Origin of the sequence: Marichromatium purpuratum 984 (genome assembly GCF_000224005.2) — a bacterium.
Classification (GTDB): Bacteria; Pseudomonadota; Gammaproteobacteria; order Chromatiales; family Chromatiaceae; genus Marichromatium; species Marichromatium purpuratum.
The window spans coordinates 1,682,988-1,798,330 of the sequence record NZ_CP007031.1 but is presented as its reverse complement, the minus strand read 5'-3'; the positions used below and the strand labels follow the sequence as shown (position 1 = coordinate 1,798,330).

At 66.8% G+C, this 115,343-nt stretch carries 100 protein-coding genes and 1 tRNA gene (2 of these 101 cut by a window edge); 52 read left to right on the top strand and 49 right to left on the bottom strand.

Annotated elements, in window-relative coordinates:
* The 3 genes in view from recB to MARPU_RS08095 are tightly spaced (each overlapping or abutting the next) and all read left to right on the top strand, a layout consistent with a single transcriptional unit that may run on beyond the window.
* Window positions 1-1,964, top strand: partial view of an exodeoxyribonuclease V subunit beta gene (gene recB, locus MARPU_RS08105; protein ID WP_005223904.1) — the 3' portion only. The gene continues 1,753 nt to the left of window position 1, outside the view; only the last 1,964 of its 3,717 coding nucleotides appear in the window; its start codon lies off the left edge, out of view; it ends in the stop codon at window positions 1,962-1,964.
* Entirely contained in the window at window positions 1,961-4,000 is a 2,040-nt protein-coding gene (recD, locus tag MARPU_RS08100) for an exodeoxyribonuclease V subunit alpha (protein ID WP_005223903.1), read from the top strand. Before recB ends, recD begins: the two co-directional genes overlap by 4 nt.
* Window positions 3,997-6,366 carry a Lon protease family protein gene (locus MARPU_RS08095; protein WP_005223902.1) on the top strand — a complete coding sequence of 790 codons (2,370 nt, stop codon included), beginning with the start codon at window positions 3,997-3,999 and terminating at the stop codon, window positions 6,364-6,366. The genes recD and MARPU_RS08095 overlap by 4 nt, the downstream gene beginning before the upstream one ends.
* A gap of 10 nt (window positions 6,367-6,376) precedes the next feature.
* On the opposite strand, the gene MARPU_RS08090 is transcribed toward MARPU_RS08095, so the two are convergent.
* The 4 genes from MARPU_RS08090 to amrS form a co-directional block, all read right to left on the bottom strand.
* On the bottom strand, window positions 6,377-7,564 hold the full coding sequence (locus tag MARPU_RS08090) for a response regulator (protein WP_005223901.1): 1,188 nt from the start codon (window positions 7,562-7,564) through the stop codon (window positions 6,377-6,379).
* A gap of 12 nt (window positions 7,565-7,576) precedes the next feature.
* On the bottom strand, window positions 7,577-8,491 hold the full coding sequence (locus tag MARPU_RS08085) for a response regulator (RefSeq protein WP_005223900.1): 915 nt from the start codon (window positions 8,489-8,491) through the stop codon (window positions 7,577-7,579).
* Window positions 8,492-8,521: 30 nt separating this feature from the next.
* The gene (locus MARPU_RS16630) at window positions 8,522-12,391 is read right to left on the bottom strand and encodes a PAS domain S-box protein (protein WP_005223899.1); all 3,870 of its coding nucleotides are present in this window, start codon (window positions 12,389-12,391) and stop codon (window positions 8,522-8,524) included.
* 98 nt (window positions 12,392-12,489) lie between these two features.
* Window positions 12,490-13,566: an AmmeMemoRadiSam system radical SAM enzyme gene (amrS, locus tag MARPU_RS08075; protein ID WP_005223898.1), complete on the bottom strand. Its 1,077-nt coding sequence runs from the start codon at window positions 13,564-13,566 to the stop codon at window positions 12,490-12,492.
* Window positions 13,567-13,759: 193 nt separating this feature from the next.
* Between amrS and cysZ the strand changes: the two genes are divergently transcribed.
* Complete coding sequence (cysZ, locus tag MARPU_RS08070; RefSeq protein ID WP_005223897.1) at window positions 13,760-14,980, top strand: sulfate transporter CysZ; 1,221 nt, start codon at window positions 13,760-13,762, stop codon at window positions 14,978-14,980.
* 9 nt (window positions 14,981-14,989) lie between these two features.
* On the opposite strand, the gene MARPU_RS08065 is transcribed toward cysZ, so the two are convergent.
* Window positions 14,990-15,712, bottom strand: a complete 723-nt coding sequence (locus tag MARPU_RS08065) for a class I SAM-dependent methyltransferase (RefSeq protein ID WP_005223896.1) — start codon at window positions 15,710-15,712, stop codon at window positions 14,990-14,992.
* A 213-nt stretch (window positions 15,713-15,925) separates the two neighbouring features.
* Between MARPU_RS08065 and MARPU_RS08060 the strand changes: the two genes are divergently transcribed.
* Window positions 15,926-17,032, top strand: coding sequence for an efflux RND transporter periplasmic adaptor subunit (locus MARPU_RS08060; RefSeq protein ID WP_005223895.1), 1,107 nt, complete (start codon window positions 15,926-15,928; stop codon window positions 17,030-17,032).
* The gene (locus MARPU_RS08055) at window positions 17,029-20,115 is read left to right on the top strand and encodes an efflux RND transporter permease subunit (protein WP_005223894.1); all 3,087 of its coding nucleotides are present in this window, start codon (window positions 17,029-17,031) and stop codon (window positions 20,113-20,115) included. The genes MARPU_RS08060 and MARPU_RS08055 overlap by 4 nt, the downstream gene beginning before the upstream one ends.
* A 42-nt stretch (window positions 20,116-20,157) precedes the next feature.
* Here the strand turns inward: MARPU_RS08055 and MARPU_RS16625 are convergent, their stop codons facing one another.
* The gene (locus MARPU_RS16625; protein WP_198015501.1) at window positions 20,158-20,886 is read right to left on the bottom strand and encodes a nuclease-related domain-containing protein; all 729 of its coding nucleotides are present in this window, start codon (window positions 20,884-20,886) and stop codon (window positions 20,158-20,160) included.
* A 284-nt stretch (window positions 20,887-21,170) separates the two neighbouring features.
* Window positions 21,171-21,830 carry a class I SAM-dependent DNA methyltransferase gene (locus MARPU_RS08045; RefSeq protein ID WP_005223892.1) on the bottom strand — a complete coding sequence of 220 codons (660 nt, stop codon included), beginning with the start codon at window positions 21,828-21,830 and terminating at the stop codon, window positions 21,171-21,173.
* Window positions 21,831-22,902: 1,072 nt separating this feature from the next.
* Here MARPU_RS08045 and MARPU_RS08040 point away from each other — a divergent pair.
* The gene (locus MARPU_RS08040; RefSeq protein WP_005223890.1) at window positions 22,903-23,232 is read left to right on the top strand and encodes a hypothetical protein; all 330 of its coding nucleotides are present in this window, start codon (window positions 22,903-22,905) and stop codon (window positions 23,230-23,232) included.
* Here MARPU_RS08040 and MARPU_RS08035 read toward each other — a convergent pair.
* The 4 genes from MARPU_RS08035 to MARPU_RS08020 form a co-directional block, all read right to left on the bottom strand.
* Window positions 23,184-23,843 carry a protein-methionine-sulfoxide reductase heme-binding subunit MsrQ gene (locus MARPU_RS08035; RefSeq protein WP_005223889.1) on the bottom strand — a complete coding sequence of 220 codons (660 nt, stop codon included), beginning with the start codon at window positions 23,841-23,843 and terminating at the stop codon, window positions 23,184-23,186. The two genes, MARPU_RS08040 and MARPU_RS08035, sit on opposite strands and share 49 nt — an antisense overlap.
* A complete protein-coding gene (gene msrP, locus MARPU_RS08030; protein ID WP_005223888.1) occupies window positions 23,843-24,769 on the bottom strand; it encodes a protein-methionine-sulfoxide reductase catalytic subunit MsrP in 927 nt (308 codons plus the stop codon). The genes MARPU_RS08035 and msrP overlap by 1 nt, the downstream gene beginning before the upstream one ends.
* 471 nt (window positions 24,770-25,240) lie before the next feature.
* Window positions 25,241-26,158: a bile acid:sodium symporter family protein gene (locus tag MARPU_RS08025; RefSeq protein ID WP_005223887.1), complete on the bottom strand. Its 918-nt coding sequence runs from the start codon at window positions 26,156-26,158 to the stop codon at window positions 25,241-25,243.
* Between the two features lie 40 nt (window positions 26,159-26,198).
* Window positions 26,199-27,476: an O-acetylhomoserine aminocarboxypropyltransferase/cysteine synthase family protein gene (locus MARPU_RS08020; RefSeq protein ID WP_005223886.1), complete on the bottom strand. Its 1,278-nt coding sequence runs from the start codon at window positions 27,474-27,476 to the stop codon at window positions 26,199-26,201.
* Window positions 27,477-27,654: 178 nt separating this feature from the next.
* Here MARPU_RS08020 and MARPU_RS08015 point away from each other — a divergent pair, with 178 nt between their 5' ends.
* Both MARPU_RS08015 and MARPU_RS08010 read left to right on the top strand, forming a co-directional pair.
* A complete protein-coding gene (locus MARPU_RS08015; RefSeq protein WP_005223885.1) occupies window positions 27,655-28,509 on the top strand; it encodes a pentapeptide repeat-containing protein in 855 nt (284 codons plus the stop codon).
* A gap of 106 nt (window positions 28,510-28,615) precedes the next feature.
* Complete coding sequence (locus MARPU_RS08010; RefSeq protein ID WP_005223884.1) at window positions 28,616-28,837, top strand: hypothetical protein; 222 nt, start codon at window positions 28,616-28,618, stop codon at window positions 28,835-28,837.
* A gap of 36 nt (window positions 28,838-28,873) precedes the next feature.
* Here the strand turns inward: MARPU_RS08010 and MARPU_RS08005 are convergent, their stop codons facing one another.
* Window positions 28,874-29,614 (bottom strand): lytic transglycosylase domain-containing protein, encoded by a 741-nt coding sequence (locus MARPU_RS08005; RefSeq protein ID WP_005223883.1) that lies wholly within the window; start codon window positions 29,612-29,614, stop codon window positions 28,874-28,876.
* Between the two features lie 694 nt (window positions 29,615-30,308).
* Between MARPU_RS08005 and MARPU_RS08000 the strand changes: the two genes are divergently transcribed.
* On the top strand, window positions 30,309-30,836 hold the full coding sequence (locus MARPU_RS08000) for a YcbK family protein (RefSeq protein ID WP_005223882.1): 528 nt from the start codon (window positions 30,309-30,311) through the stop codon (window positions 30,834-30,836).
* Window positions 30,837-30,965: 129 nt separating this feature from the next.
* On the opposite strand, the gene MARPU_RS07995 is transcribed toward MARPU_RS08000, so the two are convergent.
* Entirely contained in the window at window positions 30,966-32,798 is a 1,833-nt protein-coding gene (locus MARPU_RS07995; RefSeq protein ID WP_005223881.1) for an RNB domain-containing ribonuclease, read from the bottom strand.
* A 220-nt stretch (window positions 32,799-33,018) separates the two neighbouring features.
* Here MARPU_RS07995 and ygfZ point away from each other — a divergent pair, with 220 nt between their 5' ends.
* Complete coding sequence (gene ygfZ, locus MARPU_RS07990; RefSeq protein ID WP_005223880.1) at window positions 33,019-34,059, top strand: CAF17-like 4Fe-4S cluster assembly/insertion protein YgfZ; 1,041 nt, start codon at window positions 33,019-33,021, stop codon at window positions 34,057-34,059.
* Between the two features lie 14 nt (window positions 34,060-34,073).
* Here ygfZ and lysS read toward each other — a convergent pair whose 3' ends face one another.
* On the bottom strand, window positions 34,074-35,603 hold the full coding sequence (gene lysS, locus MARPU_RS07985; RefSeq protein ID WP_005223879.1) for a lysine--tRNA ligase: 1,530 nt from the start codon (window positions 35,601-35,603) through the stop codon (window positions 34,074-34,076).
* Between the two features lie 17 nt (window positions 35,604-35,620).
* Window positions 35,621-36,719, bottom strand: a protein-coding gene (gene prfB / locus MARPU_RS07980; protein WP_005223878.1) for a peptide chain release factor 2 whose coding sequence is annotated in 2 segments (ribosomal slippage) — window positions 35,621-36,643 and window positions 36,645-36,719 — 1,098 coding nt in all. Because the reading frame shifts where the segments join, the coding sequence is not laid out codon by codon here.
* Between the two features lie 348 nt (window positions 36,720-37,067).
* Here prfB and MARPU_RS07975 point away from each other — a divergent pair.
* From MARPU_RS07975 to MARPU_RS07955, 5 genes are all read left to right on the top strand, one after another.
* The gene (locus MARPU_RS07975) at window positions 37,068-37,793 is read left to right on the top strand and encodes a transposase (RefSeq protein ID WP_005223877.1); all 726 of its coding nucleotides are present in this window, start codon (window positions 37,068-37,070) and stop codon (window positions 37,791-37,793) included.
* Window positions 37,790-38,173 carry a cupin domain-containing protein gene (locus MARPU_RS07970; RefSeq protein ID WP_005223876.1) on the top strand — a complete coding sequence of 128 codons (384 nt, stop codon included), beginning with the start codon at window positions 37,790-37,792 and terminating at the stop codon, window positions 38,171-38,173. The genes MARPU_RS07975 and MARPU_RS07970 overlap by 4 nt, the downstream gene beginning before the upstream one ends.
* Window positions 38,174-38,187: 14 nt before the next feature.
* Complete coding sequence (locus MARPU_RS07965) at window positions 38,188-38,796, top strand: flavin reductase family protein (RefSeq protein WP_005223875.1); 609 nt, start codon at window positions 38,188-38,190, stop codon at window positions 38,794-38,796.
* The gene (locus MARPU_RS07960; RefSeq protein WP_005223874.1) at window positions 38,793-39,683 is read left to right on the top strand and encodes an alpha/beta fold hydrolase; all 891 of its coding nucleotides are present in this window, start codon (window positions 38,793-38,795) and stop codon (window positions 39,681-39,683) included. Before MARPU_RS07965 ends, MARPU_RS07960 begins: the two co-directional genes overlap by 4 nt.
* A 148-nt stretch (window positions 39,684-39,831) precedes the next feature.
* Window positions 39,832-39,906, top strand: a tRNA-Val gene (locus tag MARPU_RS07955).
* A 166-nt stretch (window positions 39,907-40,072) separates the two neighbouring features.
* Here the strand turns inward: MARPU_RS07955 and MARPU_RS07950 are convergent.
* The 5 genes from MARPU_RS07950 to MARPU_RS07930 all read right to left on the bottom strand — a co-directional run bounded on the left by MARPU_RS07950 (window position 40,073) and on the right by MARPU_RS07930 (window position 47,824).
* Window positions 40,073-41,023 (bottom strand): diguanylate cyclase, encoded by a 951-nt coding sequence (locus tag MARPU_RS07950; RefSeq protein ID WP_005223873.1) that lies wholly within the window; start codon window positions 41,021-41,023, stop codon window positions 40,073-40,075.
* On the bottom strand, window positions 41,020-45,546 hold the full coding sequence (locus tag MARPU_RS07945; RefSeq protein WP_005223872.1) for a PAS domain S-box protein: 4,527 nt from the start codon (window positions 45,544-45,546) through the stop codon (window positions 41,020-41,022). Before MARPU_RS07945 ends, MARPU_RS07950 begins: the two co-directional genes overlap by 4 nt.
* 117 nt (window positions 45,547-45,663) lie before the next feature.
* Window positions 45,664-46,203 carry a hypothetical protein gene (locus MARPU_RS07940; RefSeq protein ID WP_005223871.1) on the bottom strand — a complete coding sequence of 180 codons (540 nt, stop codon included), beginning with the start codon at window positions 46,201-46,203 and terminating at the stop codon, window positions 45,664-45,666.
* A gap of 87 nt (window positions 46,204-46,290) precedes the next feature.
* Window positions 46,291-46,602: a hypothetical protein gene (locus tag MARPU_RS16620; RefSeq protein WP_005223870.1), complete on the bottom strand. Its 312-nt coding sequence runs from the start codon at window positions 46,600-46,602 to the stop codon at window positions 46,291-46,293.
* Between the two features lie 139 nt (window positions 46,603-46,741).
* The gene (locus tag MARPU_RS07930; protein ID WP_005223869.1) at window positions 46,742-47,824 is read right to left on the bottom strand and encodes an adenylate/guanylate cyclase domain-containing protein; all 1,083 of its coding nucleotides are present in this window, start codon (window positions 47,822-47,824) and stop codon (window positions 46,742-46,744) included.
* Window positions 47,825-47,966: 142 nt separating this feature from the next.
* On the opposite strand from MARPU_RS07930, the gene MARPU_RS07925 reads away from it, so the two are divergent.
* Window positions 47,967-48,392 (top strand): hypothetical protein, encoded by a 426-nt coding sequence (locus tag MARPU_RS07925; RefSeq protein WP_005223868.1) that lies wholly within the window; start codon window positions 47,967-47,969, stop codon window positions 48,390-48,392.
* On the opposite strand, the gene MARPU_RS07920 is transcribed toward MARPU_RS07925, so the two are convergent.
* Window positions 48,393-48,800, bottom strand: a complete 408-nt coding sequence (locus tag MARPU_RS07920) for a YidH family protein (RefSeq protein WP_005223867.1) — start codon at window positions 48,798-48,800, stop codon at window positions 48,393-48,395.
* Window positions 48,801-48,955: 155 nt separating this feature from the next.
* Here MARPU_RS07920 and MARPU_RS07915 point away from each other — a divergent pair, with 155 nt between their 5' ends.
* The 3 genes from MARPU_RS07915 to MARPU_RS07905 all read left to right on the top strand — a co-directional run bounded on the left by MARPU_RS07915 (window position 48,956) and on the right by MARPU_RS07905 (window position 50,839).
* Window positions 48,956-49,471, top strand: a complete 516-nt coding sequence (locus tag MARPU_RS07915; protein WP_005223866.1) for a YbaN family protein — start codon at window positions 48,956-48,958, stop codon at window positions 49,469-49,471.
* Window positions 49,472-49,487: 16 nt separating this feature from the next.
* Window positions 49,488-50,324, top strand: coding sequence for a sirohydrochlorin chelatase (locus tag MARPU_RS07910; protein ID WP_005223865.1), 837 nt, complete (start codon window positions 49,488-49,490; stop codon window positions 50,322-50,324).
* Window positions 50,325-50,431: 107 nt separating this feature from the next.
* Window positions 50,432-50,839: a PilZ domain-containing protein gene (locus tag MARPU_RS07905; protein ID WP_005223864.1), complete on the top strand. Its 408-nt coding sequence runs from the start codon at window positions 50,432-50,434 to the stop codon at window positions 50,837-50,839.
* Between the two features lie 47 nt (window positions 50,840-50,886).
* Here the strand turns inward: MARPU_RS07905 and MARPU_RS07900 are convergent, their stop codons facing one another.
* The 15 genes from MARPU_RS07900 to MARPU_RS07830 form a co-directional block, all read right to left on the bottom strand.
* Complete coding sequence (locus MARPU_RS07900) at window positions 50,887-51,849, bottom strand: SphA family protein (protein ID WP_005223863.1); 963 nt, start codon at window positions 51,847-51,849, stop codon at window positions 50,887-50,889.
* A gap of 152 nt (window positions 51,850-52,001) precedes the next feature.
* The gene (locus MARPU_RS07895; protein ID WP_005223862.1) at window positions 52,002-52,751 is read right to left on the bottom strand and encodes a competence/damage-inducible protein A; all 750 of its coding nucleotides are present in this window, start codon (window positions 52,749-52,751) and stop codon (window positions 52,002-52,004) included.
* Window positions 52,752-52,854: 103 nt separating this feature from the next.
* On the bottom strand, window positions 52,855-54,954 hold the full coding sequence (pnp, locus tag MARPU_RS07890; protein ID WP_005223861.1) for a polyribonucleotide nucleotidyltransferase: 2,100 nt from the start codon (window positions 54,952-54,954) through the stop codon (window positions 52,855-52,857).
* A 187-nt stretch (window positions 54,955-55,141) separates the two neighbouring features.
* Window positions 55,142-55,411 (bottom strand): 30S ribosomal protein S15, encoded by a 270-nt coding sequence (gene rpsO / locus MARPU_RS07885; RefSeq protein ID WP_005223860.1) that lies wholly within the window; start codon window positions 55,409-55,411, stop codon window positions 55,142-55,144.
* A gap of 163 nt (window positions 55,412-55,574) precedes the next feature.
* Window positions 55,575-56,498 carry a tRNA pseudouridine(55) synthase TruB gene (gene truB, locus MARPU_RS07880; RefSeq protein ID WP_005223859.1) on the bottom strand — a complete coding sequence of 308 codons (924 nt, stop codon included), beginning with the start codon at window positions 56,496-56,498 and terminating at the stop codon, window positions 55,575-55,577.
* Between the two features lie 2 nt (window positions 56,499-56,500).
* Entirely contained in the window at window positions 56,501-56,893 is a 393-nt protein-coding gene (gene rbfA / locus MARPU_RS07875) for a 30S ribosome-binding factor RbfA (protein ID WP_005223858.1), read from the bottom strand.
* Window positions 56,894-56,915: 22 nt separating this feature from the next.
* Window positions 56,916-59,624 carry a translation initiation factor IF-2 gene (infB, locus tag MARPU_RS07870; RefSeq protein ID WP_005223857.1) on the bottom strand — a complete coding sequence of 903 codons (2,709 nt, stop codon included), beginning with the start codon at window positions 59,622-59,624 and terminating at the stop codon, window positions 56,916-56,918.
* Between the two features lie 18 nt (window positions 59,625-59,642).
* Window positions 59,643-61,139 (bottom strand): transcription termination factor NusA, encoded by a 1,497-nt coding sequence (nusA, locus tag MARPU_RS07865; RefSeq protein WP_005223856.1) that lies wholly within the window; start codon window positions 61,137-61,139, stop codon window positions 59,643-59,645.
* 90 nt (window positions 61,140-61,229) lie between these two features.
* The gene (gene rimP, locus MARPU_RS07860; RefSeq protein ID WP_005223855.1) at window positions 61,230-61,685 is read right to left on the bottom strand and encodes a ribosome maturation factor RimP; all 456 of its coding nucleotides are present in this window, start codon (window positions 61,683-61,685) and stop codon (window positions 61,230-61,232) included.
* Window positions 61,686-61,982: 297 nt separating this feature from the next.
* On the bottom strand, window positions 61,983-62,567 hold the full coding sequence (locus MARPU_RS07855) for a hypothetical protein (protein ID WP_156929246.1): 585 nt from the start codon (window positions 62,565-62,567) through the stop codon (window positions 61,983-61,985).
* A 203-nt stretch (window positions 62,568-62,770) separates the two neighbouring features.
* Window positions 62,771-63,511 carry an S-methyl-5'-thioinosine phosphorylase gene (locus tag MARPU_RS07850; RefSeq protein ID WP_005223853.1) on the bottom strand — a complete coding sequence of 247 codons (741 nt, stop codon included), beginning with the start codon at window positions 63,509-63,511 and terminating at the stop codon, window positions 62,771-62,773.
* 115 nt (window positions 63,512-63,626) lie between these two features.
* Entirely contained in the window at window positions 63,627-64,076 is a 450-nt protein-coding gene (locus MARPU_RS07845; protein ID WP_005223852.1) for a hemerythrin domain-containing protein, read from the bottom strand.
* 154 nt (window positions 64,077-64,230) lie between these two features.
* Window positions 64,231-64,782: a hypoxanthine-guanine phosphoribosyltransferase gene (locus MARPU_RS07840; RefSeq protein WP_005223851.1), complete on the bottom strand. Its 552-nt coding sequence runs from the start codon at window positions 64,780-64,782 to the stop codon at window positions 64,231-64,233.
* Window positions 64,779-65,858 (bottom strand): beta-N-acetylhexosaminidase, encoded by a 1,080-nt coding sequence (nagZ, locus tag MARPU_RS07835; RefSeq protein WP_005223850.1) that lies wholly within the window; start codon window positions 65,856-65,858, stop codon window positions 64,779-64,781. The genes MARPU_RS07840 and nagZ overlap by 4 nt, the downstream gene beginning before the upstream one ends.
* A gap of 461 nt (window positions 65,859-66,319) precedes the next feature.
* Window positions 66,320-67,120 (bottom strand): ABC transporter permease, encoded by an 801-nt coding sequence (locus MARPU_RS07830; RefSeq protein WP_005223849.1) that lies wholly within the window; start codon window positions 67,118-67,120, stop codon window positions 66,320-66,322.
* Window positions 67,121-67,305: 185 nt separating this feature from the next.
* Here MARPU_RS07830 and ftsH point away from each other — a divergent pair, with 185 nt between their 5' ends.
* From ftsH to MARPU_RS07815, 3 genes are all read left to right on the top strand, one after another.
* On the top strand, window positions 67,306-69,231 hold the full coding sequence (gene ftsH / locus MARPU_RS07825; protein ID WP_005223848.1) for an ATP-dependent zinc metalloprotease FtsH: 1,926 nt from the start codon (window positions 67,306-67,308) through the stop codon (window positions 69,229-69,231).
* A 122-nt stretch (window positions 69,232-69,353) separates the two neighbouring features.
* A complete protein-coding gene (locus tag MARPU_RS07820) occupies window positions 69,354-69,962 on the top strand; it encodes a Maf family protein (RefSeq protein WP_005223847.1) in 609 nt (202 codons plus the stop codon).
* A gap of 216 nt (window positions 69,963-70,178) precedes the next feature.
* Window positions 70,179-71,600 (top strand): lytic transglycosylase domain-containing protein, encoded by a 1,422-nt coding sequence (locus tag MARPU_RS07815; RefSeq protein WP_005223846.1) that lies wholly within the window; start codon window positions 70,179-70,181, stop codon window positions 71,598-71,600.
* Between the two features lie 31 nt (window positions 71,601-71,631).
* Here the strand turns inward: MARPU_RS07815 and MARPU_RS07810 are convergent, their stop codons facing one another.
* Together MARPU_RS07810 and MARPU_RS07805 are read right to left on the bottom strand one after the other, a co-directional pair.
* A complete protein-coding gene (locus MARPU_RS07810) occupies window positions 71,632-71,913 on the bottom strand; it encodes a BPTI/Kunitz domain-containing protein (protein WP_005223845.1) in 282 nt (93 codons plus the stop codon).
* A gap of 91 nt (window positions 71,914-72,004) precedes the next feature.
* A complete protein-coding gene (locus MARPU_RS07805) occupies window positions 72,005-72,424 on the bottom strand; it encodes a rubrerythrin family protein (RefSeq protein WP_005223844.1) in 420 nt (139 codons plus the stop codon).
* 341 nt (window positions 72,425-72,765) lie between these two features.
* Here MARPU_RS07805 and MARPU_RS07800 point away from each other — a divergent pair, with 341 nt between their 5' ends.
* Window positions 72,766-73,575: a metallophosphoesterase gene (locus tag MARPU_RS07800; protein WP_005223843.1), complete on the top strand. Its 810-nt coding sequence runs from the start codon at window positions 72,766-72,768 to the stop codon at window positions 73,573-73,575.
* Window positions 73,576-73,577: 2 nt separating this feature from the next.
* Here the strand turns inward: MARPU_RS07800 and MARPU_RS07795 are convergent, their stop codons facing one another.
* Window positions 73,578-73,874 (bottom strand): acylphosphatase, encoded by a 297-nt coding sequence (locus tag MARPU_RS07795; RefSeq protein WP_005223842.1) that lies wholly within the window; start codon window positions 73,872-73,874, stop codon window positions 73,578-73,580.
* A gap of 140 nt (window positions 73,875-74,014) precedes the next feature.
* On the opposite strand from MARPU_RS07795, the gene wrbA reads away from it, so the two are divergent.
* Together wrbA and hda are read left to right on the top strand one after the other, a co-directional pair.
* Window positions 74,015-74,632 (top strand): NAD(P)H:quinone oxidoreductase, encoded by a 618-nt coding sequence (gene wrbA / locus MARPU_RS07790; RefSeq protein ID WP_005223841.1) that lies wholly within the window; start codon window positions 74,015-74,017, stop codon window positions 74,630-74,632.
* Entirely contained in the window at window positions 74,629-75,333 is a 705-nt protein-coding gene (gene hda / locus MARPU_RS07785; RefSeq protein ID WP_005223840.1) for a DnaA regulatory inactivator Hda, read from the top strand. Before wrbA ends, hda begins: the two co-directional genes overlap by 4 nt.
* A 6-nt stretch (window positions 75,334-75,339) precedes the next feature.
* Here the strand turns inward: hda and MARPU_RS07780 are convergent, their stop codons facing one another.
* The gene (locus MARPU_RS07780) at window positions 75,340-75,897 is read right to left on the bottom strand and encodes a CDP-alcohol phosphatidyltransferase family protein (RefSeq protein ID WP_005223839.1); all 558 of its coding nucleotides are present in this window, start codon (window positions 75,895-75,897) and stop codon (window positions 75,340-75,342) included.
* Window positions 75,898-76,134: 237 nt separating this feature from the next.
* On the opposite strand from MARPU_RS07780, the gene purM reads away from it, so the two are divergent.
* Both purM and purN read left to right on the top strand, forming a co-directional pair.
* The gene (purM, locus tag MARPU_RS07775; protein ID WP_005223838.1) at window positions 76,135-77,208 is read left to right on the top strand and encodes a phosphoribosylformylglycinamidine cyclo-ligase; all 1,074 of its coding nucleotides are present in this window, start codon (window positions 76,135-76,137) and stop codon (window positions 77,206-77,208) included.
* On the top strand, window positions 77,201-77,866 hold the full coding sequence (gene purN / locus MARPU_RS07770; protein WP_005223837.1) for a phosphoribosylglycinamide formyltransferase: 666 nt from the start codon (window positions 77,201-77,203) through the stop codon (window positions 77,864-77,866). Before purM ends, purN begins: the two co-directional genes overlap by 8 nt.
* Window positions 77,867-77,910: 44 nt before the next feature.
* Here the strand turns inward: purN and MARPU_RS07765 are convergent, their stop codons facing one another.
* The 3 genes from MARPU_RS07765 to MARPU_RS07755 all read right to left on the bottom strand — a co-directional run bounded on the left by MARPU_RS07765 (window position 77,911) and on the right by MARPU_RS07755 (window position 81,387).
* Window positions 77,911-80,442, bottom strand: coding sequence for an EAL domain-containing protein (locus tag MARPU_RS07765; RefSeq protein WP_005223836.1), 2,532 nt, complete (start codon window positions 80,440-80,442; stop codon window positions 77,911-77,913).
* A gap of 166 nt (window positions 80,443-80,608) precedes the next feature.
* On the bottom strand, window positions 80,609-80,863 hold the full coding sequence (locus MARPU_RS07760; protein WP_005223835.1) for a DUF6489 family protein: 255 nt from the start codon (window positions 80,861-80,863) through the stop codon (window positions 80,609-80,611).
* Between the two features lie 59 nt (window positions 80,864-80,922).
* Window positions 80,923-81,387 carry a hypothetical protein gene (locus MARPU_RS07755; protein ID WP_005223834.1) on the bottom strand — a complete coding sequence of 155 codons (465 nt, stop codon included), beginning with the start codon at window positions 81,385-81,387 and terminating at the stop codon, window positions 80,923-80,925.
* 277 nt (window positions 81,388-81,664) lie between these two features.
* Between MARPU_RS07755 and MARPU_RS07750 the strand changes: the two genes are divergently transcribed.
* The 4 genes from MARPU_RS07750 (at window position 81,665) to MARPU_RS07735 (ending at window position 85,124) form a co-directional block, all read left to right on the top strand.
* Complete coding sequence (locus tag MARPU_RS07750; RefSeq protein ID WP_005223833.1) at window positions 81,665-81,979, top strand: MTH1187 family thiamine-binding protein; 315 nt, start codon at window positions 81,665-81,667, stop codon at window positions 81,977-81,979.
* Between the two features lie 76 nt (window positions 81,980-82,055).
* A complete protein-coding gene (locus tag MARPU_RS07745) occupies window positions 82,056-82,907 on the top strand; it encodes a metallophosphoesterase family protein (RefSeq protein ID WP_005223832.1) in 852 nt (283 codons plus the stop codon).
* An 80-nt stretch (window positions 82,908-82,987) separates the two neighbouring features.
* Entirely contained in the window at window positions 82,988-83,860 is an 873-nt protein-coding gene (gene hslO, locus MARPU_RS07740) for an Hsp33 family molecular chaperone HslO (protein ID WP_005223831.1), read from the top strand.
* Window positions 83,861-83,873: 13 nt separating this feature from the next.
* The gene (locus MARPU_RS07735; RefSeq protein WP_005223830.1) at window positions 83,874-85,124 is read left to right on the top strand and encodes a NupC/NupG family nucleoside CNT transporter; all 1,251 of its coding nucleotides are present in this window, start codon (window positions 83,874-83,876) and stop codon (window positions 85,122-85,124) included.
* A gap of 1,024 nt (window positions 85,125-86,148) precedes the next feature.
* Here the strand turns inward: MARPU_RS07735 and MARPU_RS07730 are convergent.
* The 4 genes from MARPU_RS07730 to clpB form a co-directional block, all read right to left on the bottom strand.
* Window positions 86,149-88,536 (bottom strand): putative bifunctional diguanylate cyclase/phosphodiesterase, encoded by a 2,388-nt coding sequence (locus MARPU_RS07730; protein ID WP_005223676.1) that lies wholly within the window; start codon window positions 88,534-88,536, stop codon window positions 86,149-86,151.
* 7 nt (window positions 88,537-88,543) lie between these two features.
* The gene (locus tag MARPU_RS07725; protein WP_005223677.1) at window positions 88,544-89,704 is read right to left on the bottom strand and encodes a porin; all 1,161 of its coding nucleotides are present in this window, start codon (window positions 89,702-89,704) and stop codon (window positions 88,544-88,546) included.
* Window position 89,705: 1 nt separating this feature from the next.
* Complete coding sequence (locus MARPU_RS07720) at window positions 89,706-90,077, bottom strand: hypothetical protein (protein WP_005223678.1); 372 nt, start codon at window positions 90,075-90,077, stop codon at window positions 89,706-89,708.
* Between the two features lie 353 nt (window positions 90,078-90,430).
* Window positions 90,431-93,031 carry an ATP-dependent chaperone ClpB gene (gene clpB, locus MARPU_RS07715; RefSeq protein ID WP_025275196.1) on the bottom strand — a complete coding sequence of 867 codons (2,601 nt, stop codon included), beginning with the start codon at window positions 93,029-93,031 and terminating at the stop codon, window positions 90,431-90,433.
* A 144-nt stretch (window positions 93,032-93,175) separates the two neighbouring features.
* On the opposite strand from clpB, the gene MARPU_RS07710 reads away from it, so the two are divergent.
* From MARPU_RS07710 to MARPU_RS07635, 17 genes are all read left to right on the top strand, one after another.
* Window positions 93,176-94,102: a LysR substrate-binding domain-containing protein gene (locus MARPU_RS07710; protein WP_005223680.1), complete on the top strand. Its 927-nt coding sequence runs from the start codon at window positions 93,176-93,178 to the stop codon at window positions 94,100-94,102.
* A gap of 239 nt (window positions 94,103-94,341) precedes the next feature.
* A complete protein-coding gene (locus MARPU_RS07705) occupies window positions 94,342-94,536 on the top strand; it encodes a hypothetical protein (protein WP_005223681.1) in 195 nt (64 codons plus the stop codon).
* A gap of 10 nt (window positions 94,537-94,546) precedes the next feature.
* Window positions 94,547-94,957 (top strand): hypothetical protein, encoded by a 411-nt coding sequence (locus MARPU_RS07700; RefSeq protein ID WP_005223682.1) that lies wholly within the window; start codon window positions 94,547-94,549, stop codon window positions 94,955-94,957.
* Between the two features lie 15 nt (window positions 94,958-94,972).
* Window positions 94,973-95,977, top strand: coding sequence for a TIGR00341 family protein (locus MARPU_RS07695; protein WP_005223683.1), 1,005 nt, complete (start codon window positions 94,973-94,975; stop codon window positions 95,975-95,977).
* 312 nt (window positions 95,978-96,289) lie between these two features.
* Window positions 96,290-97,870: a methyl-accepting chemotaxis protein gene (locus MARPU_RS07690; protein ID WP_005223684.1), complete on the top strand. Its 1,581-nt coding sequence runs from the start codon at window positions 96,290-96,292 to the stop codon at window positions 97,868-97,870.
* Window positions 97,871-97,880: 10 nt separating this feature from the next.
* Window positions 97,881-99,512 (top strand): methyl-accepting chemotaxis protein, encoded by a 1,632-nt coding sequence (locus MARPU_RS07685; protein WP_005223685.1) that lies wholly within the window; start codon window positions 97,881-97,883, stop codon window positions 99,510-99,512.
* Between the two features lie 95 nt (window positions 99,513-99,607).
* A complete protein-coding gene (locus MARPU_RS07680; protein WP_005223686.1) occupies window positions 99,608-99,925 on the top strand; it encodes a hypothetical protein in 318 nt (105 codons plus the stop codon).
* A gap of 9 nt (window positions 99,926-99,934) precedes the next feature.
* Window positions 99,935-101,008, top strand: coding sequence for a V0D/AC39 family V-type ATPase subunit (locus tag MARPU_RS07675; protein WP_005223687.1), 1,074 nt, complete (start codon window positions 99,935-99,937; stop codon window positions 101,006-101,008).
* The gene (locus MARPU_RS07670) at window positions 101,008-102,894 is read left to right on the top strand and encodes a V-type ATP synthase subunit I (RefSeq protein WP_005223688.1); all 1,887 of its coding nucleotides are present in this window, start codon (window positions 101,008-101,010) and stop codon (window positions 102,892-102,894) included. The genes MARPU_RS07675 and MARPU_RS07670 overlap by 1 nt, the downstream gene beginning before the upstream one ends.
* Window positions 102,895-102,927: 33 nt before the next feature.
* On the top strand, window positions 102,928-103,377 hold the full coding sequence (locus MARPU_RS07665) for an ATP synthase subunit C (RefSeq protein ID WP_005223689.1): 450 nt from the start codon (window positions 102,928-102,930) through the stop codon (window positions 103,375-103,377).
* A gap of 7 nt (window positions 103,378-103,384) precedes the next feature.
* Window positions 103,385-103,762 (top strand): V-type ATP synthase subunit F, encoded by a 378-nt coding sequence (locus MARPU_RS07660; protein ID WP_005223690.1) that lies wholly within the window; start codon window positions 103,385-103,387, stop codon window positions 103,760-103,762.
* Window positions 103,746-104,387 carry a V-type ATP synthase subunit E gene (locus MARPU_RS07655; protein WP_005223691.1) on the top strand — a complete coding sequence of 214 codons (642 nt, stop codon included), beginning with the start codon at window positions 103,746-103,748 and terminating at the stop codon, window positions 104,385-104,387. Before MARPU_RS07660 ends, MARPU_RS07655 begins: the two co-directional genes overlap by 17 nt.
* A complete protein-coding gene (locus tag MARPU_RS07650; protein WP_005223692.1) occupies window positions 104,380-106,179 on the top strand; it encodes a V-type ATP synthase subunit A in 1,800 nt (599 codons plus the stop codon). The genes MARPU_RS07655 and MARPU_RS07650 overlap by 8 nt, the downstream gene beginning before the upstream one ends.
* A gap of 125 nt (window positions 106,180-106,304) precedes the next feature.
* A complete protein-coding gene (locus tag MARPU_RS17550) occupies window positions 106,305-107,294 on the top strand; it encodes a hypothetical protein (protein ID WP_005223693.1) in 990 nt (329 codons plus the stop codon).
* A 612-nt stretch (window positions 107,295-107,906) separates the two neighbouring features.
* Complete coding sequence (locus tag MARPU_RS07645; RefSeq protein WP_005223694.1) at window positions 107,907-109,286, top strand: V-type ATP synthase subunit B; 1,380 nt, start codon at window positions 107,907-107,909, stop codon at window positions 109,284-109,286.
* Window positions 109,276-109,563: a YkgJ family cysteine cluster protein gene (locus MARPU_RS07640; protein WP_005223695.1), complete on the top strand. Its 288-nt coding sequence runs from the start codon at window positions 109,276-109,278 to the stop codon at window positions 109,561-109,563. The genes MARPU_RS07645 and MARPU_RS07640 overlap by 11 nt, the downstream gene beginning before the upstream one ends.
* Before the next feature lie 18 nt (window positions 109,564-109,581).
* On the top strand, window positions 109,582-110,202 hold the full coding sequence (locus MARPU_RS07635) for a V-type ATP synthase subunit D (RefSeq protein ID WP_005223696.1): 621 nt from the start codon (window positions 109,582-109,584) through the stop codon (window positions 110,200-110,202).
* Window positions 110,203-110,669: 467 nt separating this feature from the next.
* Here MARPU_RS07635 and MARPU_RS07630 read toward each other — a convergent pair whose 3' ends face one another.
* Complete coding sequence (locus MARPU_RS07630; protein ID WP_005223697.1) at window positions 110,670-111,395, bottom strand: type 1 glutamine amidotransferase; 726 nt, start codon at window positions 111,393-111,395, stop codon at window positions 110,670-110,672.
* 7 nt (window positions 111,396-111,402) lie between these two features.
* Complete coding sequence (locus MARPU_RS07625) at window positions 111,403-111,969, bottom strand: NUDIX hydrolase (protein ID WP_005223698.1); 567 nt, start codon at window positions 111,967-111,969, stop codon at window positions 111,403-111,405.
* A 237-nt stretch (window positions 111,970-112,206) separates the two neighbouring features.
* On the opposite strand from MARPU_RS07625, the gene putP reads away from it, so the two are divergent.
* The 3 genes from putP to phoR all read left to right on the top strand — a co-directional run.
* Entirely contained in the window at window positions 112,207-113,709 is a 1,503-nt protein-coding gene (gene putP / locus MARPU_RS07620; protein ID WP_005223699.1) for a sodium/proline symporter PutP, read from the top strand.
* Between the two features lie 275 nt (window positions 113,710-113,984).
* The gene (gene phoB / locus MARPU_RS07615; RefSeq protein WP_005223700.1) at window positions 113,985-114,671 is read left to right on the top strand and encodes a phosphate regulon transcriptional regulator PhoB; all 687 of its coding nucleotides are present in this window, start codon (window positions 113,985-113,987) and stop codon (window positions 114,669-114,671) included.
* Between the two features lie 20 nt (window positions 114,672-114,691).
* Window positions 114,692-115,343, top strand: the beginning of a protein-coding gene (phoR, locus tag MARPU_RS07610; RefSeq protein ID WP_005223701.1) for a phosphate regulon sensor histidine kinase PhoR. 710 nt of this gene lie beyond the right edge of the window; only the first 652 of its 1,362 coding nucleotides appear in the window; its start codon is at window positions 114,692-114,694; the stop codon falls past the right edge of the window.

Genomic DNA, 115,343 nt, shown 5'->3' with positions numbered 1-115,343 from the left:
CGTTGCGCGCCGGCGACATCGCGGTCCTGGTCAATCGCCATCAGGAGGCCGCACAGGTCCGCGCCGAACTGCACCAGCTCGGTGTGGCGAGCGTCTATCTCTCCGAGCGCAACAGCGTCTACCAGAGCCGCCAGGCCCACGACCTGCTCCTGCTGCTGCGCGCCGTCGCCGATCCCTTCGACGAACGGCTGATGCGCCAGGCGCTGGCCTGCGACCTCATCGGCCTGCCGCTCGACCAGCTCGACCGGCTCAACCACGACGAACTCTACTGGGACGACTGCGGCGAACGGCTCAGACGCTATCACCAGCTGTGGCGCACCCAGGGGGTGCTGCCGCTGCTCTATCGCGTCATCGCCGACTTCGCCATCGCACCCCGGCTGCTCGCCCGCGCCGATGGTGAGCGTGCGCTCACCGACCTGCTCCATCTCGGCGAGCTGCTCGCCCGCGCCAGCCAGCAACTCGACGGCGAGCAGGCCCTGGTGCGCGTGCTCGAGGCGCGTATCCAGGGCGAGAGCGGCGAAGACGCCGAGACCCAGCAGCTGCGCCTGGAGAGCGACGCCGACCTGGTGCAGGTGATCACCATCCACAAATCCAAGGGGCTGGAGTATCCGTTGGTGTTCGTCCCCTTCGCCGCCACCACCCGTCAGGTACGTAGCGACGACCTCCCGCTCAAGACCCATGATGCCGAGGGCCGACTGCGGCTCCATCTCCACACCGCGCCGACGCTGGTCGAGCAGGCCGATGGCGAGCGCCTCGGCGAGGACCTGCGCAAGCTCTATGTCGCCCTCACCCGGGCACGCGATGCGCTCTGGCTCGGACTCGGCGCCACCAAGGAACTGCCGGTCACCGCGCTCGGTCATCTGCTCGGGATCGACGAACCGTCCGCGCTCCGAGAGAGACTCGCGCACTGGCCGGCACTCACCACGCTCGACGAGCCGAGAGCGACCACGCCACTCGCGCAGACCGCGGCAGAGGCGCCGCTCGACAGCGCCCGGCCACCACCACACCGGCCACCACGCCCCTGGTGGATCACCAGTTACTCGGCGCTCGCCCGCCACAGCGCCAGCGAGGAGCCTGACGACACGCCGGGCGAGCGCGAGACCGCCGCCCAGGAGACCGCCTTCGAGGAGGCGCTGGCCAAGGCCCCGACGGCGGCAGCGGTCGAGCCGATGCGCCTCACCGGGCTGCACGCCTTCCCGCACGGCAGTCGCTACGGCACCTTCCTCCACGGCCTGCTCGAATGGGCCGCGGCCCTGGAGTGGCGCGACCCCGAGGGCGCGACCCTGCGTGGCTACCGCGCCGCGCTCGCCGCCACCGCGCTGCGCCGCGAGACCATCGCGCGCCGCTGCAACAGACGCGGGCTGAGCGCCTGGATCGACACACTCGATCAGTGGCTCGCCGGCTATCTCACACGCACCTGGTCACTCGCCGCGATCGACGGCGCCGATCTCCGGCTCGCCGCACTCGACCCCGAGCACATCCAGGTCGAACTCGAGTTCTGGATCCAGACCCGTGCGGTCGACACCGCCGCGCTCGATGCCCTGGTGCGCCGCTACATCGCCCCCGGCGCGCCGCGCCCGGCACTCGAGCGCCAGCGCCTCGAGGGCATGCTCAAGGGCTTCATCGACTTGGTCTTCGAGCACCAGGGACGCTTCTACCTGCTCGACTGGAAGTCCAACTGGCTCGGCCCGGACGATGCCGCCTACGCTCAGACGGCGATGCGCGAGGCGGTGCTCGCCGCCCGCTACGATTTGCAGTACGCGCTCTATCTGCTTGCACTCCATCGTCTGCTGCGCGCACGCCTGCCCGACTACACCCCCGAGCATCACCTCGGCGGCGCCATCTACGCCTTCCTGCGCGGCGCCGGTGCCGGCTCCCAGGGGCTCCATCTCGACCGTCCGCCGCTGGCCTTCGTCGAGGCGCTCGACCGGCTCTTCGCCGGCGAGCGGGAGGTGGCGGCATGAATGACATGAACGAGACGGCCCGGACGCTCTTCGACGAGCTGGCCCTGTGGGTCGAGCAGGGTGTACTGCGCGCGCTCGATCTCGCACTCGCCCGCTTCGTCCAACGCGAGGCCGCCGAGCAGGACCCGGCGGTGCTGCTCGCCGTCGCCCTGGTCAGCGAGCGCAATGGTCACGGCCATGTCTGTCTCGACCTCGGCGATGCGCTCGCCCACCCCGAGACCCTGCTCGCCAGCGACACCGAGCGCCCGCCCGAACCCGGCGTCCACGACGCGCTCACCGCCCGACTCGCCGGACTCGACCCCGCCGCCTGGGCGGCACGACTCGGCGCCAGCAGCGCAGTCTGCGATCTCGCCAACAGCGGCGACGACGGCTGCGCGCCACTGGTGCTCGCCGGCACGCCCCGCCGCCCACTGCTCTATCTGCGCCGCTACTGGCGCTACGAGCGGATCATCGAACAGGGCATCGCGCAGCGTCTGGCGCGCCCCCAGCCTCTCGACCCGGCACGGCTGCGCCCGCTGCTCGCCGATCTCTTCCCCGCCGAGCATGGCGATCCCTGGCAGCAGATCGCCTGCGTGCTCGCCGCGCGCAGTCCCTTCGCGGTGATCACCGGCGGTCCCGGCACCGGCAAGACCACCACCGTGGTGCGTCTGCTCGCACTGCTCCAGGGGCTCGCGCTCGCCGCCGACCGGGCGCCGCTGCGCATCCGTCTGGCCGCGCCCACCGGCAAGGCCGCCGCCCGACTCAATGCCTCGATCGCCCCTCGGGTGGCCGATCTGCCGGTGGCCGAATCGCTGCGTGCGACCATCCCCACCGCGGTCTCGACCCTGCACCGGCTGCTCGGCCCGATCCCCGACAGTCGCGCCTTCCGCCACCACGCCCGCAACCCGCTCGATGCCGACCTGGTGGTGGTCGACGAGGCATCGATGGTCGATGTCGAGCTGATGGCCGCGCTGATCGAGGCGCTGCGCCCCGAGACCGCGCTGGTGCTGCTCGGCGACAAGGACCAGCTCGCCTCGGTCGAGGCCGGGGCGGTGCTCGGCGATCTCTGCCGCCGCGCCAGCGCCGGACACTACACCGAGGCGACCGCCACCTGGGTCGGCGCCGCCTGTGGTCAGTCACTCCCGCCCGAGACCCTCGACGATGCCGGCACGCCGCTCGACCAGGCCATCGCCATGCTCAGACACAGCTATCGCTTCCGCGCCGAGGGCGGGATCGGCGCGCTGGCCCAACGCATCAACACCGAGCCCGCGCCCACCCGCGCCGAGGTCCAGGCGCTCTTCGGCGCACCCCAGCAAGAAGCGCTCGGGGTGATCGCCGAGCTGGCGGTCCGGACCCCCGACGATCCCGCGCTGATCAACCTGGTGGTCTCCGGCTACCGCGGCTATCTCCGCCGGATGCGTGAGCAGGCCCCGACCGCGGCTGCCGACAACACCGAGATCGACGACTGGGCACGCGCCGTGCTCGCCGCCCACGGCGAGTTCCAGCTCCTCGCCGCGCTGCGCCACGGTCCCTGGGGCGTGGCCGGACTCAACGCCAGGATCGGCGACTGGCTCACCCGCGCCGGGCTGCTCGACGGCACCGATCACGCCTGGTTCGCCGGGCGACCGGTGCTGATCACTCGCAACGACTACGGGCTGCGACTGATGAACGGCGACATCGGCATCGCTCTGGAGACGCCGCTGCGTGACGCCGATGGCGGACACCGTCGGGTGCTGCGCGTCGCCTTCCCGCACCCCGACGGCGACGACGCCATCCGCTGGGTGTTGCCGAGCCGGTTGCAGGCGGTGGAGACGGTGTTTGCAATGACGGTGCACAAGTCCCAGGGCTCGGAGTTCACCCATACCGCACTCGCCCTGCCCGATCACCCCACCCCGGTGCTCACCCGCGAGCTGATCTATACCGGCATCACCCGTGCCCGCGAGCGCTTCACCCTGATCCATCAGCACCCCCGGGTGCTCGAGGCCGCGCTGCGTCGCCGCGTCAGGCGCGTCAGCGGACTGCGGCTGGGTACCAACGACGAGGAGCAGAGATCATGACCGCCCTGCCTGCCACCGCGCTGCGGCTCTGCTGCGATCCCGAGCGACTGGCGTTCACCACCACCGCCGAACTGCAACCGCTGACAGGTTTCATCGGTCAGGATCGTGCGCTCGAGGCGATCGGCCTGGCCATCGATATCCGTCATCGCGGCTACAACCTCTTTGCCATCGGTCCGGCCGGCAGCGGCAAGTCGGCGCTGGTGCTCGATGCGCTGCGACGGCGCGCTCGACGCGACCCGCTCCCGGACGACTGGTGTTATGTGCACGACTTCAGCCATCCACACCACCCCAGGGCGCTGCGCCTGCCACCGGGTCAGGGCCCCGGACTGGCCCGCGACATGGAGCGGCTGGTGAGGGACCTGCAACGGGCGCTGCGACGCGCCTTCGAGAGCGACGACTACCGCAACCGCGCCCGCGCCATCGAACACGGTCTCGAACAACGTCGGGAGCGGGCCTTCGAGAAGATCGGGCAGCGCGCCCGAGCGCGTGGCGTGGCGCTGCTGCGCACCCAGGAGGGCCTGAGTCTGGCGCCACTGCAAGAAGGCAAGGCGATGGCGCCCGAGGCCTTCGCCGCGCTCGAACCCGAGCAGCGCGCAAGCATCGAGACCGAGATCGAGCAGCTGCGCGAGGCGTTGCACGCGGTGATGGATCAAGTGGCGCGCTGGAAGCGCCATTCCGAGGAGGAGATCGACCGACTCAACAGCGATCAGGCGCGCGGCGCAGTGCGTCATCTCTTCGAGGAGATCGAGCGCCGTCACCACGGCCAACCCGACACCCTGGCCTATCTGCATGCGGTCGAGGACGACGTGATCGCGCACTTCGACCAGTTCCTCGTCACCGACGAGGAGCCGCAAAGCCCCCAGGACGGCACGCCCTGGATGCATCGCTACCGGGTCAATCCGCTGCTCTCGCACCAAGACGATGGCGGCGCGCCGGTGGTGCAGTGCGACCTGCCCAGCCCCCGCGAGCTGGTCGGGCGCATCGAGCACCGCGCCGTACTCGGCGCGCTCGAGACCGACTTCACCATGATCCGCCCCGGCGCGCTGCATCGCGCCAACGGCGGCTATCTGGTGATCGAGGCGCGCAAGCTGCTCGCCCAGCCCCTCGCCTGGGAGACGCTCAAGCGCGCGCTGCACAATGACGAGATCCGCTTCGACTCGCCCGAGGACGGCAACGGCCCGCTGACCACCGTCTCGTTGGAACCCGAACCGATCCCGCTCCGGGTCAAGGTGGTGTTGCTCGGCGAGCACATGCTCTATGCCCTGCTCGCCGAGGCCGACCCGGAGTTCGAGGAGTTGTTCAAGGTCAGCGCCGAGTTCGAGGAGCGGTTGCCGCGCGACCCCGAACACGAACACGCCCTGGCGCGACTGGTCGCCACCTGGGTCCGGGACTCGCGGCTGCGCCACTTCAGCAGTGCCGCGGTCGCCCGGGTGATCGAGCACAGCGCCCGGCTCGCCGGCGATCGCGAACACCTCAGCGGCCAGATGCGCGTGCTCGCCGACCTGGTCCACGAGGCCGATCATCATGCCGGGGTCCGCGGCACCGAGCGGGTCGAGGCCGAGGACGTCGAGCGGGCGCTCGCCGCGCGTCGGCGCCGCTGCGATCGCATCAGCCGCCGCATCCAGGAGGCGATCCTCGAGGACACCCTGCGCATCGCCACCACCGGGCGCCTGCCGGGCCAGGTCAACGGCCTGGCGGTGGTCGAACTCGGCGCCAGCGGCTTCGGCCACCCGGTGCGGATCAGCGCCAGCGCGCGCGCCGGCGAGGGCGAGCTGATCGACATCGAGCGCGAGGTCGCGCTCGGCGGGCCGCTCCACTCCAAGGGCGTGCTGATCCTCTCGGGCTTCCTCGCCGGGCGCTATGCCCGACACCAGCCGCTCTCGCTCGCCGCCAGCCTGGTGTTCGAGCAGTCCCACGGGCCGGTCGACGGCGACAGCGCCTCGGCCGCCGAACTCTGCGCCCTGCTCTCGGCGCTCTCCGGGCTGGCGCTGCGCCAATCGCTGGCGATCACCGGCGCGATCGATCAGCACGGCGCCATCCAGGCCATCGGCGGGGTGAACGAGAAGATCGAGGGCTTCTTCGCGCTGTGTCGGGCGCGAGGGCTCGACGGCGAGCAGGGGGTGTTGATCCCGACGGCCAACGTCAGGACGCTGATGCTCTCGAGCGAGCTGGTCGCGGCGGTCGCCGCCGGCGAGTTCCACGTCCACGCCGTCGCGGACATCGACGCGGCCATCGCCCTGCTCACCGGCACCCCCGCCGGGGAACGCGACGGCGAGGGCCACTACCCCGAGGGCAGCGTCAACCAGCGTGTCGAGCAGACATTGATCGAGCATGCTCGGGCGATCGCAGCCGCCCGACGGGACTGAGATCGAGGCCTCAGTCGCCGAGTTCAGCCGCCTGCGCGCGCAACCGTTGCGGGGTCTGTTCGATGCCGAGCCGCGAGAGCAGCCGGTTGAGTTCATCACCGTCGCGCTCGCCGTGCACCAGACCGACGATTCGCATCAGGATGGTATCGCGATGGACGGTTCCACTCGGTAGCTGATAGACCGCGCCGATCCGCATCTGAAGCGCGGTCGGTATCCCCCACTGCACCTTGAGCTGATGACCGGTCTCGGCGGCACACCCGGCGAGCAGTCGCTCGCACGCGCTCGGATCGAGTCGCCCGCCCAGATCGACCCAGCGTTGCTGGAGCACCAGCAGCGCCAGCTCACCGAGACGCGTGAGCATGGCCGCGGCACGGCACCCGGCGACATCCACGCGCAGCGCGCGCCCGAGGACATTGAGCAGTCGCACCAGCGCCAGCGACTCCTGGCGCAGACGGCGCTCGTGCGCCACCAACACCTCGGCGTCGAGTGCGCTGCCGGCATGGAGCGCGGCGGTCACCGCGATATTGACCAGCACCGTCGAACCGACCCGTTCGAGTGCGCTCGCCGGGGTCTCGATCAGCACCGAGCCGTCATTGTAGGGGCTGCTGTTGGCCAGCCCCAGCAGCGGGCCGACCAACGCCGGCTCGAACTGGCAGCGACGCATCAGCTTGAGGCGGGCCTCGGCGTCGAGATCGGCCATCCCCTCCAACGCCTCGGCCAACGCCGGATCGAGCGGCACCCCCAGCAACTCGTGCTCGAGCATCCGCGACACGAATGCGGGCAAGGCTTCGAGGTCGTCGTTCGCCGCGGTTACCGCAGTCACCGCACCTGAGGCGTCGACGACCTCGCGCAACCGCGCCATCATCTCGGCGGCACGGAACGGCTTGACGATATAGGCATCGGCCTGAAGGCGCCGCGCCTCGATGATGCGATCACGATCGGCATGTCCCGAGACCATCACGCACACCGCCTTGCGGCCAGTGGCGCGAATCGTCTTCAGCAACGCCGTCCCGGTGGTATCCGGCAGGCCCCAGTCGAGCAACACCAGATCGGCCCCGCCGTGACGCCGCCAGGCATCGAGCGCCGAGCGCCCGTCGACACAGTGCTCGACCACGGCCTGGGGCCAAAGGCGGCGTATCAGCTGGACCAGCAAGGGACCGATGGACTGGTCATCCTCGACGATCAATGCCCGACGCATGCAGGCCTCGACTCAGTCATCATTGGACTCCGGCGTCGACTCGTTCAGGCTCACCCACGCCTGCACGACGTTCCCCCGTCCTTGATAGTCGAGCGCACTGAAGGCGAGTTGGCGGGCCATGGCGATCCCACGACCGTGATGATGGAAGGCGCGCTCCGGCGCCAGCTCCAGATAGGGCGCCCAATCGAAACCGGGACCATGATCGCAGACGGTGAAACAGATCCGCTCGGCCTCGCGTCGCAGCCACAGCTCAGCCCACCGCGAGGCCTGTTCGGGCCGGGCCAGGCGGCGCTCGATCTCGTCGTTCAGGGCATCCTGCGCCAGCAACCGTCCCTTCTCCTCATAGCCGATCCCGAGCAGACCGTGCTCGATGGCGTTGATCATCAGCTCGGAGAGTCCCATGGCCACCAGCGAGGCGCGTGGACAGAGATCGGCGAGCTGTACCGCCAGCAGTGAGGCATGGCGCGGCTCGCGGAAACGGAAGCGACCCTCTCGCAGAAGTCCCCAAGTACTGGAGATCTCGCGCTGGAGTTGGCGCAGCGCATGACGGTTGCGCCGATCGAGCAACGCGGCATTGACGATACGCTGCAGCGCCTCGGCCTGATAGGGCTTGGCCAGATAGTACCAGGCCCCGGCCGATAGCCCTTGGGCGACCTCCTCGGGCGAGCTGGCCACCGTCTGCATGATCACCGGCAGATCCTCGAAACGCGGATCCCTGACCACCAGTTCGAGCAGTTCGATACCGTCCATCCGCGGCATCCGTCGATCGAGGATCAGCAGGTCGAAGCGCGAGGGCTCGGCCCGCAGCCTGTCCCAGGCCTCCTGACCATCCTGCGCGAAGGTGAAGATCCGCTCGGGCGCCTGGAGGAAATCGGCGATGATCTCCAGATTCAAGGGTTCGTCGTCGACCACCAGCAACTCGGTCATCTGTTCTTCTCCACGAGAAATCCTCCAGCATCAGCGTGCACGGGCGATCTCTTCGAGCAGGCGGGTGAGCCTGTCGGCCAGCCGACCGGCCAAGGCGCCAGCCTGCGCATCGCACTCATGCGCCGCCCGCTCGACCTCGCGCGCCAGGCGCGCCACCGAGGGGATCTCGAGATTGCCCGCGCTGCCGGCCAAGGTGTGCGCCATGGCAGCGATCCGTTGATGATCCTCACTCTCGGCGGCTGCACGCAGCAGCGCCGGAGTCTCTGTATGAGAATCACACATGGAGGCGAGCAGACGCTGGATAAACGCATCCCGACCACCGAACTTGTCGCGCAACGCCTGCCAGTCGATCAACGCCTCATCCTCGTCCGGTCTCTCCCGGGGCTCGGCATCAGGGCGGGTGAGCGTGGCCAGCGCCCGGCGTACCCCGTCACAGGTCTCGGTCAGCGCCAGCTCGAGCTGCGCGAAGGCCGCTCGGTGATCGACTCCGTCACGCACCGCCAGCTCGAATCCGGCGGCGCACGCCATCACGCGTGTCAGCCCCAGCGCACCGGCGGCCTCTCCAAGCTCGTGGGCATGGCGCACCACCAGCTCGAGATCATCGCCACGCCCGGTGGCGAGCAGCGCGCGCAACCGCGCGGTATCGACGCCATGGGCCTCGACGAAGTGGGTAAACCGCAGCGCCAGGCTCTCGACGCACCCGCCGGCCCTGCTCATCGCCTGGTCGAGATCCACCCCGGCGAGCGCACGCAGTCGCTCCTCGAAGCCGCCGTCATCGCGTGTCATCGCCACCGATGGCCGTTGCAGCCAGTCGGCAATGACCGTGTAGAGTCGATCCGGGTCGATCGGCTTGGCGAGATGCCCGTTCATCCCCGCCGCCAGACAGCGGCGCTCGTCCTCCTCGAAGACGTTGGCGGTCATCGCCAGGATCGGGGTGTCGGCATAACCGGGTAGCCGACGCAGGCGTCGGGTCGCCTCGAGACCATCGAGCACCGGCATCTGGATGTCCATCAGTACCAGGTCGAACACCGACTCACGGGCCAGTGCCAACGCCTCGGCGCCATCCCCAGCGACCTCGACCCGTACCCCGACCCACTCGAGGATCTCGCGCGCCACGTCTTGGTTGACCCGATTGTCCTCCACTAGCAGCACCCGCGCACCGCGCAGACACGCCGGCGATGACGGTTGCGAGGCGTGATCGACGGACGCCGCCTCCAGGTCCTGCTCGGCGATCTCGAAGGGCAGCTCCACCCAGAAGGTACTCCCCACCTTGAGACGACTCTCGACACCGATCTCGCCACCGAGCAGCAGACTCAGTCGACGACTGATCGCCAACCCTAGCCCGACACCGCCGTAGCGTCGGGTGGACGAGCCGTCGACCTGCTCGAACAGCTCGAAGATACGCACCTGCTGGGTGGCATCGAGCCCGATACCGGTGTCGCGCACCGCGATGCGCAACCGCACCCGTCCGGCGTCACGCGCGATCAGCCCGGCCGAGACTACCACCTCGCCCCGCTCGGTGAACTTCACGGCGTTACCGAGGAAGTTGAGCAGGATCTGGCGCAGGCGCAACACGTCGCCGATCAGCACCGCCGGAATGTCCGCTGCGATCTCGCGCCGGACCCTCAACCCCTTCTCCTCGGCGCGGTTCTCCAGCAGGGCGATCGACTGATCGAACAGATCGATCATGGCAAAGGGTTCGCGATTGATCACCAGCTTGCCGGCCTCGATCCGCGACAGATCGAGGATGTCGTCGATCAACCCCATCAGGTGATGGGCCGCCTCGTTGATCCGCTCGACCCGTTCGCGCAGCTCAGGCCCGGCGTGCTCGCGGCGCAGCAGCTCGGTCAGTCCGATAATGGCGTTCATCGGGGTGCGGATCTCGTGGCTCATGTTGGCCAGGAACAGGCTCTTGGCCTCGCTGGCCGATTCGGCAGCACGTTTGGCCGTCTCCAGCTCGACGGTGCGCGTGCGCACCTGCGCCTCGAGATCGCGCCGGCGGCTCTCGAGTTCGGTCTCGATCCGCTTGCGCTCGCTGATGTCCTCAACCAGCACCGCGAACTGTCCGGGCGCGGGTGAATAGGCGATCAGGTTGAACCAACGATCGAAATAGACCGCGTAGGCCTCGAAACGGGTCGGCTCGCCGGTGAGCGCCACGTGTCCGTAACGCCCGATCCAGTCGACCGGGTCATGCTCGATGCCGGGGATCACCTCCTTGACACAACGCCCGATGACCTGTTCCTGCACGAGACCGGTCATTCGGGTATAGGCCGGATTGACGGCAAGGAAGCGATAGTCGACCGCATGGCCCTCGGCATCGGTGATCACCTCGTGCAGCGCGAAACCGACGTGCATGTTCTCGAACAGCGCACGGAAGCGCTCCTCACTCTCGCGCAGCGCCGACTCGGTACGCTTGAGTTCGGTGATGTCGTTGCCGATGGCGAGCACCTCGACCAATTCACCGGAGGCATCGAGCACCGGCTTGTTGGTCCAGTTCATCCACACCTCTCGCCCATCGCGACACTGGTTGCGCTCGATCCAGCTGGCGTGCCCCTCGTCCCCTCCGAACAGCCGCTGCGAGCGGCGCGGCGCGACGGAATCGGCAGGCGCCAGCAGCACCGTGAAGGGCATGCCGATCAACTCGGCGGCGCGATAGCCGAAGAAGCGCTCGGCATAGGGGTTGACGAATTCGATCCGCGCGGTGCGCCCGAGCCGGATGATGGCGCTGTTGGCGTGCTCGATCAGGTCGCGATAGCGCTTCTCGCTCTCCAACCGCGCCCGCTGGGCCTCGTGCGCGACGGTGACGTCACGCCCCACACCGAGCACGCCGACCAGCGCCCCACCGGCATCGAACACCGGGGTATTGATCGTTTGCATCCGAACCCGTTTGCCATCGGCGCAGTCGAACCACAGCTCGTAGCGGATCGCGCCACCGTGTTCGATCGCCTCGCGATCACACCGCCCCATTCGCTCGGCAAGCGGCTCGGAGAAGATCTCGCGATCAGTACGCCCGAGGATGCGTCGCTTATCGCGCCCGATACAGCGGGCCAACGACAGGTTACAGGCGAGGTATTGCCCCTGGAGATCCTTCAACCAGACCTGATCGGGGATGGTCTCGATCAGTGTGCTCAATCGCCGACGCTCGTCCTCGAGCGCGATCTCGGCGTACTTGCGTTCGGTGATGTCGTGCAGATAGCCGTACCAGAGGACGGTGCCGTCGCGCTCACGCCCCGGCACCGACCAGGCCTCCAGCCAGCGCTCACCCAGCACGGGATGGAGATAGCGATACTGATCGTGACGATGGCAGAGTTCGCGTTCGCAATGACGATGGTGCGCTAGCACGCGCGGTAGGTCCTGGGGGTGGATGTTGGCGATGAAGCGATGACTGTCGTTGAACAGCTCCTTCGCACGGATCCCGAGGATCGGCTCGACCATCGAGGTGATGAACTGGAGCAGCGGCACACCCGCGGCGTCGAGCCGATAGGCGTAGATTATGCCAGGCACACTGGCGACGATCCGTTCCAGCCGGATCGAGTCGCCGTCACCGGCCGACGCCGGGCACGAGACGGCCACCTTGGCAAGATGATCGACGAAGGGACCGGGCAACGCCTCCCAGGCGCGATACCCACCCGCGCCACCGTCGTCGAGCGGCGAGAGCAGCAGCACCGGCAACGCGCCGACCCCTGTCAGCACACGCTCCAGGTCGGTGCTCACGGCACGACCATCGCAGAGGACGAGATCCCAGTCATCGACACGATCGGCAATCAGCTCCGCCAGACCGGGCTGGTCGAGACGATGGCGCTCGAGCACATGCGCCCCGCCCTCGCACACGGCATCGAGCGCCAGTGACGCGCTGGAGGCATCCTCCAGCAGGAGGATATGCAAACGGGGCTGCTCCATGGATTTGTCCACCGTGGGGCTCGGGGCCCGCGTTTCGCAAGAGGTGACGATCAAGGATATCGACACCCCAACCATGGGGACAACGTCGACACAAACGACTAGGTCGGCGCGCGAGCGGGATGATTCAAGACGATGTCCCGGGTGGATGTCGTGAAGACCCCCTGACAGCGCGCACCACAAACCAGACAATGCCCCATGTCATCCAGCGCCCAGCCCACCATCAGATAACCGGCGCGCATGATCAACCGTGCCCCACAGGTCGCGCATCGGGTATCACGCCCGATCTCGGCTCCCAGGTTGCCGAGATAGACATGACGCAGCCCGTTGGCGTGTGCGATCTCGCGGGCGCGCACCAGGGTTTCGACCGAGGTGGCGGCGTGGTCGCGCATGCGGTGGGCGGGATGGAAGGCGCTGAGGTGCAGCGGGACCTCGCAGCCGAGATGCCGGGCGATCCAGGCACTCAGCGCGTGCAACCGACGCGGGTCGTCGTTCTCGCCGGGGATCAGCATGGTGGTGATCTCGACCCAGACGGCGGTCTCGTGCACCAGAGACTCCAGGGTCTCGAGCACCGGCGCCAACCGGGCACCACAGAGCCGACGATAGAAGCGGTCGTCGAAAGCCTTGAGGTCGATGTTGGCGGCATCGATCACGGCATAGAACTCGGCGCGCGGCGCGGGCAGCACGTAACCGGCGCTCACCGCCACCGTGTACAGCCCCGCCGCGTGCGCCGCCGCGGCACAATCGAGCGCGTACTCGTGGAACACCACCGGGTCGTTGTAGGTGAAGGCCAGCGAGCGACACCCGCTCGCCCCGGCGGCGGCGACGATCCGCGCCGGATCGGTCGTCGCGCCGCTCCCCGTGACCGCGGCGCGCGCCCGGCTCATCTCCCAGTTCTGGCAGTAGCGGCAGGCGAGGTTGCAGCCGGCAGTACCGAAGGAATAGGTCAGCGACCCCGGCAGGAAGTGGTAGAGCGGCTTCTTCTCGATCGGATCGGGACGACAGCCGAGCGGCCGGGCCGCCTCCTCGCTGAGCACCAGTGCGCCATCGCGGCAGGCGCGCACGAAGCAGGCGCCGCGCTGCCCCTCGGCCAGCCGACAGCGACGCGGGCAGAGCGTGCAGCGCACCCGGCCATCGGCAAGCGCTCGCCAGTGACGCGCGCGACGCGCGATCGACATCGTCCACCTCCCGTGCGTTTTGTGCACTGCATCGAGGTCTCGTGCTGAGTATACTGCTGCCGATGCGGGCCGCCGCGTCCCGACCGCAACGCCCCCGTATCTCACGGCTCTCCCCGATCCTCAGGATCGCCCTTAACCCCAGGGTCAGGACCGGCGTGTCCAGACCCTCGACAAACGACGTCAGATGCCGCTTATGGTCGCCAAACCCATGCTCGGTGCCGGATACCTGTTGCAAGGCGTCCGGCTCATCACCCGCCCCGGACTCAGACGCTTCGTGCTGATCCCGCTGGCGGTCAATATCCTCGTCTTCTCGCTGGCGATCTATCTCGGCGCCCGCGAGTTCGCCGCCTTCCTCGACCTCGTCGAGGCCCAGATCCCGAGTTGGCTCGGCTGGCTCGAATGGATCCTCTGGCCGGTGTTCGCGCTCCTGCTGCTGGTGGTGGTGTTCTACACCTTCAACCTGGTCGCCAACCTGATCGCCTCGCCGTTCAACAATCTGCTCGCCGAAAAGGTCGAGCTGCTGCTCACCGGTCGGCCGCTGCAGGAGAGCGGCGGCGTCGGCAAGCTCCTCAAGGACCTGCTGCCGACCCTGCTCGACGAGCTGGTGAAGGTGGTCTATGCCCTGGCCCTGGCCATCCCCTTCCTGGTACTGCTGTTCGTGCCGGTGGTCGGCCCGCTGTTGTGGTTCCTCTACACCGCCTGGATCCTCGCGGTGCAATACAGCGACTACCCGATGGGCAACCACGGCCTGAAGTTCCGCGAGATGCGCGCGCGGCTGCGCGGTGAGCGCGGACTCAGCCTTGGCTTCGGCGCGGCGGCCGCCGGGCTCGGGATGGTCCCGGTGGTCAACTTCATCCTGATGCCGAGCGCGGTGGCCGGCGCCACCGTGATGTGGGTGCGCGAGTTCAATCGCGAGAACGCTCGGGCGCGTTATCAGGGTCCCTACGAATCGCGCATGACCACCCGCTGGGTGCGACTCGAGATCGACCATCTCTCCGGACGTATCGGCGGCGAGATCCTGCTCGGTCCACTGCAGGGACAGCGGCTCGAGTCGATCGCCACCGAGGCCCTGCTCGAACTGCTCGCCGGCGGCTGTGCCAGCGACGCCGACTCGGCCGAGGCCCTCGAGGTCTATCTCTCGCGCGAGCGCGGACAGCGCTTCGCCGAGCGCGCCCGCACCCGTCAGGAACAGGAGCCGCGCAGCGCACCGCCGCGACCGAGCGACACGCGGATGGGCGACGACGAGGCGCGTGCCATCCTCGGGGTGACCACCAACGCCGACAACGACGCGATCCGCGCCGCCCATCGCCGACTGATCCAGCGCATGCACCCGGATCGCGGCGGCTCGGCCTATCTCGCGGCCAAGATCAACGAGGCCAAGCGCGTGCTCACACGCGTCGGCGAGGCGGCCTGAGCCGGTCGGCTAGCCCGGCTTGCGCAGCAGGTCGACGCGGTGCGGCTTGAGAAAGTGCGCGCCGCTCGGGGTCAGGTGGCGCTCGAAGGCCGCGCGGATCTCGGCACGGCGCGCCTCGGGCAAAGGCTCGGCACGATGGCTGACATCGATGAAGCGCGCGGCGAAGTGCGCCCAGTCCGGATAGCTGCCCTCGGCCTGGTAGAAGACCTCGTGCTCGCAGTCGAAGAGCCCGGCCTCGACCGCGCCCTCAAGCGCGGCGAAGGCCGCCGCACGCTCCGCGCGCTCGTCGTGGATCAGCCCGGTCAGCTCGGCGAAGGGGCCCCAATAGACCGGCTCGGAGACATAGAGCGCGCCGCCCGGCGCCAGCACCCGGTGGATCTCGTGCAGCGCGCGCGTCATCAGCGCCGGCGGCACATGGTGCAGCGACTTGAACATGAACACCTGCGCATAGCGTCCGTCGGGATCGGCGATGGCCTCGGCACCGCCCTCGCGCAACTCGATCGTGGGGGGCAGGTCGAGCGCGCGGTTGCGCGCCAGCTGCGCGCGATCGACCTCGGTGGCGACCACCCGCGCGGCGCCGAAGCGCTCGACCAGCAGCCGCGTCATCCAGGCCGCGCCGCAACCGAGTTCGAGCACCTCCTGACCTGCCGGGTCGAGCAGCCCGGCGAGCACCTCGGGCTCGCGATCGAGGCGATAGGCAGTGGGGTCGTTGAGACGCATCTGTTGAACCAAAGGGGAACTCTCCATATCGATCGGGGTCGCTTGGACACGAACGGCGGCGTCTCGACGAGACGCCCGCATCCTCACGCCCCTATAATTGGCGACCACGTCGCCAGGTAACTCGACGGACCGGAGCATCCGGCGTTCGGCACGAGCGCGCCCTCCACCCGCTACCCCAACGACACCACCATCAACGACATCGACCGCAAGAGGCTCGTAGCACGCATGATCGCCCGAATCCTCACCGTGCTGGTGGCGCTCGCCGCGCTGATCGGCGCACTCGCCTTCTTCAAATACAGCCAGATCACCCAGGAGATGGCCGCCTTCTCCCAGCCCCGTCCGGCGACCGCCGTCGCCGCCGTCAGCGTCGACACCACCAGCTGGAGTCCCACCCTCTCCGGGGTCGGCACGGTCCAGGCGGTCCAGGGCGTGGAGGTCAACAGCGAGGTCGACGGCCAGGTTCGCGAGATCCTGTTCGAGTCCGGCGCCATGGTCGAGGCGGGGCAGATTCTACTGCGCCTCGAGGACGATGTGGACCGCGCCACGCTCGAGGGCCTGCAGGCCGCCGAACAGCTCGCCGAGATCCAACTGCGGCGCAACCGCACCCTGCTGCGCGATCGCGCCGTCGCCCAGGGCGATGTCGACGAACGCGCCGCCCAGCTCGACCAGGCCCGCGCCGAGGTCAAGGCCACCGAAGCCAACATCCGCAAGAAGACCATCCGCGCGCCCTTCGCCGGGCAGCTCGGCATCCGTCAGGTCGATCTCGGCCAGTTCCTCGCCGCCGGCACCGCCATCGTCTCGCTCCAGGCGCTCGACCCGGTCTATGTCGACTACGCCCTGCCCGAACGCCATCTCGCCCAGCTCCACCCCGGGCAGCCGGTTCGGGTCCGGGTGGCGGCCTATCCCGAGCGCGTCTTCGAGGGGGAGATCCAGGCCATTGACCCGGGCATCGATCAGGGCACGCGCAACGTCAGGATCCGCGCCCGCTTCGACAACCCCGAGCTGACGCTGCGTCCGGGCATGTTCACGCGGGTCGAGACCCTGCTGCCGACCCAGGAGTCGGTGCTGACGCTGCCGCGCGAGGCGATCACCTTCAACACCTATGGCGACTCGGTCTATCGCGTCGTCGAGCGTGACGGTCAGACCCTGGTCGAGCGCCGCCAGATCACCACCGGCGCGGTGCGCGGCGAGGAGGTCGTCATCCTCGACGGACTCGTCGCCGGCGACCGGGTGGTGCGCGGCGGCCAGGTCAAGCTCACCAACGGCCAACCGGTGCGCGTGGTCGACAAGCCAGCGCAGCAGCCGACCGATGTCGAGGGTGAGACCGAATGAGATTCACCGATATCTTCATCCGTCGTCCGGTGCTGGCGAGCGTCGTCAGCCTGCTGATCCTGATCCTCGGTCTGCGCTCCTATCTCGACCTCGAGATCCGTCAGTACCCGGAGACCAACAACACGGTGGTCACCGTCACCACCGCCTACCCGGGCGCCAGCAGCGACCTGGTGCAGGGCTTCATCACCACCCCGCTGCAACAGGCCATCGCCGAGGCCAACGGCATCGACTTCATCCTCGGCACCAGCAGCGCCGGCACCTCGATGATCGAGGCGCACATGAAGCTCAACTACGACCCCAACGCCGCGGTCGCCGAGATCCAGGCCAAGGTCGCCAGCCGCACCAACGTGCTCCCCGAAGCGGCACAGAACCCGGTGATCGACTCCTCCACCGGCGACTCCACCGCGCTGATGTATCTCGCCTTCACCAGCGAGCAGATGACCCTGCCGCAGATCACCGACTATCTGCTGCGCGTGGTCCAGCCCCAGCTCCAGGCGATCGACGGCGTGGCCAAGGCCGAGATCTTCGGCGACCAGACCTATGCCATGCGCGTCTGGCTTGATCCCACGCGGATGGCCTCGCTCGGGATCAGCGGCGACGAGGTCGCCCAGGTGCTCGCCAACAACAACCACCTCGCCGGCATCGGCAAGGTCAAGGGCAACATGGTGCAGGTCGACCTCTCGGCGACCACCGATGTCAGCCAAGTCGAGGACTTCCGCCGCCTGGTGATCCGCGACCAGGACGACACCCTGATCAGGCTCGACGACATCGCCCGGGTCGAACTCGGCGCCAAGAGCTACGACTCGAGTAGCCTGCACGACGGCAAGCCGTCGATCTTCATCGGTATCGAACCGACCCCAGGGGCCAACCCGCTGCAGGTCGCCTCGCGCGTCAAGGCGCTGATGCCCGCCCTGCGCGCTCAGTTCCCCGAGGGACTCAACGGCATCGAGGCCTACGACGGCAGCGAATTCATCCAGTCCTCGATCGACGAGGTCTTCACCACCCTCGGCGAGGCGGTGCTAATCGTGCTGCTGGTGATCTTCCTCTCGCTCGGCTCGATCCGCGCCGCGCTGGTGCCCTCGGTGGCCGTCCCGCTGTCGATCATCGGCGCCGGCTTCCTGATGCTGCTGCTCGGCTTCTCGATCAACCTGCTCACCCTGCTGGCGATGGTGCTGGCCATCGGGCTGGTGGTCGATGACGCCATCATCGTCGTCGAGAACGTCCACCGCCATCTCGAGATGGGCAAGAGCGGACTGCGCGCAGCGCTCGACGGCGCGCGCGAGTTGGCGATGCCGGTCATCGCCATGACCACCACACTGGTGGCGGTCTACGCCCCGATCGGTTTCATGGGTGGACTGGTCGGTTCGCTGTTCACCGAGTTCGCCTTCACCCTCGCCGGCGCGGTGCTGGTCTCGGGCGTGGTGGCACTCACCCTCTCGCCCATGCTCGCCGGTCGGGTGCTGCACGCCAGCACCGAACAGAGCCGCTTCGAACGTGTTGTCGAGCACTTTTTCGAGTGGCTGTCGAAAAGCTATCGCGGACTGCTCGCGCGCTGGCTGCGCTACCCCTCGGTGACCCTGTTGGTAGCAGTCGCGGTGCTCGGCGGCATCTATCTGATGTACGCCATGACCGAGAAGGATTTGGCCCCCACCGAGGACCAGAGCATTCTCTTCTTCATGGCCACCGCACCACAGTCGGCGACCATCGACTACGACAAACACTACGTCGACACCCAGCTGCTGCCGATCTTCGAATCCTTCCCCGAGTACAAGGAGAGTTTCATCATCATCGGCATGGGCGGTGACCAGAGCACCACCTTCGGCGGCTTCAAGATGCCGCCGACCGATCAGCGCGAGCGCTCGCAGATGGAGATCGAGCCGCAGCTCCAGGGTGCCGTCTCGCAGATCACCGGGATGCAGACGGTGGTCTTCCCGCGCCCCAGCCTGCCCACCCCGGGCGACGGTCTACCGGTCGAGTTCGTCATCCTCTCGGATCGCTCGCACAAGGAACTCACCGACATCGCCGACGCCCTGCTCGGGCAGGCGATGGGCAGCGGCAAATTCATGTTCCTCACCAAGGACGTGAAGTACGAGCGACCGCGCACCGTGCTCGAGGTCGATCGCGATCTCGCCGGCGATCTCGGCATCAGCATGGCCGATCTCGGCACCAGCCTCGGGGTGATGCTCAACGAGGACTACGTCAACTGGTTCAGTCTGGAGGGACGCAGCTATCAGGTCATCCCCCAGGTCGAACGCCGCTTCCGCGACAGCGTCGAGGAATTCGGCGACTACTACGTACGCAACGGCGACGGCGAATTGATCCCGCTCGACGCCCTGGTCAACATCCGCAACCAGGTCGAACCGTCCAAGCGCATCCAGTTCCAGCAGCTCAACGCCATCACCGTCTCCGGCGTGGCGATGCCCGGAGTCACCCTCGGCGAGGCGCTCGGTACGCTGGAGGTGATCGCCGGCGAACAGTTCCCGCGCGGCGTGAGCTGGGACTACAAGGGCGAGTCACGCCAGTACAAGTCCGAGGGCGGCGCGCTGGAAGTCACCTTCTTCCTCTCGCTGGTGGTGGTCTATCTGGTACTCGCGGCACAGTTCGAGAGCTGGCGCGATCCCTTCGTCATCCTGATGTCGGTGCCGTTGTCGCTCGCCGGGGCGATGGTGTTCCTCTTCCTCGGCTTCGCCAGTATCAACATCTACACCCAGGTGGGACTGATCACCCTGATCGGGCTGATCGCCAAGAACGGCATCCTCATCGTCGAGTTCGCCAACCAGCTGCGCCAACGCGATGGACTCGACAAGCGCGCGGCGGTCGAGGAGGCCTCGGCGATCCGACTGCGCCCGATCCTGATGACCACCGTCTCGATGCTGGTGGCGATGATCCCGCTGCTCACCGCCAGCGGTCCGGGCGCGGTCAGTCGCTTCGACATCGGACTGGTGATCGTCACCGGGCTGGGGATCGGGACCCTGTTCACCCTGTTCGTGGTCCCGGCCTTCTACCTGTTGCTCTCGCCCAAGGAGCACACCGGTCCGGTGACCGACGAAGACGAAGGGAACACCGCGCCCCAGGCCGGTTGAGCCCCGGCGCCCGTGGACCCGTCCACGGGCGCCCCGCCCGGCTCACAGCCCGACCGCCCCCCACACCCGCCACCACAACAGCCCCGCCAACGCGCCCGCCGCCCCAAGCAACGCCTTGCCCAGCCGGGTGCGGTCGTCGCGACCGTGGCGGCGCTCCACCTGACGCCGGTGTCGCCAACGCGCGATCCAACCGCGTCGGACCTGACTCCGCAGACGCTTCCAGGCCACCCACCGCGCCCGTCCCACCCGGCCACCACGCAAGGAGCCCAGATCGCGCGCCAGGGTCGCGCAGCGCGACACCCCGACCGGCACCGCATCGACGAATCGCGCCTCATCGGTGAACACCACCCGCGCATGGACCGGCTGGCCCAGCCCCAGCGCCTCCACCGCGCGGACATGACGACGGTTCTGGTGCAGCGGATTGACGAAGGGATAGCGTCGCCGACCGATCAGCTGCACCCAGTGCGTCGCCTCGGCCGCGCCCTGGATGGCGCCGCGATAGTGCTTGGTCTCGACCACCAGCAACCCGCGCGGGGTCAGCGCCAGATGATCGATCTGGGTCAGCCCACCGCACCCGTCTGGCAACACCACCCCATGCAACACCTCGGGGAACAGCGCCTCGAGCCGCCGCCCGACCATGCGCTCGCCCTGCCAACCCCGCCAGCGCGGCAACAGCAATCGCGCGCCGAGCAACACCAACAACGGCGGCAGACACCACAACAACGGCAGGACCAGCGCCTGGAACACCAGCGCCAAGGGATCGGAGGACAAGGAAGACACGGCGGACGGGGAGCGGACGACAGCAGAGCAGGACACGAACGGGGCGAGTCCCATGATAACGCAACTGAAGGACTCCCCGCCTACGGACGACTCGACGACGTCCGCGAGAAGACGGTCACTCAGTACAACGTGACCACCTTGTAGGCTCCAGCGGTCGAGGACCAGCGTTGAGACAGACAACCGCCGATCAAGGCCGATCGGACACTCGGTGGGGAGGCCTGTGACCGATGCTGGACATCGGCCACAGGCCTTGGCGAATCAATCGCCTGGGACGATTACTTCACCCGGAAGATGTCGAAGATGATCGCCTGGTCGTCACCAAAGTCCTGGTGGCCGGGGATGTAGGGCTGGGGCTCGGAGTGATGGACGTGGGTCCAGTGGCCTTGGTCGGTGAGCGCGCCGAGGGCCTGTCTGTAGGCGTCGTCATAGAGGTCGACACGGTGGCTGAGCTGGACGATGCCGCCGGGCTTGACCACGCGATGGAACTCGCGCATCAGCCCGGCCATGTTGTCGATATAGGTCAGGGTGCCGATGCACTGGGCGGCGGCGAAGTGGTTCTCGGCGAAGTCCAGCGGCTTGTTGAGATCCACGCGCGCCAGCTCGGCGTAACAGTTGCGCGCCTCGGCCTTCTCCAGCGACTTGGGGGAGTAGTCGACACCGGTGATCGCGGTGTAGCCGAGCTTGCCCAGGTGCAGCCCGGTCAGGCCCACGCCGCAACCGGCGTCGAGGATCGGCTGCGCGGGGTCGATCTGGTGCGACTTGATCGCCTCGGCGGCGATGCGCGGGGCCTCGTAGCCCATCGACGTCAGGTCGTCCTCGTAGGTCTCGGACCAGCTGTCGTAGTACTGCTCGAGCTCGTCGAGCTTGGCGGCGGTCACACCGATCAGCTTGCTGACATCACGATCGGCCTGATTCATGGACTTGGAGTCGGTCATGGTCTCTCCGTGGTGTTGTGGCAAGCACGAGAAGCGCACTCGCCGTGGTGATTGCCTCGCACCGGTGAGGAGCAATGCGTACCCACGTCCTGAGCATCGCGGATGACGGGCCTCACTTCATTTCGTCAGGGGTCTCTCCCCAACACATTGCAACGGTCGATACATCGCGACGGCGCGCGCAGCCGCATCGCGCGGTCCGTTGGACACGCGCGCTTTTATGGCGTGGACCGAAGACCAGGCGCTGACGCCGAGCGACGATTGACATTGGCTGGCCACCCGATTCACGGGTGGGCACGAGGCGCGAGATTCGCGCGAGACGCCGCATGCTGCGGCGTCGGGGGCCGAGGGCCACGCCACTGGGCGGCGCGGCGACCTGTCGGCGGATCGCGAGGCATGGACCCGAGACCTGAGTCGGGCAGACACGCCACGCGGCGGATACGCGCACTGCTGCGCGAATGGAGACGGGACGTCCCGGCGGTCATCGGCGATGACCGAGCCGCCGGATCATCAGCGGAAGCGCGATGGCGCTCCCGCGTGCGTCCTCGGTTGAACGAAAAGACGGTACAGCTTCACGCCAGTGACCTGGGCGATCCGATCAACCGGCGCATGTCCGATTCTGGCGTAGATGGTGCGCGGGGAATGGCCGCGATCACCCTGTCCTGTCACGTCCTCACACGGGGCGAAACAGGCATTCCTGCAACCTCCACCGACTTGGTGAGAGCATGACGCCGTGAAGCTGATTTGTGTTTTTTATGATACCGATAAAACGAAGCGACACAAGTCCAGACTTCTCAATCAGCCCCTCAAAAAACTCATAAGACACTGATAAAAAACAATCAAAAAGATTCGAGACCGAAGAGAGCCAAGCGCATGGGAAAGATCAGCGAAGAACACGTAAAGAGCGCGAACACAAGAGCGCCTCGGCCCCTGAGATGCTGGATCAGAAGACCATTCACAGCCACACGGGAACACCTCGCCTCGGACATCAGCCTCCACCCCGGACGGGTTCCGGGGTTTACCCTCCCCGGAGGCATCCCTAGACTGGCCGATTGAGTTCCCGGAGCCAGACGCCATGCACGACACCACCGACGCCCCCACCCGCCAACTGATCGAGGACTGGACCCGGTTGCAGACCGGCACCATCGAGCCCGAGCGGCTCGCCCGACTCGATCGCGATCAGCCGGAATGGCGCTGCCAGGCCGCGACCCTGGTCGCCGAGAGTCTGTTCGCCTACATCACCCTGGAGATGGTGGCCCCGGATCTCGCCTATCGGCATCGCGACCAGCCCGAGCACGAGCCGGAAGCCGGCGAGATCGACGCCCGGCTGGGCGCACACCTGCTCGACTTCCTCGATTATCGCGACGAACTCGCCGAGCGCCGCGCCACCGCCGAGGCCGACTGAACCGACTGAGCCGAGGCGCGCCGCCAGCGCCCCCAGGGCAGCCGCAGCGCCAGCAGCACGCCGAGGATGACGGCATAGATCAGCGGCTCGCGCAGATCGGCCTTGACCAGCCAGAGAAAGTGCAACACCCCGAGCACCGCGATCAGGTAGACGGCGCGGTGCAACCGCTTCCAGTTGCGCCGCAGCCGACGCTGCCAGCCACGGGTCGAGGTCAGCGCCAGCACGCTCATCAGCACCAGCGCCACCATGCCGACGACGATGTAGGGCCGCGCGGTCAGGTCCTCGACGATCACCGGCCAGTCGAGCGCGCGGTCGAGCCACAGATAGACCAGCAGATGGAGCATGCCGTAGAAGAAGGCGAACAGCCCCAGCATGCGCCGCAGCCGGATCGGCCAGGGCCGACCGAGGGCTCGGCTGAGCGGGGTCAGCGCGAGGGTAAGCAGCAGCATCCGCAGGGTCCACAGCCCGCTGCGATGGAGCAGCATCTCGACCGGATTGGCCCCCAGCGCCAGCCCGCCACCGAGCCCCTGCGCCAGGGTCAGCGCCAGCGGCAGCAGACAGAGCAGAAAGACCCCGGGCTTGGCCCAGGCCATCCAGTCGCGCCCGGCCATCAGTAGAAGCGCCTCAGGTCCATGCCGGCATAGAGCCCGGCGACCTCCTCGGCATAGCCGTTGAACGGCAGGGTCTCGCGCCGCTTGGCCAGCCAGCCGCCACCGATCATGCGATGGCTCTTCTGGCTCCAGCGCGGATGGTCGACGGCGGGATTGACGTTGGCGTAGAAGCCGTACTCGTCGGGCTGCATCCTGTTCCAGGTCGCCGGCGGCTGCTCGGCAGTGAAGCGGATGCGCACGATCGACTTGATGCTCTTGAAGCCGTATTTCCACGGCACCACCAGCCGTAGCGGTGCGCCGTTCTGGTTCGGCAGGGTCTCGCCGTAGAGCCCGGTGGCGAGCAGCGTCAGCGGGTGCATCGCCTCGTCGATGCGCAGCCCCTCGCGATAGGGCCAGTCGAGCACCCGGCGACGCTGACCGGGCATCTGCTCGGGGTCGAACAGGGTCTCGAAGGCGACATAGCGCGCCCGCGAGGTCGGCTCGAAACGCGCCAGCAGCTCACCGAGCGGGAAACCGAGCCAGGGGATCACCATCGCCCAGGCCTCGACACAACGCAGCCGATAGATGCGCTCCTGCTGATCGAACCCGGAGAGGATGTCCTCGATGCCGATCTCGCCGGGACGCGCGCACTCGCCATCGACCACCACCGACCAGGGCCGGGTGCGCAGCCGATGGGCGTGTGCCGCCGGGTCCCCCTTGTCGGTCCCGAACTCGTAGAAATTGTTGTAGCCGGTGACGAACTCGCGCGGGGTCAGGGGTTCGTCCTCGCCGGGACGCGGATAGGTCGCAGCGACGGCGCCGAGCGGCGCCAGCGCCGCCGCGCCCACCCCCAGCGCGGCGCCCTGGATGAAGGTACGACGCGCGCGCCACACCTGCGGCGGCGTGATCTCGGAGGACGGGATATCGGCAGGCTTGCGGATCAGCATGACGGAGGCTCCTCGGGTCGTCACCCACCGCCGCCGACGCCCCCACCACGCCCACCCCGCCAAGGGGTTAGGCACCAATAGAGCAGTGGTTTCGAGCGATCCGGCAACCGATGGAAGGATTTCCACGAGGTGGGGCAGGCACCACCTCCGCGCAAGCCCTCATCCTCGATCGAGGATCATTAAAAACTTGCAAGCATTTGATAATCAATAAACCACAAAGACGCAAAGGACGCGAAGGGGGTTAAGCCTCCAGTCGTCAGCCTCCAGTGGGCGCCGTACTCGACGGCAGCGCGACCCTTGATGGGCACGCTGCGCTTTGCCCATCCTACGACGCTGACAGCCGCCTTTAGCTCCAGCGACTGCGCTTCGCGCCAGTGATTGAGGACAGACCACCACTGGCGGCTGGCGGCTGATCGCTGGAAGCTCTTCCCCCCTTTGCGCGCTTTGTGCCTTCGCGGTTCAAGATGCGGTTCAAGCCCCAGACGGCGGTGGCCGCCGCGACCACCAGGCGGCGAGCAGCGCGCCGGAGAGGTTGTGCCAGATCGAGAACAATGCGCCGGGCAGTGCCGCGGCGGCGGAGAAGGACTTGATCGCGAGCGCCACGGCGAGCCCCGAGTTCTGCATCCCGACCTCGATCGCCAGGGTCCGCGCCCGCGCCTCGCCCTGCCCCAGCAGGCGCGCCAACGTATAGCCCAGACTCAATCCGGTGAGGTTGTGCAGCACCACGGCGAGTGCGACCAGCGGCCCCAGGGTGACGAGCTGGTCGTGATTGAGCGCCACGATCACCGCGATGATGAACACGATGGCCGCCACCGAGACCAGCGGGAAGATCCGCTCGAACACCGCCAGCCGTGACCCCAGCAACCGGTTGACCAGCACCCCGAGGGTGACCGGCACCAGCACGATACGCAGGATCGACCAGAACATGTCGAGGGCGGGGACCGCGACCCGCTCGCCGACATAGAGCAGGGTGAGCACGGGGGTGAGCAGCACCGCGAGCAGGGTCGAGACCGTGGTCAGGGTGATCGAGAGCGCGAGATCGCCGCGTGCCAGATAGCAGATGACGTTGGAGGCCGTGCCACCGGGGGCGGCGCCGACCAGCACCAGCCCGGCGAGGAGTTGCGGCGGCAGGCCGAGTGCGAGTCCGATCGCCCAGGCGGCGAAGGGCATCAGCAGATATTGCAGGATCACGCCCAGGCCGATGACGCCGGGACGACGCAACACCGCAGCGAACTGACCCGGGCTCAGGGTCGCGCCCATGCCGAACATCACCACGCCGAGCAGCGGCACGATACCCGGCGCGAGCGTACTCAGCGGCGCGGGAAAAGTCAGTGCCAGCAGGCTCGCGAGCAATGCCCAGAGCGGAAACAGCGAGGTGATTCGATCCATGACGAACGCGCCCCCGCGCCGGATGCGGGGGCTTGTGCGATCAGGACGAGGCGGTGAGCGCCTGGTCGAGGTCGGCGATGATGTCGTCGACGTGTTCGAGACCGACCGAGAGCCGGATCAGGTCTTCGCTGACCCCGGCGCGCGCCATCTCCTCGGGCGAGAGCTGGCGGTGGGTGGTGGTCGCCGGGTGGCAGGCGAGCGTCTTGGAATCGCCGATGTTGACCAGTCGCAAGGTGAGCTGGAGCGCGTCGATGAAGCGCGCGCCGGCCTCGCGACCGCCCTTGATGCCGAACGAGAGGATGGCGCTGGCCTTGCCGCCGTCCATGTAGCGCTGGATCAGCGCGTGGTCGGGGCTGTCGGGCAGACCGGCATAGCGCACCCAGGCCACACGCGGGTGGTCCTGCAGGTACTGGGCGACGGCGAGTGCGTTCTCGCAGTGACGATCCATGCGCACCGGTAGCGTCTCGATGCCCTGCAGCACCAGGAAGCTGTTAAAGGGCGCGAGCGCCGCCCCCATGTTACGCAGCGGCACCACCCGGGCACGGGTGATGAAGGCCGCCTCGCCCATGTCCTGGGTATAGACCACGCCATGATAGGACGGATCGGGCTCGTTGAGCATCGGGAAACGCTCAGCGTGCTCGGCCCAGGGGAACTTGCCCGAATCGACCAGCATTCCGGCGATGGTGGTACCGTGACCAGCCATGTACTTGGTCAGGGCGTGGACCACGATATCGGCGCCGTGCTCGAAGGGACGGTGCAGATAGGGCGAGGGTACGGTGTTGTCGACGATCAGCGGCACGCCGTGGGCGTGGGCCATGTCGGCCATCGCCTGGACATCGGCGACGTTGCCGGCGGGATTGCCGATCGACTCGCAGAAGACCGCCTTGGTCTTGGCGTCGACCAGGGCGTCCATCGCGGCGATGTCGTTGGGCTCGGCGAAGCGCACCTCGATACCGAGCCGCGGCAGGGTGTGGGCGAACAGGTTGTAGCTACCGCCGTAGAGCCGCGAGACGGCGATGATGTTGTCGCCGGCCTGCGCCAGGGTGAAGATAGCGTTGGTGACCGCCGACATGCCGGAGGCGAAGGCCAGACCACCGACCCCGCCCTCCATCGCCGTGACCCGGCGCTCGAGCACGTCGGTGGTGGGATTCATGATCCGGGTGTAGATATTTCCCGGAACCTTGAGGTCGAACAGATCGGCGCCGTGCTGGGTATCGTCGAAGGCGTAGCTGGTGGTCTGGTAGATCGGGGTCACCACCGACTTGGTGGTGGGATCGGGTTCGAACCCGGCATGGATGGCAAGAGTTTCGAGTTTCATGGCGCTTCCTGTTGAATGGTCTCGTGAATCGCCCACGAGCAGCGACGACCGCCATCGGTCGCCGAACCGAGAATCTTATCCGCGTGATCGACAGGCTGTCGATCGGCCGGGTCGACGCGGGAAGCGTCAACGGCCCAGGCCCACCCAACAACGACAAGGACCAGGAGGAGATCCCGGCATGATCGAAATCAGACACCGCGACAGTGGCGAGGTGCTGGCGGAAATCGAGCGTGACACTCTCGTCGGCGCCGATCTGCGCGACATGCGTCTCGACGGCGCCGACCTCTCGGGGCTCGATCTCAGCAGCGCTGATCTCAGCGCCAGCGATCTGGTCGGCGCTCGACTGCACGGGAGCTGTCTGCGCGAGGCGATCCTGGTCGGCGCGCAGCTGCGCGCGGCCGATCTCGCCGAGGCCAACCTGACGCGCGCCCGCCTCGGTGCCGAGCGCCCGGCACGCGCGGCAATGCTCAACGCCGCACGACTGGCCGGCGCCGATCTCAGCGGCGCCGACCTGCGCAACGTCGAGCTGCGCCAGGCCGATCTCGCCGGGGCCACCCTCGCCCATGCCGACCTGCGCGGTGCCGACTTCCAGGGCGCCAACCTGGTCCGGACGCGGGCCCATCGCGCGCTCCTGATCAAGGCCAATCTCGCCGAGGCCGATCTCAGCGGCGCCGACCTGCGCGACAGTCATCTCAACGATGCCAACCTCACCCGCGCCCGGCTCTGTGAAGCCGACCTCGGCAGCGCCTTCAGCGATGGCTTCACCGTGCTCAATCTCGCCAATCTCGAAGGCGCCGATCTGCGCGGCGCGCGGCTCTGCCATGCCTCGGCGCAGGACGCCAACTTCCGCTACGCCGATCTCACCGACGCCGATCTCACCGATGCGGTGCTCGGCGGCGCCATCCTCCATCGCGCCGATCTCACCGGCGCTGACTTCACCCGGGTGGAACTGGCCAGCGTGACCCTGGAGTTCGCCAACGTCTCCAAGGCGCGCAACGCCCAGGTGCCCTCCTACAAGAAGAACCTGCGCTGACAGATACGGGCGCCGGCAGTGCCCCACCGGCGCCCGACTTTGCGATACACTCGAACGCCACCTCACAGGGATCGAGCCGCCCGAGGGCGGTATCAGGAGTGCCCGCATGCCGTATTTCGTCTACAGCATCACCCAGCAGCCGCTCAAGCTCGAACACCTCGACACCTTCGAGCACTACCAGGACGCTCGCGCCCTGGTGCGCAGCCGCCGCCAGGCCGCAGAGGCTCCTCCAGGCGTCGACTATCGACTGATCTTCGCCGCCCAGCAGGGCGAGGCCGAGCGTCTGCTCTCGACCCCACGCGACGAGCGCGTCATCGGCGAGGACTGAGCACGTGCGGCGCACGCGCGACCGCGCCCCTTCGGCTCAGTCGTCACCCGGCACACTCGAAATGGTCATGTGCACCGGACGCTCGGCCCACAGATACTGCAACACCTTGCGCACATAGGCCTGGGTCTCGGCATAGGGCGGAATCTTGCGACCATGCTTGAGCACCGCGCCCTCGCCGGCGTTATAGCCGGCCAGGGCAAGGCGCAGGTCGTTGTCGAAGAGATCCAGCAGATCGCGCAGATAGGCCGCGCCACCGCCGATATTGTCAGCCGGATCGAAACTATCGGCGACGCCGTAGCGTGCTGCCGTGGCCGGCATCAGCTGCATCAGCCCCTGGGCGCCGGCCGATGAGACAGCGCGCGGATCATAGGCCGATTCGGCGCGGATCACTGCGTGCAGCAATGCCGGCGAGAGCCCGTGACGTCGCGCGTTGGCCGAGACCAGCGCCTCGTAGCGCGCGCGCCGGGCTCGCAGGGAGCGGCTGAGCGGCTTGGCCTCGCCCCTGGGCGAGCGCTGGATCTGCAGTTGCGAGAATCTGGAGCGATTCTCGTCGGCGAGCTGGTCGGATTCACGGTGCCATTGCAGGCGGTACTGTCCACCCTTGAGCGGTACATCGCTGAAGTAGACGTTGCCGTGCGCATCGGCATATTTGTAGACGTCGGCCAGCGCCGTCGGTACACCCACCCAGCACAACAGCCAGACCCCCCCACCGAAGGCACGAAACAAGATTCGCCTCGCTCCCACGCCCGCTGATTTATCAGTGCGTTGCGCCGACATCATGCGCCTCCCTGAAGTGAGCCCGACGACCATCGTCGCCACACCTGGGTTGACGTTCATTACCCGAGACGAACGGCAGGAATCTCTGTGCGTTCCAATCATGAAACAACAACCCCACCCATCATTCAACCACGATTGTCAAAGCGAATAAAAAATCGGCAAGACGCGAAAAATATAATCGAAAAAACCTGAAAAACACAAAAGCAGAATACTGGCCAAAAAAAAGAAAATACTTTAACTCAAATCATTGAATAATCACTTCATCAAAACCAACAAAAACAGCAACTTGAATCAAAAACAGGACATTCAATCCCGCATCAAGGAAGACAAGACACCAAACTTAAAGTGAACTCAAAAGTCAGAATTAACAAATCACTTCATTTATTAAAATAAGAAATATAGAAAAACGTTAACAAAGCGTTACCAATAACACTTCATGTTTTTTCTCAGGTTTTCAAATAATCAATATTTGGCAACATCCATTTGACTCAATCGGCCGTATGGATATAATGAAAATCCCATGGAGCGGGCACATGCACAGGATGTCGACGTTATCTCGGGCCGGCCGCCCGCTCTCAGCTGCTCCGCTGTCGAACGCAATGCCGTTATTTACACGCCATGCGTTCATGCCGGATGCCTTGGGCAAAAAACCTTCGCCATACAATCCGTTGAACATCATGTACCGGGGGGGAACATGAACAGACGCCATTTCCTGGGGCTCGCTCTATCGACCGCAGCCGCGCCCGTATTGGCCAAGTCGCCAAGCGAGCGCCCACGGGTGCTGTCCCTGCATCACATGCACACGGACGAGAAGATCGCCGTCACCTACCGCATCGGAGATCGCTACCAACGCGCAGCGCTGGGCAAGCTCAATCACTTCTTCCGCGACTTCCGCACCGACGACGTCGTCGCCATCGACCCGCAACTCTTCGACATCCTCTACGACGTCAAGCTGCGTCTCGGCGATCCCGACGCCACCTACCAGATCCTCAGCGCCTACCGCTCGCCCCGCACCAACGCGATGCTGCGCCGCACCTCGCGGGGCGTCGCGAAGAAGAGCCTGCACATGACCGGCCAGGCCGTCGATGTCCGCTTCCCCGACCTCTCCACCCGCCACCTGCGCGATACCGCCGTCGCGCTCAGTCGTGGCGGTGTCGGCTACTATCCGCGCTCGAACTTCGTCCATCTCGACACCGGCACGGTGCGCCGCTGGGGCGCCTGAGGCCGCGCGACCCGGATGGCGCCTGCTGCCGAGGGAGACAGGCGCCATCCGCAGAGCGCCTGCCGGAGCGCTTCAGGCTTCGGCAGGAAGACACAAAGTTTGTAAGGGTATACCCGAATCCGCGACAGCTCAACCGAGTACGCGGAAACTCACGCTCAACTCGGGCAGATCGACATCGGCGAGCGCCAGCTTGAGGGTGTCGTTGAGCGCCAGCCGCTCACGGGTCCGTATCCGCGCCTCCAGCGCCAGCTCGGGCACCAGCACCACCGCCCTGCGCTCCTCCAAACCGACCACCACGCCTTCGCCCCGCCATCCGGGGTTATCGCGCAGATAGACCAGCTTCCAGTGCTGGTTGGAAAGTCGCTCGCCACGTCGCACCGCGGAGGCGGCCAGCTCCGCCTGCGCGACCCGCTCCATCACCTGCTCGCGATCGAGCGGCGTCGCGCCAGCGAGCCAGGCCCGCAGTTGCTGATGGACCAGCAGATCGGAATAACGACGCAACGGGCTGGTGGCGCGGGTATAGAGCGGCAGCCCGAGTCCTGCGTGAAGGTCGGGCTCGCACAACAAGCGGGTCGGCTTGAAGCAGCGCCGGCGCGCATACATGCTCGCCAGATCGCTGGCCTCCTCGGCCGGGTCAGGCGTGGCCTGGGTGGCGAAGGGGATCGCCAACCCCTGCTCGAGACAGAGCCGCGCGGCGGCCTCGCCGGCCATCAGCATGGCGTCGGTGACCAGCTCGCGGCTCTCGAGCCGTAGCAGCGGCCGGATCCGCACCTCGCCGTCCTCGACACGCACGCTGACCTCGGGCAACGCCAGACGGGTGGCGCCATTGGCCTGGCGACGGTCGTGAAAACGCGCGATCGTGGCGCGTAGCGCGGCGAAGGGCACCTCGTCGAGGCGCTGCTCGACCTCGCCATAGGTCAGGCGCTGCACCCTGACCCAGCTGCGATGGACCTCGAGGTCGCGCAGCTCGCCCCGCTCATCACAACGCATGGCGAAGGAGAGGGCCGGCGAGACCGGCTGCAGCCCGAGTCCGAGCCGGGTGGTGGTCTCAGACGGGAGCATCTTGACCATGCCCTCGGGCAGATAGAGGTTGGCACCCCGGCTGCGCGCCTCGAGATCGAGCGGACCGTCCGGCGCGACCAGCGCGCCGACATCGGCCACGTGGACCCAGATCCGCTCGCCCTCGAGACTCAGGGCGTCGTCCGGGTCCTCGTTGCCCTCGTCGTCGATGGCGAAGGCCTCGAGATGGGTGAGATCGAGCCGCGGCTCGTCCTCGTCAAGCGTCGGCACCGCGAGCGCGGCGTCCTCCCCGGGCACGCCGCGACGCGCCGGATAAGGATTGTGATTGACCGGCCAATAGGCGACCTCGACCAGCGCACGATGGGCATGCTCCGGGGTCTGCGGATAGCCGAGCGCCTCGAGGATGCGGCTGCGATCGGTCTGTCCCAGCGCCAGCCGCTCGACCTCGGCGAGTCGACTCCGGTCCTCCGCTGTCGGGGTGGCCGCGCGCATGCGCTCGAGAAAGGCCTTCCAGTCACGCTCGGCGGCGGCCTTGGCCTCGCGCTCGGCCCGATCGCGCTCGACCTCGGCACGCGCGCGCACCGTGATCGACTCGGGGGCGCCGCAGAAACGCAGCCCCTCGGCAACCAGCAGCCAGCTCGCCCAGGCCGTCACCGGGGTGAACTCGGCGAAGGCCAGCTCGGCGAGATCCTCGAGCGTGGTCTGCTCGCCCTCGAGCAGCTCCCAGGCATCGTCCACCGCGCCCTCGGGAAGCCTTTCCAGCTCACCGAGCGAACGCAGCGGCCCCGGATGCAGCAGCGCGATATCCTTGGGACGCACGCGCTTGGTACTGCCGCCGCCGAGCTGGATCTCGATCTTGTCGCCGACGCCGAGGACACGGGCCGGATGGGTCTTGTAGAGCACCAGACTGTCTACGGGCGGGGTCGCTTGATATCTCGACAAGGGGCTGATCTCTCCATATGGATGAGGGCGCGCGAACGGATGCGCGGACACCCTACTGGCTTCGGGTTGTGGATGCCGACGGTGGCGCAGACGGCCACCCGGCGCGACCGTCTCCCGGACGGCGTACAAACCGCCGGGGTTGTCTCGGGCACGCTTCGGTCGCATAAGGATTGGCAAGTTCCCAATCAGCAACCGAAGGTTCCCAAGGCAGGGGTTGATGATGACGCAATGGCGAAACTTTCTCGATGCACGCGGTGCCCGATTCGACGATCTCGGTCAGGCCCGCTTTCCCGAACACCCGGCCGGCGAGGCATGCCGACTGTTCGCGCTCACCCAGTTCGACGCCCTGCTCGCCCGGGGCGAGAATGCCCCGGACTTCCTCCAGGGACAACTCACCAACGATGTACGCGAACTTTCCACCGAGCACACCCAACTCACCGCGCTCTGCACCCAGAAAGGACGCGTGCTGGCCTGCGGACGGCTGGTTGCGCTCGACGAGACCCGGGCGTTGCTGCTGCCCGCCGAGCGCATCGAGGCGGCGCTTGCTCACCTGCAGCGCTATGTACTGCGTAGCCGCGTACGACTCGAGGGTGCCGGCGACCAGCTGCTCGCGCTCGGTCTGGCTGGTGCCGAGGCACCAGCGTTGCTCGAGCAGCTCGAGCTGGCGGTCCCGGCGCACGCCAACGAACTCGCGCGGCACGACGGGGTTGCGGTGATTGCCCTGCCCGACGCCACACCACGCTATCTGCTGCTCGCCGAGTTCGAGCGCGCACGCGCACTGTGGGACACGCTGGCCACGCGCGCGACACCGAGCGACGGGGCGATCTGGCGACTGCTCGACATCCGCGCCGGGCTGCCCAGCGTCCATGCCGGAACCGCCGAGGCCTTCATCCCGCAGATGCTCAACCTGCAACTGATCGACGGGGTGAGCTTCAACAAGGGGTGCTATACCGGACAGGAGGTGGTGGCGCGGATGCAGCATCTGGGCAAACTCAAGCGCCGCATGTACCGCGCCACTCTCAGCCTCGAACCCGCCGAGGCACCGGCGCCACAACCGGGCGATGTCCTGTTCGCAGCGGCGAGCAGCTCGGGCCAGGCCAGTGGTCGGGTAGTCGACGCCGCGCCACACGGCGCCGGATGCTACGAGCTGCTGGTGGTCCTCGAGATCGCGATCGCCGAGCATGGCGAGGCGCGGCTCGGCGAGCACGGGCCGGTGCTGAAGGTCCAGCCCCTGCCCTATGCCCTCGAACCCGCGGCCTGAGGCGGTTGGGTGGCTCAGGCCGCCGAACCGCGCCCCTCGGGTCGCATGTGCGGGAACAACAGCACGTCGCGGATCGATGGGGCGTCGGTGAACAGCATCACCAAGCGATCGATGCCGATGCCCTCGCCCGCGGTCGGCGGCATGCCGTGCTCAAGCGCACGCACATAGTCGGCGTCGTAGTACATCGCCTCCAGATCCCCGGCTTCCTTCTCCTCGACCTGCTTGCGGAAACGCTCGGCCTGGTCCTCGGCGTCGTTGAGCTCGGAGAAGCCGTTGGCCAGCTCGCGCCCGCCGACGAAGAACTCGAAGCGATCGGTGACGAAGGGGTTGGCGTCGTTGCGCCGCGCCAGCGGCGAGACCTCGGTCGGGTACTCGGTGATGAAGGTCGGGTCCATCAGCCGGTGCTCGGCGGTGTGCTCGAACAGCTCGATCTGCACCTTGCCCAGCCCCCAGCTCGGCTTGACCGCGATGCCCATCCCCTCGGCGACGCAACGCGCGGCATCGAGTTCATCGATGTCGGCGGCGGTGAGCGCAGGGTTGAAGTGGAGGATCGCCTCGCGCACCGTCATCCGCGCGAAGGGCTTGCCGAAGTCGTAGCTCGCACCCTGGTAGTCGAGGGTGGTACGCCCGAGCACGCGCTCGGCCATCGCCCGCAGCATGTCCTCGGTGAGATCCATCAGGTCGCGATAGTCGGCGTAGGCCTGATAGAACTCGAGCATGGTGAACTCGGGGTTGTGCCGAGTCGATAGTCCTTCGTTGCGGAAGTTGCGGTTGATCTCGTAGACCTGCTCGAAACCACCGACCACCAGCCGCTTGAGGAACAGCTCGGGAGCGATACGCAGGAACAGATCCATGTCGAGCGCATTGTGATGGGTGACGAAGGGGCGCGCCACGGCGCCGCCCGGGATCACCTGCATCATCGGGGTCTCGACCTCGAGATAGCCGCGTGCGTTGAGGTACTCGCGCATGAACTGCACGATCGCGGTGCGCACCCGGAAGGTCTCGCGGGTGGTGGCGTTCATGATCAGATCGAGATAGCGCTGGCGGTAACGGCTCTCCATATCGGTGAGGCCGTGGAACTTCTCCGGCAGCGGGCGCAGCGATTTGGTCAGCAGGCGTACGCTCTCGCACTTGACCGACAGCTCGCCGGTACGGGTGCGGAAGAGCACCCCCTCAACGCCGAGGATGTCGCCGAGGTCGAGGTCGCGCTTGAACGCCTGATAGGCGTCGGTGCCGAGCTGGTCGCGCTGCACGAACAGCTGGATGCGGCCGCTCGAGTCCTGGATGTGGGCAAAGCTCGCCTTGCCCATCACCCGGCGGCTCATCAGACGGCCACCGAGACGCACGCGCACCGGCTGTGCCTCGAGCGTCTCGCCGTCGACCTCGGCATAACGCGCCAGCAGGTCGGCGGCGAGGGCATCGCGACGGAAGTCGTTGGGGAAGGCCGCACCCGCCTCACGCAGCGCGGCGAGCTTCTCGCGCCGCTGCGCGATCAGCTTGTTCTCGTCGGTGTCGACGGCGGGCTGTTGTGCCTGTTCGGTCATCTGGGTCTCCGGTGTCGTCACAGGCCGCTCTTGAGGCTGGCCTCGATGAAGGGGTCGAGGTTACCGTCGAGCACCGACTGGGTGTTGCCGATCTCGACGCCGGTGCGCAGATCCTTGATCCGCGACTGGTCGAGCACGTAGGAGCGGATCTGGCTGCCCCAGCCGATGTCGGACTTGCTCTCCTCCAACGCCTGCTGGTCGGCCTGACGCTTCTGCATCTCCAGCTCGTAGAGCTTGGCGCGCAGTTGCTTCATCGCCTGATCCTTGTTCTTGTGCTGCGAACGGTCGTTCTGGCACTGGGTGACGATGCCGGTCGGGTTATGGGTGATACGCACCGCCGACTCGGTCCGGTTGACGTGCTGACCACCGGCGCCGCTGGCGCGGTAGACGTCGATGCGCAGATCGGCCGGGTTGATCTCGATGTCGACGGTGTCGTCGATCTCGGGGGAGACGAACACCGAGGCGAACGAGGTGTGACGGCGGTTGCCCGAGTCGAACGGCGACTTGCGCACCAGACGGTGTACGCCGGTCTCGGTGCGCAACCAGCCGAAGGCGTACTCGCCCTCGAACTTGATGGTGGCCGACTTGATGCCCGCGACCTCGCCGGCCGAAGCTTCCATCAGCTCGGTCTTGAAACCGCGGCGCTCGCCCCAGCGCAGATACATCCGCAGCAGCATCTCTGACCAGTCCTGGGCCTCGGTGCCGCCGGAGCCGGCTTGGATGTCGACGAAGGCGTTGTTGGCATCCATCTCGCCCGAGAACATGCGCCGGAACTCGAGTTCGGCGACCCGGGCCTCGTAACCGGCGAGATCGGTCTCGAGCGCGGCGACGGTGTCGGCGTCCTCCTCCTCGACAGCCATCGCCAGCAGGTCGTCGGCGTCGGCCAGCCCCGAGGTGAGTTCATCGATGGTCACCACCACCGCTTCCAAGGTGGCGCGCTCGCGACCGAGCGCCTGGGCGCGGTCTGGCTCGTTCCAGACGTCGGGGTCCTCGAGTTCGCGCAGGACCTCGGTCAGACGCTCTTGACGGCCATCGTAGTCAAAGATACCCCCTAAGGGACTGCAAGCGTCCCTTCAGGTCATTGATCTGCGAGGCGATCGGATTGATGTCGAGCATACGGGGCTCCAGCGGGTAAAACGTCCAATGATAATTCCTCGGCACCAGCCAATGCCACCCCGGAACCGGGGTGCTCAGCAAGCAGCCGACATCACGCGCCACGCTCGACTGCCCTCCCCGGGGTGATGCCGACAACGGCGGCGGTACATAGCAACCGCCTCGCTCACCCCTTGGATCGCCGGCCGAGCGGCATTCGCCGCACCGATCTCCGGGGTCATCTAGACTCAACACCGAGCATGCAGTCTTCGCGCCACTCAGGCCCCGAGATCGGTCCTGTCATCAGTCTGCAATCCAGCGTCAGCTGACTATACTGCAAGGTAAGGCAATCAACCGGATCCGACCCTAGCCATGGCACGTCTACCTAGATTCGTCCTGCCCGGTTATCCGCAGCACGTCATCCAGCGCGGCAACAACCGCCAACGCATCCTCTTCGAGGAGGATGACTACTGGTTCATCTGGGAGAAGCTCAAGGCGGCGACCGAGAAGTTCCAATGCTCGATCCACGCCTATGTGCTGATGCCGAACCACTTTCATCTGTTGCTGACCCCGCACCAGGACAACGGCATCGGCAAGCTCATGCAGTATGTCGGGCGCTATTACGTCCAATACTTCAACGCCCGTTACGAGCGTACCGGCACCCTCTGGGAGGGTCGCTATCGCGCCACCCTCCTCGACCCCAAGGATTATCTGCTGCCGGTCTCGCTCTATATCGAGTCGAACGCGGTGCGCGCCGGGCTGGTCGATCACCCGGCCGATTACGGCTGGTCGAGCCACGGCGCCAACGCACTCGGCGAGGACGATCCGCTGACCACCCCGCACGCCGAATACAACCGGCTCGGGCGCAGCATGAAGGCCAGACGCGAACACTATGCGCGACTAGCCGAGACCCCCGTCAGCGAGCCACTGCTCGGACGCATCCGCGACTCCACCAACAAGGCCTGGGTACTCGGCGACGACGCCTTCTGCACACGCATCGCCAGCGCCCTCAACCGTCGCCCGCAACCTCGCCCCCGAGGTGGCGATCGACGCTCGGCGGCCTATCGACGGCGCGCGGCCGCCGCCGCGATGCAATGAGCGGCACCGAGATCCACCGCCCCGACCCCGGGGCGGAGTATTTTTTTGAGGAAGGTTGCTTCATCCTCGAGACCTGGAACCGGGCCGACGATCCCGAGGTCTCGATCGCGCGTGCCCGAGTCGCGCCCGGCACCGCGACCCGACTGCACCGACTCGCGGCGACCACCGAGCGCTATCTGATCCTCCACGGCAGCGGACGCATCGCGCTCGACGACGGCACCGACCAGGATGTCGGACCCGGCGACCTGGTCCGCATCCCCGCCGGGACACCCCAACGCATTGCCAACACCGGCATGGACGATCTGATCTTTCTCGCCATCTGCACCCCGCGCTTCCGCCCCGAGATCTATCAGGACATCGATCCGGCGCCGCGCGACTGACCCTGGAGATCCGCATGCGAGCGCCCTCGCCCCAGTCCGCCGCGACCATCGCCGAGGTGTTCGGTCTCTACGACCCACCGCTATGGCTGGTCACCGCCAGCGATGGCACGCACCGAGGCGGCTTCATCGCCAGCTCGGTGACTCGCGCCTCGATCGTCCACGAGGCGCCACGCCTGCTGCTCACCGTCGCGCGTCATCATCACACCTGGGAGCTGATCGAGCACAGCGGCCAGGCCGTGCTGCACCTGCTGCACGCCGACGATCTCGCCGCGGTGTGGCGCTTCGGTCTGGAGAGCGGACGTCATCGCGACAAGTTCGCCGGACTCGATGTCGCGCGCACCCCCAGCGGAATGCCGCGCTATACCGCCGCCCTCGCCTGGCTCGACACCGAGGTCGAACAGCGCATGGAGATCGGCGACCGCAGTGTCTACCTGCTCGCCGCGCATGCCGCCGGATACGACGGCACGGCGCCGGTGCTGACCGTCTCCGGACTGACCCGCGCACCGGATCCACGACTTGCCGAACTCGATCGGCTTTATGCCGCCGACCGCGCCACCGACGCCGAGGCCATTCGCCTCTGGCGCGCCAGAGATCACACCGACAGGGACACGCTACCGGCATGACCATCGCCACACCGCATGACCACCGCCTGAGGCTGGGCGACGGACGCCAGCTCGGTTATACCGAATACGGTGCGCCGGACGGTCGCCCGGTCTGCTACTGCCATGGATTTCCCAGCTCGCGCCAGGAGGCGGGCCTGCTACACCAGGCCGCGCGCATTGAGGGCATTCGTCTGATCGCTCCCGACCGCCCCGGCTACGGACGCTCCAGCGATCGGCCGGGACGCGAGATCCACGACTGGCCGGCCGATCTCGCCGAGCTGACCGAACGCCTCGGCATCGACCGCTTCGATCTCATCGGCGTCTCCGGCGGCGGTCCCTATGCACTGGCCTGTCTCGCCGCCCTGCCTGCGCGCATCGGACACTGCGCCCTGATCTGCCCGCTCGGCCCGATCTATCTCGCGCCGGTCCGCCGCGCCATGGCCCCTGGCGTGCGCGCCAGCCTGTCGCTCGCACGCCGTCTCCCGGGATTGACCGATCGCTTCTACACCGGCCCCGTCCCGGCACTGCTCGCCGCCCGTCCCGAGGTGGTCGCGCGGTTGCGCTATCGCAACGCCGCCGCCCCCGATCGCGCCGTACTCGATCGCCCCGAGGTCACCGCAGCGCTCGATCGCACCATCGTCGATGCGATGCGCGAAGGCGCTCACGGCGCTCGCCGCGACCTCAGTCTCTACCCACGCCCCTGGGGCTTTGAGCCAAGCCACATCGACCAACCGATCAGCCTCTGGCACGGTGATACCGACAACACCGTCCCGGTCGCCCACGCCCATTGGTACGCGCGCCACCTCTCCGGCTGCCGGGCGCGCATCGTCCATGGCGAGGGCCATTATTCGCTACCGGTCCGTCACGGTCACCGCATCCTCAAGGGGCTGATCACAGTCCATGACTGACACGAGCATCCGCGCCAGCACAGCGCGACGACGACGCACACAGCCCCTCGGCGACCTCGACCAACAGGGCCAGACCTGAAAGAAGAAAAAAATCGTGGCCAGGGGTTGACGAACCCCGGGGGCGGCATTAATATTTGCAGCCTCTTCAGGGCGCATAGCTCAGCGGGAGAGCACTGCCTTCACACGGCAGGGGTCGGTGGTTCGATCCCACCTGCGCCCACCAAATTCCGCAAAAAAGCCGGCTTCAAGCCGGCTTTTTTACGTCCGCCGATCACACCGACCGTACCCATCGGTCCCCGGGTGCACCTGCGCCCACGCCTCTCCCCAACCGTCGATCAACTCACCCGACGACCTGATACCGATCAATCTCGGCGCTTGACACCTACCACTCACACCGCAGGCTCGACACGATTGCGCCCGCCGGTCTTGGCCAGATAGAGATTGCGATCGGCAACACGCAGCAGCGCCTCGGGCGAACTCTGCTCATCGGGAATGATGGTGGCACAGCCGAAGCTCGCGGTCAGGCAAGGTCCCTCGCCCCGCTCCACAGCGGTGTTGGCGAAACGGATCTGGATCTCCTCGCGGATCCTCTCGGCAAGTGCCCTGGCGCTCCCGGCGTCGGTCTCGGGCAGCAGTAGCACGAACTCTTCGCCACCATAACGCGCGAGCAGATCGGCCGGGCGCTTCAGATGGGCCGCGGCACAGCGGGCGATGCCCCGCAGACACTCATCGCCGACCAGATGCCCCCAGGTATCGTTGACGGACTTGAAGCGGTCGGCATCGACCATGATCACCGAAAGCGCGGCCTGGCGCCGCCGCCCGCGCCGCCATTCGCGTTCGAGCTGCTGATCGAAGACACGCCGATTGGCCACCCCGGTCAGGCCATCGCGCTCGGCGAGCAGCGCGAGCAGGTCGGTCTTGCGCTTGAGCTGCACATGCGTGTTGATCCGCGCCCGCAGCACCGCCGCCGAATAAGGCTTGGTGACGAAGTCCACCGCTCCGGCCTGCAACCCCTCGGCCTCGAGATGAGGATCCTGGTCGGCGGTGACGTAGATCACCGGGATCTCCGCGGTGAGCGGATTGGCGCGCAGCTGTCGACACATGTCCAGTCCATCGATGTCGGGCAGGTGGTAGTCGAGCAGGATCAGCTCGGGGACATCGGTGGCCAGACGCAGTGCGTCCTTGCCGTTGGTGGCAATGATCAGGGTGTAGGCATCGCCGAGGATCTTGGCGATCAGGCGCAGACTGGTGGGGTCGTCCTCGACCACCAGCAGACGCGGTCGCTCCGGTTCGGTCAGACGCTCATAGGGATCGCGGACATCGACGATCGGCGCACTCATGATGTCAGTCTCTCTCTGATGATCTGCAGTGTCTCCAAGGCCTGTGGGTAGGCGAACCCATCGACCTGCGCCAGCAGGGTATCGACCCGTTCGGCGGCATCATGCCCGCCCAGGCGCGAGCGCAGTTGCCGCAACAGCTCATCCGGCACCATGCGGTGCCCCTGTAACAGCGACTCCAGCTCCGCGATCAGCATCTGCGCGGCATCCAGATCCTGCCCACTGTCATCGACCTCGCTCACTGGCGCATCGCCATTCGCGGCAAGATCCTTGGCCAGCGCGGCACGTAGCGCGACCATGCCCGACTCGAGCGCGGCGAGACATTCGGCCTGCAGCCCGTCGATGGTCTCGTCATCGACCGCCGAGGCCAACGCGCGCTCCAATGCCTGCGCGGCATGCTGCACCCGTACCGCACCGACATTGCCCGCCGCGCCCTTGAGGGTGTGCGCCAGGCGTTGCGCGCTCTGCTCATCGGCGGCGGCGAGCTGTGCCGGCCAGTCGGCCACATCGCGCAGGAAGCCATCGAGGACGGCTCGCAGCACCGCCTCGTCGCCGTCGAGTCGCTCGCGCGCCGAGGCCAGATCGAGTTCTTCGAATGCGGCGGCAGGCTGCGGAGCGGTGTCGGAGACAACATCCACAGCCTCCGCCATCCCCGCCTCGCCCCCGGACTCTGCGCCACCGGGCAACCAGCGCAGCAACACCGAAACGAGCTGACGTGGGTCGACCGGCTTGGCGATGAAGTCGTTCATGCCCACCGCACTCACCCGCTCGCGATCGCTCTCGAATGCCGCGGCCGTCATCGCCACGATCGGCACCTCACGTCCTCGCGCGGTGGCGCGCAGCGCAGCGGTGGCCTCGAAGCCATCCATCTCCGGCATCTGCAGATCCATCAACACCAGGTCGAGAGGGTGTTCGGCAAAGCGCGCCAGCGCCTCGCGACCATTGTTGGCCACGGCGACCTCAAGCCCCATCTTGCCGAGCATCGCCAACGCGACCTCCTGGTTGGTCTGGTTGTCCTCCACCAGCAACACCTTCGCACCACGGATCCGCTCGGCACGAGCATAGGGGCTGACCGCCGTCGGGCGCGGTTCGGGCAGGTGCACTTGTCCATGTTGCTGCAGCTCGACGATGGCATCGAACAGGGATGACTGAGTGAAGGGTTTCCTCAATACCATGTCGGGTTTCACCGACGCCTCGGCAACCGCCCGCAGCAGCGCCTGATGCTCATAGGCGGACACCATCACCACGGTGGCCGGTCGATGACCGAGTGCGTCGGCACCGTGCACCTGATCGAGTAACCGCAACCCGTCATGACACAGCATCCGCCAGTCGGCCAGCACCAGCGAGAACGGCTCGGCTCGCTGATCGGCCTGCAGGATGCGATCGAGCGCATGGTCGGCGTCGGCGACACAGTCGACCACCAGGCGCCAGCCACCGAGATAACGCGCGAGAATCTCGCGCGCCTCGGCATGGCTGTCGACCACCAGTACCCGTCCGGGTGTGAGCGCCTCGACATGGCCCGCAACAGCCACGCCATCAGCGATCTCGAGCGGCAGCGAGAACCAGAAGCTGCTGCCCTCACCCTCGCGGCTGTCGACACCGATGTCCCCCCCCATCAGCCGGATCAGTCGATCGCAGATGGTCAGCCCCAATCCAGTACCGCCGAAGCGACGCGTGGTCGAGATATCGGCTTGGCTGAAGGGCTGGAACAACCGTGTGGCCTGCTCGGTGCTGATCCCGATGCCGGTATCGCGCACCTCGAAGCGCAGCCATCGCTGGGCATCCTCCACCCCTTCCCCCCGCACCGCGAGGATGACATGTCCCTGATCGGTGAACTTGATCGCGTTGCCGAGCAGGTTGTTGAGCACCTGCCCCAGACGCAACGCATCGCCACGATAGCGGCCAGTCAGCGACCGGGGCGCGTCGATCAGCAACTCCACCCCTTTCTCCGCGGCGGTGACGGCGAACAGCTCGGCGCTCTCACGCAGCAGTTGATCGAGCACGAAGGGAGTCATTTCCAACTCGACCTTGTCGGCGTCGAGCTTGGAGAAGTCGAGGATGTCGTTGAGCAACCCCAGCAGCGCCCGGGCCGAGCGCCGGACCTTGCCCACCAGGTCACGCTGATCGGGCTGCAGCGGGGTGTCGAGCAGGATCTCGAGGAAACCGAGCACGGCGTTCATCGGCGTGCGCACCTCGTGGCTCATATTCGCCACGAAGTCGCTCTTGGCGGCACTGGCCGCGCGCGCCTCGGCCGTACGCTCTTCCACTCGACGTTCCAGGTCGAGATTGAGTGCCTGCAGGTCGCGCTCGGCCTGCTTTCGCGCGCTGATATCACTGACCACGATCAGGCCACCGACCAGTTGCCCGCCTTCGTCGAACAGCGGAGCAGCGGCGATCTCCGCCGTCCACCGACGCCCATCGGGGAGGCACACCTCCAACTCCTCGGCGGGGATCGGCTGCGCCTCACGCACCGCGCGCTGTAGCGGCAGCTCATCGGCCGCCAGTCGCCGACCTTCGCGACAGTAGTGAACCAGGCTACCGAAGGCGTCAGGATCTTTCGAAGAGGCCGAGAGGTTGTCATCATCGCCGAGCCCGAACAGACGTCGCAGCGCGGCATTGCCACTGACACGACGACAGTCGAGCGTACTGGTGAAACCGACGCCCACCGGCAGCGCCTCGAGCAGCGCCTCGAGACGCGCCGTCATCGCCTGCAGGCGCGCCTCGATACGCCGCCGCCGGGTGACGTCCAGGGTGATGCCGCCGAGCTGGCCGTGCGCGCGACCAGCAACGGGATAGAGACGACCACGGGCACTGATCCAGTGTTCGCTGCCATCCGGCCACAGCGTCCGGTACTCGGTGGCATAGTCCTCCCCGGTGCGCACCGAACGCTGCACCAGGGCATCGACCCGCTCACGGTCGGCCGGGTGCAGCGCCTCGAGGAAACGCCGATAGCTGACCTCGATGTCGGCCGGGAATCCGAACTGGGCCTTGCACCGGTCACTGAAGAAGACCACGTCGCCGCCGATGTCCCAGTTCCAGACCCCGGCCTCCGCGGCATCGACGGCCAGGCGCAACCGCTCCTCGCTGTCGCGCAGCAGCTCCTTGGCCTGCTTCTGTTCGGTGATGTCGAGCACCAGAGCGACGATATCGGTCACCACACCGGCACCGTCACGCACCGGCGCGATGGCCACCGTCACCCAGATGCTCTCGCCATCGGGACGACGACAACACTTGTCGAGCATGCACGAGCGCCCCTGCTGCAGTACGGTCTCGAACATCCGTGCATCGGCTTGCGGATCATCGGAGGTGGCGAGATCCGCCCAACGGCGGCCGATCAGGTCTTCACGGTCGCGGCCGACGATCTCGCAGAAGCGTGCATTGACCTGCCGCAGCGCGCCCTGCGGAGACATGACGATCATCCCGGCGAGCCCCTGATCGATGAAGCTGAGCAGACCGCGCTGGGCCTCGAGACGCATCGCCGCCTCGCGCATCTGCTCGACCCGACGCTGACTGCGCTGCAGTGCCCAGCCGGCGCCGAGGATGACGACGAACAACCCAGCGAGGATGGCGGCATAACGCAGCCAGACGGCGGTGATCTCGGCGCGATAGACCCAGCGCGGCACATGATCGACCACCTTCCAATGTCTAACGTCGACACCCTCGAACCGCGCCGGATCGCGCGCCACGACCTGCGCCGGCACCAGGGTGTCGAAGCTCCACAGACCGTCCTCGTCCTCGAACTGACCACGCATCGCGCCGGAGATCCGTGACCAGGCCGTGGGATGGCGCGCCGCGAGGCTCAGCTCGGGACGTCCGCGCATGAACCCCCAGGCATCCTCGGGGCGCGTCGCGCGCAGCCAGTAGCCCTCGCGGTTGAGCAGCCAGGTGTCGACTTGACGTCCACCTCCCATCGCATCGAGCAGGCGCGCGCCCAGATAGTTGATGACGATGATGCCGCAATCGCTCCCCGTGCGATCGGCCACTCGCGCGGCCAGGCGCAGCACCGGCTTGAAGGGTTGCTGGACACCGCCGTACTCGACATTGAGATCGAGCGGCGAGACATAGATGTCGCCAACCGCCAATGCCATGGTCGCAGTGAAGTAATAGCGTGCCGACTTGTCCTGCAGCGCGATCGGAGCGGCCCCTCGCGGCCCCTTTGAAGACTGATCGATACGCACGCGCTCCATGCCGCTCTCGTCGATCCAGCGCACCTGGTCATACTGCGGCTTGGCCGTCATGAAGGCCCCCCAGTCGCGCTGCAGCGTCGACTGGCTCACCCCCAACGCATCGGCACAGGTGTCCAGCGCCTGCCCCTGTGTCAGATAGCGCAGGTCGCGACCGACCTCACCCAACATCCGTTGCAGGGTGGCCGTGTTGAGCAGCGCCGCCTGCTTACTCTCGATGAAGAGCCGCACCGTCACCTGCTGGGTGGCCGCCCAGGCGGCGAAGCCGACACCGACCAGGGAAGCCAGGGCCGCAGCCATCAGCCAGACCAGCTGAGAGGTCTGCAATGCCTTCCAGCTCATGCGCCCTGCCTCCGTGGAAAGTATCACCGCATGGGTATAATCGGCGCGCGGCAGCGCCTTTAAACCCCCAGCCCCGTCGATTGCCGACGAAACGGCCTGCGTACGACACGCCTGCAGCTAGTCGCTCGTCTGCAGCCGTGCCAGCGGTTCGGGTTCGAGAGCGGTCTCGATCGAAGCGTCGAGGGCATCGCCTCCGGTGGCGGGCACGCAACCGAGTGCCTGCCCGAGCACCTGGTGGCTACGCTCGGCGATGAACTCGACCGACAGTCGACGCTCGGCGAACAACACCCGGCGCTCGGCAGCCGTGTCCAGATAGAGCAGGTCTGTCGTACTCGGCGCGAAGGGACGGCGGCTGATTCGCGCAACGCGCCCCAGGTTCAGCCCACGCCCATCGTCGAGCAACACCAGATGCGGAGTCAGCCCGCGCGCCGGATCGGGACGCGGGAAGTCGAGCACCGCGAGCAACTCGTAGGGACGATCGCTGAGATGGGCGCCGAGCTGGCCGACGCCCTCGATCAACTCGACCAAATAGACGGTCTCACCGATGGCCCCCCGCAACCGCTCGACCTGACGCTGATACCCCACGCCTGGCCAGAGCCGGTCGTCGCCCGCTCCCGGCGTGATCGCTACGGATTCACAGTCTGCTGCATGGCTCATGATGCCTCCTCGGCGCTGCTCGACTGCTCGGCAGTCTGACCCAGCGGCAGGGGTTTCGGAAGGGCTGGGATCGCGGAAGGAGCAGGATCAGGCGTAGACGTCCACGCCCAATACCTCTTCGACATAGGCCCGCTCCTGATGCTGCTGGACGGATTCATAGGCGTCGAGGGCACGTCGGGTACGTGGATCGGTACCGTTGTTGGCAACGAGCAGGTCGCGCGACTCCTTGCGCGCCTGGAGGCGCTCGGCGCGCTCGACCTCGGCCACCGGCCGGGCGATGCGCTCGGCCTGATCGGCGCGCGGCTGCAACTGCTCTGGGGTGGCCTGGGGCTCGCGCTCGCGCTGCTGATCGAGCGGCAGCGGATAGAGCGGATGCAGCGAGGCGTTGGAGATTTGCATGAGCGCTGTCGGTTCGGGCGTCCACTGCGGCGGGACATCAGGACGCGGACGCACCCCAATATCGCAATCCTTGCCCGCCAGGTCGGACTGGTGTCGGCATTATTGCCGATACAGGCTGAAAATCAACGACCTGCCCCTTTCAGTGCCCCCAGAGCATGTGATCGACATAACGCTTGACCCGACGGTGGCTGGGGGTGTCGATGGCGGTGAACTCCAGACTGGTACGATAACTGCTCTTGTCACGCTTGGAGCGCAGCACCCGCGCATAGACCTCCATCGCCTTACCGGAGCCGATCTCGGGGGCGAGCGAGAGCAGGATCTCGGTGCAGGGCGGTAACACCACCGGCAGATCGGCACTCATTCCATAATAGCTGAGGTCGTGCACCTTGCCGACGAAGGACTCGGAGAGGATGCGCTTGGCCACCACCTGACGGAACTCCACCGGGAAGTCGACCGAGATCCGTGGCGCCTTGCGTGGCTCGACCTCGGGGACCTCAAGGCGCTGCGGCCAGTCGACCGCCCTGAGTTCGTAGAGCGTGACCGGTCTCGCCTTGCCCTTGACGGTGACCTGATTGATCGTACCGATCTCGATATGATCACTGGCACCGGCCTGGGCCGATTCGCTGAGCAGCACTTGGCCGCGCAGACTGTAGTTCTCGATCCGCGCGGCCAGATTCACCGGATCACCGATGACGGTATATTCGTTGTGGAGTGGCGAACCGAAGCTCCCGGCCATCAACCGACCACAGCTGACCGCAACCCCGGCATAGAGGCTCGGCTCGTTCCAGGCGCGATGATCACGATTGAGCGCGACCATCGCCCGCTGCATCTCCACGGCGCAGGCGAGCGCGCGCAGCAGATCGTCGTCACGTCGCTCGGGGACACCGAAGACGGCCATCACCGAGTCCCCCATGAACTTGTCGACCACCCCGCCATAACGGGTGACCAGCTCGACCATGCGGGTGAAGAAGCGGTTGAGCAACCGCACCATCACCTCGACCGGCTGTGACTCGACCAGTGCGGTGAAGCCACGGATATCGGCGATCACCACGGTCGCTTCGGTGGCGACGATCGGCTGGGACTCGAGCAGGAAGTCATCGAGCTGATCGCTCAACCGTGCTCGCAGCGCGTCGATTTCGACGGCCACCGAGGGCGGGGTGCCGACGCCCTCGATCGCGGCGAGAATTCGCGCGAACAGCAGTTGTTTATCTTGATGTTGCATGAGACCGGACGAACTCCGCCACGTCAGAAATTGACAATCTTCATGGGGTTTGATCCCTCGATCGGCGAAGCTGATTTATCCTCAGAATTCAGGCAGTGTCTCAGCATCGCCCCTCCCCCATCCGAACCGGAGACAAGCATTCATGGATCGTTTTACACGGATCTACAGCATCGTGCTCGGCCTCATCGCCATCGGCCTGATGGGACTGTGGCTCAAGTCGGCCTGGCAGCCGGCGGTCTGGGAACTCGACGAGATCCTGGTTGAGGACTCGATGCTCTCCTCCTACCCCTACCAGTTCCGTGTCCGCGCCTTCAGCGATGGTGTCGCCACCGTCTCCACGCCGCGCTCGTTCGACATCCCGGCGATTCGCTTCCTGGAGATCATCCATCCCAACCTCGCCAACAAGGCGCAGGATGATCCCAAGATGATTGCTGCCCAACAGGAATTGATCAACCATCAGAAACGCGCCCAGGGACTGATTCTCGCCCAGCCCCAGGTCGAGCGTGTCGACTGGCAGCTCGACACCCAGTGGTTGGCCGATCACGGGGTCCAGGTCGGCACGCGTTGATCAACCGCCGCCAGGCTGGGGCGGGGCCAACCCGCCCCAGGCGTATTCGTGCAGCAGGTAACCGCCGACCAGTCCGCCGAGCGGCACCAGCAACAGGTTGAGCAGGACCCCGCCATTGAGCAGATATCCCTGCGGGATCTCCTCCGGCGTCAGGGTGCGCAACACCCGCCGATGCTGACGCACCGAGTACAGCGCACAGCCGACCCCGAGCAGGATGAAACACTCCCCGAGCAACAGAGCGAGGGGACGCGCCAGCGGTGGCCGGGCAAGTGGCGCGAACTGATCGAACGCCATCCCGAGACGATCGATGGCGAATCCGAAGGCCTGTAGCGACAGACTGGTCCGGGTCCAGGCCAGCAGCGTACGCTCGGCGGCGAAGAGTACCCGTGGATCCTGCAATGCGGACATCGACGCCCTCGTGGTTGCTGGTGTCAGCGACCCCATCATCGGGACAGGGTCGTGGTAAACGACTATAGTTATGTCCCTCGAGTCACGGATCGCCCAGGCCCCTCGACCTGCGCTGTCCCCATGCCATCGACCGTTCGTTCAGACAGGGTTTCCCAATGCAGGTCAGCGCTCGCATCCCCGCCAAGCTGAAGGCGATCCTCGAATCGCATCGCCGTCAGATCTTCAACCTCCTGGCCTGGTGCTGTTTCGGCCTCGGCTTCGTCGGCATGCTGGTGCCGTTGATGCCGACCACGGTGTTCTGGATCTGCGCCGCCTGGCTGTGGCTGCGTAGTCGTCCCGAGCGGGTACGCTTCCTGATCGATCACCCGCGTTTCGGCGAGTCGATCCGCGACTTCCTCGAACACGGCGAGATCTGCCCCACCGGCAAGAAGGCCGCCATTCTCAGCATGGCCGGCAGCTATCTGATCTGGTTCTCGCTGATCGGCCCCGGGCCGTGGCCGGCGATCACCGTGGCCACCATCCTCACCCTGGTCGCCACCTGGATCGCCACTCGTCCAGACAATCGCCATCGCCGCCGAACCCGTCAGCAGCAGGCGCAGGTTCGGGTCGGTCTCGACGAGCTGGTCTCTTCGGCCGAACCGGTCGCCGAGACCCGCAGCCCCTCGCGCTGAGCCCGCTCGTCTCTCTATGGAGTCGGTCCTGCTGCTCGACAATGGCTCGCGCCGCGCAGCCGCGGTCGACTCCCTGCGCCGCCTGGCCGAAACGCTCGGTGCCCGGTGCGGCCTGCCAATCGAACCAGTCTCGCTCGCCCATGCCGATGCCATCCCCGCCGATCAACTCGATGGCCGACCCGCGACCTTGCTCGAACCCCTGCTCGAGGCACGCCTCAGCGCCGGCGCGCGCGACTTCCTGATCCTGCCGCTGTTCTTCGGCCCCAGCGCCGCGCTCACCGAGGCCGTCCCCGCACTTGTCGCGCGACTGCGCACACGCTACGGTGACTTCGCCCTGCGACTCGCCCCCGAACTCTGCCCGCTGCCGACGGGCGAACCCCTGCTCACCCGGATCCTCGCCGAGCAACTCGCCTGTCTTGCCGAGATCGCCGGCGATCGGCCACGACGGGTGATCCTGGTCGATCACGGCTCCCCCAATCCCGGCGTCAGCGCGGTACGCGCCTGGTTGGCCGCGCGCCTCGCCGAACGACTTGGTCAGGTGGTCGAGCTTGATCAGGCGGTGATGGAACGACGCCCCGGAGCGGCCTACGACTTCAACGGGGCACTGCTCGAACAGCAGCTCGAACGGCTCGCAAGCAGCGAGCCCGACACCCCGGTCTTTCTCTCGATGCTCTTTCTCGCGCCCGGTCGTCACGCCGGCCCAGGTGGCGATATCGCCGAGATCTGCGCCCAGGCCGAACAGGCTCACGCAGGGCTACGCGTCCATGTCTCCGCGCTGGTCGGCGAACATCCACTGCTCCCCGAGATCCTCGCCGCGCGATTACGGCAACGCGCCACACACCGCCGACTCTGAAACGGGCGACGGATCACAACGCAACCCGCGCAACGCTTGAGCCGGCCCACGCCCTCCCCCATCCTTGGCGATAAAGGCCCGTTCCGACATATAGCCGCAGAGCCAAGATGCGCCGCTTCCTCCGCCACCCCTCGGACATCCCCATCCACTACCGACTGCCCAACCGCAACCGCCGCCGGCGCAATCGGCTGTGCAACATCGGCCAGGGTGGTCTGTGTTTTCTCTCCTGCAGACGGCTACCGATCGGCGAATCCATCCAGGTCGAGATCCCGGTCGCCCAACCACCTTTCCGCGCCGAGGGCGTGGTGGCCTGGTGCAGACCGCGTCGCGGTCTGTTCGAGGTGGGGGTCCACTTCGCCACCGACGAGACCGGCTATCGACTCAGGATGGTCGAACAGGTCTGTCGGATCGAACACTACCGCCGCCGGGTATGCGCAACCCAGGGACGCGAACTCAGTAGCGAACAAGCGGCGGTGGAATGGATCCAGCGCTATGCCGCCGACTTTCCCGGTTGAGCGACGGCGACACCGATGACCGGCATCGCTACCGCCGACGATGATGATCAATGGAAGTGATGGACGTAGCGCAGATTCATGCGCGCACCCTCGGAGCGGTTCTCGGCACCGGTCTCCCAGTAGGCGTTGAAGAACAGATGATCGTGGGGGCTGAGGTGGTAGAGCGCCCCGGGACCGATGGCGAACACCCGCTCCTCGCTGTCGGCGACCGACTCGCCGTCGACCTTGGAGCGGGTGATCTGTTCGAGATAGTAGCCATTGATGCCCAGGCGCAGCCGGTTGGGCAGCACCTCGTAGGCGGTGGAGAAGTTGATGTGAATCGCCTGCCCGGCCTGAGTGTCCTCGGCGATGAACCCCTTGAAGGGATCGTTGTTCTCGGCGTTCCACAGATAGTGCAGACGCCAGGAGACGGTCCAGCGCGGATTGACGAACAGGGTCGCGGCCCAGTAGGGATTGAACGAGAAGACGTTGCTGCCGGCGTTGATCGGATCGTCGGCGTCGTAGTTACCGGTCGGGAGCAGCATCTGCAGCTCGATGCGATGCATGAAGCGCGGCCCGTTCGGCCCCATGATCGGATCCCACTGCAGGAAGGGACCGACCAGGATATCACCGAGATTACCCCCATTGGTCGAGAGCGCGAAGTTGTCGCCGGGATCGAGATCGAAATCGACCAGCGGCAGGATCAGGTCTACGCCCCACTTGCCACCGAACAGCAGCGGCTGATCCGACTGGTAAAGGAACTGTGTGAGACTGAGGTTGAGGTCGAGTTCGGCGCGCTCCCGTCCACGCGGAGTCGGGACCCGCAGGTCGTCACCGGCGGCGTCCTTGAGCGCACCGTTGCGATAGAACTGCAGATACTGACTGACATACAAGCCCGGCCCGGATGGCGGACCGCCATCGAGAAAGCTGGTGAACCCGAGATTGACTGCCGGTAGATCATAGGCGAGCGCGCCCTGCCCCCAGACCAGTCCCGCAGCGGCGACCGCCGCTCTCCATCCTCGCACGCCCATGTACACACCTCGCTAAGTGTTCGCGGATCGGCGCATACTCGAGTCAGGAAGACGACCCAGCACCCGCCTTCCCACACGATGATCGATCGCACACGAAAAGACCGCGCGGATCTTAGAGCAATGGTCGCCGCTTGGCAAAGGGACGATCGGTCTCAGCGCGGCTCGACCGCCTCGATCGAGGCATCTCCCAGGGCCTCGCGCAAGGCCGCGAGCGCTTCCTCCAAGCCGTCGTGGCCACGGAAGCCGAGCAGGATGTGCGGGTCCTCGCCCATGTGCGGCAGACTGAACATCTTGAGCGCCGGGAAGCGCTCGCCGAAACACTCCATCACCGGGATCAGCTGGCTCTCGGGAATACCGCGCACCTTGAGCGCGACCTCGCGCTGACGCACGGCGCTGCCGAAGCCCTGCTCGAGCACCGCCTCGGCCATCGGCCAGGCCATCTTCGGGAAGCCCGGCAAGAACCAGTGGTTACACACTGCAAAGCCGGGGATGCGGTTGACCGGGTTGTCGATCAGCGCGCACCCTTCGGGCAGCTCGGCCATCAGGATGCGGTGCGGGTAGGCCTCGTCGCCGAACTTCTCCTCCAGCAGGGCCACCGCGCCTGGGTGGCGTGTCAGCGCGACCCCAGCGGCGGCGGCGGCGCAACCACGGGTGTGGTCGTCCGGGGTGGCGCCGATACCGCCACAGACGAACACCGGCTCGGCGCGTGCCATCGAGAAACGCAGATGAGCGGTGATCACCTCGGGATCGTCGGGCAGCGTCCAATGCCAGGCCAGGGCATGGCCACGCTCGCCGATCATCTCCTTGAACTGCTCCAGGTGCCGGTCGCGACGCGCGCCGTTGAGCACTTCGTCACCGATCACGATCAGTCCGAAGCGCTGGGTCTCGGTCTTAGTTGTCATCTTGGTCACTTGCTCCTGTCGACAGGGGTTGCACAACACGAAAAAGGGGGCCTCGCGGCCCCCTTTTCAGGGTCGATCGATCAGGCCCCGAGGGGCGCGATCATCACTCGCCGAGCTCGACCGCCTTCATGCTCAGACGGATCCGACCCTGCTTGTCGACCTCGAGCACCTTGACGCGCACCACGTCGCCCTCGGAGAGCTTGTCGCTGACGCTCTGCACCCGCTCCTCGCAGATCTGCGAGATGTGCACCAGACCGTCGCGACCGGGCAGGATGGTGACGAAGGCACCGAAGTCCATCAGCCGTGCGACCTTGCCCTCGTAGACCTTGCCGACCTCGACATCGGCGGTAATCAGACGGATGCGCTTCTTCGCCTCCTCACCGGCGGACTTGGCCACCGAGAAGATCTTCACCACGCCTTCGTCGTTGATGTCGATGGTGGCGCCGGTCTCCTCGGTGATCGAGCGGATCACCGAACCGCCCTTGCCGATGACGTCGCGGATCTTCTCGGGGTGGATCTTGAACTCGATGATGCGCGGCGCGTGCTCGGACATCTCCTCGCGCGGCGTCGACAGCACCTTGTTCATCTCCTCGAGGATGTGCAGACGCCCGGCCTTGGCCTGCTCCAGGGCGATCTCCATGATCTCCTTGGTGATGCCCTCGATCTTGATGTCCATCTGCAGGGCATTGACGCCCTCGATGGTACCGGCCACCTTGAAGTCCATGTCGCCGAGGTGGTCCTCGTCGCCCATGATGTCGGTGAGTACCGCGAACTGATCATCTTCCTTGATCAGGCCCATGGCGACACCGGCTACCGGGGACTTGATCGGCACGCCGGCATCCATCAGCGCGAGGCTGGTGCCGCAAACGCTGGCCATCGAACTCGAACCGTTCGACTCGGTGATCTCGGAGACCACGCGCACCGAGTAGGGGAACTCCTCAATGCTCGGCATCACCGCCAGCACGCCGCGCTTGGCCAGACGGCCGTGACCGATCTCGCGGCGCTTGGGGCTGCCGACGCGACCCGACTCACCGACGCAGAAGGGCGGGAAGTTGTAGTGGAGCATGAAGTGCTCGCGCCGCTCGCCATCGAGTGCGTCGATGATCTGCGAGTCACGCTCGGTGCCCAGGGTGGTGACCACCATCGCCTGGGTCTCGCCACGAGTGAACAGGGCCGAGCCGTGGGTGCGCGGCAGCACGCCGGTACGGATGGTGATCGGGCGCACGGTGGCATTGTCGCGACCGTCGATACGCGGCTCGCCGGCGATCACCGCCGAACGCACGGTACGCTTCTCCAGGCCCTCGATCTCACCCATCACCTGCTGCTCGCTCCAGGCCGCGTCCTCGCCCTCGCAAAGCGTGGCCAGGGTCTCGGCACGGATGGTGTCGAGCGCGGTGTAACGCGCCTTCTTGTCGTGGATGCGATAGGCCTCGGCGATGCGCGCGCCACAGGCCTCGGCGACGGCGGCGGCGAGCGCGGTGTCGCGCTCCGGGGCGCTCCACTCGAAGGGCGGCTTGCCGGCCTCGGCGACAAGCTCACGGATCGCTTCGATGACCACCTGCAGCTGCTCGTGACCGAACAGCACGGCACCGAGCATCACCTCTTCGGAGAGACCACGGGCCTCGGACTCGACCATCAGCACCGCCTGCTCGGTGCCGGCGACCACCAGGTCGAGGTCGGAGTCCGGTCCGAGACCGACCACCGGGGGGTTGAGGATGTATTCACCGTCCTTGTAGCCGACCCGGGCAGCACCGATCGGGCCGTTGAAGGGCAGACCGGCCAGGGCCACCGCCGCAGAAGCACCGATCAGCGCCGGCACCTCGGGATTGACCGCGGGGTTGAGCGACTTGACCGTCGCGATGATCTGCACCTCACGCTTGAATCCATCGGCAAACAGCGGCCGCAGCGGGCGGTCGATCAGACGGGCGGTGAGGATCTCGGCCTCGCTCGGGCGACCCTCGCGACGGAAGAAGCCACCGGGGATGCGGCCAGCGGCGTAGGTCTTCTCCTGGTAGTCGACGGTGAGCGGGAAGAAGTCGCGCTCGACACCGGCGCGCTTGTCCACGACCACGGTCACCAGGACCACGGTGTCTTCCATGTTCACCAGGACTGCGCCATCGGCCTGGCGCGCGATCTCGCCGGTCTCGAGCCTGACGGTCTGATTTCCGAATTGGAACTGTTTAACGATAGGGGTGGGAATCACAGGTAAATCCTCGGGGTGTATGGTCCGTCGAAGCTTCGGGCCGTGGACCCCTGCTGACCGCGTGGCGCCGATGCTCGCCGGGTTGGCAGGGTGGTTGTCGACGCTGACGCCGGAGATATGAGACACAGCGCCGACGGCCAGACCGGAACCGCGATCGCGGTCCGGTCCTCGAGCCTTCGAGTACGCGTCAGCGACGCAGCCCCAGGCGCGCGATCAGGTCGCGGTAGCGATCGAGATCCTTGCGCTTGAGATAGTCGAGCAGTTTACGCCGGGAGTTGACCATGCGCACCAGGCCGCGGCGCGAGTGATGGTCATGCTTGTGTTCCTTGAAGTGATCGGTGAGCTGCAGGATGCGTGCGGTGAGCAGCGCGACCTGCACCTCGGGGGAACCGGTGTCGCTCTCGCCACGACGGTACTCTTCAACGATCTTCTTCTTGTCTTCCGCGGTCATGGTCATTGGGTGTCTCCTGGATGAGGGTGACGATAGAACAGGCACAGATCCGGCGCCGCCGGATGGATCCTCCGACAATGACCTCAGGGAATCCGACCTGTCGTGGTATGCGCGGGACGGGCCCGCGATGATGTCCTCCGCCCCGCAACGGCGCGAAGGACTGGAAACGTCAAATCAATCGCTTCGGCTGGACCTTGCCGTCGTCGAGGATGCAGCCGACGCCGAGGAACTGCTCGGAGGGATCATAGAGTCGCACCAGACCCTCGGTCGGCGCCTGCGGTACCAACACCGCCTGGCCCTGACGCAGATAGAAGGCCGCGTCAGCCGACAGTCGCACCGCCGGCCAGTGACCGAGCGCGGTGTCGAGCCCGAGCAGCTGGGCGTCGAGCTGAGCCAGCGCGCCCTCCTCGGCCCCGGCCATCGCCTCGACCTGATCGAGGGTGATGAAGTCGGTCTCGCCCTCGCGATAGGGACCGACCCCGGTGCGACGCAACGCACTGACATGGGCACCACAACCAAGCTCACGACCGATGTCTTCGGCCAGGGTGCGGACATAGGTCCCCTTGGAGCAGTGCACGTCGAGTTCGATCTCGGGTAGCTCACAGCTGATCAGGTCGAGCGCGAAGATCTCGATCTCGCGCGGGGTGCGTTCGACCTCGACTCCCTGACGGGCGAGCTTGTAGAGACGCTGTCCCTGGTGCTTGACCGCCGAGTACATCGGCGGCAGCTGCGAGATGGTGCCGATGAAACCGGCGATCACCTCGCGCACCCGCGCCTCGTCGACACCCTCGACCGGACGGGTCTCGAGCACCTCGCCCTCGGCATCCGCCGTGGTGGTGGTCACCCCTAGGCGCACCCGCACCCGATAGCGCTTATCGGCATCGAGCAGATAGGTGGAGAACTTGGTCGAGTCGCCCAGGCAGCAGGGCAACAGCCCGGTGGCCAGGGGATCCAGGCTGCCGGTGTGACCGGCCTTCTTCGCCTGATAGAACCGCTTGACGCGCTGCAGCGCGTCGTTCGAGCTCAGCCCACAGGGCTTGTCGAGCAGCAGGATGCCGGTGATCTTGCGTCCCGGTCTACGGCGCGCTGCCATCGTTAGTCACGCTCCACGTCGGTGTCTTGTGAGTCGTTCCGGTCGGTCGCACCGACGGCTTGATCGATCAGCGCGGAGAGCCGGGCCCCGCGCTCGATCGAGGCATCGAACACAAAATGCAGTTGAGGGATGGCCCGCAGGCGGACACGCTGCGCCAGTGCGCGGCGCAGGTACCCGGCGAGCCGACCGTTGAGCAGTCGCTCCTGGACGGCGTGGTCGACGTCGTCCGGGAAGCAGGTGAAGTAGACCTTGGCATGCGCCAGGTCGCGCGTGACCCGCACCTCCTGAATGGTGATGCTGGTCAGACGCGGATCCTTCACCTCGTCGCGGAGCAGCACCGACAGCGTACGCTGCAGCTCGGCGCCGACCCGCTCGGTGCGGTCGAATTCCTTCATGCTGGGTTGTAACCGTGGCTGATCAAAGTTGACGCGCCCGTTCGGTGCGTTCGAACACCTCGATCTGGTCACCTTCCTGGACGTCGTTGTAGTTCTTCACGCCGATACCGCACTCGGTGCCGGCCTTGACCTCGGGGACGTCGTCCTTGAAGCGACGCAGCGACTCCAGCGCACCCTCATAGACCACCACGTTGTCGCGCAGCACGCGGATCGGGTTGTTGCGCTTGATCGTACCCTCGGTGACCATGCAGCCGGCAACCGCGCCGAACTTCGACGAGCGGAAGACATCACGCACCTGGGCGAGACCGATGATCTCCTCGGTGACGATCGGGCTGAGCAGACCGGAGATGGCCTGTTTCACGTCGTCGATCAGCTCGTAGATGATGCTGTAATAGCGCAGGTCGAGCCCCTTCTCCTCCACCACGCGACGCGCGGCGGCATCGGCACGAACATTGAAGCCGAGCAGGATGGCGTTGGAGGTGAAGGCGAGGTTGGCGTCCGACTCGGTGATACCGCCGACGCCGGAGGCAACCACTGCGACCTTCACCTCGTCGTTGGTCAGCTTGACCAGGCTCTCCTTGAGCGCCTCGAGACTGCCCTGCACGTCGGCCTTGACGATCAGGTTGACGCTCTTCTGCTCGCCGTCCTTGAGCTGGTTGAAGAGCTGATCGAGGCTCGCCCCACGCTGCTCCTCGAAGCGGTTCTGACGCTGCCGCTCGGAGCGGAACTCGGCGACCTCGCGGGCACGTCGCTCATCGCTGACGGTGATCACGTCGTCACCGGCGTTGGGCGTACCGGAGAGACCCAGCACCTGCACCGGGATCGAGGGGCCGGCCGAGTCGACCGGCTTGCCGGTCTCGTCGAACATCGCACGAACACGACCGTACTCACCACCACTGACGATGATGTCGCCACGGCTCAGGGTGCCGGCCTGGACCAGCACGGTCGCCACCGGACCACGTCCCTTGTCGAGACTCGACTCGACAATGGCGCCACGCGCCGGACCCTCGGCCGGGGCCTTGAGTTCGAGCACCTCGGCCTGCAGCAGGATGGCGTCGAGCAGCTCGTCGATACCGTCACCGGCCTTGGCCGAGACGCGCACCAACATGGTGTCGCCACCCCACTCCTCGGCCACCACCTCGTGCTGGGTGAGTTCCTGCATCACCCGGTCCGGGTTGGCCTCGGGCTTGTCGATCTTGTTGACCGCGACGATCAGCGGCACCTCGGCGGCACGGGCGTGCTGGATCGCCTCGATCGTCTGCGGCATCACGCCGTCGTCGGCCGCGACCACCAGGATGACGATATCGGTGACCTGGGCACCACGGGCGCGCATCGCCGAGAAGGCGGCATGGCCGGGGGTGTCGAGGAAGGAGATCGTACCCTTCGGGGTATCGACGTGATAGGCGCCGATGTGCTGGGTGATGCCACCGGCTTCACCGGAGGCGACCCGGGTGCGGCGGATGTAGTCGAGCAGCGAGGTCTTGCCGTGGTCGACGTGACCCATGATGGTCACCACCGGCGGACGGGTGACCTGCTCGACCTGCTCGACCCGCTCCTCGAACTCGTCGAGCAGCACGTCCTCGGCATCGCGCTCGTCGGCGAACACCGGCTTGTGGCCCATTTCCTCGACCAGGATCGCGGCGGTGTCGCGATCGAGGCTCTGGTTGATGGTGACCATCATGCCCTGCTTGAACAGCTCCTTGATCACCTGCGAGGACTTCACCGACATGCGATTGGCCAACTCGCCGACCGGGATGGTCTCCGGGATCTCGACCTCGCGTACCACCGGTGCGGTCGGCTTCTGGAAGGCGTGCTTGTCGCTGACCTGGATCTTGCCGGCCTTGCGACGCCGACGCAGACGGCCGGCGCTGTCGTCATCGACACCCCGACGACCACCACCACGCGTGTCCTTGCGCGCGCCCTTCTTGGCGCCACGGTCATCGCGATCATCGCGGCTCTCGGCGCCCTTCTTGACGGTCTTCTTGCCCTTGACGGGCTCGGCGGCGACACGACGACCCGCACCGGGGGCGCGCTTCTTGTCGGCGCTGGCATCCGGCTCGGCGGCCTTCTCGGCAGCAACGGGCTTTTCGACGACGGGCGGCGCCTCGGCGGCGCGCTTGGCCTCCTCGGCGCGAAGACGCTCGGCCTCGGCCTCGGCTTCGGCGCGACGCTTGGCCTCTTCCTCGCGACGCTTGGCGTCTTCCTCGCGCTGACGACGCTCCTGCTCTTCTTGCTCGGCGAGACGACGCGCTTCCTGTTCGGCGCGCATCGCCTCGAGTTCGGCGCGACGACGGCTGTCGTCAAGCAGCGTGGAGGTCGACTTGCGATCGTTGCCGCGACCACGACGATCCGGGCCGGAACGACGCCCGGTGCCGCCGGCACCGGGCTCGGTGCGCTTGTAGGTGCGCTTGCGCCGCACCTCGACGTTGACGGTCTTGCCGCGCACCGTGGGCGCGGGACGCGCGCCGGCGCGGGCGCCGGCGGCAGCGGCGGGCTGACGCAGCTCGCTGACCGACTTGCGCTTGACCGAGACCTCGCTGGAGTCGGCGCTATCGCCCTCCTCCTTGCCGTGACTGCGCCGCAGATAGCCGAGCAGCTGCTTCTTTTCCTGCTCGGTCAAGGTGGAATCGGCGCCATCGGCACTGATCCCCGCCTCGTTCAGCTGGGTGAGAAGACGCTCGACCGGGATTCCGACCGTGGAGGCGAGTTGTTTGACGGTAACTTCACTCATGGACTGACCTATAAACCTCTATTCCTCTGCGGCTTGCACAAACCAGGGTTCGCGTGCCTTCATGATCAAGCGCGCAGCCCGCTCTTCGTCCATGCCCTCGATTTCCATGAGTTCGTCGATCGACTGCTCGGCGAGATCCTCACGCGAGGAAACCCCCCGCGCGGCGAGTGCGTCGGCCAAGGCCTCGTCCACACCCTCCATCTCGAGCAGATCGTCCGCCGGGGCCTCTTCCTCTTCGGAGGCGATGGCGCGTGTCAGCAACAGATCGTTGGCGCGCTCGCGCAGCAGCTCGACCGTCTCGTCGTCGAAGTCCTCGATGGCCTGCATCTCGGCGAGAGGCACGTAAGCGACCTCTTCGACACTGGTGAAACCTTCCTCCACCAGCACCGCGGCCAACTGCTCATCGATGCCCAATTGATCCATGAAGGACTGCACCGAGCGGTTGGCCTCTTGTTCGCTCTTGGCTGCGGCATCCGCTTCGTTCATGACGTTGAGTTCCCAGCCGCTGAGCTGCGTGGCCAGTCGGACGTTCTGTCCGAAACGGCCGATCGCCTGGGCCAGGTTCTCCTCCTTGACTGCGACATCCATGCTGCGAGCGTCCTCGTCGATGACGATCGAGACGACATCGGCCGGAGACATGGCATTGATGACGAACTGCGCGGGGTTCTCGTCCCAGAGGATGATATCGACGCGCTCCCCGTTGAGTTCATCGGACACGGCCTGGACACGCGATCCGCGCATCCCGACGCAGGCACCGACCGGATCGATCCGTGGATCGGCGGTACGCACGGCAATCTTGGCGCGCGAGCCGGGATCGCGCGCCGCCCCCATGATCTGGATCAAACCCTCGCCGACCTCGGGGACTTCGAGCTTGAACAGCTCGATCAACAGCTCGGGCGCGGTACGGCTGACGAACAGCTGCGGCCCCTTGGGCTCGGAGCGCACGTCATAGAGATAGCCCCGCAGCCGATCACCGGGGCGCACCGACTCGCGCGGGATCACCTGATCGCGCGGCACCAGCGCCTCGGCGTTGTTGCCGAGATCGAGCAGGATGGTGCCACGATCGGCCTTCTTGACGATGCCGGTGACGAGCTGTCCCTTGCGATCGATGAAGGCGTCGACGATCTTCGCCCGCTCGGCCTCGCGCACCTTCTGCACGATGACCTGCTTGGCGGTCTGGGCGGCGATCCGTCCGAACAGCTCGGACTCGATCTCCTCCTCGATGAAGTCGCCGAGATCGAGTTCAGGCTCGAGCACGGCCGCGGCCGACGCGGTGATCTGGCGCGCCGGGGCCTCGAGCATGCCATCCTCGGGATCGGGGACGATCTCCCAGCGGCGGAAGGTGCAGTAGTCGCCGGTCTTGCGATCGATGGCGACACGCACATCGATCTCGCCGCCGTGCTTCTTGCGCGTTGCAGACGCCAGCGCAGCCTCGATGGCCTCGAAGATGACACCTGCGGGGACGTCCTTTTCGTTGGAAACGGCCTCAACGACCAGTAGGATCTCTTTGCTCATTCAACCTAATCCGAACTCAGAACTTGCACCCCATACCCGTCGGGCCGCGGCGCGTTGAGAGTACGCCCGACGGCCACGACGGCGCCATGCTCACCAATCGACCACCAGGCGCGACGATTCGATCACACCATAGGGAATCTGCCAGACCTCGCCATCGACCTCGACCGAGACCTGCGCATCGTCGCTACCGACCAGCACGCCCTGCAGCCTGCGCCGTCCCTGGACCTTCTCGGCCAGACGCATCTTCACCCGCTCGCCGACGAAGCGCGCATAGTGCTCGGGGAACACCAGCGGCCGCTCGACACCTGGGGAGGAGATCTCGAGGTCGTAGTGACCGGGCAAGGGATCCTCGACATCCAGCACGCCGCTGAGCTGATGGCTCACGCTGGTGCAATCGTCGAGCGTGATCCCGTTGGGGTGATCGATGTAGACCCGCAGAGTCGCGTTCGTTCCGTGCTGGAAGAACTCGACCCCGACGAGTTCGTAACCCATGGGTTCGACGACGCGACGCGCAAGGCGCGTCAATGTGCTGTCTGCCGGCTGCATAATCCGCCCTTCAGAAACAAAAATTGGGCCAGTGGCCCAACCTCTTAGCGGTGACCAAAGCGCCCATCGCACGGGCTGGCCACCAATTCGCGAGCGATAAAAAAACCCCGTAGACGGGGTTTGATGGGTGGCCAGTGCAATGGTTACCAGATCCGCCACTTCCTTAAGCGCTGAAAGTTTATAGTAACTTATTGAGTTAAGCAAGGAGCGCATCCGGCCTCGGCGCGCCCGACAGCCGGCACGACGAAGCACTGGCGCCGCCGCGAGAGAGGCTCGTCGACGGCGCCTCGGAGACGGCTAGCGCGCCTCGCCCACGGCCACCGGCGCTGCATAACCGAAGGGCGGCATCAGCGGCGGCGCATAGGGCATCGGCGGATGCGGCCAGGCCACCGGACGCTGCGCCCAGTGCTGCTCCATGCGCTCCTGCGCCAGACGCTGCATGGCAGCATGATGCGCGGCCAGGCGTGCCTGATGCGCCGCGAACGGATCGTGCGGCACGACCGGGGCCAGGGCTGCGACCGGCGAGGGCGCCGGCTGCGCCGCAGCCTCGGCGGTCTCGGGCGCGGAGGCGCTAGACGCGGCCTCGACCACCTCGGCAGCGACTGCGGGCTCGGCGACAACCGGCGCGACTGCGGGCTCGGCCTCGGACGCGGCCGGCACCGCTGCCACTGGCTCGGCGGCGGCGACCTCAGGCGAGGACGGGCTCGGCACCGCCTCCGATTGCGTCGTGGGCATGGTCGAATCGGCCTGCTGTGGCGCGGGCACGGCGGCCTCATCGACGGTGGCGAGTTCACGCCCCTCCTGCTCCAGCGAATCCCAGTAGAGATAGCCGAAGGCGAGCACGCTCCCCCACAGGAGGAACTTCGGGAACCAACGAATCACGGAACGGGACTTAGGCTTTTGCTCTTGCTTTTCTTCAGCGGCCATCTGAATACTCCATGGTGAGATGGTCGGGACGAGCCAGCGGCTCGCCCCGGGGCGCGACATGCGCCACCGCCTCGGCGCGCGACGGCACCGGGAGGGCTCCGACAAAAACACGTCACCGCGCCGCGACCGCCGAGCGACGGTCTGGGCCGGAGATCGAATCAGCCGTGACCGGCCAACTCGGTGAGGATCTCGACGATGCGCCCCGAGCAGACCTCGAGGTTGCGCTCGATCTCGGCCATGGTGATCTCGCCCTCACCCTTGCCCGCGGCCCAGTTGACCACGAAGGCGAGCGTGGCGTAGCACAGCCCCAGTTCGCGCGCGAGCGCCGCCTCGGGCATGCCGGTCATGCCGACCAGATCGCAACCGTCACGCTCGAGTCGCGCCACCTCGGCGGTGGTCTCGAGACGCGGCCCCTGGGTGGCGGCATAGGTGCCGCCGTCGACCACCGCGTGACCGAGCCGCGCACAGGCGCCCAGCAGCTCACCACGCAGCGACGGGCAATAGGGCTCGGTCATGTCGACGTGATCGACGCCGTGATCGTCACCGGTGAAGAAGGTGTGCTCGCGACCGTGGGTGTAGTCGATGACCTGATCCGGCACCCCCAGCACCGCCGGGCCATAGCGCTCGGTGATACCACCGACGGCGGCCAGGGCGACCACCCGCTCGGCGCCGCACTCACGCAGCGCCCAGACATTGGCGCGATAGTTGACGCGATGCGGCGGCAGTCGATGCCCGGCGCCATGGCGCGGCAGGAACAGCACCTCGGTCTCGCCGAGCCGTCCCCGGGCCACCGGGGCCGAGGTTTCGCCATAAGGGGTCTCGACGCGCCGCGCCTCACGCGCCTGCAGCGCCGGCAGCTCGGAGAACCCGGAACCGCCGATGATAGCCAGAACAGTCATGCAGCCACCGCCACTTCTCAAAATGGCGGCAGTTTACCGAAGTGCGCGCAGGAAGCCAAAGGGCGGAGATCGGCAGTCGACACCACGTGCGCGAGACCTTGCCCGGAGCGCGGAATCAGCGCCCGGCGGTGGCTTCTTGAAGGATACCCGCCTCGACCAGCTTGGGTAGCAACACCTGCTCCTCACGATCGATCCGGGACGAAACCATCTCCAAGATTTCATGAGTTTGCGCGAGGAAAGTCTCGCAGAACTCGAAGTCGCAGTCCTTCAGCCAGCGCTTGTGGTAGGCGCTGAAGGCCTGACGCAGCGGCTTCTCGCCACTGATAAACCCCCAGGCGATCGACTTCGCCCGCGGGTCCTCGTGGATCAGCAAGCCGGGGTAGAGGCTGCGATCCTCCTCGGCGAGATGTTCACGCACCCGTCGGCCGAAATCGCACAACAGCTGATGGGCGGTCCGGGCATTGGGACGGATCCGCAGCAGTTCGGGGGCGAGCAGCGCGCGCAGATCGTCGATCATCTGGCGCAGTTCCGCGTGCGAGTCGCGGTAGGTGTCGAGCGTGTGCATGTCATCCTCGATGAGTAATCGGTCGGTGGGGCGCGACGAACAAGGGCTGCCGCCACGCCACCCACGAGGATGTATACGAGATCGCGGAAATAGTCAAAAAGCGCTTAATTATATTGTGTTTTTCGACCATTCCCGCTGACCGCTCGGAGCATGCTCAGATGTCCTCGTCGGCGACCGCGTAGATGCCACGGGCATTGCGGAAATAGTTCTTGTAATCGAGCCCGTAACCGTAGAGATAGCGATCGACCACCTCGACGCCGACGATATCGGCCTCACACTGGTGCGGACGCTGCTTGGCCACCAGCACCGCGCTCTGCACGCTCGCCGCGCCGTCCTCGTGACAGGCCCGTACCACCTGATCGAGGGTGATGCCCTCGTCGAGGATGTCGTCGACCACCAGCACGTGCTCGTCACGGATCGCGTCCGAGGGACGATGACGCCAGGCCAGCTCGCCACCGCTGGTCGCCCCCTGGTAGCGACTGGCGTGGATGTAGTTCACCCGCAGCGGGAAGTCGAGCCGGGGCAGCAGCAACCCGGCGGTGATCACCGCGCCGGTCATCACGCAGAGGATCAGCGGATCCTTGTCACCGAGACGCTCGGTGATGGTCTCCGCCATGCGATCGAGCGCCGTCTCCATCTCCTCGTGCGACACCAGGCACTCGGCGCGCGCGGCGACCCCTTCATACTGACTACGATCGAGCTTCATCCTACATTGGTCTCCGAATCTGTCGGGTCATCGAGCCCGAGATCGAGACTGTCGTAGGTCTCGAGTCGGGCGGCGTGGTCGACCGCGCGCTGCCAGTCGGGGCACTCGCGCAGATGCGACCGGTCATGGCCGCCACGTCCGTGCATGCGCACCAGGCGCAGCGCCAGGGCGGGATCCGTGGCATCGGCGAAGCACTCCACGAGTGCTGCCGCGGCGGGGCGATTGTTGCAGATCAACAGCACGTCACAACCTGCGGCGTGCGCGGCACGGGCGCGATCGAGATGATCGCCACCGGCAGCGGCGGCACCCATGTTGAGGTCATCACTGAAGATCAGCCCCTGGAAGCCGAGTCGTTGACGCAGGATCTCGCGCAGCCAGCGCGACGAGAAACCGGCCGGCTCGGGCGCCACCTGCGGATAGACGACGTGTGCCGGCATCAGCGCCTCAATGCCGTGCGCAATCAGCCGCTCGAAGGGCACCAGATCCTCCATCGCCAACTCGCCAAAGGGGCGCGGGTCGCTCGGCAGCGCATGATGGGAGTCGACCGCCACCCCACCGTGACCGGGGAAGTGCTTGCCGACGGCAGCCATGCCCGCGCGTCGCATCCCCTCGGCCCAGGCGAGCGCCAGCTCGGCGACCTGCTCGGGCGCGGCGCCGAAGGCGCGATCCCCCACCACCGCGCAGAGTCCACGGTCGAGATCGAGCACCGGGGCGAAGCTGAAGTCGACGCCGACGGCGCGCAGCTCCGCGGCCATCAGCCAGCCGAGTCGGTCACAGTGTTCACGGGCGCGGGCGGGATCGCGGGCATGGAGCGCGGCAAAGCGCCCCATCGCCGGCAGCCGAGTGAAGCCATCGCGAAAGCGCTGTACGCGACCGCCCTCCTGATCGACGCCGATCAGCAGGCGCGGCTCGCGCAGGGCATGGATCTCGGCGGTAAGCGCGGCGAGCTGCGCGGGCTCGGCATAGTTGCGAGCGAACAGGATCACGCCGCCGACGGCCGGGTGGCGCAACAGCTCGCGGTCCTCGGCGGTGAGCGTGGTGCCCGCGATGTCGAGCATGATCGGGCCTAGCGACATGGGGCGGTCATCCTGCTGCGGCTGCGGTCGGGATCCGGCGCTGACCGGACCAGTCTGAATGGCCGTCTTTTTAACACAGCACCGGTGGGGGAGCCACCAGTTACCAGCCGCCAGTTACCAGCTACCAGCTACCAGCTACCAGCTACCAGCTACCAGCTACCAGCTACCAGCTACCAGCTACCAGCTACCAGCTACCAGAAGATTGAACCGCCAAGTCGCGAAGGGCGCCAAGGGTTCAATGATTTAGACCTCAAACCTCGACGCCGACGCGCGCCCCACTAGAGACTGATGGCTGGCCACTGGAGGCCAAGCCCCCTTCCTCCTTCGCGTTCTTCGCGGCTTTGCGGTTCACATCAGCCTCCAGCCTCCAGCCTCCAGTCGGGGAGGCTGGTGTGCACGGTCGGGGTTGACGGGAAAGACGGTATCTTTGCGATTCAGTCCGTCACGTGCGGTTCAATCCTTCACGTGACATCCCGAGCGCGCGTTCGCACATCGAGTCGATCGCGCAGCCAGTCACCGACGAGGTTGACGGCGAGGGTCACGGCGAACAGCGCCACGCCGGGGGCGATCACCAGATGCGGAGCGACCAGTAGATAGGACACACCATCGCGCAGCATGCTACCCCAGGAGGCATCGGGCGGCTGGATGCCGAGCCCGAGGAAGGAGAGCCCGGCCTCGGCGACGATCGCTGCGGCGATGCCGAAGGTGGCCTCGACCAGCAGCGGTGCGAGCGCCAGCGGCAGCAGATGGCGCCAGAGGATGCGCCAGGAGCCGCAGCCGAGGGCTCGCGCGGCGAGGACGTGCTCGCGCCCGACCAGAGTCAGTGCCTGGGCACGCGCCAGCCGCGCATAGCCGACCCAGCCGACTGCGGCCAGCGCGATCACCAGGTTGTCGAGTCCGGGACCAAGCAGCCCGGCCAGGGCGATCGCCAGCAGGATTACCGGGAAGGCGAGGAACAGATCGATCAACCTGACCACCAAGCGATCCACCCAGCCCCCGAGCAACCCGGCGCCGAGCCCGATCAGGGTACCGAGACTCGCGGCGAAGGCCACCACCCCCACCCCGACCAGCAGCGAGACCCGCGCACCGACCAGCAATCGCTCGTGGACCGGACGTCCCAGGTCATCGGTCCCGAGCGGTGCCCCCGACATCGGCCCGGCGAGCATCGCCGCGAGTTCGACCCGATTCGGTGCCTCGACCAGCCAGGGCGCGAGCAGCGCCACACCACACCAGATCAGCAAGACCACGACCGCAAGACGCACCCTCGTATCCTCCGTATCGGCCATCCCCACCCGGGAACCTCGACGCCTATGGTAGGCTCTGAGCACGGTACGGGCCGAGCGCCCGGGGCGCGTTGGATTTCGGCTCCATGCCCCGATCTAACCGGACAACGGCCCGGTACCGGGCATCGCGCACGCTGTATTGGTCAACGAGGACAAAGGCTCGCATGAACCCAAAAAATTTCCACATCCTGCTCTGGATCGCGGTCACCCTGTGGCTGGTGATGATGCTCAACGGCATGACCTCGCCGGAAGGCATCGAGACCCGCAATCTGAGCTACAGCGAGTTCCTCAGCGAACTGCACGAGGGTGCGGTGCGCGAGGTGACCATCGAGGAGCAGACCATCCGAGGTACGCGGACCGACGGCTCGCGCTTCGAGACCTATGACCCCAACGACCCTGGCCTGATCGGCGATCTGCTCAACCAGGGCGTGGCCATCCGCGCCGAACCGCCCGAACAACCGAGCGTGCTGATGCAGGTGATCGCCGCCTGGCTGCCCTTCATGCTGTTGATCGGCATCTGGTTCTGGTTCATGCGCCGCAACAGCGGCGGTGGCGTCGGTGGCGGTGGCATCTTCAACTTCGGCAAGAGCCGGGCGCGCCAGCACGCCGAGGGCGAGGTGAAGGTGACGCTACGCGATGTCGCCGGGGTCGAGGAAGCCAAGGAGGAGGTCGGCGAACTGGTCGACTTCCTCAAGAGCCCACAGAAATTCTCCAACCTCGGCGGACGCATTCCGCGTGGCGTGCTCATGGTCGGCCCTCCCGGCACCGGCAAGACGCTGCTGGCGCGCGCCATCGCCGGCGAGGCACGGGTGCCCTTCTTCAGCATCTCCGGCTCGGACTTCGTCGAGATGTTCGTCGGCGTCGGCGCCTCACGCGTGCGTGACCTCTTCGAGCAGGCCAAGAAGAGCGCGCCCTGTATCATCTTCATTGACGAGATCGATGCCGTCGGGCGCAAGCGTGGCGCCGGGCTCGGCGGCGGGCACGACGAGCGCGAGCAGACCCTCAACCAGTTGCTCGTCGAGATGGACGGCTTCGCAGGTACCGAGGGGATCATCGTCATCGCCGCGACCAACCGCGCCGACGTCCTCGATCCGGCACTGCTGCGCCCGGGGCGCTTCGATCGCCAGGTCGTGGTCGGCCTGCCCGACCTCTCCGGTCGCGCCGCCATCCTCGAGGTGCACCTGCGCAAGGTACCGGTGGCCGACGATATCGACGCGCGCACCATCGCCCGCGGCACCCCCGGCTTCTCCGGCGCCGACCTCGCCAACCTGGTCAATGAGGCGGCACTGTTCGCCGCCCGCCGTAACAAGTCCTGCGTCGACATGGAGGACATGGAACAGGCCAAGGACAAGATCATGATGGGTGCCGAGCGGCGCTCGATGGTGATGTCCGAGTCGGAGAAAAAGCTCACCGCCTATCATGAGGCCGGGCACGCCATCATCGGCCGGCTGGTGCCCGAGCACGACTCTGTGCACAAGGTCAGCATCATCCCGCGTGGACGCGCCCTCGGCGTCACCCTGTTCCTGCCCGATCGCGACCGCTACAGCATGAGCAAGCGTCAGCTCGAGAGCCAGATCTCGAGCCTGTTCGGCGGACGGATCGCCGAGGAGATGATCTTCGGACCCGAGCATGTCACCACCGGCGCCTCCAACGACATCGAGCGCGCCACCGACATCGCTCGCAACATGGTCACCCGCTTCGGCCTGTCGGATGCCATGGGGCCGCTGGCCTACGCCGAGGACGAGAGCGAGGTCTTCCTCGGACGTTCGGTCACCCAGCAGCGCCACGTCTCCCCAGAGACGGCGCAGGCGATCGACCAGGCGGTGCGCCAGATCATCGACCGCAACTATCAGCGCTCGCGCCAGATCCTCGACGACAACCTCGACAAGCTCCACGCCATGGCCGAGGCACTGTTGAAGTTCGAGACCATCGACAAGGATCAGATCGACGACATCATGTCGGGGCGCACCATGCGCGAGCCCGACGACGATGTCGACGGCACCCCGACCGCAGGTGGCGGCGGTCACGACACGGCCACCAAGGGCAGTACTCCGCCGTCGATCGTCGGTGGCCCGGTCGGCGAGATCTGATCCGACCCGGCACGCCCTCGGGTGTGCCGACCCGAGCCGGGCGCCGCGAGAGGATCGCGGCGCCCGGTGACCGGGTGATAGCATCGCGCTCCCGCACCCACTCTCTGCCGGAGCAAGCATCCATGTCTCAACCCGAATTGGTACTCGCCTCGACCTCGCCCTTCCGCCGTGCCCTGCTCGAGCGTCTGGGGCTCGCCTTCACCACCGCCGCCCCCGAGGTCGACGAACAGCCCCTCCCCGATGAACCCGCACAGGCCCTGGTGATGCGTCTGGCCGAGGCCAAGGCTCGCGCCGTTGCCGCCAGCCATCCCGATGCACTGATCATCGGCTCGGACCAGGTCGCAAGCATCGACGGGCAGATTCTCGGCAAGCCTGGCGGCCACGAGGCGGCGGTCGCGCAACTCGGTCTCTGTGCCGGACGCGCCGTCACCTTCCAGACCGGGCTCTGTCTGCTCGATGCCGCCAGCGGGCGCGCCCAGACCCTGGTCGAACCCTTCCGGGTGCAGATGCGCGCACTCAGCCCCGCGCAGATCGCTGGCTATGTCGACCGCGAGCGTCCCTTCTCCAGCGCCGGCAGCTTCAAGTCCGAGGGGCTCGGCATCGCCTTGTTCGAGCGTCTCGAGGGCGAGGACCCCAACACGCTGATCGGGCTGCCGCTGATCCGTCTGGTAACCCTGCTGCAGGGCCATGGCATCGATCCACTGACCCAGGGCGCACGACCGCTCGACTGAACGGTCGACCGCGCTCATCGCAGGCTTGGCAAGGTGCGAAGACCATGGGCCGGTCCGGCACCTTCGAAATTAGGGGGTTTTGCCGATTGCACCTGATGCGACTCCCGGGCGAGACTCTTGGTTCGCACCATGCGCTCCAGGGTACTGGATGCCGCCTCCCACTCCCCGACGACGGACCCGTCCGCGGGCCTCAATGAACCACAGGAGCCGCCGACCATGCGACCCGATGCCGCTCGCCGTTGCCGCCCGCGCTGGACGCTGGGCGCACTCATCCTCGCCCTGCTCGCGCTCTCCGGCTGCGCCACCACCGGGCAGCACGGTCACTATGGCTCAGAGACCTTTCCGGTCCCCGAAGAGATCGCCGACAACGTCGACTTCTGGCGTCATGTCTATGGCATCTGGCGACGCGACCAAGTGGTGTTCCACGACGACCGTCACCTCGGGGTGATCTACGAGGTCGCCACCCTGCCCGGCGCCAGCGCCGAGTCCTACACCCAGGCCCAGCGCGACTGGATCGCTGCGCGCAAGCGTCACCACGCCGGTCGCGTACGCGCGCTCGAGGCGGCGTTGCGCGAGCAGCGTTCGCTGGCACGCACCGAGCGCCAGCTGCTCGCACAGTTCGAGGAGGCCGGTGGTCGCGAGGCGGTGTTCGGGGCCGATGAGCGGGTACGCTCGCAGCGCGGACTGCGCGAGCGCTTCAAGCGCGGGGTCGAGATCAGCGGGCGCTATGACCAGATCTTCCGCGAGATCATGCAGGCCCACGGCGTGCCCGAGGATCTGGCCTATCTACCGCACGTCGAGTCCTCCTTCCAGACCCATGCCCGCTCGAGCGTCGGCGCCGGCGGAGTGTGGCAGTTCATGCCCGCCACCGGGCGGTTGTTCATGACCGTCGACCGTCATGTCGACGAACGCTTCGACCCCATCCTCGCCGCCGACGGCGCCGCGCGCTATCTCGCCCAGGCCCAGCGCAAGCTCAAGAGCTGGCCATTGGCGATCACCTCCTACAACCACGGCCAGGGCGGCATGGCCAAGGCCAGGGCCAGGTATGGCGATGACATCGGTCGGATCGTCGAGGACTACGACGGACGCTACTTCGGTTTCGCCTCGCGCAACTTCTACGCCGAGTTCGTCGCCGCGCGCGAGGTCGCCATGCATGCCAGGCGCTACTTCCCCGAGGGCCTGGCCTACGAACAGCCCTGGCGTCACGACCGTCTGGTGCTGCGTCACAGCCTGCCGCTGACCCGCCTGGCCAGCCATTACACGGTCTCGCCGAGCCAGCTCGCCTCACTCAACCTGCACTGGCGCAAGCGACTGGTCTCCGGCCGCCGCCCGATTCCGGCCGGCACCACCGTATGGCTGCCCGAAGGTAGCCTGAAGCGCATCGCCAGCCACCCGCCGGCGATCCCGGTGGTGGTTTCGCGTACTCCGTCGGCGCCCCCTCGGGTGGCCCGCGCGCAGCCGCAGCGTGCCGCGTCGAAACCGCAGACGCGCTATCACGTCGTTCAGCCGAACGAGACCCTTTATCGCGTGGCGTTGGAAAACGGCCTGACCGTCGCCCAACTCCGCGCGCTCAACAAGCTCGCGCCCGACGACAACGAGATCCATCCTGGCCAACGACTGCGCATCGGCGGGATCTAGCCGCGGAGATGGCGCGCGAGCGCTGACAGCGTCAGGGCTCACAGAAGGAGCGACACTCGGCCAGGGTCTCGAACGGGACCCGCCCCTCGCAGCCACCATAGCGGAAGGGCTTGCAGCGGTTGTCGCGATAGTCGTAGAAGAAGCGCGTCTGAGCCGCGCGACAGGGACCGGGATCGGGCTTGGCGAGACAGCCAACGGGGAGTTCCTTGTTGGTGTCGAGGCTCGGCTGAGTGGCGCAACCGGCAAGCAGCGCCGCCATCAGCAGCAACGGCAGCACAGATCGACAGTGCCCCGGAGAATGGTGTGGGTGCATCGTTGAGACTCCTTCACGCACCGCTCGATTGCCTGCGATGCCGGAAGGATTGTAACCACAGAGGCAAGCAACTGCCGAACCCGGAGACCACTCAGGGTTCGAGATGGGCGAGCACCTGATAGAAGCGGTTGATCTGGGAGCGCTCGGCCTGGGCCAGGATCTCGAACCAGTCGGCGATCTCGTCAAAGCCCTCGTCACGCGCCAGGCGCGCCATCCGTGGATACATCTCGGTCGACTCGACCTGCTCCCCGGCGATGGAGGCGCGCAGGTTGTCTGCGGTCGTCCCGATCGGCAAACCGGTGACCGGATCGCCGACGGGCTCGAGATACTCGAGATGGCCCACGGCATGGCCGGTCTCGCCCTCTGCGGCCGAACGAAACAGCATGGCGATCTCGCCATAACCCTCGACATCGGCCTTGGCGGCAAAATACAGATAGCGACGGTTGGCCTGGGACTCGGCGATGAAGGCCTGGATCAGGCTCTGTTCGGTCTTGCTGCCCTTGAGTTGCATCGACTCTCCACGAGGCTGTAGCGGATCTGCTGCGGTACGACTCAAGCTGGGGGACGGACGCACGAAAGTTAAAATCGATTATTTCGATAAAAAGATCGACGAAAATGATGAATCCCGTCATGCTGAGCGCCAGCTCGCAGCTCTTCGGCATCATGCTTGCGGGCCGGTCGAGTCGCTGCTAAGACTGGCATACTCGGATGCGCCAGGATCAGCGTCCCCGAGACATCCAGCGACACACCACCAGCCGGCGAGCCTCGCACCCCACCCGCTCCCGACCCGCTGGCGCGCCGCCCTCCAGCCACTCCCCATCTCGGCACCCACGCCGTACCGGACACCAGCTCATGCAGCCATCGCCTCAGGTTTCCGCGCAGCCGCTCCGGCTCCTGCACTTCTCCGATACTCACCTCTATGACCAGGCAGAGGGCAGACTGCTCGGCATGCGCACCCGCCACAGCTTCGAGGCAGTGCTCGAGAGCGCACTGGCCAGATCGCCGGCCGACGCCCTACTGATCACCGGCGATCTGGCACACGACGAAGCCGCTGGCGGTTATCGCCTGCTGCGAGACCGGCTCGAGCAGACCGGACTGCCCTGTTACTGCGTCGCCGGCAACCACGATCACTGGCCACTGGCGCGCGAGATCCTCGGCCATTTCGCACCCCCCTCGGGCAGCATCGCCCCGCTCGGCGCCTGGCGCCTGGCGCTGCTCGACTCGAGCCTGCCCGGCAAGGTCCGGGGACACCTCGCACCGCACCGACTAGACGCACTCGGCAGCTGGCTGAAGACCAACCGGGCGCCGACCCTGGTCTGCCTCCACCATCATCCGATCGCCGTCGGCAGCGCCTGGATCGACAACCTCGGAGTCGACAACGGCGAGGCCCTGATCGCACTCTGCGCCGACCACCCCCAGGTACGAGCGATCCTCTTCGGCCACGTCCACCAAGCCTTTGCCCAACGCATCGGGCAGCTGGAACTACTCGCCGCTCCGGCCACCAGCGTCCAGTTCCTCAACCAGAGCCACAGTTTCGCCGTCGACACCCGACCACCGGGCTATCGTGAACTCCTGCTGCATGCCGACGGCCGCATCGAGACCCGGGTGGTCAGACTCACCGACTACCCCGAACATCCCGATCTCGAGGCCGGCGGATACTGATTTCAGCCGATCACGAAACCGTGATAGCCGCGCTCTTCGAGCGGCTCGCAAACGACCGTGTCGACACGTGCCGCAGGCGGCCCCTGGCGCAGCCAGTCGCGCAACCGCTCCACCGCACCCGTCTCGCCACAGCACACCACCTCGACCCGGCCATCGGGCAGATTGCGCGCATAGCCGCTCACCCCCAGGCGATCGGCCTGCTCGCGGGTCGCCCCCCGAAACCACACCCCTTGCACTCGCCCCGCGACCAGACAGCGGCAGCACCGCCGTGCCTCGTCGGCATCGCGCATTTCGCTCATCTCGATCATCACTCCCGTTCGGCCAACACGAGGATACTCCGCGCGGGTTGTGAACACAGCCGCACGGGACCATTCTCCACCAGGTGCAGCGCGCCGGGCGGCGCGCCCGTATCGCCGACAACGACAAGGAGTGCGAACAGATGACCTTCATCCTGGTGCTGTACTACAGCCGTCACGGGGCCACCGCAGAGATGGCGCGACAGATCGCGCGCGGGGTCGAGCAGGCCGGCCTGGAGGCGCGATTGCGGACCGTCCCTGCAGTCTCCAGCGACTGCGAGGCGAGCGCGCCGCCGATCCCCGACTCGGGACCGCCCTATGTCACCCACGACGACCTGCGCGAATGCGCCGGACTCGCGCTCGGTTCACCCACACGTTTCGGCAACATGGCCTCAGCACTCAAGTATTTTCTCGACGGCACCAGCGGGCTGTGGCTCTCGGGGGCGCTCGCCGGCAAGCCCGCCGGGGTCTTCACCTCCACCTCCAGCCTGCATGGCGGCCAGGAGAGCACCCTGCTGAGCATGATGCTGCCACTGCTGCACCACGGCATGCTGCTGCTCGGGCTCCCCTACAGCGCCGAGGACCTGCTCCACACCCGCAGCGGCGGGACCCCCTACGGCCCATCGCATCTCGCCGGCCCGGCCAGCGATCTGCCGGTGAGCGAGGAAGAGCAGCGGCTCTGTCAGGCACTCGGACAGCGGCTGGCGCAGACCGCGCGCAGCCTCGAGCCGAGCAGCAACCAGGGACCGATCTCGTCTTGACCCAGCCGAGTCCGCAACTGCACCTGCCGGTCGCGCTGGCACGCGAGCCGACACTGACCGAATACCTGCCCGGCCCCAACGCCGAGGCGGTGGCCGCTATCGCCGCGCTGAGCAGCACGGCGGGCGAGCCTCTGGTGTTTCTTCACGGCGCCAGCGGCACCGGCAAGACGCACCTGCTCCAGGCGGCCTGTCTCGAGGCGAGCGCGCATCGCCTCCAGGCGCACTATCTCCCGCTCAAGACCCCGGGGCTGGCGCCATCGCTGCTCGACGACCTCGAGCAGCTCGACCTGATCGCCATCGACGACATCGATGCCGTCACCAGGGATGGCGACTGGGAGCAGGCGCTGTTCGACCTGTACAACCGCCTGCGCGAGCATGGCAGACAACTGCTCGTCGCCGCACGCCAGCCACCGGAGCGGCTGACACTCGACCGCGCCGATCTGCGCTCACGTCTGCAATGGGGACCCTGCTATCGGCTGCTCGCACTGACCGATCGCGACTGCGAGCAACTGCTCAGCACCTCGGCCGCGCAGCGCGGCCTGCGGCTCGGGCCGGCGCTGGTGCGCTACATCATGCACTATCACGCGCGCGATCCCGAGTCACTGCTCACCCTGATCGAACGCATCGACGCGGCCAGTCTGCGCGAACAACGCCAGCCGACCATCCCGATGGTGCGACGACTGCTGCGCGAGGAACCCTGAGCCGGCTCAGTCGTGATGCTTGCCACGCACCGCGGCCTTGCGCCCCCACACCCAGACGTACTGTGCGCCACTGATCAGCACCGTGGCCAGGCAGCCCCAGACCAACGATTGGATCAACAGGTCGGGCAGCGGGAAGGGGCCGGCATCCATGATCACCAGCACCACCAGCAGGATCTGCAGCAGGGTGTTGAGCTTGCTCGCCGGCAAGGGCGCTGCCTCCACCGCCTCGACGTGATAGTTGTAGAGCACCGCGCCGACCACGATCACCAGATCGCGGAACACCACCGCAACCACCAGCCACACCGGAATGGCGCCGAGCGATCCCAGCACCAAGAAGCAGCACACCAGCAGCGCCTTGTCGGCGAGCGGGTCGAGGATGCCGCCGAGCCGGGTCTGCCAGCCGTAGTGCTTGGCCAGGAAGCCATCGAGTCCGTCGGAGATCCCGGCGAAGGCGAACAGCGCCAGCGCCCAGCCGAATTCGCCGATGAGCAGCAGATAGACGACCGGCGCCACCGCCACCAGTCGCATCACACTGATGATATTGGGAAGATCTCTGAGCCTCACCTGTCTGTCCTGACCCTGAACGCAACCAAATGAAACGCAAAAAGTCACGCCAGATCACTGATATGACGAGACTTTCTCGAACAGCGCGACGCGCGCCACACTACGCTCCGGGACAGCGCAGAAGACACCGCTCGGCCCGGGCGGCTCGCATCCTACCCGAGCCCTGCAGACTCTCCAAGTTATACCGGGCGCTGACGGTATACAATCGCGCCCTGGCACACTCAACGGAGCCCCAGCGTGACGCAGGATCCCACTCAAACTCCCTCCCCTTCGCTCAATTATCGCGACGCCGGTGTCGACATCGACGCCGGGGCCGAACTCGTCGAGCGCATCAAGCCGCTCGCCGCGCGCACCAGCCGTCCCGGCGTGGTCACCGGTCTCGGCGGTTTCGGCGCGCTCTTCGAGCTGCCGCTCGGTCAGTACCGCGAGCCGGTCCTGGTCTCGGGCACCGATGGTGTCGGCACCAAGCTGCGCCTGGCCATCGAACTCGATCGTCACGACGGCATCGGCATCGACCTGGTGGCGATGTGCGCCAACGACATCCTGGTCAGTGGCGCCGAGCCGCTGTTCTTCCTCGACTACTACGCCACCGCCAAGCTCGACGTCGAGGTCGCCAGCACCGTGGTCAGCGGCATCGCCCGCGGCTGCGAGCTGGCCGGCTGCGCCCTCACCGGCGGCGAGACGGCGGAGATGCCCGGCATGTACAGCGCCGGCGACTACGATCTCGCCGGCTTCTGTGTCGGCATCGCCGAGAAGTCCGAGCTGATCCTCCCCGAGCGGGTACGTCCCGGCGACGTGCTCATCGGCCTCGCCTCCTCCGGGCCGCACTCCAACGGCTACTCGCTGATCCGCAAGGTCATTGAGGTCAGCGGCGTCGATCTCCAGGCGCCGTTCGACGAGGCGACGCTCGCCGAGCGACTGATGGCCCCGACGCGCATCTACATCCCCGCGATCCTGCCGCTGATCCGCACCCTGCGGGTACATGCGCTCTCGCACATCACCGGCGGCGGCCTCACCGAGAACCTGCCGCGGGTGCTGCCCGAGGACACCCGCGCGGTGATCGACCTCGACGCCTGGCAGCGTCCGGCGGTGTTCGACTGGCTGCAGCAGGCCGGCGGAATCAGCGAGCAGGAGATGCTGCGCACCTTCAACTGCGGCATCGGCATGATCGTCTGCGTCGCCGCCGAGGACCACGACGAGACCATGGCACTGCTCAGCAATGCCGGGGAGCAGGTCTGGACCATTGGTCGCATCGAGCAGGCCGAAGGCGCGCCCGAGGTGCACTACGAGGGCACGCGGGCCGATGGGTGAGGCGCAGCAAGCACTCCCGGTGGTAGTGCTGATCTCCGGTGGCGGGAGCAATCTGCAGGCGCTGATCGACGGCCAGGCACGCGGCGAGTTGCCGATCAGCATCGTCGCGGTGATCAGCAACCGCCCTAGCGCGGGCGGGCTCGAACGCGCCCGGCGTCACGGCATCGCCACTGCGGTGCTCGATCATCGCGACTATGCCGAGCGGGCCGACTACGATGCGGCGCTCACCGGGTTGATCGCGGATTACGACCCCGGACTGGTGGTGCTCGCCGGCTTCATGCGCATCCTCACCCCGGCGTTCGTCGCCGCGCACCGCGGACGGTTGCTCAACATCCATCCCTCGCTGCTGCCGAAGTACCGTGGGCTGCACACCCACCAGCGCGCGCTCGACGCCGGTGATCGCGAGCACGGCGCCAGCGTCCACTTCGTCACCGCCGAACTCGATGGCGGTCCGGTGGTGCTGCAGGCACGCGTCGCCGTCGAGGCCGATGACGATGCCGAACGCCTCGCGGCACGAGTGCTGACGCAGGAGCACATCATCTATCCGACGGTGGTGCGCTGGTTCGCGCAGGGGCGGCTCAGGCTCGACGACCAGGACCAGGCCCGGCTCGACGACGTGCCACTGTCCGGACCGCGCGTCATCGACGCTGCGGATTAGGACTCAAGCCACGGCTCACCCGGTCGGGTGAGCCGTGGTATCACTCAAGAGGGTTTGTCTTCGACCAGGGCGCGCTGGAAGCAATCGAGCTTGGCAAGGATCTGGCGCTTCATCCCGATCAACTCCATGCACTGCAACCGCGCCGCCTCCCACTGACCATTGCCACGCAGCCGCAGGATCTCGGTGGAGACCTCGTGCATGCGCGCATGGACACGCTCGATCTCGCCATACTCGGGCAGCTCGCCATAGCAGTCACGCCCGGCGCCGGCCAGCCAGGCGCCGAAGCGACGACGACACTGCTCGGCCTGATCCTCGAGCGGCAGCGCCGAGACATCGGCATCGAGCGCGCCGATGACCTGGCGCACCCACTTGACGTGATCGTACTGCGCCAGCAACAGCGGCAGGTCGAAGCGCTCGCCCTGCCCGCCACGCCCCAGCAGCCAGCGCGGATCCGGCTCGAACCCCTTGAGCCAGTCGTGCATCGAGTCGGCCGGCATCGGTCGGGCGATGGCGTACCCTTGAGCATGATCACAGCCGATGCGCATCAGCATCACCCCATGCTCCGGGGTCTCGACACCCTCGGCGATGACCTCCTTGCCGAACACGCTGGCCAGCCCGATCACCCCCTCGATGATCGCCAGATCCTCCTGATCATCGAGCATGTCGCGCACGAACGAGCGGTCGACCTTGAGGGTCTCGGCCGGCAGCTGCTTGAGATAGTTGAGCGAGGAATAACCCGTCCCGAAATCATCGAGCGCAAAACGCACCCCCATTGCCTGACAGGCGGCGATCACCGCGCGCATCGCCTCGACGTCCTCGAGCGCGACGCTCTCGAGGATCTCGAGTTCGAGACGCCCGGGCGCCACCCCGGGGTATTCGGCGAGAATCGCCTGCAGCCGCGCCACGAAGTCGATGTGCTGGAAGTGGCGGGTGGCGATGTTGACGCTGACACTGAGTTCATGTCCCTGCTGCGACCACTCGGCGAGTTGTGCCAGGGCCTCGTGGAGCACCCACTCGCCGATGTCGACGATCAGCGAACTCTGCTCGACCAACGGCAGGAACTCGGCCGGGGCGAGGATGCCCTGCTCCGGGTGCTGCCAGCGGATCAGCGCCTCGACCCCGATCACCTCACCGGTGCGCATGTTGACCTTGGGTTGGTAGAACAGCCGCAGCTCGCCGTGCTGCAAGGCGCGACGCATCCGCTCGAGTTCCTGATGATGATGCTGAACATTGGCCGCCGCCTCCATGTCGAAGAGCTGGTAGCGGTTGCGACCGAGCTGCTTGGCCTGGTACATCGCCTGGTCGGCATGGCGCAGCAGGGTGTCGGGGTCGGCGTCGTCGAAGGGATAGAGAGTGACCCCGATACTCGCCGAGACGTCGAGCGCGATACCGTCAATCTCGACGGGCGCATCGATGGTCTCGAGGGTGCGCTCGAGCACCAGATCCAGCTCATCGGTGTTGCGCAGCTCGGTAATCAGGAGCACGAACTCGTCCCCCCCGAGCCGAGCGACGGTATCGCCACCGCGCACCGTGCGCACCAATCGTTTGGCGATCTCGACGAGGAAGCGATCCCCGGCGTCGTGGCCATGGTGGTCGTTGACCAGCTTGAAGTCGTCGAGATCGAGGAAACAGATGGCCACCAGCCGGTCGCGCCGCTTGGCGTTGGCCAGGGCCTGATGCAAGCGGTCGCTGAGCAGCACCCGGTTGGGCAGACTGGTGAGAGCGTCGTAGTTGGCCAGGCTCTCGAGCCTGCGCTGGGCATCCTTGAGATCGGTGATGTCGGAGAACATGCCGACATAGTGGGTCAGGGTACCATCGGCGTCCTTCACCGCGTTGATCCGCAGCATCTCGGGATAGACCTCGCCCGATCTGCGCCGATTCCAGATCTCGCCGCTCCACTGCCCGAATTCGCGCAGCCGATGCCACATCTCTTGATAGAACTGATCGTCCTGCAACCCGGACTTGAGCAGCGCCGGGGTGCGACCGAGCACTTCCTCGCGGGGATAACCGGTGACGCGGGTGAAGGCGGCGTTGACATCGAGGATGCGCGAGCTGGTGTCGGTGATGACGATCCCTTCCTGGGAGTTCTCGAACACACTGGCATTGAGCTGCAACGCGGTCTGAGCACGCTGACGCTCGGTGAGATCGCGCAGCGTCTCGACCACTGCGACCAGGCGCCCCTTGCCATCGCGGATGGGGCCAGCGTCGAGCCCGAGATAACGCTCGGTGTGCAGCAGCGGCATGTCGCACCAGGCCTCGACATGGACCGCCCCGGACTCGTCGAGCACCTCGTCGACGCTCAGGTCATAGCGCCCCCGGATCTCATCAAGCCCGCCCTGCATCAACAGCTCGGCGAGACAGGGCTTGGGAGCACGGTAGAAGGCACGCCAGTGCTCACCCGTGCCGATCACCTCGGCAGCACGCATCCCGGTGAGTCGCTCGCAGGCCGCGTTCCAGACCACCACCCGGCAACCGGCGTCGAGCACGAAGGCCGGCACCACCAACTGGTTGACCAGCGCGATGGCGAATGTCTGCTCCAGGGCGGCGGGTTCTCGAGGGTCAGGACGACGGCTCATGCCTCAGACTCCCCCGACGGGGCGCGCCCGACAGCGGGCGGAACGACGGCAATGATGCATCGAGCGATCAAGGGCGTTGCGGATCCTGGTCGTGACAGGAGGGAGATTGGGCGATCGGCATGTCAGCCATTATAGGAGCAACGCCCTCTTGCGACATCGGCCTGCCCTAGTCATCGGCCTCGGACGAGCGCCGCTCGGCGCTCACCATCCCGCCCATCATGCGCTGGAACATCTCCCAAGAGGCGAGTGTACTGTTCATGTAGGGCTGGAACAGCTTGAGCGGCTCGTAGCCCTCGGCACCCTCGCTGATACGCGCGCCGATCTCGTCGAGCAGCTGACGCTGGAAGGCCTCCACATCGGGCAGACCGAACAGCTTGCGCATCTCCTCCGGGGTGATCTCGACATCGACCTTGATCTTCATCTCGACGGACCTCCTCGTGGCGGTGGCTTGGATCGCGACGCCGTGCGTCGCGATCGGCGTCAGTGACGGCTTGCACGCGGCACCGAGGGTACCGCCGGCGCCGGCTCGTCGATCACCACCCCCGGCCGGGTACGTCGCCCGAACAACACACAGGCACGCTCGAAGGCGCGACGGGCCTCGCGAGCGTTCCATTCCCACTCGGAGGGATGGGCGGAGACCGGGAACTGCCAGTGACCGGTGATCAGCACCGGATCGATACGGATCTCGAGCGTCCAGTCGTGCCAGACGGTATCGGGCTGGTCGTCCTCGACGAACTCCTGCTCGACCAGGCGGCAATAGTTGCCGACGCGGTCATCGGTGGCGATCAGTTCGGAGACCACCAGGGCGTTGTCGATACAACTCTGCCAGCCGGTATGGACGGCGCTGGCCGAGCCCATCAGGGCATGGAAGAGCATGGCGGGCGAGAGGGTGAGCGACAAGGGGGTATCCAGATCGGGATCCCCGACGGTATCTTCTAAGGGCATGCGTTTCTCGGAGCAACGGGCCACCATGCCAGCGATGGCGACCCCACAGGGTGTTCGGAGCGCACTGCGGACTCCGGGGCCCGATGGTCGTGACGAGGCACGCCAGGATGGCCCCGGAGCGCCGGATCGAGATCGACGCGCAAGCGGTGGCAAGGCTGATGCCGACTGCGCGTCGCGACCCGACCAGTGGCGGATGCGTCTAGTCTAAGTCGCCGCGCGCGTGGGCGGCAAATCGCGCGCATATCCATCATGACCCAAGATCACACTGGAGATCCCGATGTCCGTGCTTCTCGAACTGACCATCTTCCCACTCGATCAGGGGGGCAGCGGAGTCAGCCGCTTCGTCGCCCCCGTGGTCGCGATGGTCCGCGACAGCGGCTACCCCCACCAACTCGGCCCCATGGGGACCGTGGTCGAGACCGAGACCCTGCCCGAGGCGCTGGCGCTGATCGAGCGCGCCCAGGCGATCCTCGACGCGATGGGCTGCGAGCGCGTCTATGCGGTGGCCAAGTTCGATATGCGCAAGCGCGCCGAGGGGCGGCTCGAGGGCAAGATCGCCTCGGTCGAGCATCGGCTCGGCGCCCCCGAGTGAGCGGCTTGGCACTGGCCGCGCGCGGCGCTTACCGGTATGGTTGGCGCACCGCACGACAGCCGTACTCGACAGCCCGATGAAGGTCGCGATCTTTTCCGACGTCCAGGCCAACCTCCCGGCCATGGAAGTCGCCGTCGCCCGCATCCTCGACTGGTCGCCGGACCTGGTGATCATGGATGGCGACCTGGTCAATCGCGGCCCCAGCAGCCTCGAATGCCTGCAACTGTTCGAGCGCCTGCACCGTGAGCACGGCTGGCTGCCGGTGCGCGGCAACCACGAGACCTGGATGCTGCGCTGCCAGCGCGAGGCCCCGCGCGACGCGCTCGACGCCCGCATGCGGGCGTTCGCCGACTGGACGCTGCACCAGATCGCCCCGGCGCTGGAGACACTCAACCAGTGGCCGGACCACCTGTGCTTCCATGCCGGCAGCGAGACGAGCTGGGTGCACGTCACCCACGGCACCATGCGCGGCAACCGCCACGGTGTCACCGCCGGTCTCCCTGACGAGTCGCTGCGCGACGGCGCCCTGCCCGAGGACGTGGCGCTGTTCGTCACCGCCCACACCCACCGCCCGCTCACCCGGGTGCTCGACGGGTTGCCGATCCTCAACGTCGGCTCGGTCGGCTCGCCCTTCGACGGCGACCCGCGCGGCAGCTACGCCCTGCTCGAATTCCATCAGGGGCGCTGGCAGTGGGAGATCGTGCGCTTCGACTACGATCGCGAGCGCGCCCGCCGGACCTTTCTCGACTCCGGCTTCATCGAACAGGGCGGACCGCTCGCGCACATCCTCTACGAGGAGTGGCACCGCGCCCAGCTGTTGATGCCGCAATGGCGCGAGCGTTTCGAGGCCCAGGTGCTCGCCGGGACACTCGCGCTCGAGACCGCCGTGGACAGTTTCCTCGCCGAGCTCGACACACCACCGGATTGAATCCCGGGTGCCCGGTGCCAGCCGGGACCCACCCCACGACCAGCGCCGGGCGAATCCCCCCCGGCGACCAGGACCTATCGATGAGTGATACCGACAGCCTCCACCGTTTTCTCTTCGAACAGACCGACATCCGCGGCAATCTGGTGCATCTCGACGCCAGCTGGCGCGCGGTACTCGATGCCCACGACTACCCCGAGCCGGTACGCGGCCTGCTCGGCGAGGCGCTGGCGGCGGTCTCGCTGCTCGCCGCCACCCTCAAGTTCGACGGCGCGCTGATCCTCCAGGCCCAAGGCGACGGCCCGCTGCGCACCCTGGTCGCCCAGGCCACCAGCGCACGCACGGTGCGCGGGCTGGCGCGCTGGGATGGCGAGCTCAACCCCGAGGCCCCGCTCGCCGAGCTGTTCGGTACCGCCCGCCTGGTACTCACCATCGAACCGCGCACCGGCGAGCCCTATCAAGGCATCGTCGCGCTCCAGGGCGAGCGCTTGGCCGATGCCATGGAGCACTTCTTCAGCGGCTCCGAGCAACTGCCCACCCGACTCTGGCTCGATGCCGACGGCGAGCGCGCCGCGGGCATGCTGCTGCAGCGCCTGCCCGGCGAAGACCACGCTGCCGAGGACTGGTCGCGGGTGGGCATGCTCGCCGACACCCTGACCCGCGAGGAGCTGCTCGCACTGCCCGCCGAGCAACTCCTCTACCGACTGTTCAACGAGGAGCCGGTGCGACTCTTCGACCCCGACCCGATTGCCTTCCGCTGCGGCTGCTCACGCGCACGCATCGAGCAGACCGTCAAGCTGCTCGGCGCCGAGGAGATCGAGTCGATCCTCGCCGAGCGCGACGGGCTCGAGGTGACCTGCGAGTTCTGCAACCGCACCTATCGCTTCGATCCGGTCGACGCCCGCCAGCTGCTCGCCGCGGACAGCCACCACAGCTCGCCGCCGACCCAGCACTGAGCCGGGAGCTGCCATGCTGACCAGTCTCCAGCCGCTGCTCGGGCTCGTCGTCATCCTCGCGCTGGCCTGGTCGGTCAGCGAATCGCGTCGCGCAGTCCGCCCGCGCCTGGTGCTCGTGGGGCTGGGCCTGCAGCTGCTGCTCGCCCTGGCGCTCCTCAAGCTCGCCCCGGTCCAGCAGGGCTTTCTCGCCCTCAACGATCTGGTGCTCGCGCTCGAGCGCGCCACCGAGGCCGGCACCGCGCTGGTGTTCGGCTATCTCGGCGGTGGCGCCGCGCCCTTCGCCACCCAGTACCCGGAGAACGGCTTCGTCCTCGCCTTCCGCGCCCTGCCGCTGATCCTGGTGATCAGCGCGCTCTCGGCGCTGCTGTTCCACTGGCGGGTACTGCCGCTGCTGGTACGCGGTTTCGCCTGGGTGCTCGAACGCACCCTCGGCAGCGGCGGCGCGCTGGGGCTCGGCGCGGCGGCCAACGTCTTCGTCGGCATGACCGAAGCGCCGCTGCTGATCCGTCCCTATCTGCGCGAGATGTCGCGATCGGCGCTGTTCGCGCTGATGACCTGCGGCATGGCCACCATCGCCGGCACGGTGATGGTGCTCTACGCGAGCTTCCTCGCCACGGCGATCCCCGAGGCCATGGGTCACATCCTCACCGCCTCGCTGATCAGCGCCCCGGCGGCGCTGGTGATCGCCGGGGTGATGATCCCGGAGACGGCGCGCGAGGCCGCCGAGACCCGCGCACCGATGGTCAGCGAGGCACACGGGGCGATGGACGCCATCACCCGCGGCACCCTGCAGGCAATCCCGCTGTGGCTCAACATCATCGCCATGCTGGTGGTGATGGTCGCCCTGGTGAGCCTGGTCAACCAGGCCCTCGGGCTGTTGCCCGAGGTCGCCGACGCGCCGTTGAGCGCCCAACGCATGCTCGGCTGGCTGATGGCCCCGGCGGCCTGGCTGATCGGCATCCCCTGGTCCGAGGCCCCCACCGCCGGCGCCCTGCTCGGGGTCAAGACGGTCCTCAACGAGCTGGTGGCCTATCTCGACCTGGCGGCACTGCCGTCCGAGGCGCTCAGCCCGCGCAGCCGGCTGATCATGACCTATGCGCTGTGCGGCTTTGCCAACCTCGGCAGCCTCGGCATCATGATCGGCGCGCTCGGCACCCTGGCCCCGGAACGACGCGCCGAGATCGTCGCCCTCGGCCCGCGCACCATCGTCTCCGGCACCCTGGCCACGCTGATGACCGGGGCGGTGGTGGCATTGGTGATCTGAACCGCCAGCCGCCAGCCGCCAGCCGCCAGCCGCCAGCCGCCAGCCGCCAGCCGCCAGCCGCCAGCCGGGGGATTGAACCGCGAAGCCGCAAAGGGAAGAAGAGCCTCCAGCGATCAGCCTCCAGCCGCCAGTGGCGGGCTACCCACAAACACTGGCGCCAAGAACGTGCGCCACGGATGCGGCCAAGCCGTGCTGTCGTCGAGGACACACACCCACTGGCGGCTGGAGGCTGGTCGCTTGCAACTCAAGCCCCTTTGCGCCCTTTTCGCGCGTCCCGCGCCGTTGCGGATCGCGGAGGGCTAGCGACCCGCGGGATTGAGGCGCGAAGGCGCGCGGGAAAGAAGAGCCTCCAGCGATCAGCCTCCAGCCGCCAGTGGCTGGCCACCCACAAACACTGGCGCCAAGAACGTGCGCCACGGATGCGGGCAGGCTGTGCTGTCGTCGAGGGCACACACCCACTGGCGGCTGGAGGCTGGTCGCTTGCAACTCAAGCCCCTTTGCGTCCTTTTCGCGCGTCCCGCGCCGCTGCGGATCGCGGAGGGCTAGCGACCCGCGGGATTGAGGCGCGAAGGCGCGCGGGAAAGAAGAGCCTCCAGCCGCCAGTGGCTGGCCACCCACAAACACTGGCGCCAAGAACGTGCGCCACGGATGCGGCCAAGCCGTGCTGTCGTCGAGGACACACACCCACTGGCGGCTGGAGGCTGGTCGCTTGCAACTCAAGCCCCTTTGCGTCCTTTTCGCGCGTCCCGCGCCGTTGCGGATCGCGGAGGGCTAGCGACCCGCGGGATTGAGGCGCGAAGGCGCGCGGGAAAGAAGAGCCTCCAGCGATCAGCCTCCAGCCGCCAGTGGCTGGCCACCCACAAACACTGGCGCCAAGAACGTGCGCCACGGATGCGGGCAGGCCGTGCTGTCGTCGAGGGCACACACCCACTGGCGGCTGGAGGCTGGTCGCTTGCAACTCAAGCCCCTTTGCGCCCTTCGCGGCTTCGCGGTTCAATCCCGCTGGTCGCTGGTCGCTGGTCGCTCACTCCCCATCGAGCCGCAGCGGCGCGGGACGCGCGAAGTGGTAACCCTGGGCGCGGTCGACGCCGATCTCGCGCAGCAGCGCGAGCGTCTCGGCGTCTTCGACGAACTCGGCCACCACCCGCTTACCCATGGCGTGCGCCATATCGGTGATGGCGGCGACGAAGATCCGGTCCTCGCGACTGCTCTTCAGTTCACGCACGAAGGCACCGTCGATCTTGACCTCGTCGACCGGAAGCTGGCGCAGATAGGCGTAGGACGCATAGCCGGTACCGAAATCGTCGAGCGCGAAGCGACAGCCGAGCGCCTGGATACGGTGCATCAGCCTAGTCGCGCTCGACAAGCACTCGATCGCCGCCGTCTCGGTGACCTCGAAGATCAACCGCCCGGGGTCGAGTTCGAGCGTCGCGAGTCGGCGCTCGAGTAGATCCAGCAACCCGATGTCGATCATCGCATGGGCCGATAGGTTGACCGCCAGACGCAACCCCGGATGGGCGACCAGCAAACACAGCGCATGCTCGACGACCCAGTGGTCGATCAACTGGATCTGTCCATTGTGCTCGGCAATCGGGATGAAGCGATCGGGATAGATCAGCGAGCCGTCGTGATCACGCATCCGCAGCAGCCCCTCGACGTGACAGACCTCGCCGCTGACGACCTCGACGACCGGCTGGACATGTAACTCGAAGCGTTCCTCGCGCAGCGCGTCGGCGATGCGCTCGCGCCACCGGATCCGGGCATCGAGCTGCTCGCGCTCGGCATCCTCGAGCGAGAACAGATGACAGCGTCCCGGACCCTGCCGCTTGGCCCGGTACATGGCGAGGTCGGCGCTTGCGAGCAGTTCTTCGGTCGACTCGCCCTGAGCGGGAAAGAGGACGATGCCGATACTCGCCGAGACCCGGTGCAACCGGCCACGCGACTCGACACAGACCTGGGCGATCGCCTGCTGCAGACGCTCGGCGCAATGACACGCCTGCTCGGGATCGGACTCGGGCAGCACCAGGGCGAACTCGTCGCCACCGAGACGCGCCAGCAGATCACCGCGCTCGGCCTGCCCGCGCAACCGATCGGCCACCCCCTGCAGCAACTGATCGCCGACCTGGTGACCACTGAGGTCGTTGACCTCCTTGAACTCGTCGAGATCCAAAAACAGTAGCGCGCCACAGTGACCGAAGCGACAAGCCTGATCGACCACCTGGGCGAAGGACTCATTGAACCGCCGACGATTGGCGAGCTGGGTCAGCGGGTCGTGCTCGGCCAGCCAGATCAGCTGCGCCTCGGCCTGGTCACGGGCATGCTGCAGACGCTCCATGCGCTCACTGAGCTGCCACACGGTCTCGAACATCAGGCTGATCTCGTCACGCTGCAGCCAGACCCGGGGCGGACGCGAGAGCCGCTCGCGCAACGCCGCGTAACGGTGTTCGGCCAGCAGCGGCAAGGCCAGCGCAAGCGCTCGCAAGCGGCGCAGCGGCGTCTTCATGATCAGCAGCAACAAGGCCTCGGAGAGCAACAACCCGAGCAGCCCGAGCAGCAAGCCGTCGCGGGTGCTGGCGTGGATACTGGCACGCTGCTCGGTGACCTCGTTGATGACATAGGCATCGACCCCGGGCGCCAGCGACGCCACCCGATAGAGCACAAATTCACGCCCGCCGTGACTCAGCTCCAGGGTCTCGTCCGGGGCGAGAGCGAACAGCGCGGGGCCGGCCGCTCGCAGCAAGGGGCGTGAGGACTCCGGGTGCGAGAGCATCGACACGCTCGTCTCATCACGACTGTCGGCAACGGCGATATCGGCCCCGGTCAGAGCGTTGAAATCGAGCAGCACGTCGGCGAGCGAGCGCCCCAGCACCAGGCTGCCGGCATAGCGCCCATGCCAGAGCAAGGGGGTGGCGAGATAGTGCGAACAACCCGCGCGCCCACGACAGACGAGCTTGCAGAGTGAGCGCTCGGGGTCGATGGCCAGGTCGGCAAGCAGCTCCTGCGGCGGCGGCTCGACGCCCTCCGGCCAACTCAGCGTCACCTGGCCCTCGACATCGACCCAGTATGCCGCGCCGACACCCCACTCGATTTCCAGCAGCACCCCGTTGCTGGCGAGCGCGGCGGCGAGCTGCGCCGCGCGCCCCGCGCCGCTGACATCGACGCCGAATCCTGGCACCAGGGTGGCGAGTTTGGAAAGCTCGTGCTCACGCGCCTTGAGGATCGCGTACAACTGGCGCACCTGCTGCTCGCGCACCTGCGACTGGTGCAAGGCGAACTGCGCCTGGGCCCGCGCATTGGCGAGCAACACCAGCGAGAGATTGACCACCAGCAACAACAGACTGAGCGCGACCAGTGCCTTCCAGCGCAGGCTGAGGATCGGCGGCGAGGTGGGCGTAACGGGGGCGGTGTTCATGGACACCTCAGAACCTCAGTGAGATCTGGGCGGCAAACAGGTCCCAGTCCTCGACCACCCCGTCGCCTGGGGGGTTCTCACGGTACGAGAGAGTGAAACCGCCGTGATGACGCTGATACTCCAGACGCAGCATCAACCGTCTACCCAGATCCCAGCGCGTCCCGACGACCCAGATCCGGGAGTGATCCGAGGCGGGACAGTGAAGGTGCAGGTCCCCCAGACGACGATCTGCATCCCCCTCCTCATAGCGCAGCATCAGCTCGATCGCCGGCGAGAGCCGATAGGCCGCCTGCAGGTACCATCCGGTCTGGATGGCGTGATGACGATCGGCCTCGGGCCGAAAATGACGCCAATCGATCAGGATATGGGCGTATTCGCCCGCCAAGGTCCAGTTCGCCGCATTGTACTGTGCCGATGCCAGCCAGTAGCGGATGTCCAGGTTGCCGGCGTCGATCGCGGCCTCGGAGCCGGAATCGAAGCGACTGTGCATGGCCGCACCACTGAGCCCCAGACGCAACCGCTCGGCGGGATCGGCATACCACAGGCTGAGCAGTGGCACCGGATGCTCGGGTTCAAGCTCGCCATCATGGTCGTCGAGCAGATAGTTCCACTCAACGTTGGCGTCGAGCAGCGGCAATCCAGCCCCCAGAGTGGCCGAGAAGGTGCCGAGATCGGTATAGCGCTCGCCATAGACCATCAGCCCGTCGGAGGCGAGCATCATGTTGCGCACCCGATCGAAATAGACCACCTGGGGCAGGAAGATCCCGGGACGGGTGAAGGGGACGTCACGGGTCTCGTTGTAGAGTCCGACCGGGTTCTTGATCCGCCCCATGCGCACGCCGAGCCGGTACGCAGGGGTACTCACCAGGGTGGCATCGGCCAGGGCATAGTCGAGCCAGGGCGTGGCATCGCTCATCTCCCCGGCGCGCCGGACCAACACCTGGGCGGCGAGCAACAGCCTCGGATCGGCGCGCCAGGATCCATTGAGGCCAAGCTCGGTGAAGTCGAGCGAAACGTCGGGGCTGTCACCATAGAAGCGGTTGTCAGAGGTCCAGATCAAAGCCTGGCTGGCAAACCCGTGCAACTGCAACGCCGGTTCGCTCGCCCAGGCGGCGCTCGACAACCAGCACAGCGCCACCATCACGCCGCCCACCGATGCCGCCCGCACCCTAGCGCACCTCGATAAGACGTACATCGAACCCGACCGGTGGGGCGTCGGCATAGCCGAGTGCCCCGGGAGTGGAGGTAACGCGGCGGACCAGCTCATGTGGCGAGGTCACGGTGATCGGCAGCTGGCCGGTGCCCGAGAACAGCAAGCGATCCCAGACTCGCCGCAACTGATAGGGATAGAGCCCGAGGACCTCGGTGACGAAGCGTCGGTGCAGGACATGCTCGTCGGGTAGCACGAACACATGGACTGCGCGACCATCCGGCCAGCGCGGCACATGCATCATCAGATAACGCCGCGCCTCGTTCTGGGTCAGGTGATCGACCTCCACCGCGGCATGCGCGATCAACACCTGGGCATCGACCGAGGCCATCCAGATCAACAGCAGCGAACAGATCAGAGGCTTGGCGCCGAGACGCGATCGCGGAACGCGGCGGGATGCGGGAGCTGTCAAGGTGGATGTCCAAGGTTAGGCCCGGTCGCATATCCTGACCATCTGTTCCGTTCCATTGCGCGCGGCGATCGCCACCGGGCAAGTCTTACAGGATGTGAGTGAGACCGAGACACAGCGCCTCGCCTCCTGTGCACAGCCCGCGCCGCCGGATGCGGCGTGATGATGCGCGACCATACAGCATACCGAGGTCGCCCGGCTATTGTCACAAAAGGACAAGGGGAATGGATGGCGCGCTCACCCCGCACAACGGGGCGAGCACGGGGACGGAGGGACTAGTCGAGCAGCTCGCCGGCGAGCACCCGCTCGAAGCGCAGGGCGCCGTCTGCCACCCCGACCTCGATCAGGTCTCCGGGCGCGAACTTGCCGGCGAGGATCTCTTGGGCCAGCGGGTTCTCGAGCTGGGCGCGGATCGCGCGTTTGAGCGGACGGGCGCCGTAGACCGGGTCGAACCCGGCCTCGCCGAGCAGATCGAGCGCCGCGTCGCCGACTTCGAGGCGCATCTCGCGATCGGCCAGGCGCCGCTGCAGATAGTCGAGCTGGATGCGCGCGATGGCGCGGATCTGCGTCTGCTGCAGCGGATGGAAGACGACGATCTCGTCGAGCCGGTTGATGAACTCGGGACGGAAGGCCTGACGCACCACCGCCATCACCGCCGTCTTCATCTCGGCATAGGCCGCCTCGCCGGCGTGCTGCTGGATGACCTCGGAGCCGAGGTTGGAGGTCATCACGATCACCGTGTTACGGAAGTCCACCGTCCGCCCCTGACCATCGGTGAGTCGCCCGTCGTCGAGTACCTGCAACAGCACGTTGAAGACGTCCGGGTGGGCCTTCTCCACCTCGTCGAGCAGGATCAGGCTGTAGGGGCGGCGGCGCACCGCCTCGGTGAGATAGCCGCCCTCGTCATAGCCGACATAGCCGGGCGGTGCCCCGATCAGCCGCGCCACCGAGTGCTTCTCCATGAACTCGGACATGTCGATGCGCACCATCGCCTCTTCGGTATCGAAGAGGAAGCTCGCCAGCGTCTTGCACAGCTCGGTCTTGCCGACGCCGGTGGGACCGAGGAAGAGGAAGGAGCCGATCGGGCGGGCCGGGTCGGAGAGCCCGGCGCGCGAACGGCGGATGGCGTCGCTGACCGCGCCCACCGCCTCGTCCTGACCGACCACCCGCCGGCCGATCTCCTGCTCCATACGCAGCAGCTTGTCGCGCTCGCCCTCGAGCATCCGCGACACCGGGATACCGGTCCAGCGCGAGACGATCTCGGCGATCTCCTCGTCGCCGACCTTGTTGCGCAGCAGCCGGTTGTCGCCCTGCTCGGTCCCGGCGGCGGCCGAAGCGAGCTGCTTCTCGAGCTCGGGGATGCGCCCGTACTGCAGCTCCGACATCCGCCCCAGGTCACCGGCACGGCGCGCCGTCTCCATCTCCACCCGGGCGCGATCGAGCGCCTCCTTGATGTGCGCGGTGCCGGCAACTGCCGCCTTCTCCGATTTCCAGACCTCGTCGAGATCGGCGAACTCGCGCTCGAGCCGACCGACCTCGTCCTCGAGATCGGCGAGACGCTTGCGCGAGGCCTCGTCGGACTCCTTCTTCAGCGCCTCGCGCTCGATCTTGAGCTGGATCAGCCGACGATCGAGGCGGTCCATCTCCTCGGGCATGGAGTCGATCTCCATGCGGATGTGCGAGGCGGCCTCGTCGACCAGGTCGATCGCCTTGTCGGGGAGCTGACGATCGGAGATGTAGCGATGCGACAGGGTCGCCGCAGCGACGATCGCCGGATCGGTGATCTCGACGGCGTGATGGACCTCGTAGCGCTCCTTGAGCCCGCGCAGGATGGCGATGGTGTCCTCGACATTGGGCTCGTCGACCAGCACCTTCTGGAAGCGCCGTTCGAGCGCCGCATCCTTCTCGACGTACTTGCGGTACTCGTCGAGGGTGGTGGCGCCGACACAGTGCAGCTCGCCGCGCGCCAGCGCCGGCTTGAGCATGTTGCCCGCGTCCATCGAGCCCTCGGCCTTGCCCGCGCCGACCATGGTGTGCAGCTCGTCGATGAAGAGGATGACGTTGCCCTCCTGACGGGCGATGTCGTTGAGCACCGCCTTGAGCCGCTCCTCGAACTCGCCGCGGAACTTGGCCCCGGCGATCAGCGCGGCCATGTCGAGCGAGAGCAGCCGCCTGGACTTCAGCCCCTCGGGCACCTCACCGTTGACGATGCGCTGCGCCAACCCCTCGACGATCGCAGTCTTGCCGACGCCGGGCTCGCCGATCAGCACCGGGTTGTTCTTGGTGCGCCGCTGCAGCACCTGCACGGTGCGGCGGATCTCGTCGTCGCGCCCGATCACCGGATCGAGCTTGCCCTGCTCGGCACGCTCGGTCAGATCGATGGTGTACTTCTCGAGCGCCTGACGCTGCTCCTCGGCATTGGGGTCATCGACCTTCTGGCCCCCTCGAACCGATTCGATCGCACGCTCCAGCGCCCCTTTCGAAGCGCCGGCCTCGCGCAACACCCGGCCCAGCTCGCCGCGGTCGTCGAGCGCGGCGAGCACGAACAGCTCGGAGGAGACATACTGGTCCTGGCGCTGCTGGGCGAGCTTGTCGGTCTGGTTGAGCAGTCGCCCCAGGTCGTTGCCGACATGGACCTCGCCACCGGCGCCCTCGACCACCGGCAACCGGTCGAGCAGCTCGCCGAGCGCCGAGCGCAGTTGATTGACGTTGACATCGGCGCGGGTGAGCAGGTGGCGTACCGTGCCCCCTTCCTGATCGAGCAACGCGATCAGCAGGTGGACCGGCTCGATGAACTGATGATCGCGACCGACCGCCAGGCTCTGGGCATCGGCCAGCGCGAGTTGGAACTTTGCCGTCAACTTGTCCATTCTCACGGTGAATTCTCCGGTTTTTTGTAAGTTATTGTCGAAGATTGGGTAGGCGCCGAATCGAATCAAGCCGTCCCCACCGCCCCCGGAATCGCCTCACGGCGCACATCATGGGTCCGAATCGAGTGCGATTTCCGCTATCATGGGCGGGTGAATCTACGTGACCTGAAATATATCCTCGCCGTCGCCGAGACGCGCCACTTCGGGCGCGCCGCCGAGCGTTGCTTCGTCAGTCAGCCGACGCTCAGCGGCCAGATCAAGAAGCTCGAGGACGAACTCGACGTGGTCATCTTCGAGCGCACCAACCGCTCGGTCGAGATCACCCCGGTCGGCGAGGAGATCCTCCATCACGCAAGACTGGCGCTGGAGCAGACCGCCGCCATCGAGCAGGTCGCGCACGCCCATCAGGATCCGCTGGCCGGACCGCTGCGCATCGGCGCCATCCCCACCATCAGCCCCTATCTGGTTCCCCTGCTGCTGCGTCCGCTGCGCGCGCGCTGTCCCAAGCTGCAGTTGGTGCTCTCCGAGGAGATCACCGATACCCTGCTCGCGCGCCTCGGCCACCACGAGATCGACGCCGCACTGCTCGCCACCCCGGTCGAGGACTCGGACCTCGCCACGATCGAGTTGTTCGACGAGCCCTTCTGGCTCGCCCATCCCACCGACCACCCGCTGCAGCAGCGCGCCGAGATCAGCGCTGCGGACCTGGAGTCGAGCGAGCTGCTGCTACTCGCCGACGGTCACTGCCTGGCCCATCAGGTGATGGAGGTCTGCCGACTGTCGCAGCGACCCAGCCAGGGCGAGATGGCCGATCTGCGCGCATCCAGCCTCGAGACCCTGCTGCAACTGGTCAGCGCCGGTTTCGGTTGCACCCTGGTGCCGGCCCTGGCGGTGCGCGAGACCTGGATGCGCGACCACGGCATCGTCTCGCGACAGCTGCACCTGCCTGATGCCTATCGGCGCATCTCGCTGGTCTACCGGCGCAGCTTCCCGCGCCGTCAGGTCCTCGAGCGCTTCGCCGAGGTCGTGCGCGACCAGCTCCCCAGCAGCGTCCACAGCCTCGGGACTGCCGCCTGAAACACGTTCGCAAGACAACGGACTGTCACTAGCAGAGTTGGTCGTGCGCCACAAAAGTATCTTTTTGACTGCATTGTTAAAAATCCACGACAATGCTATTTACGTCTTGATTGACAAGCACCCAGCCCAGAATCTTCAACTAGACTCGAAGATAAAGGGATCAAGATCCGGTCAATGGATACCACGTCGCCAAAAAGCCACACTCAAGCACGGATATTGCGATCCACCCAGGGGAGACCATGCACACCAAACAGACACAGGCATTGTGGGAGCTGCAGCGCCAGGGGCTGCCGGACATCGCCGAATCGGCTGCGCGCCACTGGAGCGAGGGGCGGCGCTACGAGCCCGATGAGGCGCTGCACATCCCGCGCTCGCTCGAGACCCTGATCGAACAGTGCAACTGGGAGATCGAAAGGGTCAGCGCTCCAGCCTGACCGCTTCGTGATGCACAGCGGACACCTGATCGTCGAGACCCACCCGGACCACCCCGGACTGGTGCGCCTGCAGGCCTGTGATCAACCGCCGCCGGTCACCTCGCAGCTGCGCTGCGCGATCCGCTTCGAGGACGTCGACACCGCTCGCATGCACGCACACCAGCGGTTGCGGCGCCGTCTGGTCGACGTCGACGCCGGACTCTACCGTGTCGATCCGATCACCGCCTGCGCTGCGATCGCGGCCATCGCCCTGCCCCATCGCCGGGTCATGATCGACCCCGCCGTGGAGTCTGACCCCGAACTGGCGACACTGATCGCCCGCTACCGCGCCCACAACCGCCGGGTCGACCTGGTGTTCAACACCATCGGCGCCTTCGCCCTGCTGCTGTTGCTGGCGCTCGGCATCCTGAGCGGACCCTGAGGAGAGAGCAGCGCGATGCGCATCGTCGAGGTCATCGCCGACGCCAGGCACACCAAGACGCTGCTCGGCATGGCCGGCTTCTATGGCGCCGAGGACGCCTGGTGCGGCGAGGCCGGCGAAGATGGTCGACGCGCCGTGCGCATGCTCGTCGACGACCAGTCACGCCAAGCGCTGACCGACTCGCTGCAGGACCTCTTCAAGGCCGATGCTGCCGCGCGCATCGTCATCCAACCGGTCGACACCGTGCTCACCCGCGACACCCCGCGACGCCAGGACGAGGCGTTGCGCCGGGCGCGGGCGATCGCCGCCACGCGCGAGGAACTCTACAGCGAGATCGTCAAGGGCGCACGGCTCGACACCAATCACCTGGTGCTCACCGCGCTCTCGACCCTGGTCGCGGCCATCGGTCTTCTCGAGAACAATGTCGCGGTGGTGATCGGCGCGATGGTCATCGCCCCGCTGCTCGGTCCCAACATCGCCCTGGCCTTTGCCACCTCGCTCGGCGATCGCGCCCTGGTGTGGCAGGCGCTGCGTACCAATGTCGCCGGATTGGGGCTGTCGTTGCTGCTCGCCGTCGCCATCGGCCTGATCTGGCAGGTCGACTTCTCGCTCAACGAACTGGCCACCCGTACCGACGTCGGTCTCGCCGGGGTCGTGCTGGCGCTCGCCTCGGGCGCCGCGGCGGTGCTCTCGCTCACCTCCGGGCTGTCCTCGACCCTGGTCGGGGTGATGGTCGCCGTCGCCCTGCTGCCGCCGACGGCAACCATCGGACTCGCCCTCGGCAACGCCCGCTGGGACCTCGCGCTCGGCGCCCTGCTGCTGCTCGCCGTCAACATCGTCTGCGTCCTGCTCGCCGCCAAGCTGGTCTTCCTGTTCAAGGGTGTGCGCCCGCGCACCTGGACCGAGCGCAACCGCGCACGTCAGTCGATGCGACTCTATCTGGCGCTCTGGGCGCTGCTGCTCGCCGTCCTGATCACCGTCATCCTGCTGCGCTCCGGCACGCTCGCCCCCCTCTATTGAGCCGCCCCACCCTCACCGTGCACGGACAGCGCCGATCGCGCATCGCTCGACGAGTCGTGTCATTATTGCGCTGCCGATTCGGGCACGCGTGTCCCTCATGCCCGGGGGCCAGGACGGCGCCACAGCACGGGATCGATGTGAACGTGATCGCAAACCAGCAGGCAAGGGGTAACTCTCCCCGCCTGCCAGGTCGAGATCGCAGACCGGGAGCACAATGTTTACCGAGATATGCTCGGCACTGCGACTGGCCAAAGCACCAGCGGTCCCGACCCCACGCTAACCGAGGGCTGTGTACTCCAGGAAATTCCCCGCATGAAAAAGAACTATCCAGTGACGCAACAGGAGGTGTCCTTCCCGGACGACACCAATATCCTGTCGACCACCGATCTGAAGGGCGCCATCACCTATGTCAACGACCACTTCGTCGACATCTCCGGTTTCACCGAGGACGAACTGATCGGGCGTAACCACAACTTGGTACGCCATCCCGACATGCCGCCGGCGGCCTTTGCCGACCTGTGGCGGACGCTGAAGTCCGGGCGCCCCTGGATGGGCTTGATCAAGAACCGCTGCAAGAACGGCGACCACTACTGGGTGAGTGCTTATGTCACCCCGATCACCCACGACGGCGCCATCACCGAGTACCAGTCGGTGCGCACCAAGCCGAGCCGCGCCAGGGTCGAGCAAGCCGAGCGTTTCTACGCCGAGTTGATGCGTGATCGGCGTCCCTGGCGCTGGCGTCTGGGCATGACCCGGTCGCGCTGGCGGTTGCTCGGTACCATCGCACTGCTCGGTGCCGTTGTACTCGCCGCCGCCCCGTTGCTCGGACTCGGCACGCTCCAGGCCGCACCGCCGGTGCTGGTGTTCACCTTGACGGCGATGGTCCTGGCCTGGATCGAGACGCGTCCGCTCGCCACCATCGCTGCCCAGGCGCGCATGGTGGCCGACAATCCCATCAGTCAGTACGCCTATACCCAGCGTCGCGACGAGTACGGCGCGGCCGAGTTCGCCCTGCGCATGCTCGAAGCCGAGAGCGGCGCGGCGGTGGGACGCGTCGATGACTCGGCGGCGCGACTGCTGCGCGAGGCCGAACACATGGTCGAGGCCGTGGAGTCGGCGCGCGGCGCGATCCTCCAGCAGCAGTCGGAGACCGATCAGGTGGCCACCGCCATCGAGGAGATGACTGCCAGCGTGCGCGAGGTCGCGCAAAGCGCCCAGCAAACCGCCGACACCGCCCACGAAGCCGATGCCAACGCCTCCAACGGCGGCGAGGTAGTGGGCGCCACCGGCGGTTCGATCGGGCGGCTCGCCGAGGAGATCGAGCAGGCCGCTGCGGTGATCCACACCCTCGAGCAGCACAGCGGCGAGATCAGCGCCGTGCTCGACGTCATCCGCGGCATCGCCGAGCAGACCAACCTGCTCGCGCTCAACGCCGCGATCGAGGCAGCGCGCGCCGGCGAGGCCGGGCGTGGTTTCGCGGTGGTCGCCGACGAGGTGCGCAACCTCGCCAACCGCACCCAGCAGTCGACCACCGAGATCCAGGCGATGATCGAGAAGCTGCAGGCCGGTACCCGCTCGTCGGTCGAGGTCATGGGCAACAGTCGCGCTCAGGCCGAGCAGAGCGTCGTCCAGGCGCGCGAGGCCGGCGAGGCACTCGAGCGTATCACCAGCGGCATCCAGTCGATCACCGACATGAGCACCCAGATCGCCACCGCCGTCGAGGAGCAGAGCGCGGTCAGCGAGGAGATCAGCCGCAGCATCACCGATATCCGTCAAGGCGCGGACCAGACCGCCGCCGGCAGCCATGCCATCGGGCAGGCCTCCAGCCGGGTCGTCGAACTCTCCAGCGAGCTACGCACCCTGGCACGGCAATTCTGGGAACATCGGCGTTGAGGACTCCAAGATGAAAACCAACCTCCCCGTCACCGGCAAGGAACGCTCCTTCGCCGAGACCGACAACATCATGTCGACCACCGACCTCAAGGGCATCGTCACCGATGTCAACGAGACCTTCGTCGAGATCAGCGGCTTCGATCGCGACGAGCTGGTCGGCTTCAATCACAACGTGGTGCGTCACCCCGACATGCCACCGGCGGCCTTCGCCCAGCTGTGGCAGACCATCAAGTCAGGGCGCCCCTGGATGGGCCTGGTCAAGAACCGCTGCAAGAACGGCGATCACTACTGGGTCGACGCCTTCGTCAACCCGATCATGCGCGATGGCAAGGTGTTCGAGTACCAGTCGGTGCGTATCCGCCCGGCGCGCGACCTGGTCGACAAGGCCGAGCGACTCTATGCCGGGATCCGCGCCGGACGCCTGCCGCTGGCGCTGCGTCTGCCACGGTTCTCGGCGTTCTGGCGATTGACCGCGTGGCTGGTGCTCGCCGCGCTCCTGGCTTTCGCCACCCTGCCGTTGAGCAACCTGCCGCTGGCCCCGGGACTCGGCCTGATCGCACTGCTGCTGGTCGCCGGTACCCTGATCGCATGGCTCCAGACCCGCCCGCTGGCGCGCCTCGACGCGCGGGCACGCCAGGTCATCGACGACCCCACCGCACAGTACCTCTATACCGGCAACAACACCGAGTACGGTGCCATCACCCTGGCGATGCGCATGCTGCGCACCGAGAGCCGCTCGGCGGCGGTGCGGATCTCCGATAACGCGGCCAAGCTCTCGCGTCAGGCCGAGGCCGCAGTCGAGACCATCACCGAGCTGCGCGCGGCCATCCTCAATCAGCAGTCGCAGACCGATCTGGTGGCCACCGCCATCGAGGAGATGAGCGCCACCGTGCGCGAGGTCGCGCGCAACGCTCAGCACACCGCCGACAGCGCCGACACCGCTGACAGCGCTGCGCGCGACGGCAAGCGTGTCACCATCGACACCCGCGAGGCCATCGCACGCCTCTCCGACGAGGTCGAAAACGCCGCTGCGGTGATCCACACCCTCGAGCAGCACAGCGATGAGATCAGCGCCGTGCTCGACGTCATCCGCGGCATCGCCGAGCAGACCAACCTGCTCGCGCTCAACGCCGCGATCGAAGCGGCCCGCGCCGGCGAAGCCGGGCGCGGCTTCGCGGTGGTCGCCGACGAGGTGCGCAACCTCGCCAACCGCACCCAGCAATCGACCACCGAGATCCAGACGATGATCGAGAAGTTGCAGGCCGGCGCGCGCGCCTCGGTCGAGGTGATGCACGGCAGCCGCGCCCAGGCCGAGCAGAGCGTCACCCAGGCGCGCGAGGCCGGTGGCGCGCTCGAGTCGATCGCCGCCAGCGTGCAGCAGATCACCGACATGACCACCCAGATCGCCACCGCCGTCGAGGAACAGAGTGCGGTCAGCGAGGAAATCAACCGCAGCGTCACCAATATCCGCCAGTCGGCCGACGGTAACGCCACGACCACCGGCGAGATCGAGCATACCGCCGAGATGCTGGCCACCCTCGCCGAGGAGCTGCGGGTGCTCGCCGAGCAGTTCTGGAGTCATCGGATCTGCATGACCGACGAGGTCCGTCTGAACGGCTCGGCGGGCGGGCAGCGCGGCTGACCTGGCGCAAGACGCCGACGATGGTCCGCGCCATCGCCGGCGTCTTTCGCGTAAGCTAGGGTCGCGAATGCCCAGACCAACCGAGAGCGCGACCGATGGATGACACCCTCAAGCGACTGCTCGATGTCGAGATGCGGGCCGAGCGGCTCGCCCAGCAGGCCGAGACCGAACAGGGACGGATCGTCGACCAGGCGATGGCCGAGGTCCACGCCGAGCAGGCGCGCTTCACCGCCCGGATCCCGGAACTGCGCCAGGGCTTCATCGCCAAGGCCGGCGAGCGCGCCGAACAGAGCATCGCCCAGCTGCGACGCCGTTATGACGAGCGTCACGTCCACCTGCGCGATCAGGCCGAGCAGCGCGAGACAGAGGCACTCGAAGCCGCTTTCCAGGTCCTGATCGACACCAGCCGCTGACCCCGCGTCATGGCCGATGCCGATCACGCCTATCTCGACGCCCGGGTCTCGATGATGGCCACAGGGCTGCATGACCCCGACACCATTGATCGACTCGCCACCCTGCCGCTGAGCGCCCTGGTCGACCAGCTCGGGCTCGACGCCCTGCTCGACGCCGCACCGTCGCCGCGCGCGCGCAGCCGCGCCATCGAGCAGGCGCTGGTCCACCAGCTGCTCGCCGAGCTGCAGGTGCTGATCCGACCACTGCAGGGCGACGAGCGCGAGCTGATGCTCGCCTGGGGGCGCAAGTACGCGCTCTACAACCTCAAGACCCTGCTGCGCGGCAAGCTCCATGCGCTCGAGGCCGAGACCATCGCCGAGCAACTGTTCGACCTGCCCGCCCCGATCCGACTGCCGATCCATACCCTGTTCCGCGCCGAGAGCGTCGAGGAGCTGCTGCGCCAGCTCGAGACCGGTCCCTACCGCCAGATCGCCCGCCAGGCACGCGAGGTCTATGCCCGGCGCCGCGAATCCTTCGCCCTCGAGGCGGCAATCGACCAGCACTACTACCTCGGGCTGGCGCGCCACGTCCGCACCTTCGGCGCACCGCACGGCACCGCGCTCAGACGCCTGATCGGCGCCGCGCTCGACCGCGTCGACCTGCTGTGGCTGCTGCGCTTCCGGCTCTGCTACGGACTCTCACCCTCCGAGACCTTCTACTGGCTGGTGCCCTCGACCGGACTGCTCGGACGCGAGCGACTGCTGCGCCTGGTCGCGCTCGACGGGCTCGAGCCGGTCATCGAGGCCCTGCCCGCGCCGCTCGCCGGTCAGCTCGCCGGCAGCGACGACATCGCCGAGGTGCAGCGACGCGTCAACATCCACAGCGCCACCATCGCCCGCGCCCTGCTCGCCCACGGCGACTCGGCGCCAGCACGCGCGCTGGCCTATCTGATGCTGCGCGAGACCGACCTGCTGAGGCTGTTCGCCATCATCCAGGGGCGTCTGCTCGGTCTCGCCCAGCACACCATCGACGCAGCGCTCGAGCGTGCGCCCTCGGGCTGTACCTGGCGCGCCGCGGCCTGTGCCCGGCGGGAGGAGGCCTGATGCTCTCGCCCACGGCGATGAAACACGTCCGCCTGCTGGTCCTCGCCGAGGACCTGCCCGCCGCCTCGCTCGCGCTCGCCGAGACCGGTCACTTCCACCCCGACGCGCGCGACCCGGACGAGGCGCGCCTCGGCACCGCCCCGGCACGCGACTATCGCCGCCATCACGAACGTGCCCGACAGCGGCTCGACAAGCTCGCCAAGCTGCTCGACCTCGCGCTGCCGCAGCACATCGACCGGCCTCGGGTGATCGAGCCCGAGTCCCTGGCCGTGCTCGATCAGTGGCTCGGCGAGCTGTGGCAGACCGCCTCGGCCCACGCCGAGCGCCTGCGCCAGCTCGACGACGAGGCGCGACTGGTCGCCGAGCACCAGGCCGCGCTCGCCAACTTCGCCGCGCTCGACATCGATCTGGCGGTGCTGCGCAACAACACCCGCTTCCTCGACATCCATGTCGGCATGTTGCCGCGCGAGAACCTCGCCCAGCTCGGCGGTGCGCTCGGACTCGCCCACTATCTGGTCCACGTCTACATGCAGCGTGGCGACCAGACCCATGTGGTGATCGTCGGTCCCAGCGATGCCGCTCCAGAATCTTTGCCTCAGGTGCTCGCCGCCGCCGGCTTCCAGGCGCTGCCGATCCCGGTCGAACTCGATCGCGAACCGGCGCGGGTACGCCAGCAGCTCGAGACGCGCAGCGCCGACATCGCCCGACGCCGCGCCGCGCTCGAACGCGAGCTTGCCGAGTGGGGCGCCGACCATCGCGAGCAGCTGCTCGCCGCGCAGCAGACCCTGCTGCTCGCCGCCCCGCTGATCGCGCTCGACCCGGCGCTGCGCGCCAGCGGACCGCTCGCCCATCTCGCCGGCTGGGTACCGGCGCGCGCGGTCGAGGATCTCGCGCGACAACTACACCAAAGGCTCTCACACCCTTTCGATCTGAGTACGCGCGCCCCACGCACCGACGAACATCGACTGGTGCCCACGGCGCTCACCCGCAACCGGCTACTCAGCCCCTTCGCCACCCTGGTCGGTCAGTACGGCATCCCCGAGTACGGCGAGGTCGACCCTACGCCGCTGTTCGCCGTCACCTTCCTGCTGATGTTCGGCAGCATGTTCGGCGACCTCGGTCAGGGCGCGGTGATCGCGCTCGCCGCCTGGCTGCTGCGCCGACGGCTCGGGCGCTTCTGGCCCTTCGGACTGCTCGCCGGGTTGTCGTCGATGGTCTTCGGACTGGTCTTCGGCAGCGTCTTCGGCAACGAGCACCTGATCCCGGCGCTGTGGATGAGCCCGCTCACCGATCCGCTGCGGATGCTCACCCTGGCGCTCCTCTGGGGGGTGGGGTTCATCACCCTCGCCTGTGCGCTGGCGATCTACAACCGGGTGGCCGTCGGGCGCTGGCGCGACGCCGTGCTCGGGCATCACGGTGCGGTCAATCTGGTGTTCTATCTCGCGCTGGTCGGCGCCGGGGTCGGACTCGCCGAGGACGGCGCCCTCGCCCCCTGGCCGGCGACCATCGCCGGGCTCGCCCTCGCCACCCTGGCCTGGGCGAGCTGGCGCGAGCAACAGGGCCCGCTGATCGAGCGCGCGCTGGTGGTCTTCATCGCCACCCTGGAGACGGTGATCGGCTATGTCTCCAACACCCTCTCCTTCCTCCGCGTCGCCGCCTTCGGGCTCAACCATGTCGCGCTCGCCATCGCCGTCTACACCCTCGCCGGGATGCTCGGCGAGGTCGGTCACCTCATCACCCTGGTCCTCGGCAACCTCTTCATCATCGTGCTCGAGGGCGGGATCGTGATGATCCAGGTGATGCGACTGCAGTACTACGAGGGGTTCTCGCGTTATTTCTCCGGGGACGGACACGCCTTCGCGCCACTGCGCCTGCCGCGTGACTGACCCCGGCACCATCCACCATATCAGGAGCGTCACATGTATTGGCTCGTCGCCCTCATGACCCTGGCCATCCTCGGCCTGATCCTCACCGGACTGGTGCTGGAGCTGCGCCCCCGCGCCAGCGCCCGGCTCCGTGACTGGTTCCGCCCGGCGCTCGGCACCCAGCTGGTGGTCTTCGTCGGCGCCCAGCTCGGGCTGCTCGTGCTCGGGCTCAACGACGCCCTGGCCGCCACCGAGACCCTCGCCGAGACCGCCGCGCCCGAGATCAGCCTCGGCATGGGGCTGGCGATCATCGGTGCCGGTATCCCCACCGCGATCTCGACCATCGGCGCCGGCATCGCCGTCGGCCCGATCGGCGCGGCCTCGCTGGCGGCGATCACCGAGAAGCCGGAGAACCTCGGGCGCACCCTGATCTATCTCGGTCTGGCCGAGGGCATCGCCATCTACGGGCTGGTGGTCTCGATCCTGCTCATCAACAAGATCTGAGCGCGGCATGGACACCCCCAGCACCGAGACCGCCACCCCGGCGCGGCTCGTGTTCATCGGTGACGAGCGGCTCGCCGACGGCTTCCGGTTGATCGGCTTCGAGGCCCACGAGAACCCCGCCCCGGAGACCGTCGAGCGCCTGCTGCGCGGGCTGCTGCGCGCGCGGGCCAAGGCGCTGGTGGTGGTCGACGACGCGCTGATGGCCGCGGACATCCCCAGCCTGCAGCGCATCCGCCGCGAGGGCGGACGCATCGTGGTGGTCGCGGTGCCCGCGCTCGGCGCCGAGCCACCGCGTCTGTCCAGCGCGGTGGCCGATCGGCTCGATGCGCTGTTCGGCGCAGCGCCGGACGACGAGACGGAGCAACGACATGACCCAGGTCGATGAACTCGAACAGGCGATCCTCGCGCGCGCCGAGCGCCTCGCCGCCGAGTACCGGGCGCGCGCCGCCAGCCGTCGCGACACCATCCTGCGCGAGGCCGCCGAGCGGCTGCGCGCGCGCGAGCAACACGAGGAGCAGGTCGCCCGCGCCCTGGCCGAACGCAGCTTCCGCCAACAGGTCCAGGCCAGCGAGCTGAAGCTCCAGACCCATCTCGACCGGGTGCGCTGGAACCTGATGCAGGCCGTCGAGCGCGGCCTCGAGGAGCGGATGCGCGCCTTCATCGCCGAGCGCGACACCTATGGCGACTGGCTCGCGACGCTGATCGTGCGCGATGCCGGGCTGATCGAGCAGCCGCGGCTGCGCGTCGAGGCCAACGCCCACGACCTGGTGCTGCTGCGCGAGCGCTGGGCGGCGATCCTCGAGGCGCTACCCGAGGGGCGCGAGGCCGAGCTGGTCGAGGAGCCGATCACCGCCCTCGGCGGGGTGCGGGTCAGCGACGCCGAGGGGCGGGTGCGGATCGACGACACCCATGCCGGTCGGCTCGAACGGCTGCGCCCCGAGATCCAGCGCGTGATCCTCGAACGCCTGCTCCCCAACGGGCTCGATACCGCCAACCTGTTCAATGGATGATGCCGTGAAAGACGCCAACAGAACCGGCCGGATGCGTGACATCAACGGCCCCATCGTCACCATCGAACTGCCCGGCGCGCGCAGCGGGGAGCAGGTCAAGCTCGGCGAACTCGGGCTGCTCGGCGAGGTGATCTCGCTGCGTGGCGGCGATGCCATCGTCCAGACCTACGAATCGACCGACGGGCTGCGTCCCGGCGAGCCGGTGCGCGGACTCGGCCGACCGCTCTCGGTCGAACTCGGCCCCGGGCTGCTCGGCGGCATCTTCGACGGCGTGCAGCGACCGCTCGAGGCGATCGCCCTGGCCTCGGGCGATCACATCCGCCGCGGCATCGACCTCAACGCCCTCGACCGTGCCCGCGAGTGGCGCTTCACCCCCAATCCGGCGCTCGAACCCGGCGCCCGGATCGGCGGCGGCACCCTGCTCGGCACCGTCCCGGAGACGGCCACCATCGAGCATCGCGTACTGGTGCCACCCGGTATCGAGGGCGAGCTGGAGGAGATCGCCCCGGCCGGCGACTACGACCTCGAGGCGACCATCGCCCGGGTGCGCGACGCCCACGGCGCCAGCCGCAGGCTCGGGCTCTATCACCGCTGGCCGGTGCGCCAGCCGCGCCCCTACCGGCGCCGCGACGATGGCGTCGCGCCGTTGATCACCGGACAGCGGGTGATCGACACCTTCTTCCCCCAGCTCAAGGGCGGCAAGGGCGCGGTCCCCGGCCCCTTCGGCGCGGGCAAGACCGTGGTGCAGCAGCAGATCGCGCGCTGGTCGAACGCCGACATCGTCATCTATGTCGGCTGCGGCGAGCGCGGCAACGAACTGGTCGACGTGCTCGAGACCTTCCCCCAGCTCGACGACCCCTACACCGGGCGCAAGCTGATGGAGCGCACCCTGCTGGTGGCCAACACCTCCAACATGCCGGTGGTGGCGCGCGAGGCCTCGGTCTATGTCGGCCTGACCATGGCCGAGTACTACCGCGACATGGGCTACGACGTGGTGATGCTGGCCGACTCCACCAGCCGCTGGGCCGAGGCGTTGCGCGAGGTCTCCGGGCGGCTCGGACAGATGCCGGTCGAGGAAGGCTACCCCGCCTATCTCGCCTCGCGTCTGGCCGCGCTCTACGAGCGTGCCGGGCGGGTCGAGACCTTCGCCGGGGCCTCCGGCTCGGTCACCCTGATCGGCGCGGTCTCGCCGCCGGGCGGCGACTTCTCCGAGCCCGTGACCAGCCACACCAAGGACATCGTCGAGACCTTCTGGGCGCTCTCCAAGGAGCTGGCCGACGCCCGTCACTACCCCTCGATCGACTGGGTCGGCAGCTTCTCCGGGCATGTCCACACCGCAGCCGAGTGGTGGCACCAGGAGATCGACCCGAACTGGGAGCAACGCCGCACCGCCGCCCTCGCCCTCCTCGCCCGCGACGCCGAACTCTCGCGCATCGTCAACCTGGTCGGCCCCGAGGCCCTCTCCGACCCCCAGCGCTGGGAGCTGGAAGGCGCCGCGCTCATCAAGGAAGGCGTGCTGCAGCAGAGCGCGCTCGACGACATCGACACCTTCTGCTCCCCGGCCAAGCAATTCGCCCTGCTGGATCTGGCCATCGAGATCTACCGCAGCGGCGAATCGCTGATTCGACTCGGCGTGCCGGTCTCGGAACTGCAGAACCTACCGCTATTGGCCAAGATGCGCAGGATCAAGTCGCTGTATTCGAGCGAGGAACTGGATCGGATACAGGGGTTTCGGGATGAAGTGGAGGAGGCGATGGAGGGGGTTCGGGGTGAGTATGCGAAGCAGGATTGAGGAGCAGAAATTCGGCATTAAATTTCCACCTAGCTCTGACATCTCTAATATCAATCCAGTATCACACTTATTATTTCACTCCAATACCCTATAAGACACCAAGATTGTAACTAGAGATTATGCGCATGAGCTTTGATTTTGAGAAAGACATCCTGATTTGGAGCAATAGAGCTATATCTCGACTTGGATACAAGCCATCTGGCAAATGCGAGGCTTCTTATCGACTTTCTCAAGTTTTTAACATTCTAAGGAATCGAATTCCACCAACACCTAGAGCCGTCGAAGTCGCAAAAGGTTTCAACTGCCCACAGAGCCGTATCAATGGATACAAACAAGTTGTTTCAGAAATTGAGAGGGGTGATGACCTAACACCTCGATGCAGTAGACGACAAGCAAAAAAAACAAACTACATAGACCCAATGCTTCTTGACTGGGGCATACATCATATACACCTTGGAACAAAAGAAATTCTCACAGGAAAAAACAAAGGCCTAATCCAAGGGCACAAGGAAATATTATTTGCTTTTATAACTGATGAAAAAGCCCATATAATAGGAGTATTCGACCACACCTCATGGGCAAAAAAATCAGTACTTAAAATAGTCTATAATAACTGGCCTCACCTATTAGAACCATGGAGACTAAAACGTGATTTGGAACTCTCACGCGAACCCGCAGATGCAGACATAAGGTCTTTGCGCGAAGCTTATATCAATAGCCTCATTAAAATAGGAAATGATATCTATCTAGGCCCCGGAGGAGGAATTACCACCGCCGGAACAGGGTTAAATGAAACCCATAAATCTAATATGGTTTTGAGGGCTGCTGACGATTTGCGCGACTGGGTTAATGAGAACATCAATTCTATTGAAAAGCACATCAAATCAAAGCTTGGCCCTCTTAGCTTCGATGTAAGCAGATATATTCTGTCGAATAAATTTTCTATATCTGCTCCTCGAAATAATTTACGAATATTTATCCCTTCAACTTCTCCAGTAGCCTCATTGATTCATCCTGCTCAAGCCAGCAGCGTGGAACCTATAGCTGAAAATTACCACTACCACAATCCCGGATCATTCTCTGGAATAATGATAAAAAAATTGGTAGCGACCTGACAATCAGGATTCTGAATCGCTCGACGTGTTTGGCTCGCCCGCAATTAGTCACACGCACATTATGGCGTCGCAGTCACTAATGAAGCTCCAGATTGCACCCAGATGGCTTTCCTGGTTTTTCGAGAACGCGAGCAAATTCTCACCAAACGTGAAATACGCCGCCGGAGTGTACTGCCGAACCGTTCGACGCGGTTGGTTTTCTCTTGTGTTTTCGCACTGAGGGAAATGTCGGCGTATAGGGATGATCTGCGCATAGGCGCTCCAGAAATCTGTATAGAATATTTCCCTTTCCAGAAAACACACCCACTGCAAATCAGAAAACAGCGGCATGATGATTGCTAAACTGAGGATTTAGCGCGGAAACAGTTGCTCTAGATTAAGAAAGCCTTAAAAACCAATCACCTTTAGCCATTCAATCTCGCAATGGATTGACTATTGGTTATATCTGCAATTACTGTAACGATTGCGACTACCCCTTCATGAAAATGCTACGGAAGGGTAAATGCACTTCGTCAACCAGAGACCAAAGCCGAAAACCAGACTTGAATTCCCAGGCGGGCCAAGAGTTCAAGTATTTGCGGCTCGATCGAGCCGAACGAGGATCATTGCATCATGAGCATCAAGGAATACCGCACTGCCATTGAAGCCAGGGGCGGCCTCCTGGTGGTCAGGGACACGCCGGGCGTGGCCTTCGGCGACCGGGTGCGGATCGAGAACCATGCGGGCCAGATCCGCAACGGTCAGGTCATCCGCGCAGCGGACGAGGAGGTGCTGATTCTGGTCTTCGAGGGCACGGATGATCTGGACCTGGAGAACACCTGGGTCCGCTTCCTCGACGAGCCGGTGGAGATCGCGCTCTCGCCCGAGATCCTGGGGCGCGAACTCAACGGCCTCGGCGAGCCGCGCGATGGGCGCCCGCCGGTGCTCTCGGGGCTGCGGCGGCCGGTGGGCGGCTCGGCCATCAATCCGGCCGCCCGCACCTATCCGCGCGAGTTCATCCAGACCGGCGTCTCGACCATCGACGGGCTCAACAGCCTGGTGCGGGGGCAGAAGCTGCCGATCTTCTCGGGCTCGGGCCTGCCGCACAACCGGCTCGCGGCCCAGATCGTGCGTCAGGCCAGGCTGGTCGACGAGAACTCCAGCTTCTCGATCGTGTTCGCGGCCATGGGCGTCTCCTACGCCGACGCCAAGTTCTTCCGCGACGAGTTCGCCAACTCGGGCGTGCTGCGCAACGTGGTGATGTTCGTCAACCTCGCCGACGACCCGCCGGTGGAGCGGCTCACCCTCCCCCGCGCCGCGCTCACCGCCGCCGAGTATCTGGCCTATGATCTCGACCACCACGTGCTGGTGGTGCTCACCGACATGACCAACTACGCCGAGGCACTGCGCGAGGTCGCCACCGCCAAGGGCGACGTGCCCGCACGCAAGGGCTATCCGGGCTATCTCTACTCCGATCTGGCCGAACTCTACGAGCGCTGCGGCCGTATCCACGACCGACGCGGGTCGATCACCATGATGCCGGTCGTCTCCATGCCCTCGGACGACATCACCCACCCCATCCCCGACCTCACCGGCTACATCACCGAGGGGCAGATCGTGCTCTCACGCGAGCTGCACAATCGTGGTATCTACCCCCCGGTGCACATCTCGCCGAGCCTGTCGCGGCTGATGAAGGACGGCATCGGCAAGGACGACACCCGCGAGGACCACCCCCGGGTCGCCGCCCAGCTCTACAGCCTCTACGCCCGCGCTCAGGAGACCCGCAATCTCGCCTCGATCATCGGCGCCGACGAGCTGTCCGAGCGCGACCAGCGTTTCCTCGAATTCGCCGATGCCTTCGATGCCCAGTTCGTCACCCAGGGCGAGCACGAAGAACGCTCGATCATCGACACCCTGGATCTGGCCTGGCGGCTGATGGCGCGTTTCCCGCGCGAGCAGCTCACCCGACTCCACGAAACCGACCTCGCGCGACACCTGCCCCATGACGACTGACGACACCATCGACTGCGCCGACTGCCGTGCCTGCTGCTGTCGGCTCGAGGCGGTATGCCTGACCGACACCGGGGTGCCGGCGCGTTTCCTCACCGAGGACGCCTGGGGCCGGATCTGCATGCTCCGGCTCGACGACGGCTGGTGCGCCGCGCTCGATCGCGACACCCTGCGCTGTCGCATCTACGAACAGCGCCCGCTGGTCTGTCGCCTGTTCGAGATGGGCGGCCCCGACTGTATCGACGCGCGCCAGGACGCCAACCCTGCCCCCTCGGGCTGAGCACCGGAATCAGGCACCATGACCGAATCGCTGATCAAGATACCGCCGACCAAGAGCAGCCTGCTGCGGCTACAGCAGCAGGCGCAGTTCCTGATCGCCGGACACGATCTGCTCGAACGCAAGCGCGAGCTGCTCACCCGACTGGTCTACGAGCGCATCGACGAGTACCGCGCGCTGCGGCGCGAGGCCGAGACCGCGCTCGGCGCGGCCTATCACTGCCTCAGCCTCACCCACCTGCGCATGGGCAGTCGCGGTATCCGTCAGGCCGCGCTCGGCGCCGAGCCGGCGCTGCGCGTCAACGTCCTGCCGCACCGCGCGCTCGGTGTCGAGTACCCGGCGGTGGCCAGCGAGCGCCTGCCGCTCAAGCCCGTCGGCCTGCTCGGCACCGATGCGAGCTTCGACGCCACCCGCGCCAATCTCGCCGAGGCCGCGGTGCTGCTCGCCCGTCTCGGCGAGGTCGAGACCGCGCTGCACCGACTGATGGAAGAGCAACGCAAGGCGCAGAAACGCGTCAACGCGCTCAAGTACAACATCATCCCCCGCTACCAGCGCACCATCCGCTTCATCCGCTCGGCGCTGGAAGAGGAAGAACGCAACGCCCTGTTCCAGGTGAAGCTGCTGCGCGAGAGACAGACGTAGCGGCCAGCGGCCGGGAGAATTGAACCGCAAAGACCCGAAGGGCGCGAAGACGATAGAAGAGGAAGGCGTTCAGACGTGTAGGCCGGGCAAAGCGCAGCGTGCCTTGCGGATTGGCTCCCAGCCGCCAGCCGCCAGTCACCAGTCATCAGTCACCAGTCACCAGTCACCAGTCACCAGTCACCAGTCACCAGTCACCAGTCACCAGTCACCAGTCACCAGTCACCAGTCACCAGTCATGGGTCTCACACTGGAGACTGAAGGTTTCTCGTTGGTGGCGCATTCGTCGGCCCGTAGGGTGGGATGCGTGACCGTGCGAAGAAGACGTTGAGGATCAGCGCCGAGGCCATCCGGTCACGCCCCCCATCCCGAACGATCGATGACCGGTCGGGCAAGGCGCGCCAGCCCTCCCCGCTGGAGGCTGAAGGCTGGCGGCTGAAGGCTGGTGCCTGGACGCTCCTGTTCGCCGCTCAAAGCTCCCGACCCAGTTCCACCATCCGGTCGAGCAGCGCGAACAGGGCCTGGTGGAGTCGGGCGTAGTGCTCGGGGGGCTGGGCGCGGATATGCTCGGGCGATTGCACGAAGGGGCCGGTCTCGGTGAGTTCGTCGGCGCAGTGGACGAGCAGCCGCTCGACGCCCTCGGTGGTCGCCTCCAGATGGCACTGCAGCCCCAGCACCCGGCTCTCGAAGAGAAAGCCCTGGTTGGCGCAGGCGGCGCTCGCGGCGAGCGGTTGCGCACCCTCGGGCAGGGCGAAAGTGTCGCCGTGCCAGTGGAAGACCTCGAATCCCTCGGGCAGCGCCGCGAACAGCCCCGAAGCGCGACCCTCGGCGCTGGGTTCGAGCGGGAACCAGCCGATCTCGCGCTCGGGGTTGCGACACACCCGCGCGCCCAGCGCGGCGGCGATCTGCTGGGCGCCGAGACAGATGCCGATCAGGGTCTTGTCGGCGCCGATGGCGCGCGAGATGAACGCGCGCTCGGTGGCGAGCCAGGGGTGGCGCTGCTCCTGATCGACCCCCATGGGGCCGCCCATCACCACCAGCCAGTCGATCTCGGCGAGCGCGGGCAGCGGCTCGCCGAGATCGAGCCGTACCACCTGAAGGGCATGGCCGCGCGCACGCACCCAGTCGCCGATCGCCCCCGGCCCTTCGAAGGGGACATGTTGCAGGACACAGACGCGCATCGGTGCATTCATCATCACGACCTCAACAACCCGAACCCTCGGAGAGCAGGTCGAGATCGTTCTGGATCATCGCCTTGGCGCGATAGAGCCCGATCAGCGTCTTGGCATCGGTGATGGTGGCGTCATGACACCAGTCGAGCGCCTGACTGAAGGGCAGCCAGTGGACCTCGATCAGCTCGCCGGGTTCGTGCGCGACCGGCTGGCTGGTGAGCCCGCGCGCCAGCCACAGATGGATGACCTCGGTGAACACCCCGGGCGAGGCGTGCATCGGCCCGAGATCGTTCCACTCCTCGGCCACCAGCCCGGCCTCCTCGGCCAGCTCGCGCACGGCGGTGCGCTGTGGCGTCTCGTCGGGATCGATGCGCCCGGCGGGCAGCTCCCACAGCCAGCCTCCGGCGGCGTGACGGAACTGGCGCAGCAGACAGACCCGGTCCTGGTCGTCGAGCGCGACCGTGGCCGCACCACCGGGGTGGCGGACGATCTCGAGCGCCACCTCGGCACCGTCCGGCAGCTCTACCTGCTCGCGGTTGACGTCGATCACCTTGCCGGCGTACAGGGTCTCGCAGTTGATGATTCGGGCTTCGGACATGGCAACCTCGTTTCGCTATCAATGCGTTGCGGGGCATCGCACGCAAGGGCCAAGCGCGCCTCCGGGCCGTCCGCTCCGGACCTTCCCCGCTGACGCACGGAGCATAACCGTAACCCGGCGGCACTGTCGCCCCGGCGCGTCGATTTGGTGGGCACTCGCGCCAGGTTCTAAACTACCGCACCCTGTCCACCCGATTCGACAAGCCGGATCGGAGCAATACCTGCGAGGAGCGACGGCTTGACCCAAGACCCAATCATCATCTCCATCACCTTCAGCATCTATTTCGTCATCGTGCTGCTGATCGGCTGGTACGCCTATCAGCGCACCCGCGATCTCTCCGACTTCATCCTCGGTGGCCGCCGACTCGGCAGCGGGGTCGCGGCGCTCAGCGCCAGCGCCTCGGACATGAGCGGCTGGCTGCTGCTCGGCCTGCCCGGCTTCGCCTATGCCTCCGGGCTCGAGTCGATCTGGCTCGCCGGCGGCCTGCTGTTCGGCACCTGGCTCAACTGGCTCGTGGTCGCCGCCCGACTGCGCGTGTTCAGCTTCGCCTACGGCAACGCACTGACGCTGCCCGAATACTTCGCCAATCGCTTCGCCGACGCCAGCGGTCTGCTGCGCGGCATCGCGGCGGTGTTCATCCTGCTGTTCTTCCTGATCTACACCGCCTCTGGCCTGGTCGCCGGCGGCAAGCTGTTCGAGTCGGTCTTCGGCCTGCCCTATGTCTGGGCCGTCGGCATCGCGGTGCTCTCGATCATCGTCTACACCGCCATCGGCGGCTTCCTCGCCGTCTCCTGGACCGACGTGATGCAGGGCCTGCTGATGGCCGTGGCGCTGATCGCAGTCCCCCTGCTCGCCGGCTCGCTGGCCGGCGGCAGCGACAGCGCGATCGATCAGCTCAACACCCTCAATCCCGAGCTGCTCGACCCCATGACCAAGATCGACGGCACCGCCATCGGCTGGATCGGCATCGTCTCGCTCGCCGCCTGGGGCCTCGGCTACTTCGGCCAGCCGCACGTGCTCGCGCGCTTCCAGGCGATCGCCTCGCCGCGCAAGGTCGCCACCGCACGCCGCATCGCCGTCACCTGGGTGGCGCTCACCCTGATCGGGGCCACCCTCACCGGGCTGGCCGGCATCATCACGCTCGATGCGCCGCTGCTCGACGACGCCCGCGAGACGGTGTTCATCGAGCTGGTCAACCTGTTGTTCCACCCGGTGATCGCCGGCATCCTGCTCGCAGCCATCCTCGCCGCGATCATGAGCACCGCCGACTCGCAGCTGCTGGTCAGCTCCTCGGCCTTCACCGAGGACGTCTACCGCACGCTGATGCGCCGCGAGGCCAGCGAGCGTGAGCTGGTGATGGTCGGGCGCGCGGCGGTGGTCAGCATCGCGCTGTTCGCCTTCGCCCTGGCGATGGACCCGGATGCCATGGTGCTCGATCTGGTCGCCTATGCCTGGGCCGGGTTCGGCGCCGCCTTCGGCGCGCCGCTGGTGCTCTCGCTCTACTGGCGACGGATGACGCGCCTGGGCGCGCTCGCCGGCATCATCGTCGGCGGTCTCACCGTGGTGGTGTGGAAGCAGCTCGACGGCGGCCTGTTCGCGCTCTACGAGATCGTCCCCGGCATGCTGTTCTCGGCCCTCGCGGTGGTGATCGTCAGTCTGTTCGATCGTCAGGGTCAGGCACACCTCGGCGAGCGCTTCGACGAGGTGCGCGAGCAGTTGCGTGTCGAGATGCGCGGCTGATTCCCGCCCCACGAGACGTGCAAGGCGTCTCGTCGGCGCCGCCCCGAACCCACCGGGGCGGCTGCCCAGCATCGACGATCGGCACCGCCAGCAGGGCGCACGCTCACCGGGGTGTTCATCTCCCCGTAACCGATCGTACATAGAATGAAACCCAACAGACCCCGACCCCAGGCGCCCGTGCCCCAGCGGCACGAGGGCCGCGCCAGTCGCTCCGATCCGAGCTCTTTCGCGACGCCGCGCCGACGCCGCGCCCATTGCACCCAGGACCCCCGAAGATGCCCACCATTCTTGTCATCGACGACGAACCGGATATCCGCGAAGTGATGCGCTTTGCGCTCGAGAGCGCGGAGTTCCGCGTGCTCGAGGCCGGTCATGCCGACGAGGCCCGCAAGCTGCTCGCCAGCGATCAACCCGACCTCATCCTGCTCGACTGGATGCTGCCCGGTCGCTCCGGTCTGGAGCTGGCCCAGCAACTCAAGCAGAACCCCAAGACCCGCGGTCTGCCGATCATCATGATCAGCGCCCGGGGCGAGGAGGAGGATCGCGTCAAGGGGCTCGACACCGGCGCCGACGACTACATCGCCAAGCCTTTCTCGCCGCGCGAGATGATCGCCCGCACCAAGGCGGTGCTGCGCCGCGCCAAGCCGAGCGAACCGGCCGACGAGATCGAGATCGGCGGACTGCGCATCGACAACATCGGCCATCGCGTCAGCGCCAATGGCCGCCCGGTGGAGGTCGCCCCCACCGAGTATCGTCTGCTGCACTTCTTCATGACCCACGCCGACCGCGCCTTCAGCCGCTCGCAGCTGCTCGATCAAGTCTGGGGCGATCAGGTCTACGTCGAGGAGCGCACCGTCGACGTCCATGTCCGACGACTGCGCAAGGCGCTGGAGCCGACCCGTCACGACGGCCTGTTGCAGACCGTGCGCGGCGTCGGCTACCGCTTCTCGGACAAGACCTGAGTCGACAGGCCCGAGCCCCGATGCGCCGTGCCCTGCTCTTCGAGCTTGCGCTCTTCGCCGTCCCCTCGGGCGGTGCCCTGATGCTGTGGCTCGGCGGCCTGGCGCCGGCCTGGAGCGTCCCGCTGGCGAGCGCCCCTGCACTCGGGCGCCACATCTTCCGTCTGGTCGACCTCAGCACCCTGATCCGCCGCCAGCACCGGCTCGCCCCGCCCTTCCCGCGCGGACTCTGGGGCGAGGTCTATCGCAACATCGCCCGCTACCAGCAGCGCGGGCGCAAGGGGCGCAAGCGCCAGATCCGCTTCACCCGTCGTTTCCGCGAGGCGGCCAACGCCGTCCCCGACGCCCTGGTGATCCTCGACAAGCACCACCGCATCGACTGGGCCAACCCCGCCGCCGCGCAGCTGCTCGACATCCACTGGCCGGAGCAGGACGGGCAGCACTTCCTCGATGTCTTCTGCCACCCCGAACTCGGCGACTTTCTCCACGACGGCGAATACCTGCGCCCGCTCGACATCGCCCCCACCCACAACCGCGCGCTGATGATCTCGCTGCGCATCGCCCCCTTCGGCGAACGCAAGCGCCAGCGTCTGGTGGTGGGGCGCGACATCACCAAGGTCTATCACCTCAACATGATCCGACGCGACTTCGTCGCCAATGCCTCGCACGAGCTGC

Excerpts from the sequence above, each read along its gene's own strand:
- MARPU_RS07635 (WP_005223696.1), top strand. The coding sequence starts at position 109,582 with ATGACCGAATCGCTGATCAAGATACCGCCGACCAAGAGCAGCCTGCTG.
- infB (WP_005223857.1), bottom strand. The coding sequence starts at position 59,624 with ATGAGTGAAGTTACCGTCAAACAACTCGCCTCCACGGTCGGAATCCCG.
- ygfZ (WP_005223880.1), top strand. The coding sequence starts at position 33,019 with ATGACGCAATGGCGAAACTTTCTCGATGCACGCGGTGCCCGATTCGAC.
- lysS (WP_005223879.1), bottom strand. The coding sequence starts at position 35,603 with ATGACCGAACAGGCACAACAGCCCGCCGTCGACACCGACGAGAACAAG.
- MARPU_RS17550 (WP_005223693.1), top strand. The coding sequence starts at position 106,305 with ATGAGCTTTGATTTTGAGAAAGACATCCTGATTTGGAGCAATAGAGCT.
- MARPU_RS07625 (WP_005223698.1), bottom strand. The coding sequence starts at position 111,969 with ATGTCCGAAGCCCGAATCATCAACTGCGAGACCCTGTACGCCGGCAAG.
- MARPU_RS08035 (WP_005223889.1), bottom strand. The coding sequence starts at position 23,843 with ATGGCCGGGCGCGACTGGATGGCCTGGGCCAAGCCCGGGGTCTTTCTG.
- MARPU_RS07940 (WP_005223871.1), bottom strand. The coding sequence starts at position 46,203 with ATGAGCCATGCAGCAGACTGTGAATCCGTAGCGATCACGCCGGGAGCG.
- MARPU_RS07840 (WP_005223851.1), bottom strand. The coding sequence starts at position 64,782 with ATGAAGCTCGATCGTAGTCAGTATGAAGGGGTCGCCGCGCGCGCCGAG.
- phoB (WP_005223700.1), top strand. The coding sequence starts at position 113,985 with ATGCCCACCATTCTTGTCATCGACGACGAACCGGATATCCGCGAAGTG.
- MARPU_RS07655 (WP_005223691.1), top strand. The coding sequence starts at position 103,746 with ATGACCCAGGTCGATGAACTCGAACAGGCGATCCTCGCGCGCGCCGAG.
- MARPU_RS08000 (WP_005223882.1), top strand. The coding sequence starts at position 30,309 with ATGAACAGACGCCATTTCCTGGGGCTCGCTCTATCGACCGCAGCCGCG.
- MARPU_RS07850 (WP_005223853.1), bottom strand. The coding sequence starts at position 63,511 with ATGACTGTTCTGGCTATCATCGGCGGTTCCGGGTTCTCCGAGCTGCCG.
- MARPU_RS07705 (WP_005223681.1), top strand. The coding sequence starts at position 94,342 with ATGCACACCAAACAGACACAGGCATTGTGGGAGCTGCAGCGCCAGGGG.
- MARPU_RS16620 (WP_005223870.1), bottom strand. The coding sequence starts at position 46,602 with ATGCAAATCTCCAACGCCTCGCTGCATCCGCTCTATCCGCTGCCGCTC.
- MARPU_RS07745 (WP_005223832.1), top strand. The coding sequence starts at position 82,056 with ATGAAGGTCGCGATCTTTTCCGACGTCCAGGCCAACCTCCCGGCCATG.
- MARPU_RS08090 (WP_005223901.1), bottom strand. The coding sequence starts at position 7,564 with ATGCGTCGGGCATTGATCGTCGAGGATGACCAGTCCATCGGTCCCTTG.
- MARPU_RS07685 (WP_005223685.1), top strand. The coding sequence starts at position 97,881 with ATGAAAACCAACCTCCCCGTCACCGGCAAGGAACGCTCCTTCGCCGAG.
- MARPU_RS08045 (WP_005223892.1), bottom strand. The coding sequence starts at position 21,830 with ATGACCGACTCCAAGTCCATGAATCAGGCCGATCGTGATGTCAGCAAG.
- MARPU_RS07895 (WP_005223862.1), bottom strand. The coding sequence starts at position 52,751 with ATGACAACTAAGACCGAGACCCAGCGCTTCGGACTGATCGTGATCGGT.
- MARPU_RS07760 (WP_005223835.1), bottom strand. The coding sequence starts at position 80,863 with ATGAAGATCAAGGTCGATGTCGAGATCACCCCGGAGGAGATGCGCAAG.
- MARPU_RS07720 (WP_005223678.1), bottom strand. The coding sequence starts at position 90,077 with ATGGCCTCGGTCGATGCCCAGGTGTTGATCGCGCATGCCGCGGTGGAG.
- MARPU_RS07960 (WP_005223874.1), top strand. The coding sequence starts at position 38,793 with ATGACCATCGCCACACCGCATGACCACCGCCTGAGGCTGGGCGACGGA.
- MARPU_RS07965 (WP_005223875.1), top strand. The coding sequence starts at position 38,188 with ATGCGAGCGCCCTCGCCCCAGTCCGCCGCGACCATCGCCGAGGTGTTC.
- ftsH (WP_005223848.1), top strand. The coding sequence starts at position 67,306 with ATGAACCCAAAAAATTTCCACATCCTGCTCTGGATCGCGGTCACCCTG.
- rbfA (WP_005223858.1), bottom strand. The coding sequence starts at position 56,893 with ATGAAGGAATTCGACCGCACCGAGCGGGTCGGCGCCGAGCTGCAGCGT.
- MARPU_RS08060 (WP_005223895.1), top strand. The coding sequence starts at position 15,926 with ATGATCGCCCGAATCCTCACCGTGCTGGTGGCGCTCGCCGCGCTGATC.
- MARPU_RS08020 (WP_005223886.1), bottom strand. The coding sequence starts at position 27,476 with ATGAAACTCGAAACTCTTGCCATCCATGCCGGGTTCGAACCCGATCCC.
- MARPU_RS16630 (WP_005223899.1), bottom strand. The coding sequence starts at position 12,391 with ATGGAGCAGCCCCGTTTGCATATCCTCCTGCTGGAGGATGCCTCCAGC.
- MARPU_RS07735 (WP_005223830.1), top strand. The coding sequence starts at position 83,874 with ATGCTGACCAGTCTCCAGCCGCTGCTCGGGCTCGTCGTCATCCTCGCG.
- MARPU_RS07630 (WP_005223697.1), bottom strand. The coding sequence starts at position 111,395 with ATGATGAATGCACCGATGCGCGTCTGTGTCCTGCAACATGTCCCCTTC.
- MARPU_RS07680 (WP_005223686.1), top strand. The coding sequence starts at position 99,608 with ATGGATGACACCCTCAAGCGACTGCTCGATGTCGAGATGCGGGCCGAG.
- purN (WP_005223837.1), top strand. The coding sequence starts at position 77,201 with ATGGGTGAGGCGCAGCAAGCACTCCCGGTGGTAGTGCTGATCTCCGGT.
- MARPU_RS07910 (WP_005223865.1), top strand. The coding sequence starts at position 49,488 with ATGGAGTCGGTCCTGCTGCTCGACAATGGCTCGCGCCGCGCAGCCGCG.
- MARPU_RS07915 (WP_005223866.1), top strand. The coding sequence starts at position 48,956 with ATGCAGGTCAGCGCTCGCATCCCCGCCAAGCTGAAGGCGATCCTCGAA.
- MARPU_RS07730 (WP_005223676.1), bottom strand. The coding sequence starts at position 88,536 with ATGAACACCGCCCCCGTTACGCCCACCTCGCCGCCGATCCTCAGCCTG.
- MARPU_RS08025 (WP_005223887.1), bottom strand. The coding sequence starts at position 26,158 with ATGGATCGAATCACCTCGCTGTTTCCGCTCTGGGCATTGCTCGCGAGC.
- hslO (WP_005223831.1), top strand. The coding sequence starts at position 82,988 with ATGAGTGATACCGACAGCCTCCACCGTTTTCTCTTCGAACAGACCGAC.
- MARPU_RS07820 (WP_005223847.1), top strand. The coding sequence starts at position 69,354 with ATGTCTCAACCCGAATTGGTACTCGCCTCGACCTCGCCCTTCCGCCGT.
- MARPU_RS07665 (WP_005223689.1), top strand. The coding sequence starts at position 102,928 with ATGTATTGGCTCGTCGCCCTCATGACCCTGGCCATCCTCGGCCTGATC.
- MARPU_RS07800 (WP_005223843.1), top strand. The coding sequence starts at position 72,766 with ATGCAGCCATCGCCTCAGGTTTCCGCGCAGCCGCTCCGGCTCCTGCAC.
- rpsO (WP_005223860.1), bottom strand. The coding sequence starts at position 55,411 with ATGACCATGACCGCGGAAGACAAGAAGAAGATCGTTGAAGAGTACCGT.
- MARPU_RS07755 (WP_005223834.1), bottom strand. The coding sequence starts at position 81,387 with ATGCCCTTAGAAGATACCGTCGGGGATCCCGATCTGGATACCCCCTTG.
- msrP (WP_005223888.1), bottom strand. The coding sequence starts at position 24,769 with ATGCTGATCCGCAAGCCTGCCGATATCCCGTCCTCCGAGATCACGCCG.
- MARPU_RS07650 (WP_005223692.1), top strand. The coding sequence starts at position 104,380 with ATGGATGATGCCGTGAAAGACGCCAACAGAACCGGCCGGATGCGTGAC.
- MARPU_RS07660 (WP_005223690.1), top strand. The coding sequence starts at position 103,385 with ATGGACACCCCCAGCACCGAGACCGCCACCCCGGCGCGGCTCGTGTTC.
- MARPU_RS07970 (WP_005223876.1), top strand. The coding sequence starts at position 37,790 with ATGAGCGGCACCGAGATCCACCGCCCCGACCCCGGGGCGGAGTATTTT.
- MARPU_RS07700 (WP_005223682.1), top strand. The coding sequence starts at position 94,547 with ATGCACAGCGGACACCTGATCGTCGAGACCCACCCGGACCACCCCGGA.
- MARPU_RS07815 (WP_005223846.1), top strand. The coding sequence starts at position 70,179 with ATGCGACCCGATGCCGCTCGCCGTTGCCGCCCGCGCTGGACGCTGGGC.
- MARPU_RS07640 (WP_005223695.1), top strand. The coding sequence starts at position 109,276 with ATGACGACTGACGACACCATCGACTGCGCCGACTGCCGTGCCTGCTGC.
- truB (WP_005223859.1), bottom strand. The coding sequence starts at position 56,498 with ATGGCAGCGCGCCGTAGACCGGGACGCAAGATCACCGGCATCCTGCTG.
- MARPU_RS07805 (WP_005223844.1), bottom strand. The coding sequence starts at position 72,424 with ATGCAACTCAAGGGCAGCAAGACCGAACAGAGCCTGATCCAGGCCTTC.
- MARPU_RS08015 (WP_005223885.1), top strand. The coding sequence starts at position 27,655 with ATGATCGAAATCAGACACCGCGACAGTGGCGAGGTGCTGGCGGAAATC.
- MARPU_RS08010 (WP_005223884.1), top strand. The coding sequence starts at position 28,616 with ATGCCGTATTTCGTCTACAGCATCACCCAGCAGCCGCTCAAGCTCGAA.
- MARPU_RS07905 (WP_005223864.1), top strand. The coding sequence starts at position 50,432 with ATGCGCCGCTTCCTCCGCCACCCCTCGGACATCCCCATCCACTACCGA.
- MARPU_RS07810 (WP_005223845.1), bottom strand. The coding sequence starts at position 71,913 with ATGCACCCACACCATTCTCCGGGGCACTGTCGATCTGTGCTGCCGTTG.
- MARPU_RS07920 (WP_005223867.1), bottom strand. The coding sequence starts at position 48,800 with ATGTCCGCATTGCAGGATCCACGGGTACTCTTCGCCGCCGAGCGTACG.
- amrS (WP_005223898.1), bottom strand. The coding sequence starts at position 13,566 with ATGTCGATCGCGCGTCGCGCGCGTCACTGGCGAGCGCTTGCCGATGGC.
- MARPU_RS08040 (WP_005223890.1), top strand. The coding sequence starts at position 22,903 with ATGCACGACACCACCGACGCCCCCACCCGCCAACTGATCGAGGACTGG.
- MARPU_RS07645 (WP_005223694.1), top strand. The coding sequence starts at position 107,907 with ATGAGCATCAAGGAATACCGCACTGCCATTGAAGCCAGGGGCGGCCTC.
- MARPU_RS08095 (WP_005223902.1), top strand. The coding sequence starts at position 3,997 with ATGACCGCCCTGCCTGCCACCGCGCTGCGGCTCTGCTGCGATCCCGAG.
- MARPU_RS07795 (WP_005223842.1), bottom strand. The coding sequence starts at position 73,874 with ATGAGCGAAATGCGCGATGCCGACGAGGCACGGCGGTGCTGCCGCTGT.
- nagZ (WP_005223850.1), bottom strand. The coding sequence starts at position 65,858 with ATGTCGCTAGGCCCGATCATGCTCGACATCGCGGGCACCACGCTCACC.
- MARPU_RS07690 (WP_005223684.1), top strand. The coding sequence starts at position 96,290 with ATGAAAAAGAACTATCCAGTGACGCAACAGGAGGTGTCCTTCCCGGAC.
- MARPU_RS07925 (WP_005223868.1), top strand. The coding sequence starts at position 47,967 with ATGGATCGTTTTACACGGATCTACAGCATCGTGCTCGGCCTCATCGCC.
- MARPU_RS07950 (WP_005223873.1), bottom strand. The coding sequence starts at position 41,023 with ATGAGTGCGCCGATCGTCGATGTCCGCGATCCCTATGAGCGTCTGACC.
- nusA (WP_005223856.1), bottom strand. The coding sequence starts at position 61,139 with ATGAGCAAAGAGATCCTACTGGTCGTTGAGGCCGTTTCCAACGAAAAG.
- MARPU_RS07945 (WP_005223872.1), bottom strand. The coding sequence starts at position 45,546 with ATGAGCTGGAAGGCATTGCAGACCTCTCAGCTGGTCTGGCTGATGGCT.
- MARPU_RS07675 (WP_005223687.1), top strand. The coding sequence starts at position 99,935 with ATGGCCGATGCCGATCACGCCTATCTCGACGCCCGGGTCTCGATGATG.
- MARPU_RS07750 (WP_005223833.1), top strand. The coding sequence starts at position 81,665 with ATGTCCGTGCTTCTCGAACTGACCATCTTCCCACTCGATCAGGGGGGC.
- MARPU_RS08085 (WP_005223900.1), bottom strand. The coding sequence starts at position 8,491 with ATGACCGAGTTGCTGGTGGTCGACGACGAACCCTTGAATCTGGAGATC.
- MARPU_RS07975 (WP_005223877.1), top strand. The coding sequence starts at position 37,068 with ATGGCACGTCTACCTAGATTCGTCCTGCCCGGTTATCCGCAGCACGTC.
- MARPU_RS07930 (WP_005223869.1), bottom strand. The coding sequence starts at position 47,824 with ATGCAACATCAAGATAAACAACTGCTGTTCGCGCGAATTCTCGCCGCG.
- MARPU_RS07670 (WP_005223688.1), top strand. The coding sequence starts at position 101,008 with ATGCTCTCGCCCACGGCGATGAAACACGTCCGCCTGCTGGTCCTCGCC.
- wrbA (WP_005223841.1), top strand. The coding sequence starts at position 74,015 with ATGACCTTCATCCTGGTGCTGTACTACAGCCGTCACGGGGCCACCGCA.
- MARPU_RS07695 (WP_005223683.1), top strand. The coding sequence starts at position 94,973 with ATGCGCATCGTCGAGGTCATCGCCGACGCCAGGCACACCAAGACGCTG.
- MARPU_RS08005 (WP_005223883.1), bottom strand. The coding sequence starts at position 29,614 with ATGTCGGCGCAACGCACTGATAAATCAGCGGGCGTGGGAGCGAGGCGA.
- MARPU_RS08055 (WP_005223894.1), top strand. The coding sequence starts at position 17,029 with ATGAGATTCACCGATATCTTCATCCGTCGTCCGGTGCTGGCGAGCGTC.
- MARPU_RS07765 (WP_005223836.1), bottom strand. The coding sequence starts at position 80,442 with ATGAGCCGTCGTCCTGACCCTCGAGAACCCGCCGCCCTGGAGCAGACA.
- MARPU_RS07845 (WP_005223852.1), bottom strand. The coding sequence starts at position 64,076 with ATGCACACGCTCGACACCTACCGCGACTCGCACGCGGAACTGCGCCAG.
- recD (WP_005223903.1), top strand. The coding sequence starts at position 1,961 with ATGAATGACATGAACGAGACGGCCCGGACGCTCTTCGACGAGCTGGCC.
- MARPU_RS07900 (WP_005223863.1), bottom strand. The coding sequence starts at position 51,849 with ATGGGCGTGCGAGGATGGAGAGCGGCGGTCGCCGCTGCGGGACTGGTC.
- cysZ (WP_005223897.1), top strand. The coding sequence starts at position 13,760 with ATGGTCGCCAAACCCATGCTCGGTGCCGGATACCTGTTGCAAGGCGTC.
- rimP (WP_005223855.1), bottom strand. The coding sequence starts at position 61,685 with ATGCAGCCGGCAGACAGCACATTGACGCGCCTTGCGCGTCGCGTCGTC.